Below are 115,343 nucleotides of genomic sequence, written 5' to 3'. Positions count from 1 at the left end.
AGATCACTGTTTCAAGCGGAGAGCATATCATCACGGCAGCGACTGTCACGGATAAAGGCGCAACGAAACCATCCAAGCCGGTAAAGGTGATCATTGATCAAACAGCACCAACTTTGACCATTGATACACCGAAAAAAGGCGAAAAATCAAATAGAGAATCGCTCACTGTGGAAGGAAAAGTAACGGACGATCATCTTGATCAAGTCACAGTGAATAGAAAGAAAGCGACAGTAAAAGATGGGAAGTATTCCGCTAGAGTGCTGCTTGAGAACGGGAAGAATACGATAAAAGTGATAGCAAAGGATGCAGCAGGAAACAAAACGACTAGAAAAGTCGACATTGATGTTCAATACGAGGCACCTGACATTTCTGAGCTGACTCCAGCAGAGGATGTCCATTTATCATCGGGAGAATCTGTTAAAATTTCATTTAAAAGCAGGGAGAAGCTAGAGGCAACCTTTGTCATTCACATGCCGCTGACAAATGCTAGATCAAAGCTTCAAAATATAGCAGAGCTGCCGATTCGTGAAGTAGCCAAGGGAACATATGAAGGCTACTGGACGGCTACATCTACCGCAAAAGCAAAAGGCGCGGTCATTGAAGTCATTGTGCGAGATGATTATGGAAATGTCACAAGACAAAAGGCTTCTGGCACATTAAACATCAACGAGAAGTAATCATTAGCAAAAGACACGACTCTTTGGAGCGTGTCTCAGCGTGTAGACAAACCCTCGCATTCGTTGTCAGTCCTGCGCGCCGGTGCTCACGAATGTCAAATTCGCTCCGCTCCGGTACTCGGTCTTCCTAGACTTCAAAGGTTTTCTATCACGCTGAAAAGAAGACAAAGGGCTAAAATAAAGATCATTTTAGCCCTTTGTCAACAATCTGAGACACGACTCTTTGGAGCGTGTCTTTTTTGTATCGAACAATCGTTTGAAAACTTGTCCAAAACATCGCTCTCTTGTCCCGCACTCTCATTCCTCGACAAAAACAATAACAATCCACCAAAAGTTCTCTATCATCCCCAACAAGAATTGACAGACTTCCATCTCATGACTGTTTTATACTGGTACAAACAAGTGCAAGTACTGCTTTTGATTCTTTGTTTCAGATGAAAGGAGCAGAAGGTGGTCATTTATTTAGATGTGATTTGGCTGTTAAACTTTTGTTTTGATCTATTGCTTCTCTTACTCACTGCATTTATTCTCAAACGACAAGTAAAAAAAAGGCGATATATGTTAGGAGCTCTGATTGGATCGAGCATTGTTCTCTTGCTCTTTACACCATTTGCAATGTTTGTGTCACACCCTTTAGGCAAACTACTTTTTTCTGTCTTGATCGTGCTTGCAACCTTTGGTTTTCAAAGATTTCGTTCCTTTTTTCAAAACCTGTTTGCTTTTTACTTTGTCACATTTTTGATGGGAGGAGGCATGATCGGGGTTCATTCGTTTTTGCAAACAAATACAGTCATTCAAGATGGACTCCTTATTTCACAAAATGATGGCTTTGGCGATCCCATTAGCTGGCTTTTCGTTTTAACCGGCTTTCCTGCCATTTGGCTGTTTTCAAAGAAAAGATTAGGAGAGGTTGGTGCGAAAAAAAGACAGTTTGATGAACAAGTGCTTGTGGAGATACACATTCACGGGGAGACCATCCGCTTAAATGGACTCGTTGATTCTGGCAACCAGCTGTATGATCCTATGACGAAAACACCTGTTATGATCGTCCAGCTTGATCAGTTAACGTCTATTTGCGGAGAGCCATTTATAGAACTAATCAAACAGTCTCATCCTGTTGAAGTGATGCAAAAGCTTGATGATCGGTTTCCACTGCTTGATCGTTTAAGACTTGTTCCATATCGTGCCGTCGGTCATGATCATGGGTTTCTACTATGCTTGAAACCAGATACGGTCGTCATTTATTCAAAAACGCATATGATCCAGCCAGCCAAGTGTTTTGTTGGAATGAGCCTAAGCGGTTTATCAGCAGATCAGGAATTTCAATCCATCATTCATCCAGATATGTTAGACGGGAAAATTATACAAGGGGTGTCGTAGTTTTTTGGTCATGTCTTTTATCTTACGAGGTCAACTTGACATTTAGAAGGGAGAAGAAGATGAAAAAATTAAAATTTAAACTCACTTACTACTGGTATAAACTCCTCATGAAGCTAGGTCTAAAGAGTGATGAAATTTATTATATTGGTGGAAGTGAAGCGCTGCCGCCTCCATTATCCAAGGATGAAGAACAGGAACTGCTTGTCAAATTACCGAAGGGTGATCAAACCGCAAGAGCCATTCTTATCGAAAGAAACTTACGATTAGTGGTTTATATCGCAAGGAAATTTGAGAACACAGGCATTAATATTGAGGATTTAATTAGTATCGGAACCATTGGTCTGATCAAGGCAGTCAATACATTTAATCCAGAAAAAAAGATCAAGCTTGCGACATATGCTTCAAGATGTATTGAAAATGAGATTTTGATGTACCTGCGCCGAAATAATAAAATCCGTTCAGAAGTATCGTTTGACGAGCCGCTCAACATTGATTGGGACGGAAATGAACTGCTTTTATCAGATGTACTTGGAACAGATGATGACATTATCACCCGAGATATTGAAGCAAATGTAGATAAAAAATTACTGAAAAAAGCGCTAGAACAATTAAACGATCGTGAAAAACAGATTATGGAACTCAGATTCGGCTTAGTCGGCGGTGAGGAAAAAACCCAGAAAGATGTCGCTGATATGCTGGGGATTTCCCAGTCATATATTTCAAGGTTGGAAAAAAGAATTATTAAACGATTACAAAAAGAATTTAACAAAATGGTCTAAAAAATTTTTTTGAAAGCTCTGTCCTTACGCTGCCAAAGGAATTAACCTATTTTTACATGTTTCTTGTCATAGCTCGTGCATATTTTTCCATCCCAAGGAGATACTGAACTTTGTACAACAGCTCCTGTAGGGAGGGAAAAAAGTGTCCAGAAATAAAGTGGAAATCTGCGGAGTCGACACCTCCAAACTGCCAGTTCTGAAAAACGAAGAGATGAGGAAATTGTTCAGACAGCTGCAAGATGAGGGTGACGATACAGCAAGAGAAAAGCTAGTCAATGGCAATTTGCGGTTGGTTTTAAGTGTGATTCAGCGTTTTAACAACAGAGGAGAGTATGTGGATGATCTCTTCCAAGTAGGCTGTATCGGATTAATGAAATCGATTGATAATTTTGATTTAAGCCACAATGTCAGATTTTCAACTTATGCGGTCCCTATGATCATAGGAGAAATCCGTCGATACTTGCGTGATAACAATCCGATCCGGGTGTCTCGTTCACTAAGAGATATTGCTTACAAGGCACTTCAGGTCCGTGAGAGGCTAATTAGTGAGACAAGCAAGGAGCCAACGGCAGAAGACATTGCCAAAGTGCTAGAAGTGCCTCATGAGGAAATTGTCTTTGCCCTAGATGCGATTCAAGATCCTGTATCTTTGTTTGAACCGATCTATAATGACGGAGGAGATCCGATTTATGTGATGGATCAAATTAGTGATGAACGGAACAAAGACACACAATGGGTGGAAGAATTGGCCTTAAAAGAGGGAATGCGCAGATTGAATGATCGAGAAAAAATGATTCTTCGCAAACGCTTCTTCCAAGGCAAAACGCAAATGGAAGTTGCTGAAGAAATTGGGATTTCTCAAGCACAAGTATCAAGGCTTGAAAAAGCAGCCATCAAACAAATGAATAAGAACATTTTTTAAAGCCGCCACTTGATGTGCGGCTTTATTCATTCTTCTTAGAGAACACGCCTTTAGTATTGACTCGGTTATTCTTTTCATTTAATCTGTTTTTAACAAATGTTATTTCAGATATCATTTGTTAGGGAACACAGAAGCGGAAAGAAGGGTTATTATGACATTCCATGATGAAAGAAGGCTGCTCATTAAGGTTGCGCATATGTATTATGAAGAAGGCGCCACCCAATCTAAAATTGCAGAAGCTGTTGGGGTCAGCCGTTCGCTCATATCAAAATATTTGGCAAAAGCACGTGAAGCAGGAATCGTGGAAATCATTATTCATGATGAAGTCAATCAACAATACGGGTCGTTAGAAAGAAAAATAGAGCGGAAATACGGGCTGCGAGAAGTCGTATGTGTTGAATCTCTCAGTCAAGAAACAACAAAAAGCCGAATCGGCGCTGCGGCTGCGGGTTTTTTATTAAAAGTGATGAAGGATGGCCAAGTCATCGGCTTTTCCTCAGGGACAACTTTGCATGAAATGGCGAAAGCGCTTACGTCTGTCCAGCATTATCCATCCGTGACATTTGTTCCGCTTGTCGGAGGTGTTGGGAATGAAGATGTTGATATCCATGCCAACTACATTATTGCGAGATGTACAGAGGCACTCAAATCTAAATGTGAGCTTTTACATGTCCCTGTCATGCTTGATACAAAAGAAGCGAAGGAAGTGCTGATTAGACAGCCGTCGATCAAAAAAGTCATTGAATTAGGAGAATCATCAAATATTGCTGTTGTAGGGATTGGCGGGGTTCCGCAGCATTCAACGATGGTGAAATCTTATATGACAAGCGGCGAGGAGGATATACTCCAAGCGAAGGATGTAGCAGGTGACATTTGTTATAACTTTATTGATCGTAAAGGAGAAGTGTATCCTCATCCATGGAACGATCGGGTGATGGGAATAAGCCCGCAAAAGTTGAAAGAAATCCCGCTGGTCATAGGTGTCGCTGGAGGAGAAGAAAAGATTGAAGCGATAAGGGCAGCATTAGAAGGTGGATTAATTCATGTATTAATTACGGATGAACGAACAGGAGATGCCTTATTAAAGTAACTACCTAATATGATTAGGTAGTTTTTTTTGAGTCTTTAGACTCAAAAAGATTGAAAATTTTATCGATTTTAGCTTGACACAAAGTTGACACATCATATAAACTAAGTTCATAACAAATGATAAACAAAATAACAAATGTTACAATAATAAGATTTTTGTTAATTTTTATAACATTTGTTAAAAGTTTCAGATTATTTTTCTAGCAATCTATTGTGAAGCAAGAAAACCTGAAAGGATGATTTAGATGTCAATTTATCAACAGTTATTAGCACGAGAACGCAGCGGAGATCCGATCAAAGTAGGAATTATTGGAGCTGGCCAAATGGGTTTTGGACTCATTTCACAAATTTCTAACATTCCAGGGATGATTGTAGCAGGTGTTTGTGATATTCATCTTGATGCAGCAGAGAAGGCAGCGAATTTTTACAAGCAGCATGCGAAGTCTCATCAAATGGTTGTCACAAATGATTATAGAGAAGTGATTCAATCAGATTTCGTGGAAGTTGTTGTGGATGCAACAGGTGTTCCAGAGGTCGGAGCAAACATTTCTTTGGAAGCGCTTAATTCAAAAAAACATCTTGTTCTTTTAAATGTAGAAGTCGATATTACAATCGGTTTGGTCATGCATAAATTATTCACGAACGCAGGGCTTGTTTACTCTGGATCAGCTGGAGACGAACCAGCAGCAACACTAGAATTATATGAATTTGCGAAAACAATGGGGCTTGAGGTGCTCGTTGCTGGGAAAGGCAAAAACAACCCGTTCTTCCCAGAAGCAAATCCAGATACGTGTAAAGCAGAAGCAGATAGTAAACATATGAGTGCTCATATGCTGGCGGCGTTCCAGGACGGAACAAAAACAATGGCAGAAATGAACTTATTGAGTAATGCGACAGGTCTTTTGCCAGATAAAGTGGGCATGCACGGAGTCGAAGCGAATTTAGACAATGTAGCAGATAAATTGAATCAAAAACAGCAAGGCGGCGTGCTGGATAACTTCGGAGTTGTTGAATATGTAAATGGACTTGCACCAGGCGTATTTGTCATCGTCAAGAGTGAGCTTGAGCCAGTAGATGAAGAGCTTCGCTACTTAAAAGTTGGAAAAGGTCCACACTATACGCTTTATCGTCCTTTCCACTTAGCGAGTCTTGAAACACCAGTCACCATCGCAAAAGCAGTCTTACAGCATGATTCATCCATCCACCCAATTGGTGTACCAGTGTCAGAAACAGTGGCTGTTGCGAAGAGAGATATTAAAGCAGGAGAAACACTTGACGGAATTGGTGGATACTCCGTAAGAGGTGTACTTGAAACGCATCAAGACATGAAATCGAACGGTCACATTCCAATTGGCTTAATCAGCGGAAAAGTAGTAGCGAAAAAAGACATCAAATTAGGACAATTCCTATCTCATGATGATGTAGAACTTGATTCAAACACAACGGTCTGGAAGCTGCGTTCACTACAAGATCACTTATTTCAATCATAAGGGCGTGAGGCTATGGAAAAATTAGCAATCGTACTTTGTATCATTCTCATTGTGCAATATGGTTTATCGTTTATTCAAATCAAGTACTACCGCAAAAGCATGGATTCACTGATTGATGACTATAAAGGGAAACAAGGCTATCACTTGTTTTCAGGAATGGAGCGGCGCAAAGTTGGTCCTGGGGCCATTGCGCTCATCATTGTCGATGAATCATATATCATTCAAAAATGTCATGTGCTTGGCGGAGTCTCGATCTTATCTAAATTTAAGGAAGTTCCTTCATATGAAGGCAAGCATGTAGGGGCTGTGCTAGACGAGCACCATATGATGAAACAAGCATTGAAAAGACGTAAAAAAGGACCAGCTGTCATGCAAGCACTCTCTATGGCAGCTGAGCAGGCGCTTGTCTCAATTTCGAAGAAAAATATAACAAATGTGAACTAAAGAAAGGGGAGATGAAACATGGAATGGATTCAATGGTTTGGAGAGCACTTTATCGGAATGTTTGAAGCCGGCGGAAAGCAATTCATGGGTCTTGTTACAGGTATCGTTCCAACGCTTGTTGTGCTACTTACTTTCACTTATGCTGTCATGAAGTTTATTGGAGAAGAGAGAGTGAATAGAGCGATCCAATTTGCAGCGAAATATACCATTTTGCGCTACACGTTAATGCCGATTTTATCCGTTCTTATTTTGACAAATCCAATGGCTTATACGTTTGGCCGCTTCTTACCTGAAAAACAAAAACCAGCATTCTATGATTCAGCTGTTTCATTTGTTCATCCGGTGACATCACTATTCCCGTATGCCAATGCAGGAGAACTATTTGTCTACTTAGGAATTGCGAACGGGATTAAAGAAGCTGGATATTCAATGTCAGAGCTTGCTGTTCGTTACTTCTTAGTCGGGATTGTCGTCATTTTACTTCGCGGAATCATTACTGAATGGATCACAAAATACTTAGCAGGAAAAATGAAAGCGAATTCACAATAAGGGAGGGTTAGACATGACAAACCACAAAGTATTTGTAGCAAAAGGTGCTGGCGGATGGGGAAAAGGCTTAGAGCTTGAACCAACTGGTAAAAGAAGAAAGGTTGTTTCCATTACAGGGGGAGGCATTCACCCAGTTGCACGTAAAATTGCAGAAATGACAGGGACAGAAGCATGTGATGGCTTTAAAAATTCCATACCAGAAGATGAAATGATGTGTGTTGTCATTGACTGCGGAGGAACCGCGCGAATCGGACTTTACCCAATGAAGCGCATTCCAACTGTAGACGTTTTGGCATCCTCTCCTTCTGGACCGCTTGCAAAACATATTACAGAGGATATCTTCGTATCAGGGGTAACAGAAAAAGATATTTCCTTTGCGGAAGCATCTGATGGTGAGGGGAAAGCAGAAGGTCAAGAAAGCAGTGAGTCGATTGACAAAGAGAATTTCAAAGAAACGTATTCAAAGCTAAAAGAAGAAAATATCGAGCGTCAGGAAAAAGGCAATTTCCTCATGAGATTCTCAAGAGGAATCGGGAAAGTAACCGGCACGTTCTACCAGGCTGGCCGTGATTCTGTTGATATGCTTTTGAAAAACATTATTCCATTCATGGCATTTGTCAGTATGTTAATTGGAATTATCAATTATACAAAAATCGGTGATCTGATTGCCCATTTTCTATCACCACTCGCAGGATCTCTATGGGGGCTCTTACTGCTCGTTGTGGTCTGTACACTGCCATTCCTATCACCTGTCTTAGGACCTGGTGCAGTTATTGCACAAGTCATCGGTGTTCTGATTGGTAGTCAAATTGCACTAGGTAACATTCCGCCTCAATTTGCACTTCCTGCACTATTTGCCATCAACGGTCAAGTAGGGTGTGACTTCATCCCAGTTGGGCTATCGCTTGGTGAAGCGAAGCCGGAAACGGTACAATATGGGGTACCAGCTGTTTTGTATAGCCGTCTCATTACAGGGGTTTTATCTGTTGTGATCGCATACGTTGCCAGCTTCGGTATGTATTAAACGTATTAAAGGAGGAATCGAGATACATGGTAACACAATCTGTCGTAAAAGAAATTGGGATCTTAGTCCCGCAGTTTAAAGAAGATAAGCTGATTGTTTTATTTGGACCCGCAGCGCCGCAGGAATTAAGAGATATGTCTGTCATTCACGAGTTCGAACATTTAGAAGAAGAGCCGCTGAAACTAGGCGGAACGATTCAAGTGGGCGATCAAACTTATACGATCACAGCACTCGGCAATAAAGCAAATGACAATTTTAAAGAGCTCGGCCATATTTCGATCTACTTCCAAGAGCCGTTTGATGATGTATTACCGGGAGCTGTCTTTGCATCCCCGCACACGTTTCCTGATATAAAAGAAGGCGTACGAATTGAAATCTCGTAACCATGCAGAAAAGCTGTTCCTAAAAAAGGAGCGGCTTTTTTTATGTGAGGTTTACCGAAAGGAGCATTTACGATATGCTGTAAACATTCATTATTTTTATATTCAGAATTTTTACTCAGGAGGAATTGATGGTGTCGCTTGACTTGAAGGATGTTTCTTTAAAACGAAATGGAAAATGGTTGCTGCGTTCTGTTGACTGGCAGGTGAAAAAGCAGGAACACTGGGTGCTTTATGGATTAAATGGTGCGGGGAAAACCGCTTTATTAAATATGCTGTGCTCGTATTATTTTCCAACGTCAGGTGAGATGACGGTATTAGGGCATGTCTTTGGCAAGGAGGCTCTTGGTGAAAAGCTACGGAAGAAAATTGGACTCATCTCTGCAGGTCTTGAAAAGAAGCTGCACAGAGAGGACAATGCATTTGAAATTGTCCTTAGCGGAGCATTTGCTTCTATCGGGCTTTATGAAACACCGACAGATGATATGAGAGAGAAAGCGATTGACCTATTAAAAGCGTTCGGATCATTCAAATATGCCAATCGCACATATGAAACCCTCTCACAAGGAGAGAAACAAAAAGTACTGATTGCAAGGGCTTTAATGAATGATCCGAAGCTGCTGATTTTAGATGAACCTGTGACGGGCCTTGATTTTTTAGCAAGAGAACAAGTGCTGGAGACGGTCTCATTCATTGCATCGAAGCCTGATGCGCCCACTTTGCTTTATACGACCCATCATGCAGAAGAGATCCTGCCGGTTTTTCACCACACCCTATTATTAAAAGAAGGGGCAGTTTTTCATAAAGGGGAGACAAAGCAAATGATGACAATCGACTTGCTATCTTCCTTCTTTGAATGTCCGGTGGATGTCATGTGGAGAAATGGCCGTCCGCACTTAAGTAAATTGTAGATAAAAGAAACTATTGGTCTGCGTCCCTGCTTTTCCATCATACATATTATAGTAGAAAACGAAAGGCGGGGAAGGAAAGATGATCAGTATTTCTGAATTCCAAATCAAGGATGTCGTCGATGTATCCAGCGGGAAAAAACTAGGCACCATTGGGGACATTGATATTAATGTCACGAGCGGTAAAATACAAGCGATTATCATTGGCGGCACAGGTAAAATGATGGGGTTTTTCGGAAAAGAAGAGGAAATGATCGTCCCATGGCGAAATATAGTTAAAATTGGCGAAGATGTAATACTTGTCCGATTGTCTTCTTAATTCGTATAACTCCTCAATGAATATCTCAATTTTTCCTTAAAACGAGCTCTCCATTCTCAGCAAACAATGTCTTTTTCGGGTAATAAGATTACGTTTTCATATCAATTTGAAAAAAAACCTGTAGAAAGGGCACATTTGAGTGTAATATTTAATGAATCCCACTAACTGTCTATGCATGTCTTGTGGTAAAATAGGAGCGATATAAAGAGAGATGAATGAAAGGTGGGAGGCAGCTTTGACTTACAAATATGACCCCTTTCAGCAGAAATCACCTTATGCATTGACTATTCATGATTGGACGAACATGACATGTTCTGGTAAAGAGGTCTTGGCCGGGTTTACAACAAAAAATGGCGGCTTCAGTCTTTCTCCATATCAATCAATGAACACTGGACTCCATGTAGGAGATGATGCTTCTAGTGTCCAAATGAATCGTCAAGTCATAGCAGATGCTACTGCTGTGCCGCTCTCTAATTGGGTGTTTGCTGACCAAACACACGAGGACCGCATCATTAAAGTCACGAAGGAGCAAAGAGGAAGAGGAAGTCTACATTATCATGAGGCACTGCCTGGAACAGATGGCTTATATACGTCTGAACCGAACATGATGCTCGCTCTTTGTTTCGCTGACTGTGTTCCGCTTTATTTTCTAGCTCCGCAAAATGAACTGATTGGAACGGCTCATGCCGGCTGGAAAGGAACCGTCAAACAAATTGGCGCAAAGATGGTAGATGTATGGGTTAGCCAAGAAGGTGCCGAGGCTGATCAAATACAAGTCTTCATTGGACCATCAATTGGCAGCTGCTGCTACATAGTAGATGATGTTGTCATGGATCAAGTGAAAAAGCTTCCTTTTTCAACAGAGGATGTGTATTCCGAGATTTCACAAGGACAATATAAAATTGACTTGAAAATATTAAACAAAAACGTATTGCTTCATGCAGGAATAAAAGAAGAAAATATACATGTCAGTTCGATGTGCACAAGCTGCAGCGATCAGCTTTTCTTCTCACACCGGCGTGATCAAGGGAAAACAGGACGTATGATGTCTTTTGTCGGGTTTAAGGAGGCATAAGTGCAATTGAATGTACGAGAGAATCTCAGACAAATAAATGAACAAATAAACGAAGCATGTAAAAGAGCAGGTAGAAACCCAGCCGATGTATCGGTCGTCGCTGTGACAAAATATGTCTCGATTGAACGAGCACTAGAAGCCAAGGAAGCAGGAATTTTGCACTTCGGTGAAAATCGTGACCAAGGGTTACTTGAAAAACAGGCGGCCATAACCGATGAACACATTAGCTGGCACTTCATCGGCAGTTTACAGACGCGAAAAGTGAAATCTGTCATTCAGACAATTGACTACTTACATTCGCTCGACAGAATGTCCCTTGCGAATGAAATTGAAAAAAGAGCGGATCACACCGTTCGCTGTTTTGTACAGGTGAACACATCTCTTGAGGAGTCAAAACACGGCTTACAAAGCGAAGACGTGATTCCATTTGTGAAACAGCTTGCTGATTTCAAACACATTGAAATTGCTGGACTGATGACGATGGCTCCATTTACAGATCATCAGACTGTGGTTCGAAACTGTTTTAAAACATTAAAAAGCCTTCAAGAAGAGGTAAAACTTCTTAACCAAGTAAATGCACCTTGTCAGCATTTATCAATGGGCATGTCAAACGATTTTGAAATCGCAATTGAAGAAGGTGCGACATTTGTTCGGACTGGCTCTTCACTTGTTGGAAATGAAACAGGAGGTGCGTGACATGAGCATAAAAAATAAGTTTAAAAGCTTTTTCACACTCGACGATGAAGAGTATGAGTACGAATATATTGATGAAGAAAGAGAACCAGTTCAAGAAGAAAAAGGAACAAAAGACAAAGCAGCATTTCAAGAGCGCCCGCAGACAGGAAAACAAAATGTCGTCAGCTTGCAAAGCGTGCAGAAATCCTCTAAAGTGGTGTTAAGTGAGCCGCGTGTTTATGCAGAGGCGCAAGAGATTGCAGACCACATTAAAAACAGACGTGCAGTCGTCGTGAATTTGCAGCGCATTCAGCACGATCAAGCAAAGCGAATCATCGACTTCTTAAGCGGAACGGTTTATGCAATCGGTGGAGACATTCAGCGTATAGGCTCAAATATATTCCTGTGCACACCTGATAATGTGGATGTATCTGGCACAATATCAGAGCTTTTGGCAGAGGAAGAATCTCAGAGGTGGTAAATCAAAGTGATTCTATATTACATTTTTAATATTTTACAGACTGCATTAACGATTTACTCATTCGCGATTATTATTTACATCTTTATGTCATGGGTGCCTTCTGCAAGAGAAACAACAGTTGGCCGTTTTTTGACATCGATTTGTGAACCATATTTAGAACCATTTCGTAAAATGATTCCGCCAATTGGCATGATTGACATCTCGCCAATTGTGGCATTGCTTGTGATTCGTTTTGCTTCATTGTATGGACTAACTGGTCTTTATCAAATGATTGCCGGAATCATGTAAACAGGTTGCCGGGCTTGGCATCTGCCAGGCTCTTTTACATAAAGGGGAACAAAATGAGCGATATTTATCAACATTTTAGAAAAGACGAACAGCCATTTGTCGACCAAGTGTTAGGCTGGAAAAAAATCGCACTCGACCAGTATCGAATGAAATTAACAGACTTTCTTGATCCGCGTGAGCAGTTTATTACCAAGTCCGTCATCCAGCATTCTGATGAACTTGGGATTATGTTTTTTGGCGGATATGAAGGAGCGGAGCGCAAAAGAGCCCTGATCTATCCTGATTATTTAGCACCGTCTATTCAGGATTTTGAGCTGTCTTATTTTCAGGTGAATTATCCGAAAAAGTTTATTTCGATAGAACACCCGAAGCTTCTTGGCTCACTCATTGGGACAGGCTTGAAGCGTCAAAAATTCGGTGATCTGTTATTTAATGAGGAAGATGTGCAGTTTATTTGTACAAGTGATGTCGCCGATTTTGTTCGGGCGCAGCTGACACATGTCGGCAGAGCATCCGTTTCATTAGAGGAAATCAGTGAGGCAGATATAAAGCCAGTCATCAGCAAGACAGACATCAAAGAAGATACCATTTCCTCTTTACGGCTTGATGCGGTTTGCGCCGCTGTCAGCCGTCAGTCTCGGCAAAAAGCACAGCTTTTAGTCAAAAATGGACGTGTCAAAGTAAACTGGAAAATCACTGAAGACCCTTCCTTCACAATCGGCGAAGGCGATCAGCTCTCTGTTCGGGGATTTGGCCGCTTTAGCTTGAAAACGATTGATGGGAAGACAAAAAAAGATAAATTTAAAGTAACATTTGAGCTTCTGACATAACGAACTTGAATCTGGAGGTGGCGAGGTTGCCATTAACACCTAATGATATTCATAATAAAACGTTCACAAAAAGTTTTCGCGGCTATGACGAAGATGAAGTAAACGAGTTTTTAAGCCAGGTACGTAAAGACTACGAGATCGTGCTTCGTAAAAAGAACGAGCTTGAAGACAAAGTAAACGAGCTGGACGAAAGACTAGGTCATTTTGCCGTAATTGAAGAAACATTAAACAAATCGATTCTTGTGGCGCAGGAAGCAGCAGAAGACGTAAAACGTCATTCTGATAAAGAAGCGAAATTGATTATTCGTGAAGCGGAAAAAAATGCAGACCGCATTATCAACGAAGCGCTATCAAAATCAAGAAAGATTGCGATGGAAATCGAAGAGCTGAAGAAACAGTCGAAGGTCTTTAGAACTCGTTTCCAAATGCTCATCGAAGCTCAGCTTGATCTTCTGAAAAATGACGATTGGGATCATTTACTTGAATATGAAGTGGACGCTGTCTTTGACGAAAAAGAATAAGCGCATCATCTTGACATGACGTGCACATGTTGCATATAATACCATCATAAATTAACAAGAGATAAACGTTTGAAAGGGACACTCGCAGCTGTTACATGCGTAATAAAGCGAATCAGGGATGGTGGAAGCCTGACATTACGAAACGCTGCAATGAGATCACCCCTTTAGTTCCTTTTCTGAAATGAACCAGTAAGAAAAGGCGTCTGATCACGTTACGATTTTAGAGTGGATAAGCGGCTGTTTCATAGTGCTTGTCTAAAAGGGTGGTACCGCGAGACAAGCCTTCTCGTCCCTTATGGGATGAGAGGGCTTTTTTTATTGTTTTTTAATACGAATTTGCATGTGGAGGAATGGGTATGAACTACAAAGACACCTTATTAATGCCGAAAACAGAATTCCCGATGAGAGGGAACTTACCAAACAAAGAGCCTGAAATCCAAGAGGAGTGGGCAGAAAAAGACATCTATCAAATGGTTTTAGAGCGGACAAAAGGACGCCCGACCTTTATTTTGCATGATGGACCTCCATATGCGAATGGTGACATTCATATGGGGCACGCACTCAATAAAATCTTAAAAGATTTTATTGTCCGTTTTAAATCGATGAATGGGTTCCATGCACCGTACGTACCGGGCTGGGATACACACGGCTTACCAATTGAAACAGCCCTCACGAAAAATAAAAAAGTGAAACGAAAAGAAATGTCTACAGCAGAATTCCGCAAACTATGCGAGGAGTATGCTTGGAAGCAAATCGAGGGTCAGCGCAATCAGTTTAAACGATTAGGCGTCAGAGCAGACTGGGACAATCCATATGTGACATTAAAGCCTGAATACGAAGCGCAGCAAATTCTTGTCTTTGGTGAAATGGCGAAAAGAGGCTATATTTACAAAGGGCTGAAGCCTGTTAACTGGTCACCTTCAAGTGAATCGGCACTTGCTGAAGCGGAAATTGAATATAAAGACAAACGTTCACCATCCATTTACGTATCATTTAAAGTGAAAGATGGAAAAGGCGTACTTGAAAACGGCGAACAATTCATCATCTGGACAACAACACCTTGGACACTTCCTGCAAACCTTGGCATTTGTGTTCATCCAAACCTAGAGTACAGTGTGCTCAAAGTTGGAGATGAGCGTTATGTTGTCGCATCTGAGCTGGTTGAACAAGTGGCAAAAACTCTTGGCTTTGAAGAGTATGATGTCGTGAAAACACTAAAAGGAAAAGAATTAGATACCATCGTTGCAGAGCATCCAATTTACGGTAGAGATTCTCTTGTCATGCTTGGCGATCACGTGACAACGGATGCAGGAACAGGCTGTGTTCACACAGCACCAGGACACGGGGAAGATGACTTTAATGTCAGTATGAAATACGGTCTTGATGTGCTATGTCCTGTAGATGAAAAAGGTGTGATGACAGAAGAAGCGCCTGGTTTTGAAGGACTATTCTACGAGGATGCCAATAAAGCCATCACAGAACAGCTTGAAGCAAAAGGTGCGCTGAAAAAGCTCGACTTTATCACGCACTCCTACCCGCATGACTGGAGAACGAAAAAGCCAACGATTTATCGTGCGACAGCTCAGTGGTTTGCTTCGATTAAAGATTTCAGAGAAGCGCTATTAGATAATATTAAAGAAACGAAATGGGTTCCAGCATGGGGCGAAACACGCCTATTCAATATGGTGCGTGACAGAGGTGACTGGTGCATTTCAAGACAGCGTGTATGGGGTGTTCCAATTCCGGTCTTTTATGCGGAAAATGGTGAGCCGATCATCACGGACGAAACGATTCAGCACGTATCTCAATTATTTAGAGAACATGGCTCGAATATTTGGTTTGAAAAAGAAGCGAAGCAATTATTGCCAGAAGGCTTTACACATCCAGGCAGTCCAAATGGTGAATTTACAAAAGAGCAGGACATCATGGATGTATGGTTTGATTCTGGTTCTTCTCACCAAGCCGTTTTAGAAGAAAGAGATGACCTTGTCCGTCCGGCAGACCTTTATCTTGAAGGCTCTGACCAGTATCGTGGATGGTTCAACTCATCTTTATCTACATCTGTAGCTATCACAGGCAAAGCACCTTACAAAGGAGTGGTTAGCCATGGAATGACTTTGGATAAAGAAGGACGTAAAATGAGTAAATCCTTAGGAAATACCATTGAACCTGCCAAAGTAGCTAAACAACTAGGTGCTGAAATTCTTAGACTTTGGGTATCTTCTGTCAACTATCAAGCCGATCACCCGGTGTCTGATGATATCTTGAAACAAGTAGCAGAAGTTTATCGTAAAATCCGTAACACGTTCCGATTCCTGCATGGAAACCTCTTTGACTTTGAGCCAGCAATTCATGCAGTGCCAGTAGAAGAGCTTCGCGAAGTGGACCAATATATCTTAATCAAATTAAACAAATTAATTGATAAAGTGAAAAAAGCATATGATGATTACGAATTTGCTGTCGTATATCATGCGATTCACAATTTCTGTACGATTGAACTAAGCTCTTTCTATCTCGATTTTGCAAAGGATGTCGTATACATTGAGCATGCAGATCATCCAGACCGCCGCAGCATGCAAACCGTCTTCTACGAAACATTAATGGCGTTAGTAAAGCTGACTGCACCAATTCTTCCGCATACAGCAGATGAACTATGGAGCCACTTAAGCTTTGTTGAAGAGCCAAGTGTTCAGTTAACGGATATGCCAGAAGGTGTGACTGTTCCTCATGCGGAAGCGACAGAAGCGAAGTTCGACCGCTTTATGGAAGTGCGTGACGATGTTCTAAAAGCGCTAGAGATTGCACGTAACGAAAAAGTCATCGGACGTTCACTTGAAGCAAGTGTGACTCTTTATGCGACAGATGAAGTGAAAGACCTTCTTGCATCCATTAAAGAAGATGTGAAGCAGCTCTTTATCATCTCTGAACTAACGGTAGAAGATAAGCAGAAAGAAGATGCATCAGCGCCTGAATACACATCAGGACGTATTGTGGTTCAAAAAGCAGAAGGAGAACTGTGCGAACGTTCCCGCATTATTTCTAAAGATGTTGGTGCAAATCCGAAATACCCAACATTGTCACTTAAAAATGCTGAAATCGTGGAGAAATATTACCAAAATTAACAGTACGATATCACCAACTAGCGCCCCGCCATATGCGGGGCGTTTTCTATTCTGAGAAAATGACAGCGTTTAGAACGAAAGGAAAAATCTTATGGCTTTAAAGTGATCAGGCGGGGTAACAATATGATTATCACGACAGGGCAGGAGTTGAAATAGCGACATGAATGGCGATCTAGAGACGATTTACATGGAACTCCTTCAAATGAAAGAAGAACTGCAATCTAAACTGTTTGAATATGCATCATTTCGTTCACCTGATGACCATGTCACATTGGATGAAGCCAAAACGACAACGCTTCTTTATCACATCAAAGAAGAGCTGCAAGATGTGTCGCTCGCTATTGCAAAAATTGAGCAAGGAACCTATGGCGTATGTGAGGCAACAGGTCTTGCAATCCCACTTGAACAAATGAGTATTCTTCCTACAGCCCGCACGACTGACGACTTTTTATATCATAAGCAATACGAGAAAAAAGCATTCACTCCTTATCCTCACGATTCAAATGATTCTCATTTTGAAGCCTTCCACATGTAGGGAGGTTTTTGTCTGTCAACTAAAGTTTCTTTACTCCTTCCTGTTTTCTTGATAAAATGCTTAAAGATCAAAGTATGAAGATGGAGGAACGTGTGTGTTCTATTACATAATCGCATTCGTTATGATTTGTTTAGATCAATTAACAAAATGGCTTATTGTCAAACATATGATGCTCGGAGATTCTATTCCAGTGATTGATGGATTCTTTTATATCACGTCTCACCGAAATTCAGGAGCCGCATGGGGTATTCTCCAAGGACAAATGTGGTTTTTCTATGTGATCACACTCGTTGTTATTGCGGGAATTATTTATTACTTGCAAAAGCATGGACAAAAGGACAAGCTGCTTGGAGTAGCGCTGGCCTTAATGCTTGGCGGAGCGATTGGAAACTTTATCGACCGCATTTTCCGTAAGGAAGTGGTTGATTTTGCTCATTTCGTATTTGGGGATTATCATTATCCAATCTTTAATATTGCAGATTCTTCTCTATGTGTAGGGGTTATTCTGCTCTTCATTCAAATGCTTTTAGATGGAAAGAAAAATAAGGAGTCAACTACATGAATCAAGTAAATATTGCCGTTGCAGAAGAACAAACAAGTGAACGGCTTGATAAATTTTTAAGCACGACAGAACCAGAATGGTCAAGAACCCAAGTCCAGCAGTGGGTAAAGGATGGACTCATCGAAGTAAACGGGAAACAAGTGAAAGCGAATTACAAAGTCCAAGCTGGAGATCAAATCAAAGTGGAGATTCCAGATCCAGAAGCACTTGATGTAGAAGCAGAATCAATGGATCTTGATATTTATTATGAGGATGAAGATGTGCTAGTAGTGAATAAACCACGTGGAATGGTCGTTCATCCAGCACCAGGCCATGTGTCAGGAACGCTTGTGAATGGCCTTATGGCACATTGCAATGACTTATCAGGGATTAATGGCGTGATGAGACCTGGAATTGTCCACCGGATTGATAAAGATACGTCTGGGCTGTTAATGGTCGCTAAAAATGATATGGCGCACGAATCACTCGTCAATCAGCTAGTTGCCAAGACCGTCACAAGAAAATATACCGCCGTTGTCCATGGCATCATCCAGCATGATACAGGTACAATTGATGCCCCAATTGGCAGAGACAAAAAAGACCGCCAAAGCATGACGGTCACAAAAGAAAACGCAAAGCAGGCAGTCACTCACTTTGACGTGCTTGAACGCTTTCAAGATTTCACCCTTGTCGAATGCCGTCTTGAAACAGGAAGAACACACCAAATTCGTGTTCATATGAAATATATTGGCTATCCTCTTGCGGGGGACCCGAAATATGGCCCGAGAAAAACAGTCGATTTCAATGGACAGCTGCTGCATGCAGGTGTTTTAGGATTTGACCATCCTAGAACAGGAGAATACATCGAGTTCACAGCACCAATTCCAGCTGATATGCAAGCTTTTATCGATTCATTAAGAAATAACGATTGACAGGCCGTTCTTTTTCTGAAATAATAAACAAAGAAATTGAGATTCTTTAAAACAGTCCAGAGAGGCTGAGAAGGATAACGGATCCATTTGTGCACGTGAATGCACAAATGAACGCCCCTCTCTGCCCTTTGCAGAAGGGGCTTTTTATTTGTCAAAAAGAGGTGTAGAAGATGGAACAAAAAGCAGTCATTCTTGATGAACAAGCGATAAGACGAGCGCTTACCCGAATTGCACATGAAATGATTGAGCGCAACAAAGGGATGAAGGATGTCATCCTTGCCGGGATCAAGACTAGAGGTATTCATCTTGCAAAGCGCCTTGCAGAGCGTATCGAGCAAATTGAAGGAAACCCAGTCACTGTGGGTGAACTTGATATTACGCTATACCGTGATGACCTGACAAAAAAGACAGACAACCAAGACCCGCTTGTAAAGGGTGCAGACATTCCAGCTGACATCAATGACAAAACACTCATCGTCGTTGACGATGTCCTGTTTACAGGCAGAACCGTAAGAGCGGCCATGGATGCTCTTGTGGATGTAGGCAGACCGTCTTCTATCCAGCTTGCTGTTCTAGTCGACCGGGGACACCGGGAGCTGCCTATTCGAGCGGATTATATCGGAAAAAACATCCCGACATCAAAAGCAGAAACAGTCATGGTTCAGCTCAATGAAGTAGATCAAAACGACCTTGTCGCTATATATGAAAAATAACCTTTTTAAATGCATTCCAGAGAGTTTGCAAAGAGGGCAATAACAGAGCTACCGAGCACACGGCTACATGACGTGTACGGTTTTTCTAGGCCTCTTTGCGCATACTCGCAAAGAGGCTTTTTTAATGAAAAAGGACACATCTAGGAGGAAAATCATGAGTCAGCAAAAAGCCAATCTAGGCATTCGAGATATCCCAAAACCGTTCACATGGCTATCACTTAGCCTTCAGCATTTGTTTGCCATGTTTGGTGCGACCATTCTTGTACCAAAAATCATTGACATGAGTCCAGCAGTCGCGCTCATCTCAAGCGGTGTTGGAACCATTGTTTACTTAATCATCACAAGAGGACAAATTCCGGCGTATCTTGGATCGTCCTTTGCCTTTATCGCCCCCATATTGAATGTCAAAGCAACAGGCGGACCTGGAGCCGCAATGGTTGGTGCCTTCATGGCGGGTGTGGCTTATGCGCTCATTGCACTATTCATTAAATGGCTAGGCACAGGCTGGCTGATGAAGCTTCTGCCGCCTGTCGTCGTAGGACCAGTCATTATGGTGATCGGACTTGGACTCGCTGGAACAGCTGTCAACATGGCGATGTATGCTGATCCGAATGCGACCGAGCTTGTATACAGCCTAAAGCACTTAATGGTAGCAGGCTTTACACTAGCTGTAACAATTATCAGCATGATCTTTTTAAGAGGATTCCTTAGCCTGATTCCAGTATTAATCGGTATTATCAGCGGCTATCTCTTTGCCTTAACACAGGGCATCGTGAACTTCCAGCCGGTCATTGACGCAAAATGGTTTGCTGTACCAGACTTCGTCGTACCATTTGTCGACTATACACCTGCTGTGACGTTAAGCATTCTCACAGTGATGGTGCCGGTTGCCTTTGTAACCATGTCAGAGCACATTGGCCACCAAGTGGTGTTAAGCAAGGTCGTAGGGCAAGATTTTATTAAAAAGCCAGGTCTTCACCGCTCTATTTTAGGAGACAGTGCGGCGACCATCTTCGCTTCACTTATTGGCGGTCCTCCAACAACGACTTATGGGGAGAACATTGGCGTACTTGCCATCACAAGAGTGTTTAGTATCTTCGTCATCGGCGGAGCAGCAGTCTTTGCGATCTGCTTCGGCTTTGTTGGGAAAATGTCAGCATTAATCAGTACAGTGCCGTCCGCGGTCATGGGAGGCGTTTCGTTCCTGCTCTTTGGGATCATTGCCTCAAGCGGCCTGAGAATCCTGATTGATCATAAAGTGAATTTTGAAGAAAAGCGTAATCTCATTATCGCATCTGTCATCTTAGTCATCGGAATTGGCGGGGCATTCATTGAGGTGAAACAAATCAACCTCACACTATCTGGAATGGCACTCGCTGCGATTACGGGCGTCCTGTTAAATCTAATCCTGCCGCACCAGAAAGCGGAGGATAACGAGTCAAATGAATCGAATACAGAAAACCTTTTAAAAGAAGTCCAGTGAGGCTGACAAGGGTTCTAAAATGAGCAGAATGTGCGAAAGTGCCGCTGCTTCTTTTGGAGAACCCTAAGCTGCCGAGGCTTAGGGTTTTTTTGAACCTGAAAGTGATGAAAAACTAGAGGGGGAAGAAAAATGAATGATCTATCGACAATGAGCAGCTTATCTAAGGAAGAGATTTTACAGCTGATTGAAGAAGCATCCGCACTGAAAAATGGGAAGCAGGAACATGGCTTAGCTGGAGAATTTGTAGCGAACCTCTTCTTTGAACCAAGTACAAGAACACGCTTTAGCTTCGAAGTAGCCGAAAAGAAACTTGGAATGAATGTGCTTAGTCTAGATGCGGCAAGTACCTCAGTTCAAAAGGGAGAGACACTTTACGATACGGTGAAAACGCTAGAATCCATTGGAGTCAAGGCGTGTGTCATTCGGGACAGCACCGACGAATATTACAACGAGCTAATCGGGAAGGTAGGGATTCCCATCATCAATGCTGGAGATGGCTGCGGGCAGCACCCGACACAATCACTGCTTGACCTGATGACCATCTTCGAAGAGTTTGGCGGGTTTGAAGGCTTAACGATTTCGATTCATGGAGATATCAAACATAGCAGGGTGGCGAGGTCGAATGCTGAGGTTCTTTCAAGACTTGGAGCGACAGTGCTCTTTTCAGGACCAGCCTCCTTCCAAGATGAACAAAACCCTTACGGAACGTATGTCCAAGTAGATGAAGCCATCAAACGCTCTGATGTGGTGATGCTGCTAAGAATTCAGCATGAACGGCACGCAGAAAAGATGGGCAGTGACGATTACTTATCTACGTACGGATTAACAGTAGACAGGGCGAGCAAAATGAAAGAACGAGCCATTATTATGCATCCAGCACCAGTAAACAGAGGTGTTGAAATAGATGATTCATTAGTAGAATCAAAGCAGTCAAGGATTTTTAAGCAAATGGAAAATGGCGTGTATATCCGAATGGCTGTTTTAAAAAGAGCTTTTCAAAATAGCAGACTACATCAAAAAGGGAGAGATTCTGTCTATGTCATATCTCATTAAAAACGGTTTTATCTTAACAAACACAGGGGAAAGAGTGCAGCAGGATATTAGGGTAGAAGGAAAAGTGATTCGGGCAATTGGTCATTTAGAAAGAGAAGACGGAGAAGAGGTCATTGATGCAGCTGGGCTGTTTGTGTCACCAGGCTTGATTGATCTGCATGTGCATTTAAGAGAGCCAGGCGGCGAGAAAAAGGAAACAATTGAAACAGGCTCTAAGGCAGCAGCAAGAGGAGGGTATACGACGATTGCAGCCATGCCGAATACACGGCCAGTTCCAGATACAAAGGAGCAAATGGAATGGCTCATGAATCGAATCGAAAAGACCTCATCTGTGAGAGTGCTGCCATACGCCTCCATCACCACTAGACAAATTGGAGATGAGATGACGGACTTTGCAGCGTTAAAAGAAGCTGGTGCCTTTGCATTTACGGATGACGGTGTTGGCATCCAAACAGCAGGCATGATGTACGAAGCGATGAAAAAGGCAGCAAGCCTTGATCAAGCGATTGTGGCGCACTGTGAAGATAACTCGCTCATTTACGGAGGGTGCGTTCATGAAGGAGAATTTTCACAAGCCAATGGGTTAAACGGAATACCGTCAATTTGTGAATCGGTGCATATTGCAAGAGATGTCCTCTTAGCAGAAGCAGCGAAATGTCATTATCATGTATGTCATATCAGTACGAAAGAATCTGTTCGAGTCGTGCGCGATGCAAAAAAAGCAGGCATTCGTGTAACGGCTGAGGTTTCACCGCATCACCTGCTTTTATGTGATACGGACATCCCGGGTCTTGATACAAACTATAAAATGAACCCGCCGCTCAGAGGAAAAGAGGATCGCGAGGCGCTGATCGAGGGACTTTTAGATGGCACAATTGATTTCATCGCAACAGATCATGCTCCGCATACAGAAGAAGAAAAAAACGAAACGATGCAGCGTGCACCTTTCGGGATTGTAGGACTTGAAACAGCGTTCCCACTTCTGTACACACGCTTTGTGAAAACAGGCGAATGGACATTAAAAGAACTCGTTGATTATATGACAATCAAACCAGCAGAAGCCTTCTCCCTTCCATACGGCAAGCTAGAAGAGGGTCAAGCAGCTGATATCACGCTCATTGATTTAAACAAAGAAATGGCAATCGATAAAAAAAGCTTCTTATCTAAAGGACAAAATACACCGTTTGACAAATTGACTGTATCAGGATGGCCTGTCATGACACTTGCATCTGGGAAAGTCGTTTATGAAGAGGGGAGACTAGTAAAATGAAGAGACGCTTAGTGCTAGAAAACGGAACAGTATTCGAAGGAACAGGCTTTGGCAGCTTAGAATCGTCAGTCGGAGAAGTTGTCTTTAATACGGGGATGACAGGCTATCAAGAAATTTTGTCTGATCCATCATACTGCGGACAAATTGTCACGCTCACTTACCCGCTCATCGGCAACTATGGCATTAACCGTGATGATTTTGAATCGATCACACCGTTTGTGAAAGGGCTGATTGTGAAAGAACTTTGTGAAAAGCCCTCAAATTGGCGCTCTTCATACTCACTTGATGAATACTTGAAAATGAAAAACATTCCAGGGCTTAGCGGAATCGATACACGGAAGCTGACAAGAATGATTCGAAGTGCAGGAACATTAAGAGGGGCTTTTGCAGGACCGTATGAACAAGTGGAAGACGTTGTGCGCCGCCTTCAAACATTGCAGCTGCCAACAGATCAAGTGAGTCAAGTTTCTGTGAAAAATGCGTACCCAAGTCCAGGGAGAGGAAAAAGAATAGTGCTTGTGGATTTCGGGATGAAGCACGGCATATTGCGCGAGCTCAATAAACGTGACTGTGACGTCATTGTGGTGCCATACAATATCACTGCGAATGAAGTGCTGCAGTTAAAGCCTGACGGGATCATGCTTTCAAACGGCCCTGGGGACCCTGTTGATGTACCAGAAGCAGTTGAAATGATTCAGCAATTGATTGGGAAGTTACCACTCTTTGGCATTTGCCTAGGACACCAGTTATTCGCTCTTGCGTGTGGCGCAAGTACAGAAAAAATGAAATTCGGTCATAGAGGATCAAATCACCCGGTCAAAGAACTAGCAACTGGCAAGGTGACCTTGACGTCTCAAAACCATGGCTACACGGTAAGTACTATTAATGAAGACTTGCTTGAAGTAACGCATATTGCTCTAAATGATAATACGATTGAAGGGTTAAAACATAAAGAAGCGCCAGCATTTACTGTACAGTATCACCCAGAAGCATCACCGGGTCCAGAAGATGCCAACTACTTATTTGACGAGTTCATGGACATGATTCAGACGAATGAGAAAGAAGGGGAAGAAGTATGCCAAAACGCGTAGACATCAAAAAGATTTTAGTCATCGGTTCAGGTCCAATCATCATCGGTCAGGCAGCAGAGTTTGACTATGCAGGCACACAGGCTTGCTTAGCACTAAAAGAAGAGGGCTATGAAGTCGTTCTTGTGAACTCCAATCCTGCGACGATCATGACAGATACAGAAATGGCCGACAAGGTATACATTGAACCACTGACACCAGAATTCTTAACACGAATTATTCGAAAGGAACGCCCTGATGCGATCTTACCAACACTTGGCGGACAAACTGGACTGAACCTCGCTGTTGAATTATCAGATCTTGGCGTATTGGCTGAATGCGGCGTTGAAGTACTCGGAACAAAATTATCAGCTATTCAAAAAGCTGAGGACAGAGATTTATTCCGTAATCTGATGAATGAACTAAATGAACCTGTCCCAGAAAGTGAAATCATTCATAACCTTGAAGAAGCGATGGCGTTTACGAATCAAATCGGTTTCCCTGTTATTGTCAGACCAGCCTATACATTAGGCGGAACGGGCGGCGGAATTTGTACAAACGAGCAAGAATTGAAGGAAATCGTCGAAAATGGATTGAAGCTAAGCCCAGTCACACAATGCTTGCTTGAAAAGAGTATTGCGGGCTTTAAAGAAATTGAATATGAAGTTATGCGTGATAGCGGTGACCATGCGATCGTTGTTTGTAACATGGAAAACTTTGATCCTGTCGGCATCCACACAGGTGACAGCATTGTCGTTGCACCAAGCCAAACGTTAAGTGACCGCGAATATCAGCTGCTTCGTAATGTGTCACTGAAGCTCATCCGTGCACTTGGCATTGAAGGCGGCTGTAACGTACAGCTGGCACTTGATCCGAACAGCTTTCAATACTATATCATCGAAGTAAACCCGCGCGTGAGCCGTTCCTCTGCGCTTGCGTCTAAAGCGACAGGTTATCCAATTGCAAAACTTGCAGCGAAAATTGCTGTCGGCTTAACGCTTGATGAAATGATGAACCCAGTCACAGGTAAAACATATGCAGCCTTCGAGCCAGCACTTGACTATATCGTATCAAAAATCCCGCGCTGGCCGTTTGACAAATTTGAATCTGCCAACAGACGTCTTGGTACGCAAATGAAAGCAACCGGTGAAGTCATGGCGATCGGCCGTACATTAGAAGAGTCTCTTTTAAAGGCTGTACGTTCACTTGAAGCGGATGTGCATCACATTGAATTAAAAGATGAAGCAGACATCACAAACGAAGTGCTCGAAAAGCGGATTATCAAAGCAGGAGACGAGCGGCTATTTTATATCGCTGAGGCGCTTAGAAGAGGCTACACAGTCGAACAGATTCATGAATTCTCAAAAATAGATTATTTCTTCCTCCATAAGCTAGAAGGCATCATCGCATTTGAAAAGACGTTAAAAGAAAAGAAAGGCAATACAGACGTATTAAAAGAAGCGAAAGATAAAGGCTTCTCAGACATCTATATTAGCCGAGAGTGGAACATGAAGGAAGCGGATGTCTACAAGCTAAGACAAGAAGCAGGCATCGTTCCTGTTTACAAAATGGTGGATACATGTGCGGCAGAATTTGAATCAGAGACGCCATATTTCTACAGTACGTATGAAGATGAAAATGAATCAGAACGAACAGACAAGAAAAGCGTCATAGTGTTAGGCTCAGGTCCAATCCGAATTGGACAAGGGGTCGAGTTTGATTATGCAACCGTTCATTCTGTGTGGGCGATCAAACAAGCAGGGTATGAAGCCATCATTATAAACAACAACCCTGAAACGGTCTCAACAGACTTCAGTATTTCAGATAAGCTTTACTTTGAACCACTTACTGTAGAAGATGTGATGCACATCATCGACCTTGAAAAACCAGAAGGTGTCGTTGTTCAGTTCGGCGGACAAACAGCGATCAACTTAGCAGATGAATTATCGAATAGAGGGGTTAAGATTCTAGGAACTTCGCTTGAAGACCTTGACCGCGCGGAAAACCGTGACAAGTTTGAACAAACATTAGAAACACTCGGCGTTCCGCAGCCAAAAGGAAAAACAGCTACGTCTGTGCCGGAGGCGGTAGCGATTGCGAATCAGATTGGCTACCCAGTCCTTGTCCGTCCTTCCTATGTATTAGGCGGTCGTGCGATGGAAATCGTTTATCAAGAAGAAGAGCTTCTTCACTACATGGAGAATGCGGTGAAAGTCAATCCGCAGCACCCAGTGTTAATTGACAAATATTTGACGGGAAAAGAAATTGAAGTAGATGCCGTATCTGATGGGGAAACTGTCGTGATCCCAGGGATTATGGAACATATTGAAAGAGCCGGGGTCCACTCAGGTGACTCGATTGCGGTTTACCCGCCGCAAACATTGTCTGATGAGATCAAAGCGAAGATCGCAGAATACACGATTAAACTCGCAAAAGGACTTAACATTATTGGACTGCTTAACATTCAATTTGTTCTATCAAAGGGAGAAGTGTTCGTCCTTGAAGTGAATCCGCGTTCAAGCCGGACTGTCCCATTCTTAAGTAAAATTACGGGCATTCCAATGGCAAACCTAGCGACAAAAGTCATTTTAGGTGACAAGCTCAAAAACTATGGCTACCAAGAAGGGCTTCACACCGAACAAGAAGGGGTGTACGTCAAAGTCCCAGTCTTCTCTTTTGCAAAACTAAGAAGAGTGGATATTACACTCGGGCCTGAAATGAAATCAACAGGTGAAGTTATGGGGAAAGATGTCACAATTGAAAAAGCCCTCTACAAAGGGTTGATTGCATCAGGGATACAAATTCCAAATGACGGAACGGTTCTCCTCACAGTCGCTGACAAGGATAAAGAAGAAGGGCTAGAGATTGCAAGAAGATTCCATTCCATCGGCTATCATATTTTAGCGACAGAAGGAACGGCGAATTACTTAAAACAAGCCTCCATTCCATCAAGTGTTGTCGGCAAAATAGGAGAAGAAGGCAAAAACCTTCTCGATGTCATTCGAAACGGGGAAGCTCAATTTGTCATCAACACCTTGACAAAAGGAAAGCAGCCGGCAAGAGACGGCTTTAGAATTAGACGTGAATCTGTTGAAAATGGAGTGGCTTGCTTAACGTCACTAGATACAGCAGAAGCCATTTTAAGAGTGCTTGAGAGCATGACATTTAGAGCAGACGAAATGCCAGAAGTGAAAACGAATGCTGAGGTGACAGTAACGATATGAAAAAAGCATACTTGACGGTCGTCTCAAACCGAGAGATCGCTGATCATATTTACGAAATGACATTAAAAGGTGACCTTGTGGACTCATTTCAAACGGCTGGACAGTTCCTTCATATAAAGGTCAGTGAATCCATGACACCGCTGCTGAGAAGACCGATCAGTATTGCCAACATTCATGCCGAGCAAAAAGAAGCAACCATCATTTACCGCGCAGAAGGAGAGGGCACAAAGCTCCTCTCCCAAAAGCGGGCGGGAGAATCAGTCGATGTATTAGGGCCGCTTGGGAACGGTTATGACCCTTCAGTTGTCCAGCCTGGGCAGACGGCATTACTAGTCGGTGGAGGAATTGGAGTACCGCCTCTATATGAGCTTTCCAAGCGTTTAACGAAAAAAGGCGTTATCGTGAAGCATGTCCTCGGCTTTCAATCGAAAAAGGATGTATTTTACGAGGAGAAATTTCAAGCACTTGGCGATACTTATATCGCGACCGTTGATGGAACATACGGCTCAAAAGGTTTTGTGACAGGTGTGATCGAAGAAAATGATTTGAGCTTTGATGTGCTGCTTTCCTGCGGACCGACACCTATGCTAAAAGCACTGAAAGACACGTATCCTGATAAGCCTGTCTACATTTCAATGGAAGAACGAATGGGCTGCGGAATCGGTGCGTGCTTTGCTTGTGTCTGTCATACCGATCAGCACGAAAAACCTTACGTCAAAGTCTGTCTTGATGGACCTGTATTTAAAGCAGAGGAGGTGGCATTGTCATGCTAAACGTGGAGTTACCCGGCTTATCTTTAAAGAACCCGATTATACCTGCATCAGGCTGCTTTGGATTCGGAAGAGAATTTGCTTCATTATATGATTTATCCATGCTGGGCGGCATCATGATCAAAGCCACTACCCTTGAAGCGAGATTTGGCAACCCGACACCGAGGGTGGCCGAGACTGGAGCCGGTATGCTGAATGCGATCGGCCTTCAAAATCCAGGTCTAAAAGGCGTGCTCGAAAATGAATTGCCTTGGCTTGAGCAGTTTGATACCCCCATTATTGCAAACGTTGCTGGCTCACAGGTCGATGATTATGTCGAAGTAGCAAAACAAATCAGCCAAGCAAAGAATGTCCATGCCCTTGAACTAAATATTTCTTGTCCGAATGTCAAAACAGGCGGGATCGCATTTGGTACAGACCCAAACATGGCGGCGTCGTTGACAAAAGCGGTCAAGGAAGTCTCCTCCGTTCCTGTCTATGTGAAACTGTCTCCTAATGTGGCGAATATTGTTGAGATTGCTAAAGCGATTGAATCTGCTGGAGCGGATGGGCTTACCATGATTAATACCTTAATTGGCATGCGTTTAAATTTAAAAACTGGGAAGCCCATCCTTGCCAATAAAACAGGCGGATTATCAGGTCCAGCTATAAAACCTGTCGCTGTTCGAATGGTGCATGAGGTCAGTCAGGCGGTTTCTATTCCGATTATTGGGATGGGCGGGGTGCAAAGTGCTGAAGATGTACTTGAATTTTTACTAGCAGGTGCAAGTGCAGTAGCTGTTGGCACAGCCAATTTTGTGAACCCTTTTATTTGCCCAGAAATCATTGACGAGCTGCCAAATGTGTTAGCGGCTTATGGTTATTCATCTGTAGAGGAATGTATCGGAAGGAGCTGGAAACATGAAGCACTTGCCCATCATCGCGCTTGATTTCCCATCAGGGCAGGAGGCACTTGCCTTTTTAGAACCCTTTGAAGGAGCACCATTATTTGTGAAGGTTGGTATGGAGCTGTTTTACCAAGAAGGTCCAGCCATCCTTGACGCGCTGAAAGAAAAAGATTGCCGCATATTTCTTGATCTGAAATTACATGACATTCCAACAACGGTGCAAAAAGCGATGAACCGGCTTGCTGCACTTGGCGTTGATTTAGTCAATGTACATGCAGCTGGCGGGAAACGAATGATGCAGGCTGCGGTAGAGGGACTTGAAAGCGGGACGCCTGCTGGACAAAGCCGCCCGGGCATTATTGCTGTGACTCAGCTGACAAGTACGTCAGAAGACATGATGAACAAAGAATTACTCATTGATCGTCCATTGCAAGAGACTGTGCTGCATTACGGACAATTGGCATATGAAAGTGGACTCGACGGTGTTGTTTGCTCTGTTCATGAATCTAAAGCCCTTCATGAGCACATCTCACCTTCCTTTCTCACTGTGACACCAGGGATTCGCTTGCCGAATGATCAAACCGATGACCAAAAGCGTGTCGCGACACCTGCCTTTGCAAAAGAGCAAGGTGCTTCACAAATTGTTGTCGGAAGATCCATCACGAAAGCTGAAAGTCCAATAGAAGCCTATCATCAAATTTTGAAAGAGTGGGAGTGACTGCCGGATGAAAACGAAAATCGCTAAACATCTACTACAAATCAAAGCTGTCTCATTAAAACCAGACACACCGTTTACGTGGGCAAGCGGCATCAAATCACCGATTTACTGTGATAACCGCCTGACTTTGTCGTACCCGGAAGTGAGACACGACATCGCTGAAGGTCTAAAAGATTTGATTCTCACTCATTTTGAGGGAGCGGAGGTTGTCGCTGGCACTGCAACAGCGGGCATTCCGCATGCCGCATTAGCTGCAGACCGCCTGAACGTGCCGATGTGTTATGTCAGAAGTAAGCCAAAAGCACACGGAAAAGGGAATCAAATTGAAGGAGCCGTATCGCCTGGTCAAAAAGTTGTTGTCGTAGAAGACCTCATTTCAACTGGTGGGAGCGTGCTTGAAGTGGTCTCGGCTCTTCAAGACGAAGGCTGTGACGTACTCGGAGTTGCTGCAATTTTCACATACGGCCTGCCAAAAGCAGCTGCTGCTTTTCAAGAGAAAAACATTCCATATGTCACACTAACAGACTATGACACGCTGACAGACGTGGCTCTTGAGCTAAAAGCGATCGAACCTTCTGCTATGAATAAACTAAAACGCTGGAGACAAGATCCTACCTCTGAATCTTGGATGGAAGAAACGGTTTAAAAGCTGTGCCACTCGCACAGCTTTTTCATTTGGTTAAAAATAGTAAAATAGACTCAAATTTAAATAAAAACTAATCCTATCAATAAAGTCGGGTTGACTTTTGTTTGAATTGTGTTAATATTTAATACAAATTAAAACTCTTATCCAGAGAGGTGGAGGGACTGGCCCGATGAAACCCGGCAACCTGCGATTCGTAAGGTGCCACTTCCTGCAAAATGATTCTATTTTGAAAGATAAGGAAATCGTGAGCTTCCTCATCTTTCTTTCGGACTGAAAGAAAGTTTTTTTATTTTAACGGTGAGGAGGAAGAGGAGATGGAAGTGAAACAAAACCAGGATGAGGGCTTAGTGAAGCACATGCAAGAACTGATTGGGGATATAAAATTCGGTTCGATTACGTTGATTGTTTAGGACGGTCAAGTGATTCAAGTAGAAAAAAACGAAAAAATTAGGTTGAAGTAGTGCGCAGATTAGCAATATGAGCGGTACTCCGGAAGGGGAGAAACAATGTTAACTTACGAAAATTGGCAAGAGCCGTCCATTACATTTCAAGAGGACGATTTGTATAAAGGGGCCCTATCCGTGCTGAAATGGGCGTACGGTCATTATGGTGATCAGCTCGTTTATGCATGCAGTTTTGGCATTGAGGGCATTGTCCTGATTGATCTTATTGCGAAAGTAAAAAAGGATGCGAGAATTGTCTTTTTAGATACAGGTCTGCATTTTAAGGAAACGTACGATACAATTGATGCGGTAAAGGAAAGATACCCCGGTTTAGACATCGTACTGAAAACACCTGAGCTGACAGTTGAACAGCAAAACGAGCAGCATGGTGAAAAATTATGGGAAACAAATCCTCAAAGCTGCTGCCATATGCGCAAGGTCATTCCTTTGCAAGAGACACTATCTGGCTATCCGGCATGGCTTTCTGGCTTAAGAAGAGAGCAGTCACCAAAACGAGCAGGTACGAACTTTTTAAATCAGGATGAAAAGTTCAAATCAGTGAAAGTATGTCCGCTCATTCACTGGACGTGGAAGGACATATGGAGATATGCATCTAGAGAGGATCTTACTTATAATCCGCTGCATGACCAGGGATACCCAAGTATCGGCTGTGCACCGTGTACACAGCCAGCATTTACTGCGGATGATTTGCGTTCTGGCAGATGGTCAGGTACAGCAAAGACAGAGTGCGGATTACATGAGTAAGGGAGCATAATGTATGGAAATCGCCGCAATTTTATTTAGTTTATTCTTTGCTTTAAACATAGGCGCAAGCGGAGCAGCCGCTTCTATGGGCATTGCGTATGGATCAGGTGCAATTAAAAAGCCCATCTATGCACTCAGCGTTTGTGCAGTCGGAGTTTTAGCAGGTTCAGTGATTGGCGGCGGTGAGGTCGTCAAAACGATTAGCTCTGGTATTATGCCAGAATCTGTGATTACAATTGAAATTGTTTGTATCATCATTGGTTCTGCCGCATTATCACTCTTCATAGCGAATCTGATGGCCATCCCTTTATCAACAAGTGAGGTCACAGTAGGGGCTGTGGTCGGTGTTGCAGTCGCGTATAAAGTGTTATATGTGAAATCTATTTTAGTCATTGTGGCCTTTTGGATCATCATTCCACTTGTCGCCTTTGTTTTCACCTTTACTGTAGTCAAAATCATCAGAATGTTCCCTAAACGCACATTATCTAAAAAAAGCACTGCGATTTTATCAGTCTTGCTCATGATCAGTGGATTTCTAGAGGCGTTTTCAGCCGGTATGAACAATGTTGCCAATGCAGTCGGCCCGCTTGTGGCCTCAAGCGTCTTGTCCGTTGGGCAAGGAACACTTTACGGCGGAATCTTCGTCGCACTTGGTTCCCTGTTGCTTGGCAGAAGAGTGCTAGAAACAAACGGAAAGAAAATCACCCGCTATCAAACGGGTGAAGGGATTTTGTTATCGAGTACCGGCGCTGGACTTGTCATCGTCAGCTCTATTTTTGGGCTGCCAGTTCCACTTACTCAAATCACCTCCTCGTCTATTATCGGACTTGGGATGGCAAAGGGTGGACCTAACATTTTTCATAAACATATCGTGAAAAAGATGCTGAAGGTCTGGGTTGTGTCACCCTTTTTATCACTCAGCCTATCGTATCTGCTGGTGAGCCTTTTCCTAAAAGGAGATTATTACTCTATTTTTATCATGATGAGTGTACTGCTTGCCTCACTCGGTGCGCTGAGTCTGATGAAGGCAGTCAAAAATGAAAGCAGCTCGATTCATGAGCAGGGCGGCGGGATTTAACTATAAATCCGACTATTAACATCTAATAAATATGAACATTGAGAGGAAGATGGACAAATGAGTTTAACACCACATGGTGGCGTATTAATGAATCGAGTAAATGAAGAATATGATCTCAGCACGGCTGCGAAGGAAATTGAACTAGATGCGATTTCCTTTGCAGACCTTGAACTCATTGCAATTGGCGGGTATAGTCCAATTGAAGGATTTTTAACAAAAGCTGATTATGAAGCAGTTGTCAGCAGTATGCGGCTAGCAAGTGGTGTCGTTTGGTCTCTTCCGATTACGCTGCCAGTCACAAAGGAAAAGGCAGCCGAGATCAATCAAGGTGATATTGTGCGTCTATCGTACAATGGAACAGTATACGGGATCATTGAAGTAGAGGATCAATACACACCAGATAAGGAAAAAGAAGCTGTAAATGTGTATAAAACAGATGACCGCAATCATCCAGGCGTGAAAAAATTATTTGAACGCGGTGACACGTATATTGGCGGTAAAATTACACTGACGAAACGAAGCGAAAAACCATTTCCTCAATTTACGTATGAGCCAGAAGAAACAAGAAAACATTTTAAAGAAAATGGATGGAAAACAATTGTTGGGTTCCAAACGAGAAACCCCGTCCACCGTGCCCATGAATATATTCAAAAGACAGCACTAGAAACAGTCGATGGTTTGTTTTTAAATCCGCTTGTTGGTGAAACAAAATCTGATGATATCCCAGCAGATGTGAGAATGAAAAGCTATCAAGTGTTATTGAACGGTTATTATCCAAAAGATCGCGTCTTTTTAGGTGTTTTTCCTGCTGCAATGCGTTATGCTGGACCAAAGGAAGCGATATTTCATGCGCTTGTTCGTAAAAATTATGGCTGCACACATTTTATTGTCGGAAGAGATCATGCAGGTGTTGGTGATTATTACGGCACATACGAGGCGCAGGAGCTATTTGATCAATTTACAAGCGAAGAGATTGGCATTACTCAGTTAAAATTTGAACACAGCTTCTACTGCAATACATGTGAAGCGATGGCAACACCAAAAACATGTCCGCACGATAAAAGTGAGCATGTCATTCTTTCAGGTACAAAGGTTCGAACGATGCTGAGAAACGGTGAATTACCACCAAGCACGTTCAGCCGAAAAGAAGTTATTGAAACATTAATCGAAGGATTAAAAACGACGGTATCTTAAAGGAGCGTATGACATGAGCAACGAACATATCGTATGGCATGATTCATCTATTACAAAAAAAGAATATCAACAGAAAAACAATCATACAAGCGGCATCATCTGGCTCACTGGTCTAAGTGGTTCAGGCAAATCGACGCTCGCAAATGCAGCGGCTAGAGAGCTGTTTGAACAAGGCTACCAAGTCACAGTCCTTGATGGCGATAACGTACGACATGGACTCAATAAAGATTTAGGGTTTTCAGATGATGACAGAAAAGAAAACATCCGGCGCATCGGAGAAGTGGCGAAATTATTTGTTGAGCAAGGGACCATTGTCATCACAGCTTTTATTTCTCCATTTCAAGAAGATCGCCAAATTGTTAGACAGTTAGTCGATGATGGGGAATTTCACGAAGTGTTTGTGAAATGTGATCTGAACGTGTGTGAAGAGCGTGATCCAAAGGGGTTATATAAAAAAGCCAGAAACGGCGAAATTCCATTTTTCACTGGAATTGATTCACGATATGAAGAGCCAGCTGCACCTGAGCTCGTATTAGATACAGGTGAATGGTCTCGCGAGGAGTCCAAACAGCGCCTCGTTGATTATGTAAAGGGAAGAGCGAAATAATCGGCTGATGGCAGGGGGAGAAAGCACGATGGGGAAAGTATACATTGTTGGTGCCGGACCGGGTGATCCAGACTTAATTACATTGAAGGCCCATAAGGCAATACAGCAGGCAGATGTCATTTTATATGATCGTCTCGTCAATCAAGAGATTCTCGCCCACGCCAAACCGGAGGCGGAATTGATCTATTGCGGCAAGCTGCCAAATCATCATACGATGAGACAGGAAGCCATCAATGAAGCGCTTGTGATTCATGCAAAGAAAGGGAACGTTGTCGTTCGTCTGAAAGGCGGCGATCCCTTTGTATTTGGCCGCGGCGGTGAAGAAATTGAATGCTTAGCTGAGCACGGGATTCCGTATGAGGTCGTCCCTGGGATTACCTCTGGTATTGCAGCGGCTGCTTATGCGGGCATTCCAGTGACGCACCGTGAATTCAGCTCAAATGTCGCTTTTGTCACAGGACATTATCAAAAGGATGAACATTTTGAAGAAAAGTGGGAGGCGCTGGCAACGGGAATTGATACCCTTGTCATATACATGGGCGTCAAAAACGTAGAAAGAGTGCAGCGGCTTCTTTTGAAAAATGGACGGAACCCTGAAACACCAGCTGCGTTTATTCACTGGGGAACCACTACGAGGCAAAAGACGACTTGCTGCACTGTAGCGACGCTGTCTGACACAGTTGAAAAAGAAGGAATCGAGCATCCGAGTTTAATTGTTGTAGGAGACGTCGTTCATTTTCATCAAAAGCTGAGCTGGTTTGAACCTGCACTGATCGAGAAATAAAGAACGAAGGGGAAAAGACACGTAGATACATCGTGTCTTTTCGTCTGATCAAAACAGGATGAGAGGGAGAAGCCAAATGAAGCAGGCTGTACTTTATGTTGGACATGGAAGCAGAGTGAAAGAAGCACAAGATAAAGCCATTTCTTTTATGAAAAGCTGTATGCCGTTAGTGGAAGCAGATATACAAGAAATTTGTTTTTTAGAGTTGACCAATCCTTCTATAGAAGAAGGGTTTGAGACTTGTGTGAAAAAAGGAGCAACACACATTGCGATCGTCCCGCTCCTCCTTTTAACCGCCATGCATGCCAAATCAGATATCCCAGTCGAGATTGAAAAAGGACAAAAACGTTTCCCGCAAGTGAAGGTGACATACGGAAGACCTATCGGGGTGAATCAAGAAGTGACGAAAGCTGTTGTTGCAAGGATTGAAGAAGCTGGATATCAAGGAGAGAAAGCACGGATTCTTTTGATTGGCCGCGGGAGCTCTGATCCGGATGTGAAGCGAGATGTGTATGGCATTGCAGGCGATGTCCGAAGCCTGCTCCCTCATGCAGAAGTTCTTCCATGTTTTATTACGGCATGTGAGCCAAATTACCGAGATGTTTTTGCGCAGTTAACAGCAGATGACGATACGCCTGTGTATATCGTTCCTTACCTGTTGTTTACGGGCATTTTAATGAAAGAGATTGAAAGCGAGGCCGTTCAGGCGAGAGAGCGACTTCAGGATGTACGAGTATGCCGGTATATTGGCTTCCATCCGCATGTGAAAGCCGCTTATATTGAACGCGTGCAAGAAACCATTTTAAACAAAGAGAATGCGTTCCATTTCCAAGGAGAAAGCCATGCTTCCAGTCCATCTTGATTTAACCAATAAACAAGTGCTCATCGCCGGCGGCGGACTGGTAGCGGCAAGAAGGGCGAATGCGCTATGCACGGAGCCTTGCCGCATAACTGTCGTGAGTCCTGACATTTGTTATGAAATGGTCCATCTCATTGATACATATGGGCTGAATTGGAAGGAAAAGAAGGTGAGCGCTGAAGATTTGGAGGATGCATTTTTCATTGTTGCTGCAACAAACGACCCTTTGGTGAACGAATGGATTGCGCAAACAGCGCTGCCGCATCAGCTTGTCAACTGTGTGAGCCAATCAGAGTTAGGCAATGTGATCGTGCCAAAGATTGTCAAAGCAGGGAAAGTGACGATTTCAGTCTCGACGAGCGGTGCAAGCCCAGCCCGGACAAAACAGCTGGCTGAGGCAATCGAGACCTTGCTTGAAAAAGAAGATGTAGATGCGCTTGAAGCCCTCTATATAGAAAGAAAAAAACGACAAAGAAAAAGCCGATAAAATCGACATGAGATTTTATCGGCTTTTTTTATTTTCGAAGCTTTAGGACAACATCTTCATCAGGCGTGACAAATAATGTTTGCTGCTGATCATACGTAACAAAGCCCGGCTTTGCTCCGTTTGGTTTTTTCACATGACGGATTTTCGTATAATCGACAGGCACGGAGCTGGATTCTTTTGCTTTAGAGAAGTAGGCAGCAATTTGAGCCGCTTCATGCAACGTTTGTTCATCAGGTGTTTGATGACGTATGACGACATGTGATCCTGGAATATCTTTTGTGTGCAGCCAAATGTCATCACGAGCAGCAGCCTTTGTGGTCAAATACTCGTTTTGTTTGTTGTTTTTTCCCACTAAAATGGGAATGCCTTGAGAAGATTCGTACGTTTCCAGCTGGATGGCCGCCGGTTTTTTCTTTTTGGCGTGCCGCTTTTGTTTGGCGCGCAAATATTTCCCTTCAACAAGCTCTTCTCTCATTTCCTCTAAATCTTTTGGCGAGGCAGAGGACAGCTGCTGAATCAGCTCTTCAAAATAAACAATCTCTTCATGTGTCCGCTTGATTTGTTCATATACAGCCTCTACTGCATTTTTTGCCTTTTGATATTTTGTAAAGTACGCCTGTGCATTTTCAGAAGGGGTTTTGTTTGTTTTTAGCGGGATCGTCATTTCTCCGCCTTCTTCATCGTAATAATTGATGACAGTCGCTTCTTCATCCCCTTTTTTTATGGCATATAGATTGGCTGTTAACAATTCACCATAGAGCTGGTATTTATGCGCATTTTGAGATTCTTCAAGGGTTCTTTTTAGTTTTTTTAGCTTGTTTTCATTTTTCTTCTTTTCATTCACGACAAACCGTTCAAGGTCAGCCGCCTGCTGTTTGACTCTGTCCCTTTCCGCTTTTCCGAAATAAAAGCGGTCAAGCAGCTGGCTGAGAGATTCGAACGTCTTCATTTCGCCATTTACATGCTGGAGTTTTAATAAATAGAAATACTCTTTGCCGTCTTTTCTGGTGAGCTGCGGGGTAAAAGAATGCGTCCGAATGAGCTGGAACATGTCAAGCAGTGTATTTGGAATCGTTTCCTGATTGGCAAGACCGGCTCTGTGAACAGCTTCCTTTGCAAACAGCGGGGAAACCCCAGAGAATGTATCGACAATTTGACTCGCGATTTTCCCTTCTTGAAAACGCAAATGCTTTAAAATATCATCCTTCGTCACTTCAAAAGGATTCAATTTTTGCTGTGCAGGCGGCAGTAGGTATTCATGACCAGGAAGCACAGTTCGGTAGCTGTTCACAGATGGAGAAAGATGTTTCAGACCATCAATGATCTGCTGCGTTTCATCTTCAACAAGAATTAAATTACTGTGCCGTCCCATGATTTCGATATAGAGCTTCCGCGTCTGTTCATCGCCAATTTCATTTCGGCTTCGCACATGAAGCACGATGACCCGGTCAAATCCAACCTGTTCGAAGCGTTCAATAAATCCGCTCTCAAGATGCTTTCTGAGGAGCATACAAAACATTGGGGGTTCGCTTGGATTGTCATAATGATGCTCAGTGAGCTGCACTCTCGCATAGCTCGGATGAGCCGATAAAAGGAGCTTATGATTTTTCCCGTTTGACCGGATATGAAAAATCAGCTCGTGCTTATATGGCTGATGTATTTTAGAAATTCTCCCGCCAGTTAATGTCTCTTGCAATTCATTTGTCATACCGTATGTAAAAATGCCGTCAAATGACATGTTGGATACACCCTCTTTTTTCACACAAATCTACTGAAAGAACCTTACATTTTCTCGTTCTTTAGGCAGTCTTATTATTATAGCATGATTTAGGACGAGTCTGAATAAACTGGCTTATAGAACACTGCATATGAGAGAGAACAAAAGAGGAGTGGACGAGGTCAAATGAATTGGCATGAACTGAACCAAACCGATTTATTAAAAACAATGAATACATCGATAGGTGACGGACTGTCAGAAAAAGATGTGCAAAAGCGGCTTGAAAAACACGGACCAAATGAATTGCAGGAAGGGAAAAAGGCATCGGCTCTGATCATCTTTTTAGCGCAATTTAAAGACTTTATGGTCTTAATTTTGCTTGCGGCAACGATTATTTCTGCTTTTTTAGGTGAATACATTGATGCTGGGGCGATTGTAGCGATTGTTCTGATTAATGGTGTACTCGGCTTTTATCAAGAACGCCGGGCGGAAAAATCCCTTCAAGCGCTAAAGGAATTATCGACTCCGCATGTATATGCAAGGAGAAACAATGAGTGGGTCAAGATCCCGTCTAAGCACCTCGTACCAGGGGATATTGTGAAGTTTTCAAGCGGAGACCGGATTGGGGCAGATATTAGATTACTAGAAACAAAGAGTTTAGAGATCGAAGAGTCAGCCCTTACTGGTGAGTCCATCCCAGCGGTGAAACATGCAAGCCCACTTTCACGAGACCATGTAGCGCTCGGAGATTTGACGAACATGGCATTTATGGGAACGCTTGTCACGAGAGGAAGCGGCGTGGGTGTTGTCATTGGGACAGGGATGAATACAGCCATGGGACAAATTGCCGGTATGCTGGATGCTGCAGGTAATATGGAAACACCGCTGCAAAGACGTCTCGAACAGCTTGGGAAAATCTTGATTGTTGCTGCTTTATTCTTAACCGTGCTCGTAGTCGTTCTGGGCGTTGTGCAAGGACATGATTTGTATCATATGTTCTTAGCGGGTGTATCTCTCGCTGTTGCTGCCATTCCAGAAGGACTGCCGGCGATTGTAACCGTCGCTCTTTCCCTAGGTGTGCAGCGGATGATCAAACAAAAATCAATTGTCAGAAAGCTCCCAGCTGTGGAAACGCTCGGCTGCGCGTCGATCATTTGCTCAGATAAAACAGGGACAATGACGCAAAATAAAATGACGGTAACACATGTGTGGGCAGAGGGGAAAACGTGGAATATTTCTGGCACGGGCTATGAGCCGTCTGGTGATTTCACCTTAAACGGAGAACTTGTCCATGTTGACAAACATCCAAGCCTCCAAAAGGTTTTATTATATGGTGCACTTTGTAATACATCGACCATCGTTGAAAAAGATGGAGAAATGAACCTTGATGGAGATCCGACAGAGGGCGCACTTTTAACCGCAGCACGTAAAGCGGGTTTTACAGAGCAATTCATAGAAGCTGGGTTTCATGTCGTAGAGGAGTTTCCTTTTGACTCAGAAAGAAAGATGATGTCAGTCGTCGTCGAAACGAATCAAAAAGAGCGGTATGTCATTGCAAAAGGTGCGCCAGATGTACTGATGAACCGTTCAAGTCATATCATGCACGGCGGACGCACAGCCTCATTTTCAACCACTCACAGGCAAGAAACAGAAGCTGCGATTCAAGGCTTAGCAAGACAAGCGCTTAGAACCATTGCAATTGCGTATAAAAAAGTCGGTTTGACAGAAAAAATCACATCTGTTCAGCAGGCAGAAACCGATCTCACATTGATCGGGTTAGAGGGTATGATCGATCCACCTCGTCCTGAAGTCAGGCGAGCGATCAAAGAGTGCAGGGATGCTGGCATTAAAACTGTGATGATTACAGGTGATCACGTAGAAACAGCCAAAGCCATCGCAAAAGACTTGAGCCTTTTACCGAAGCAAGGAAAGGTTCTTGACGGGAAAGCGCTGGACCAGCTGAGTGACAAAGAGCTTGAGCAAATGGCTGAAAATGTATACGTTTTTGCCCGGGTATCCCCGGAACATAAGCTGAGAATTGTGAAGGCCTATCAAAAAAATGGCCATATTGTGGCGATGACAGGTGATGGGGTCAATGATGCGCCCGCGATTAAACAAGCAGATATCGGAATATCCATGGGCATCACAGGAACAGACGTAGCAAAAGAAGCGTCCTCCCTTATTTTACTTGATGACAACTTTGCGACCATTAAATCCGCTATTAATGAGGGCCGGAATATTTACGAAAATATTCGTAAGTTTGTACGCTATTTGCTTGCATCAAATGTTGGAGAAATTTTGGTTATGCTGTTTGCGATGCTCCTTGCGCTTCCGCTTCCACTCGTTCCTATTCAAATTTTATGGGTAAACCTTGTGACAGATGGACTCCCAGCTATGGCACTTGGAATGGATAAGCCAGAAGGCGATGTCATGAAGAGGAAGCCGCGGAACATGAAAGAGGGCATATTTGCTAGAGGGCTTGGCTGGAAGGTCATATCAAGGGGATTCCTCATTGGGCTTGCCACTCTGTTAGCATTTATGTTTGTGTATCACCGCGATCCAAACGAACTGCAATATGCACAGACTGTCGCATTTAGTACGCTCGTTTTGGCGCAGCTCATTCATGTATTTGACTGCCGCAGTGAACGGTCCATTTTTGAACGTAATCCATTTGGAAATCTCTATTTAATCGGTGCTGTTCTGTCATCACTTCTTCTGATGCTTGTGGTCATTTATTATCCTCCGCTTCAGCCAATTTTCAAAACGGTGTCAATTGCTCCAATTGATTGGCTGCTGATCATCGGTATGTCTGCACTGCCAACTTTTTTATTGGCAGGATCACTTTTGACAAGAAAAAAATAATTCGTTATGGTATAATTTTGAGGTAATAGTGTCTGCTATTACCTTTTTCATTTTATTAATATGAAAGAATTGGGTGTTTTGACATGATACGCAGTATGACGGGATTCGGCCAAGCGAGTAAAACGGATGGAGAACTGACAGTGTCAGTCGAGCTAAAATCGGTCAATCACCGTTTTAAAGAGGTTCATGCCCGTTTGCCGAGGCCGCTTTTATATTTCGAAGATACATTAAAAAAAATCATTCTTCGTCACGTGCAGCGTGGTAGAATTGAGCTGTTTGTCACGATTGAAGGCGGTAAACTAGCAAGCCGGTCTTTACAGATCGACTGGCCGCTGCTTGATGAATATATGAAAGCCGCAAAAGACCTCAAGGACCGCTATCACATTTCAGGTATTCAGCATGCACATGACTTACTTCAGCTGGAACATGCTGTTCAAGTAGAAGAGTCGGTCAGCCGAAATGAGCAGCTGGAGCATTTGCTGATAGACGCTTGTGAAGCGGCTGTCAAGGAGCTTTGCTTCATGAGAGAGCAAGAGGGTGCATCACTTCAAAAAGACTGTGAACTGAGGCTCTCTGAACTAGAGGCCTATACAGAAGAAATAAAAGTCTTTGCACCAGAGGTTGTAAGTCAGTACAAAGAACGATTGAATCAAAGATTGCAAGAATGGATCGGAGAGGCGCTTGAAGAAAGCAGACTGGCCACAGAGGCTGCCATCTTTGCTGATCGCTGTGACATTACAGAAGAGATCACGAGATTAAAAAGCCATTTTCAGCAATTTCAGCAAATTTTGATGCAAGGCGGCGCTGCCGGCCGGAAACTTGACTTTCTTGTACAGGAGCTCAACCGTGAAGTGAACACGATTGGATCTAAAGCAAACCATCACCATTTAACAAAGCTGGTGGTCGAAATGAAAAGTGCTATTGAAAAAATAAAAGAACAAGTGCAAAATATAGAATAGTCATTGTGTATGCTGTTTACAGTGCGTCTCTTTCGGCGAGACTAGAGACGTTTATATTACAGGGGGACGAAAGAAGATGACCATAAAATTGATCAATATCGGATTTGGAAACATCATTTCAGCGAATCGGATGATTTCGATCGTCAGTCCGGAATCAGCACCGATTAAACGAATGATACAAGACGCAAGAGATCGAGGCATGCTCATAGATGCTACATACGGAAGAAGAACCCGTGCTGTTGTCATTATGGACAGTGACCATGTCATCTTATCTGCCGTTCAGCCTGAGACTGTCGCGCAAAGACTTTCTGTAAAAGAAGAAATCATAGATGAAGGGCAGGGGTAATACGCCATTATGAAAGAAAGAGGACTCTTAATCGTTCTCTCTGGACCTTCGGGAGTTGGAAAAGGAACGGTCAGACAAGCCATTTTCTCCCAGGAAGATACGAAATTTGAATACTCTATTTCAGTAACAACACGCAAACCGCGTGAAGGTGAAAGAAATGGTGTCGATTATTTCTTTAAAACCAGGGAAGAATTTGAACATATGATTGAAAACAAAAAGTTGTTAGAATGGGCAGAATATGTCGGGAATTACTACGGCACACCTGTTGACTATGTAGAACAGACACTGAGCGAAGGAAAAGATGTTTTCCTTGAAATCGAAGTGCAAGGCGCACTTCAAGTAAGAGAAGCTTTCCCGGAAGGTCTTTTTATTTTCCTTGCACCGCCTAGTCTTTCAGAACTTCAAAACCGTATCATTACTCGCGGTACAGAATCTGAGGACCTCATTCGAAATCGAATGGCCGCTGCAAAAGAAGAGATTGAAATGATGGATGCTTACGACTATGTCGTTGAAAACGATGATGTCGCGCTTGCTTGTGAAAGAATCAAAGCGATCGTCCTTGCAGAGCATCTGCGAAGAGACAGAGTCGCACCAAGATATAAAAAAATGCTGGGGGTAGAATAAACAATGTTAGATCCTTCAATTGACTCATTGATGAACAAACTTGATTCGAAATATACACTTGTGACAGTGTCTGCACGCCGTGCACGTGAAATGCAGATCCATCAAGATCAGCAGATCGAAAACACAAAGTCTTACAAATTTGTAGGGAAAGCACTTGAAGAAATCGACGCTGGTCTTTTGACATTTGAAAAAGAGGATCAAGAATAACACATCGCTTCTGTAATGCAGATACGATACGTTCAAAAAAGTCAAAACTATGATTGGTTTTGACTTTTTTGAATTGTAGACGAATTTGTGAAAAAGGCCATTAAGGGGGACAAACAAATGTTACAGTCAAAAAATATTTTGCTCGGCGTCAGCGGAGGAATCGCCGTATATAAAGCAGCTGCACTCACTAGTAAACTCGTACAGGCAGGCGCAAATGTAAGAGTGATTATGACGGAATCTGCCCGTGAGTTTGTGTCTCCGCTCACCTTCCAAGCCCTATCTCGACAAGAGGTTTATGTGGATACATTTAAAGAGAACAATCCAAGAGTCATTGCGCATATTGATGTAGCTGACTGGGCCGATCTCATTCTCGTTGCTCCTGCAACAGCACATACGATTGGTAAAATGGCCGCAGGACTTGCAGATGATATGCTCACAACCACCTTGCTCGCTTCAACAGCTCCTGTATGGATCGCACCGGCTATGAATGTGCATATGTATGATCACCCAGCTGTGAAGCGGAACATTCGCACATTATATGAAGACGGATACCGGTTTATTGAGCCAAGTGAAGGTTATTTAGCCTGCGGGTACATTGGAAAAGGGCGTTTAGAGGAACCTGAAAAAATTATTGAACACATTCGTGCGTTTTTCGAGGAGCCAAAAAGCTTGCCGCTTTCAGGGAAAAAAGTCGTGGTGACAGCAGGTCCTACACGAGAAGTGATCGATCCTGTTCGTTTCTTTACAAATCGTTCTACTGGGAAAATGGGCTATGCCATTGCAGAAGCTGCCCAGCAAATGGGGGCTGATGTCACGCTTATTTCTGGTCCTGTTTCTTTGACTGCGCCTGACCATGTAGACGTGGTACACGTTGAATCGGCAGAGGAGATGTATCAGGCTGCTTTAGATGTGTACGGGGAAGCAGACCTTGTCATTAAATCAGCAGCTGTTGCCGATTACACCCCTGTCACGACATATCCTCATAAAATGAAAAAACATGACGGTGCACTGGAAATTGAATTCACGCGTACAAAAGATATTTTAAAAGAGCTGGGGAAAAGAAAAGAGCATCAAGTGCTTGTCGGTTTTGCAGCTGAAACGCAGGATGTAGAATATTATGCGAAAAAGAAAATCGAATCCAAGCATCTAGATATGATTGTTGCCAACAATGTAACAAAAGAGGGTGCGGGCTTTGGCACAGACACAAATGTGGCAGCGATCATCAAAGCGGACGGAACAAAAAAAGAGCTGCCGATGATGAGCAAAAAAGACCTCGCTTTTGAAATCTTAAAGGAGGCAAAACAGCTATTGCCAAAAGAGCGTGATCGAGCATGATTGCTGAAGTCATAGTGGATGTCACAACGAAAGCCATTGATCGCCCATTTGACTATCGTGTGCCCGATCGGTTCAAAGATCTCGTCAAACCTGGGATGAGGGTCGTTGTTCCCTTTGGCCCGAGGAAGATTCAAGGGTTTGTGACAAGAGTCAAAGATGTAACAGACGTAAAGACAGGAAACATCAAGGACATTGTGGATTTATTTGATTTATCACCTGTTCTGACAGATGAGCTATTGGAGCTTTCCCACTGGCTGACGGAAAAAACATTGTCCTATCATATTACGGCTCTGCAATCCATGCTGCCTGCAGCCATGAAGGCAAAATATGAAAAAGAAATTCAGGTGTTATCAGATGAAGAACTTCCGCAGTCATTGAAAGAGCTTTTCGGTCAGCAAGAAAGCATACTTTACGCTGACATTCCGCCTGATCAACTGAAGCACATTCAAAAGCATGTCCAAAAAGGTCATCTAGAGGTGAGATATCATGTCTCTCAAAAATCTGGAAAGAAAAAGGTGCGCATGCTTCAGGTCGTCGTTTCGAAAGAAAGACTTGAAGAAAAGCAGCAGCAGCTAAAGAAAAATGCGGTGAAACAAACGGAATTGCTCTCCTTTTTGCTTCAAGCGAGTGAGACCACTTTTTTAGCGAAAGACTTACAGCAGCAAACAGGCGCTAGTTCTCAAACGCTTAAAACCTTTATACGAGAAGGGCTGTTAACAGAGAGCTATGAAGAGATCTATCGAGATCCTTATGCAGACCGGGAGTTTAAACAATCTGATTCCCTCGATCTCACGACAGAACAAGCAGCAGCAGCGAAACACATTCATCAAGCAGTGAGTGATCATCAGCATGAAACCTTTCTGCTGCACGGGGTGACAGGAAGCGGGAAAACGGAGATTTATTTGCAGACCATTGATCATGTACTTCAAAAGGGAAAAGAAGCGATCGTCCTCGTTCCTGAAATCTCATTAACTCCTCAAATGGTTCAGCGGTTTAAAGAACGGTTTGGCTCAAATGTGGCTGTTCTTCATAGCGGATTATCGACAGGGGAAAAGTATGATGAGTGGCGGAAAATTCACCGCAAGGAAGTCAAGCTTGTCGTGGGAGCAAGGTCTGCTGTTTTCGCTCCATTTGAAAATCTAGGAATGATTATCATAGATGAAGAGCATGAATCTTCCTACAAACAAGAAGAGATGCCGCGTTATCATGCCAAGGACGTCGCAATTGAACGAGCAAGACGGCACCAATGTCCAGTCGTATTAGGCAGTGCAACACCTTCACTTGAGACCTATGCGCGTGCGAAAAAAGGTGTGTATACATTGCTGACGCTAAAGCAACGCGTGAACCAGCAGCAGATGCCGCACGTCTCGGTAATTGATATGAGAGAAGAATTAAGGAACGGCAACCGGTCTATGTTCTCAGAAGAATTAATGCTCAGGTTAAAAGAAGTGCTTGAAAGGAAAGAACAAGCCGTCTTATTTCTGAATAAAAGAGGCTATTCATCCTTTGTGATGTGCCGTGATTGCGGATATGTGGAGCAATGTCCTCATTGCGAGATTTCCCTTACCTATCACCGTTATCAAAAACGGCTGAAGTGTCACTATTGCGGTCACGAAGCCCCGGTACCTGCTGAATGTCCAGAATGCCACAGCGAGCATATTCGTTATTTTGGTACAGGTACGCAGCGAGTAGAAGAAGAGCTCACCAAGGTTTTGCCTGAGGCGAGGGTAATCCGAATGGATGTAGATACAACCTCTCGAAAAGGCGCTCATGAAAAGCTTCTTACCTCATTTGGCAACAAAGAAGCGGATATTCTACTCGGTACGCAAATGATTGCAAAAGGGTTAGACTTTCCAGATGTTACACTTGTCGGTGTACTGAGTGCGGATACGTCCCTTCATATCCCTGATTTTCGTTCAAGTGAAAAAACATTTCAACTTCTCACGCAAGTCAGCGGCCGGGCAGGGCGCCATGAAAAAGCGGGCTCAGTCATTATTCAATCGTATACGCCTTCTCACTATAGTATTGAATTAACCAAGCAGCATGACTTTGAAGCCTTTTATGAGCAGGAGATGCTGCATCGTCGTCATCAGTCCTATCCGCCATTTTACTTTTTGGCAATGGTGACTGTTTCACACGAAGAAGTGACGAAGGCAGCGCATGTCGCTGATCAAATTGTCCAGTTTCTGAAAATGAACTGTGCACCGAATACAAGGATCCTTGGTCCAGCTGCATCTCCGATCGCTAAGATCAAAGATAGATATCGATATCAATGCGTGATAAAATACAAAAGGGAAAATGAACTGGCAAGTTTACTACGGAAAATACAAGATCATTATCAAAAAGAAATGGAACAAAAACAGTTGATGATTTCAATAGATATGAATCCATATATGATGATGTAAAACGGAGGGCTTTAAGTGGCAATAAAACCAATAGTCATACATCCGGCAGAAGTGCTTGAACAAAAGACAGAGCCTGTCGATACGTTCGATAAAAAGCTTAAAAAACTGCTCGATGACATGTATGATACAATGCTTGAGCTAGATGGAGTCGGACTAGCAGCACCGCAAATCGGTATTTCAAAAAGAATCGCCGTTGTAGATATAGGAGAAGAATCTGGCAGAATTGATTTAGTGAATCCCGAGGTTCTTGAAGTAAAAGGAAGCCAAACAGACATTGAAGGCTGCTTGAGCTTCCCATCTTTATACGGCACTGTAGAAAGACCAAATCATGTGAAGGTGAAAGCCTTTGATAAGAAAGGCAAACCATTTACAATAGAAGCAGAAGGATTTTTAGCAAGAGCCTTATTGCACGAAATTGATCATTTAGACGGCATATTATTCACGTCGAAAATCATTCAAACCTATACAGAAAAAGAACTTGTGGAAATGGAAGGGTGAAGAAAATGGCACGTATTGTATTTATGGGAACCCCTGATTTCTCAGTACCTGTGCTGCAAACACTGATAACAGAAGGATACGAAGTCGTCGGGGTCGTCACGCAGCCAGATCGCCCGAAAGGCAGAAAACGAGTGCTCACGCCACCTCCTGTGAAAGTGGAAGCCCTAAAGCATGGCATCCCTGTTTTGCAGCCTGAAAAGGTGCGCCTTGATGAAGAAATCGATAAAGTGCTTGCATTAAAGCCAGATTTAATTATAACAGCAGCCTTCGGACAAATTTTACCAAAAAGGCTGCTAGATGAACCTGAATTTGGCTGTATCAATGTTCATGCCTCTTTGCTGCCAGAGCTAAGAGGCGGCGCGCCGATCCATTATGCGATCCTGCAAGGCAAAAAGAAAACAGGCGTGACCATCATGTACATGGTTGAAAGACTCGATGCAGGTGACATGATTAGTAAAGTAGAAGTAGAAATTGATGAATTAGACAACGTTGGGACATTGCATGATAAATTAAGTATAGCAGGCGCCGCATTGCTAAAAGATACGGTTCCAAATGTTCTGAACCGGTCCATCTCTCCGATTCCGCAAAATGAAGAGGCGGCAACCTACGCACCTAATATTAAGCGGGAGCAAGAAAGGTTAGACTGGACAAAAACCGGAGAAGAGCTTTACAACCAAGTTCGCGGCTTAAATCCATGGCCAGTTGCCTATACTGAATGGAACGGCGCTCATTTAAAAGTTTGGGAAGCGAAAAAAGTTCCGCTTCAAGCGCAAGAAGAACCTGGGAAAGTGATTGAACTTCAAAAAGAAGGACCGGTCATTGGAACCGGGAATCAGCAAGGCCTTATATTAACAAGTGTGCAGCCGGCTGGAAAGAAAAAAATGACCGGCGAAGACTTCTTAAGAGGCGCAAATATCGAAATTGGACAGAAATTAGGGTTAATGAATGAAGAAAAGTAATGTGAGAGAAGTAGCGCTGGACGCTTTAATCAAACTCGAACAAAATCAAGCTTACAGTAATTTGCTTTTGCAGTCAGTCATGAAAGATAAAGATTTGGCAGATCAGGACAAACCACTGTTAACAGAGCTTGTATACGGTACACTGCAAAATAAGCTGGCACTAGATTGTATGCTGGCGCCATTTGTGAAAAAACCGCAAAAGGTGGCCCCGTGGGTCATGCAGCTTTTGCGTATGTCTCTTTATCAAATGGTCTACCTTGAAAAAATTCCAGATCGTGCAGCCATCCATGAAGCAGTCGAGCTAACGAAAACGCGCGGGCATAAAGGCATTTCTTCACTTGTGAATGGCGTACTTCGTTCAGTACAAAGAGAAGGCGTTCCGACATTTGATGCAATAAAAGATCCGGTCAAGCGGCTCTCGATTGAGACAAGCCACCCACTATGGCTTGTGCAGCAATGGGTTGAGGCGTATGGATTTGAAGCAGCAGAAAGCATGTGCCGCATTCATTTAGTACCGCCAAAGCAAACTCTTCGTGTCAATCGAATGAAAACCGATCGCATGGCATTACAGAATGAACTGATGGATGCAGGAATTGAAACAGAGCTCGGCGACTTATCTGAGGATGCACTGAAGCTCATGAAAGGGTCCATCGTATCAACGCCTTCTTTTCAAGAGGGCTTTGTGACCATTCAAGATGAAAGCTCAATGCTTGTCGCAAGAGCACTAAATCCTCAGCCGGGAGAAACGGTGCTTGATGCCTGCGCGGCTCCTGGCGGCAAATCAACACATATCGCAGAGCGAATGAACGATGAGGGGAAAATTGTTTCACTTGATTTACATGAACACAAAGTGAAACTCATCAAACAAGCAGCAAAGCGTCTGCATCTTACTCACATTGAGGCAAAAGCGCTTGATGCAAGGAAAACAGCGGACTATTATAGCGAAGCTTCGTTTGACCGTATTCTGATTGATGCACCGTGTTCTGGTTTTGGCGTCATCAGACGAAAACCAGATATGAAATATACAAAGTCTCAAGAAGACTCAGCAAGGCTTGCGATAATTCAGCAGGCAATCTTAAACGAAACAGCCTCGCTTCTAAAGCCGGGCGGAACCCTTGTATATAGTACATGTACAATGGACCCAACAGAAAATCAACAAGTGATTCATGCGTTTTTACAAGAACACCAAGACTTCGAACCCGATCTATCTCTTAATGAACGGCTGCCTGAGCAGGTTGCTCCGTTTGTTCAAAACGGAAGTGTGCAAATTCTTCCTCATTATTTCGGAACAGATGGTTTCTTTATTTGCAGCATGAGAAAGAAGGGATAAAAAATGACAGAACAAAAAGTAAGAAAAGAACTGAAAACAGACATGCCGTCGATCTACTCATTTGAGCTTCACGAAATCAAAGAATGGTTAAAAGAACAAGGTGAAAAGCCTTTCCGTGCAGCCCAAATTTTTGAATGGCTTTATGAAAAACGTGTGACATCCTTTGACGAAATGTCTAACCTTTCAAAGGAATTAAGAGAAAAATTAAAGGATCAATTTGCGATCACCACATTAAAAACAGTGATCAAACAAACATCTCAAGATGGAACGATCAAATTTTTATTTGAATTACATGATGGCTATACAATTGAAACAGTGCTCATGCGTCACGAATACGGCAACTCTGTGTGTGTGACCACTCAGGTCGGCTGTAGAATTGGCTGTACATTCTGTGCATCGACACTTGGCGGCTTGAAGCGAAACCTTGAAGCGGGTGAAATCGTTGCCCAAGTATTGAAAGTGCAGCAGGCGCTTGATGAAACGGATGAGAGAGTTAGCTCTGTTGTCATCATGGGTATCGGTGAACCGTTTGATAACTTTGAGGAAATGCTTGCATTCCTAAAAATCATCAACCATGACAATGGCTTAAATATTGGCGCGCGTCATATTACTGTCTCAACAAGCGGGATCATTCCAAAGATCTATCAATTCGCTGATGAGCAAATGCAAATCAACTTTGCTGTGTCATTGCATGCACCAAATACAGAGATTAGAAGCCGCTTGATGCCGATCAATAAGGCGTATAAGCTGCCAAAATTAATGGAAGCCATTGAATACTACATTCAAAAAACGGGTAGACGTGTCAGCTTTGAATACGGCCTGTTTGGCGGAGTCAATGATCAAGTTCATCACGCGGAAGAACTTGCTGATTTATTAAAAGGAATCAAATGTCACGTGAACCTGATTCCGGTGAACTATGTACCGGAGAGAGATTATGTGAGAACACCAAGAGAACAAATCTTCCTATTTGAAAAAACGCTGAAAGAAAAAGGCGTAAACGTAACGATTAGACGAGAGCAAGGCCATGACATTGATGCTGCTTGCGGTCAGCTAAGAGCGAAGGAGCGTCAGGAAGAGACGAGGTGACGAATGTTGATAAGGGCAGCCTTTTTAACCGATACAGGAAAAGTCCGTCAGCATAATGAAGATGATGCAGGTATTTTTGAAGCAAAAGAAGACACACTTCTAGCTGTTGTAGCAGATGGAATGGGAGGTCATCTTGCTGGTGATGTGGCCAGCAAGATGGCAGTATCTTCTTTAAAAGAATACTGGCAAGCAACATCTTCAATTCCAAATAAACCAGCCGACCTAGAAAGCTGGTTAATCTCAAAAATTAGTGAAATTAATGACCAAGTATATGAACATGCGAGAAACAATGAGGAGTGCCAAGGAATGGGGACGACCATTGTTTGTGCGCTCGTTCATTTGCAAACGGTCACAATTGCCCATATAGGAGACAGCCGCTGCTACTTACTCAGAGAAGGAGCACTGACCCAACTAACGGATGACCACTCGCTTGTCAATGAGCTTGTGAAAACAGGTGAGATTTCAAAAGCGGATGCAGAATATCATCCAAGAAAAAATGTGCTCACGAAAGCATTAGGAACTGATAAACACGTTCAAATCGATGCTCGCACCTTTGAAGTTGACCCAGGAGATCAAATCCTGCTTTGCTCAGATGGATTATCGAATAAAGTAGAAGAAGAGAATTTGATTCATATCTTAGCGCAAACGACCGCACCGGATGAAAAAGTAACAGAGTTAATTCGAACAGCGAATGACAACGGCGGTGAAGATAACATTACAGCAGTACTGTTAGAAATCCCCTCCCAAACAGAGGAGGGTGACAGCAAGTGTTGATCGGAAAAAGGATCAGCGGCCGTTATCAGATTCTTCGCGTCATAGGCGGAGGCGGAATGGCAAACGTTTATTTGGCGGAGGATATGATTTTAGATCGCGAAGTAGCGATTAAAATTTTACGATTTGACTTTGCAAGCGATGATGATTTTATTAGACGGTTCCGGCGAGAAGCGCAATCAGCAGCAAGCTTAGATCATCCGAACATTGTCAGCATCTACGATGTAGGAGAAGAAGATGACATTTATTATATTGTCATGGAATATGTCGAGGGAATGACGCTGAAGGAATACATACACGCCAATGGCCCGCTTCATCCGAAAGAAGCCGTTCGCATTATGGAGCAAGTCGTTGCGGCGATGGAAGAAGCCCATGCGAAACAGCTCGTCCACCGGGACATTAAGCCTCACAATATATTAATAGACAACATGGGGAATATCAAAGTCACTGATTTTGGAATTGCCATGGCACTCAGCTCAGCGACCATTACCCATACAAATTCTGTCCTAGGATCCGTGCACTATTTGTCTCCAGAACAAGCACGCGGAGGTCTTGCAACAAAAAAGTCAGACATCTATTCACTTGGTATTGTGCTCTATGAACTCATCTCAGGACGCATGCCGTTTGAAGGGGAATCAGCGGTTAGTGTCGCGCTGAAGCATTTACAATCAGAACCCCCATCTGTGAGAAGATGGAATCCTTCTGTTCCACAAAGCGTGGAAAACATCATTTTAAAGGCGATGGCCAAAGATCCATTTTATCGATTTGAAGATGCATCTGAAATGCAAAAAGACTTAAAAACAGCCTTCGACCCTGCAAGACTAAAAGAAAAACGCTTTGTTATTGAAGAAGATCATGAAGCAACGAAAGCCATCCCAATCATCCAAGATCATCAAGTCGGCCAAGACGTTGAAAAAACAGCCGTCCATCCTGCTCAAAAACCAAAGAAAAAAGAGAAACAAAAACCGAAAAAGAAACGAAAAAAATGGCCTTGGATTGTGGCATCAATCTTATTTATTCTGACAGCCGCGACAATTTTAGCCATCACTGTGTTTCCAGGGTTACTCTTTCCAAAAGATGTTGAGATCGCAGATGTATCGGGCATGACGGTTGAAAAAGCAGAAGACACCTTGAAGAAAGCTGGATTTACTGTCGCTGGTGAACCTATTGAGATCGCTGATGAGAAAATTGAAAAAGGGCTTGTCGTCAAAACAGATCCGAAAATCGGCACAAAGGTAAAAGAAGGAACAGAGATTCAGCTTTACGAAAGTACAGGCAAAGAAAAGACCGAATTACCTGATGTAACAGGCGAAAAGGTCGAGAAAGCAAAAGAATTATTAGAGAAAAAAGGGTTTAAACAGGTCGTTGTGGAGGAAGTGAATGATAATGACACCGAATCAGGGCTTGTCATGGAACAGCAACCTTCAGCGAATACAGAGCTTGTCGCAGCAGATGAAGAAGTGACTTTGACAGTCAGCATAGGCCCTGCCGATATTACATTAAGGGATTTAACGACGTATAGTAAACAGGCGGCATCGAATTATCTAGAGGATAATGGACTAAAGCTTGATGAAAAAGAAGCGTATTCTGATGATGTGCCAAAAGGTGAGGTCATGAAGCAGGAACCAGGAGCGGGAACTGCTGTCAAACCAGGTGATACGGTCAAAATCACATTCTCTCTTGGACCGAAGGAAAAACCGGCCAAAACGGTAACTGAAAAGATTGCGATCCCATATGAACCAGAAACAGAAGGGCAAGAAATGAATGTCCAAATTTCCATTGATGATGCAGAACACAGCATTTCTGATTTATATGAAACCTTTAAAATCAATGCCCCAACCGAACGAACCATTAAATTTAAGATTGAACCAGGTCAAAAAGGGTATTATCAGGTGACGGTTGATGATAAAGTGGTGAGCTCCAAAACGATCGAATACCCTGATGATGAATAAAGGAGGGACTTTATGCCTGAGGGCAAAATTATTAAAGCATTAAGCGGGTTTTATTATGTACTGGATGAGTCTGAAGAAAGTGGAAAAGTGATTCAGTGCAGAGCGAGAGGCATTTTTCGAAAAAATAAAATAACACCTCTTGTCGGAGATTATGTCGTCTATCAAGCAGACAACGATAAGGAAGGCTACTTATTGGAAGTAAAAGAGCGGACAAACGAGCTTGTTCGGCCGCCTATCAGTAACGTCGATCAAGCGGTGCTTGTTTTCTCAGCGATAGAGCCAACCTTTAGCACATCGCTTTTAGACAGATTTCTAGTACTTGTTGAAGCCAACCATATTGAGCCGATTATCTGCATTACAAAAATTGACTTGCTGAAAACAGAGCAAGAACGCAAAACCATTCAAGCATATGCAGAGGACTATCGGCAAATTGGATATGACGTTCATTTAACATCTACGATCGAGAGGGACGGAATTGAAAAGCTGACCCCGCACTTTCATCACAAAATAACCGTATTTGCAGGTCAGTCTGGTGTAGGCAAGTCCTCACTTTTAAATGCGATGAGCCCGGATTTGGCGCTAAAAACAAATGATATTTCATCCCATCTTGGCAGGGGAAAACATACGACAAGACATGTGGAACTCATTCGAACAGCTGAAGGACTCATTGCAGATACACCTGGCTTTAGCTCACTCGAATTTACAGGCATAGAAGCGGAAGATTTAGGTCTGTACTTTTTAGAAATCAGAGAGCGGAGTGCAGATTGTAAGTTTAGAGGCTGCCAGCATGTGAAAGAGCCAGGCTGTGCGGTAAAAGATGCGGTAGAACATGAGCAAATCAGAGAGTATCGCTATCAGCATTATTTAGAGTTTTTAACTGAAATCAAAGACAGAAAGCCGAGGTACTAAATCATGGTTTATATTGCCCCTTCCATTTTATCAGCAGATTTCGCCAATTTGGAGAAAGATATCCGTGATGTGGAACAAGGCGGAGCGGATTATATTCATATTGATGTCATGGATGGTCAATTCGTACCGAATATCACATTTGGGCCGAATATAGTGGAAGCGATCAGGCCGCATACAAAGCTTCCGCTGGATGTTCATTTAATGATTGAACAGCCAGACCGTTATATCCCTGCATTCGCAAAAGCGGGCGCTGACATCATTTCTGTCCATGTGGAGGCTTGTCCGCACTTGCACCGCACGATACAGCACATTAGAGAACAAGGTGTAAAAGCAGGGGTCGTCCTAAACCCGCACACACCTGTTTCTCACATTGAGCATGTATTAGAGGATGTGGACCTTGTGTTATTCATGACGGTGAATCCTGGTTTTGGTGGACAAGCGTTTATTCCATCTGTCCTCACTAAGGTAAAAGAAGTGAAGGCACTTAGTGAACAAAAGGGCTTAACCGATTTACTTATTGAAATAGACGGCGGTGTCAATGTAGAAACAGCAAAGAGCTGCAAGGAAGCAGGCGCTAATTTACTTGTAGCCGGCTCAGCGGTATACGGTAAAGACAACCGCGCAGCAGCCATTCAAGCGATTCGAAAAGCGTAAAGAAAGGAACCAAAGGCATTGTGATCTTTGGTTCTTTTTACATGGAGAGGAGCGTATATCATGTACATACATATCGTAGCCGGCGGTCCTTTTGAATACATCCCGCCCCTTGAACGTGAAGCGTCTAAAGATGACATCCTCTGGGTCGGCGTAGACAGGGGAACCCTCTTCTTACTAGAGCATGGTATTTTACCTGCCAAAGCATTTGGTGATTTTGATAGTGTGACAGAAGAAGAGCTTCGCGAGCTAAAAAAGAAATTACCTGCCCTGAATGTATTTCAGGCAGAAAAAGATGAAACCGATTTAGAGCTTGCGCTTAACTAGGCCTTGCATCAGCACCCAGCCCATATTCAAATATACGGCATAACAGGCGGAAGAGCCGATCATTTTCTAGGAAATATCCATCTCCTTTACAAAGGCATTCAGCACAAGCAGACCATCACACTTGTAGACAAACAAAATATCATTCAAATGTTTGGACCTGGCACATACGAAATAAAACAAGACTTGGACAAAAAATACGTGTCGTTTCTCCCCTTTGGTACACCTGTTGAAAAGTTGACATTAAAAGGTTTCAAATATCCTCTGAAAAATTGTCATATTGAGCCTGGTTCCACACTATGTATTAGTAACGAACTCATCCACTCAAATGGTACTTTTTCTTTTCATGAAGGCATATTAATAATGGTAAGAAGCAAAGATTGACCAACCTATCAATGTGGATGGCTGATTAAGCTCAATTGTGCTGCAAGCGGTACTTTTAGGAGGGGGACAAAATGAAATTTTATACAATCAAACTGCCTAGATTTCTTGGGGGCATTGTCCGTGCGATGCTTGGTTCATTTAAGAAAGATTAATGAGTAATCTCCTTTATTTCCACATAAAAACGCCTGCTACAGTTAATTGTAGCAGGCGTTTACTCTTGCTTATACACGCTCAACTTTACCAGATTTCAAAGCTCGAGCTGATACATATACTCTTTTAGGCTTACCGTCCACTAGAATACGAACTTTTTGAAGGTTCGCGCCCCATGTACGTTTTGTAGAGTTCATTGCGTGAGAACGGTTGTTCCCAGCTTTTGTTTTTCTGCCTGTAATAACGCATTTACGTGCCATTTGTTTCCCTCCTAACTACGAAAACATATCATATTCTTCATATACGTTCTTAGAGAAGCCTCAAGATACTTTAATAATTTACCACAGCTTCAAGGGGTTTGCAAGGATTGTTTGCTCCTCTTTCAAGAAAAACACCTTGACATCTTGATAAAAAATCAAGGCTATAGTATAAGTAGGATTGGGTCGGATTGAATGATTTCTTTTAAAAAGAAGGGTCTTATAGTAAAATAGTGATAACTCAGGGCAATTTCTCAAAAAGGGGGAACCAATGTGTCCATCGAACTTAGAACGAAATACGGACAAATTGATATATCAAATGAAGTCATTGCAATGGTGGCAGGAGGCGCTGCAATTGATTGCTATGGTATTGTTGGCATGGCGTCCAAAAATCAAATGAAGGACGGCTTGACGGATATTCTCCGCAAAGAGAACTTCAGCCGGGGTGTTCTTGTGCGTCAAAAAGAAGACAGCATTCATATTGATATGTACATCATCGTTAGCTACGGTACAAAAATATCAGAAGTCGCACATAATGTTCAAACGAAAGTCAAATATACGATTTCTCACACGATTGGACTTTCTGTTGATTCGGTCAACATTTATGTACAAGGAGTAAAAGTTACGAACCCGTAGTAAGGAGGAAATATATTGTCTATTAGAAATCTTGATGGCCGCTCATTTGCAAAAATGATTCTTGCAGGTGCTCACCATCTTTCTCAAAACGCACAAATTGTTGATGCGTTAAATGTTTTTCCAGTGCCAGACGGAGACACGGGGACAAATATGAATTTGTCGATGACTTCAGGGGCAAAAGCAGTTGAAGAAACAACTACCGATCATATTGGTAAGGTCGGGGTGGCCCTTTCAAAAGGACTATTGATGGGAGCAAGAGGAAACTCGGGTGTGATCCTGTCACAGCTCTTCAGAGGTTTCAGTAAAAATATAGAACAAAAAGAGTCGATTGATGCCAAAGAATTTGCCCTTGCCTTACAGGCGGGTGTTGATACAGCATATAAAGCCGTGATGAAACCGATTGAAGGGACCATCTTAACAGTTGCAAAAGATGCTGCAAAGAAAGCGGTTGCTGTTTCAGCGACAGAAGATCAAATTGACCGCGTGTTAGAATTAACAATTGAGGAGGCAAGAGCGTCACTTGAGCGAACGCCAGATCTGCTTCCTGTTTTAAAAGAAGTAGGCGTTGTAGATAGTGGAGGTAAAGGACTTCTTTGCGTATATGAAGGTTTCCTTGCTTCTTTAAGAGGAGAAGAGCTTCCTTCTAAAATGGCCTCTTTGCCAACGCTCAAAGAACTAGTGAGTGCAGAACATCATAAAAGTGCGCAAAGCCATATGAACACAGAAGATATTGAATTTGGCTACTGTACAGAATTTATGGTGAAATTTGAAGAAGACAAACAGTCCTTTGAAGAGAATACATTCAGAGAAGACTTAAGCGAATTCGGAGATTCACTTCTTGTGGTATCTGATGATACGCTAGCGAAAGTTCATATTCATGCAGAGCAGCCAGGAGATGTCTTGTCATATGCACAGCGCTACGGCAGCCTGATCAATATGAAAATTGAAAACATGAGAGAGCAGCATAGCTCGATCGTGAATGAAGAAAGAGATCACTCGCCTGCTGCACCAAAAACACCCGCTGCTGAAAAACAGCGCTTCGGAGTAGTGAGTGTCGCAATGGGAGAAGGAATTGCTGACTTGTTTAAAAGTATCGGGGCTTCCGTCGTCATCGAAGGTGGACAAACGATGAATCCGAGCACAGAAGACATTGTCAAAGCAATTGATAGCATACATGCCGAAACCGTCTTTATCTTACCTAATAATTCTAATATTGTCATGGCAGCTAAACAGGCGGCAACTGTCTCAAGTCGTGAGGTCGTTGTCATTCCGACGAAGACCGTACCTCAAGGGATGTCAGCACTTCTTTCTCTAAATGAAACAGCTTCAAATGAAGACAATGAAGCAGCGATGTTAGAAGCGATTGATCATGTGAAAAGCGGCCAAATTACCTTTGCAGTGAGAGATACTCAAATTGATGGAATCGACATTGCCAAAGGCGATTATATGGGTCTATTCAACGGAAAAATCACCTTAACAGCGAAAAATCAATTAGATGCAGCCAAAGAGCTTTTGACCAAAATGGTGACAGAAGATGATGAGATTGTCACAATCATTAAAGGGGAAGACGCATCAACTGATGAGATGGAAGCGTTAGAAGCCTTTATTGAAGAAACATTTGAAGATGTAGAAGTTGAAGTCCACGATGGAAAACAGCCGCTTTATTCATATATTTTGGCTGTTGAATAACGAAAGAAGGGCAAATCAAGCCCTTCTTCTTCTTTTGCAATTTTTTACTAAGGATTCCTCGGTGAAATGAGTTGCGGGAAACGAATGAATCCATTAGTCTAAAGGAAGAAACAAACCAATACGTGAGTGGTTATGAGAGGGGAAGACCTATGAAATTTAGAAGTGTGTTTGATATTATTGGACCCGTCATGATTGGTCCATCAAGTTCGCACACAGCGGGTGCGGCTCGTATAGGAAGAGTGGCTCGCAGCTTATTCGGAAGAGAACCGAAACAAATTGTCGTTTCATTTTATGGTTCTTTTAAAGATACGTATAAAGGGCACGGTACAGATGTCGCGATTATCGGCGGTGTTCTTGACTTTGATACATTTGACGAACGAATCAAAACAGCGATTGATATTGCAAAAAGCAAGGGGATCGACATTGAATTTAAAGAAGAAGATGCAGTACCAGCGCATCCGAATACAGCAAAAGTAGAGATTTCAGATGCGAACGGAAAGCTTGAATTAATCGGGATTTCCATCGGCGGAGGTAAAATTGAAATCACAGAATTAAATGGCTTTGAGCTCAGGCTTTCAGGAAATCACCCTGCCATTCTTGTCGTTCATAACGATCGCTACGGTACAATTGCGGCAGTTGCCAATGTATTAGCGAAGTTCGCTATCAACATCGGTCATATGGAAGTGGCGCGTAAAGATGTCGGGCAAGAGGCACTGATGACAATTGAAGTGGATCAAAATATTGACCCAGCTGTCCTATCAGAGCTTGAAACGCTGCCTAACATTATTCAAGTTACACAAATTGCAGAGTAACAACAAGGAGGTAATGTATGATGTTTAAAAACGTCAAAGAACTCGTGCAGCTAACAGAAGAACGAAATACCTCCATTTCAGAAATCATGATCGCGCAAGAAATGGAAGTGACAGGGAAGTCACGTGAAGAGATATTTTCGCAGATGTATCGCAACCTAGAAGTGATGGAGCAGGCGGTTGAAAACGGACTTAAAGGTGTGAAATCATTATCAGGCTTAACAGGCGGAGATGCAGTCAAACTTCAAGCATATATCGCATCAGGCAAAACATTGTCTGGTCATACGATCTTAGATGCTGTCAGTAAAGCAGTTGCAACGAATGAAGTCAATGCAGCAATGGGGACCATCTGTGCGACGCCTACGGCAGGTTCAGCAGGTGTTGTACCTGGTACGTTATTTGCAGTAAAAGAAACATTACAGCCAACAAAGGAACAAATGGTCAGATTCCTATTCACTTCTGGCGCATTTGGTTTTGTTGTGGCCAATAATGCCAGTATCTCTGGTGCAGCAGGAGGCTGTCAGGCAGAGGTAGGCTCAGCATCAGGCATGGCGGCGGCAGCCATTGTAGAAATGGCGGGCGGCACGCCCCAGCAATCTGCTGAAGCGATGGCCATTACACTGAAAAATATGCTTGGACTTGTTTGCGATCCAGTAGCAGGACTTGTCGAGGTACCATGTGTGAAACGAAACGCAATGGGTGCATCTAATGCAATGATTGCAGCAGATATGGCACTTGCCGGCATTACGAGCCGTATTCCGTGTGATGAAGTCATTGATGCCATGTATAAAATTGGTCAAACGATGCCAACAGCTCTTCGTGAGACCGCACAAGGCGGACTCGCTGCAACACCGACAGCAAGAGAGCTTGAAAAGAAGATTTTCGGAGGTGTGACCTCATCTCGTGATACAGAAACTGCAAGATAATATCTCAGTCCTAAAAGGGATTGGAGCCGAAACAGAAAAAACCTTAAATGAACTTGGAATCCATACAGTAGCCGATTTACTCGGCTACTTTCCTTATCGATATGATGACTATGAGCTTCGCAACTTAGAAGAAGTGAAGCATGACGAACGTATCACAGTTGAAGGCAAAGTGCACAGTGAGCCCGTTCTCACCTATTATGGAAAGAAACGAAGCAGGCTGACATTCAGGCTGCTTGTCGGGCGTTTTCTCATTACGGCGATTTGCTTCAATCGCCCATATTTAAAACGAAGCCTTGTTTTAGGTGATACGGTATCAGTCACAGGAAAATGGGATAAAAACCGTCAATCCATTATGGTGCAGGAATTTAAAAAAGGGACACACGAGCAAGATGGCAGTATAGAACCTGTTTATTCGGTCAAAGAAAATGTAACGGTGAAGATGATGAGGCGCTTTGTGAAACAAGCTCTGTCGCTTTATGTAGACAAAGCCGAAGATCCACTGCCAAAGCAGCTTGCCTTGGCCTATAAACTCATGTCCTATCAAGACGCATTAAAAACCATTCATCTCCCTGAAACAAGAGACTCGCTCAAGCAAGCAAGACGCCGCTTTGTGTACGAGGAATTTTTAATTTTTCAGCTGAAGATGCAGGCGATCAGAAAGAAAGAACGAGAAAAAACATCAGGTATCCAGCATCCGTTTTCAAAAGAGGCTGTCTTTGAGTTTGTTCACGGCCTGCCATTTCCGCTGACGAAGGCACAATCAAGAGTGCTTGATGAAATTATGTCCGATATGGCGTCCCCTTATCGAATGAACCGGCTGCTTCAAGGAGATGTTGGATCAGGGAAAACAGCTGTTGCAGCCATTGCACTTTATGCTGCTCATTTATCCGGCTATCAAGGTGCGCTGATGGTGCCAACTGAAATTTTGGCAGAACAGCATGCAGATTCACTGTACCAGCTCTTTGAAAAATGGGGGCTGAATATCGCCCTGCTGACGAGCTCTGTGAAAGGAAAGCGCCGCAGAGAATTGCTGGAACGTTTGAAAGAGGGCGAGATTGATATATTAGTCGGCACGCATGCTCTCATCCAAGACGAAGTCGAATTTCAGCAGCTCGGTCTTGTCATTACAGATGAACAGCACCGGTTTGGCGTAGAACAACGGAAAAAACTGAGAAGTAAAGGGCAGGACCCAGATGTCTTGTTTATGACCGCAACACCTATTCCGCGAACACTTGCGATCACTGTATTTGGAGAAATGGACGTATCCGTCATCGATGAATTACCAGCTGGCCGAAAGCAAATCGAAACGTATTGGGTCAAGCATGACATGCTCGAGAGGATTCTTGCTTTTGTGGATAAAGAGCTGAAAAAAGGAAGACAGGCGTATATTATTTGTCCGCTCATTGAAGAATCAGACAAACTGGATGTTCAAAATGCGATTGATGTCCACAGCATGCTGACGGAGGCGTATCGCGGCAAGTGGTCGATCGGCTTAATGCACGGGAAGCTTGCAAGTGATGAAAAAGATCAGGTGATGAGAGCCTTTACTACAAATGAAGTCCAGATTCTCGTTTCGACCACAGTCATTGAAGTAGGGGTTAACGTGCCGAATGCTACCATCATGGTCATTTATGATGCAGACCGCTTCGGACTGTCTCAGCTTCACCAGCTAAGAGGACGTGTCGGCCGCGGAGAGCATCAATCATTTTGTATTTTAATGGCTGATCCGAAATCAGAGACGGGTAAAGAGCGAATGCGAATTATGTCCGAAACGACCGATGGATTTGAGCTGTCTGAAAAGGATTTAGAACTAAGAGGGCCTGGCGATTTCTTTGGCAAGAAACAAAGCGGGATGCCTGAATTTAAGGTGGCAGACATGGTCCATGACTACAGAGCACTTGAAACTGCTAGAAAAGATGCAGCAGACCTTGTGCAATCGGACGCCTTTTGGACAGATCCTGAATACAAAGAACTTCGGCAAACGCTTGTGGACAGCGGTGTGCTGGGCGGAGATAAATTAAGCTGATCGAGCTGGAGGAATTTTCTTGTCTTTTTGAAACAAGGATTGATTTATCATCTATGAGATTATATACTACTATTAGTACCTAGTCATAAATGTACGGATGGTGTCTGCATATGAAACTAAATAAAAAAGAACGTCAAAGGCTTCTCCAGCAAACGATCAGCTCGACTCCGTTCATTACTGATGAAGAATTGGCAAGTAAATTCGGTGTAAGCATTCAAACGGTTCGTCTTGATCGTTTGGAGCTGTCAATCCCTGAATTACGCGAAAGAATTAAGCATGTGGCCGAGAAGACATTAGAGGATGAAGTGAAGTCACTTCCGCTGGATGAAGTGATTGGAGAAATGATTGATGTAGAGCTTGATGACCAAGCCATTTCGATTTTAGAAGTAAGAAAAGAGCACGTATTTAGCCGAAACCAAATTGCCAGGGGACATCATCTCTTCGCCCAGGCAAATTCGCTGGCAGTGGCCGTCATTGACGATGAACTGGCGCTGACAGCAAAAGCGAATATTAGATTTACAAGGCAGGTTAAACAAGGCGAACGAGTCGTCTCTAAAGCCAAAGTAGCCTCGCATGATAAAGAAAAAGGCAGAACCGTAGTTGAAGTAAACAGCTATGTGGGTGAGGAAGTTGTCTTCTCAGGTGACTTCGTCATGTATCGCTCAAAACAAAAGTAAAAGGTGGCACATAACATGAGAATTGCAGTCGATGCAATGGGGGGAGATCATGCCCCTAAAGCCATTATTGACGGTGTGCAAAAAAGCTTAGCAGCATTTTCAGATGTCGACATTACACTTGTCGGCGATGAAAGCAAAATCAAACCATACATAACAAATAACGAGCGCATTACGATTTTAGATGCAAAAGAAGTCATTGAACCGACAGATGAACCAGTGCGTGCAGTCAGACGTAAAAAGGATTCATCCATGGTGAAAATGGCCCAGGAAGTATCTGAAGGAAGAGCAGATGCCTGCATCTCAGCAGGAAATACGGGAGCACTCATGACAGCAGGACTGTTTATCGTAGGCAGAATCGATGGTATTGACAGACCAGCACTTGCCCCAACTTTGCCAACACTTGATGGCAGCGGGTTTTTATTACTAGATGTCGGTGCAAATGTCGATGCCAAGCCAGAACATCTGGTGCAATATGCCATGATGGGGTCTATTTACGCAGAGCGCGTCTTCCCGAAGAGCAATCCGCGCGTTGGACTTTTAAATGTAGGAACAGAAGATAAAAAAGGCAATGATTTAACGAAAAAAACCTTCGAATTACTAAAAGCATCAGACTTAAATTTCGTAGGAAATGTGGAGTCTCGTGATTTATTAGAAGGTGTAGCCGATGTCGTTGTCACAGATGGTTTTACAGGAAATATTGCGCTTAAAACGATTGAAGGCACAGCCCTTTCCGTATTTAAAATGCTGAAAGAAACATTAACATCCAGCTTTACTGCAAAAATAGCAGCTGGCATGATGAAGCCTAAATTGATGCAGATGAAATCTAAAATGGATTACTCCGAATATGGCGGTGCCGCTTTATTTGGTTTAAAGGCTCCTGTTATTAAAGCGCACGGCTCCTCTGATGAAAACGCCATTTTTCATGCAATTCGTCAGGCACGTGATATCGTTGAAAAAGACGTTTCAGCCATCATTCATCAAGAAGTCCAAAAAGAAAACACGAATGAGTCTTAATGGAGGTAGAGCAGCATGAGCAAAATTGCATTTTTATTCCCTGGCCAAGGCTCTCAAAAAATTGGCATGGGAAAAGATTTATTTGACCAAGAATCAGCATCTAAAGCTGTGTTTGAAGAAGCAGACAAGACCCTTGGTTTTGACTTATCTTCTATGATTTTTGAAGGGGAAGCAGAAGAACTGACGCTGACATATAATGCGCAGCCAGCTCTTTTAACAACAAGTATCGCCATCTTAAAGAAACTTGAAGAGAGTGGAATCAAAGCAGATTATGCAGCAGGACACAGTCTTGGTGAATACACAGCCCTCGTTGCAGCAGGCGCTCTTTCGTTTAAAGATGCTGTATACGCCGTCAGAAAACGCGGCGAATTAATGAATGAAGCTGTTCCAGCAGGTGAAGGCGCAATGGCAGCGATCCTCGGAATAGATCAAGCTTCGCTTTTGGAAGTAACAAAAGAAGTAACAGAGAGCGGTCATCTTGTAGAACTCGCTAACTTAAACTGCCCTGGACAAATCGTCATCTCTGGTACAGCAAAAGGTGTAGAACTTGCATCAGAAAAAGCGAAAGAAAAAGGCGCAAAACGTGCAATTGCACTTGAAGTGAGCGGGCCTTTCCATTCAGCTTTAATGAAACCAGCAGCTGAAAAATTCACAGATGTTCTGTCAAAACTAGACATTGCGGATGCCAAAACACCGGTCATTTCAAATGTAACAGCAGACATCGTGACATCTCGTGATGAGATTGAGACAAAGCTCATTGAACAATTGTATTCGCCTGTTCGTTTTGAAGAAAGTGTGGAACGCCTTATTGATTTAGGTGTGACAACGTTTATTGAAATTGGTCCTGGCAAAGTGCTTTCAGGTCTTGTGAAAAAGGTCAATCGCCGACTGACGACTATTTCCGTTTCAGATCAAGAAACAATTGAAGCAGCAATTCAAACATTGAAGGGGGATTCTTGATGCTTACAAATAAAACAGCCGTTGTAACAGGTGCATCACGCGGTATTGGCCGTTCCATCGCGATCGATTTAGCGAAGAATGGTGCAAATGTTGTCGTGAATTATTCAGGAAACGAAGCAAAAGCAAATGAAGTAGTGGATGAAATCAAAGCACTTGGCAAGCAGGCTTTTGCTGTCAAAGCTGATGTCTCAAATGCTGAAGAAGTACAAGCATTAATGAAACAAGCGATTGATACATTCGGCTCAATCGACATTCTTGTGAATAACGCTGGCATTACAAAGGACAACCTGCTCATGAGAATGAAAGAAAATGAATGGGATGATGTCATTAACATAAACTTAAAAGGTGTCTTTAACTGTACAAAAGCCGTGACGCGTCAAATGATGAAACAGCGAAGCGGAAGAATCATCAATGTGGCATCAGTCGTTGGCGTATGCGGAAACCCTGGACAAGCAAACTACGTTGCAGCAAAAGCTGGCGTCATCGGGTTAACGAAAACAACAGCAAAAGAGCTGGCAAGCCGCCATATTACAGTCAATGCAGTAGCACCAGGCTTTATTTCTACAGATATGACAGATAAGCTTGATGACAATGTGCAGACAGAAATGCTCAAACAAATCCCGCTTGCACGCTTTGGTGCGCCTGAAGATATTAGCAACGTTGTTGTCTTTTTAGCTTCTGAAGGAGCAGGCTATATTACAGGCCAAACCATCCAAGTGGATGGCGGAATGGTCATGTCCTAAGAAATATCAAATTTCGTTACGTTTTCTCTAGTTTTTTAAAAACGAATCAACTATAATACTTTGAGGGGAGGTGAAAGGCAATGGCAGACGTATTAGAGCGTGTATCAAAAATTATTGTAGACCGCCTTGGCGTTGATGAGGCTGACGTGAAAATGGAAGCTTCATTTAAAGAAGATTTAGGCGCTGATTCCCTTGATGTAGTTGAGCTAGTTATGGAACTTGAAGATGAGTTCGATATGGAAATTTCTGACGAAGATGCTGAAAAAATTGCAACAGTCGGTGACGCTGTGAACTACATAAATAGCCAGCAATAAGTGTAACAAAGTCCCGTCTACTTCCATGACGGGACTTTGAAAATTTATGTTAGTTTCAACACATTCAGCTGATCAATTGTCAGCCTTTTTCAGATGCTGGGAGCAATGTTTCCTTGCATGTAGAAAGAGAGACTCCATATAATCAGTATCCTTAAAGGCGATTAAGCCTACCTGGAGGTTGCTATGCCAAAACACTATAAAGACAAACAGAAACAGAGCAAAAAACTAGAGCAATTTAGAGAATTCCAGCAGCGTATTTCCGTACAGTTTAAAAATGAAAAGCTTCTATATCAAGCCTTTACACATTCCTCTTATGTGAATGAGCACCGGAAAAAACCTTACGAGGATAATGAAAGACTTGAATTTTTAGGAGATGCTGTTTTAGAATTGACCATCTCTCAATTCTTATTTGCGAAATATCCAGCGATGAGCGAGGGAGATTTAACAAAACTGAGAGCGGCGATCGTGTGTGAACCGTCACTTGTGTCACTGGCACATGAGCTGTCCTTCGGAGACCTTGTTCTTTTAGGAAAAGGCGAAGAAATGACTGGCGGCAGAAAGCGCCCCGCACTCTTAGCAGATGTATTCGAGGCCTTTATCGGGGCACTTTATTTAGATCAAGGGCTGGAACCTGTTGAACGATTCCTAGAAGGGTATGTGTATCCGAAAATTAACGACGGAGCTTTCTCGCATGTCATGGACTTTAAAAGCCAGCTTCAAGAATTTGTTCAGCGTGATGGAAAAGGTGTGCTGGAATACCGAATCCTGCATGAAAAGGGACCTGCACATAACCGGGAATTTGAAGCAAATGTATCACTTCGAGGAGAAGTGCTCGGGATTGGAAATGGCCGCTCTAAAAAAGAAGCAGAACAGCACGCTGCACAGGAAGCACTTGCTAAATTGCAGAAACATCATATGAACCAATAAAATCCCCCTCGTCATTCAGGGGGATTTCACTCTGTTTTCCATCATCTTTTTTCACTTCATATGGTAAGATGATAGTACTTTAAATACATAAGGAGGATCACTCTCATGTTCCTCAAACGTTTAGACGTGATAGGATTCAAATCTTTTGCACAGCGAGTGACCGTGGACTTTGTCAAAGGTGTCACAGCTGTTGTTGGACCTAACGGAAGCGGCAAAAGTAATATTACTGATGCCATCCGCTGGGTACTTGGAGAACAATCGGCGAAAAGTCTCCGCGGAGGAAAAATGGAAGACATCATTTTTGCAGGAAGTGACTCAAGAAAAAGAGTCAACCTAGCAGAGGTGACTTTAACGTTAGATAACGAAGATCACTTTTTACCGATCGATTTTCACGAAGTCAGTGTAACAAGAAGGGTGTATCGTTCAGGAGAAAGTGAATTTCTCATAAACAATCAATCTGTCCGCTTAAAGGATATTATTGATCTTTTCATGGATTCAGGCCTTGGTAAGGAAGCTTTTTCTATCATCAGTCAAGGAAAGGTAGAGGAAATTCTATCGAGTAAGGCAGAAGAGAGAAGAAGTATCTTTGAAGAAGCGGCTGGTGTCTTGAAATATAAAACAAGAAAGAAAAAAGCTGAGAATAAACTGTTTGAAACGCAGGACAACTTAAACCGAGTAGAAGATATTCTGCATGAACTAGAAGAACAAGTAGAACCATTAAGAATGCAAGCATCCATTGCAAAGGACTATTTGCAAAAAAAAGAAGAGCTTGAAAATGTAGAAATCGCCCTAACCGTTCATGATATCGAAGCACTTCACGAAAAATGGACAACACTTGGAGAAGCTGTCGAGCGGTTCAAACAAGATGAAATGAAGCAGTCCACAGACATTCAAGCAAAAGAAGCCAAAATTGAAGAGTCGAGAGACCGAATTCAGGCGCTGGACGAATCCATTAATGACCTGCAAGAAGTCCTTCTGTTCACAAGTGAGGAATTAGAAAAGCTTGAAGGGAAAAAAGAAGTTCTAAAAGAACGAAAAAAAAATGCAGCCGTCAACCAAGGACAGCTGGAGGAAACGCTTGTTCGCTTAACTGAAAAGCAGGCGCTGTTAACCGAAAAGATTGAGCAGCAGAAAATCACACGGGACAGCCTGCAAAAAGAAGTGCAGCAGCTAAAAGATGAAGTGAAAACAAAACAGCATCAACTGTCACTTCACAGTGAAGATGTGGAAGGTCAAATTGAACAGCTGAAAAGCGATTATTTTGATCTGCTAAATGAACAGGCTTCAATTCGCAATGAACGTAAATTACTAGAAGAGCAGCAGCGCCAAGCGGCCATGCAGCTAGAGCGTCTAACGCAAAATAATCAGAAACATATCGAAGAACGTGTGTCTGTCAAAGAGCAGAAAACGGAAGCTGAGCAGCAGCTTTCAGAACTAGAAGAAGACATTTTGACTCAGGTGAAACGCTTTAGAGAGGCAGAACAAAAGCTTGAGCAAATGAAACGTCAATACGAAAAAAAAGAAACGACTCTTTATCAAGCCTATCAATATGTTCAGCAGGCAAATTCAAAAAAAGAGATGCTTGAATCCATGCAGGAAGACTTCTCAGGCTTTTTCCAAGGAGTGAAAGAGGTCTTAAAGGCAAAGGACCGGTTAGGCGGTATTCACGGTGCCATTGCAGAGCTGATTCAAACAGATCAGCAGCATGAGACAGCGATTGAAATTGCGCTAGGTGCAGCAACGCAGCACGTGGTTACGGAAAATGAAGCAGCGGCGAGACAGGCCATCGGTTACTTAAAGCAGCATTCCTTTGGACGTGCGACCTTCCTGCCAATGAACGTGATCAAAGAAAGAACCATTCAGTTCAGAGACGTCCAAACCGCTGAGCAGCATGCAGCGTTTATCGGCGTAGCGAGTAACCTCGTTTCTTTTGACGAAAAGTACCAAAAGGTCATTCAGAACTTGCTTGGAACCGTCCTAATTGTCAGAGATTTAAAAGGCGCCAATGAACTGGCGAAAATGCTCGGACATCGTTATCGCATCGTGACCCTTGATGGGGATGTTGTCAACCCAGGTGGTTCAATGACCGGGGGCGGCGTGAAGAAAAAGAGCAATTCCCTTCTTTCAAGAAATCGAGAGATCGAAACATTGACGAAGCAGCTCGTAGAAATGGAAGAAAAAACAACGATTCTTGAAAAAGAAACAAAAGAAACGAAGCAATCGATTGCAGCAAGTGAAACCCAATTAAATGAACTGCGTCAGCGCGGTGAGACGCTTCGAGAAAAGCAGCAAGAGCTCAAAGGGAAACTATACGAACTGCAAGTAGCAGAAAAAAATATTAACTCTCATCTAGAGATCTATGATCAAGAAAAAGCAGAATTGCAGCAGCGCTCTTCTGAACTTGCGAGCAAGGACAAAGAGCAGGTCACCCTTGAAGCCTCTATAGGTGAGAAACTGACGTCTCTTGATGAAGAGATCAACACATTAACAAAGCGTAAGCAGACCCAAAGCTCAACGAAAGAAACCATTTCTGCGGAATTAACAGAGCTGAAAATCTCGCTTGCGAAAAAAGAGCAGTCCTTAGCCAATGAACAAGAGAAGCTTTCGATCTTGATGGCTGAATTGGAAGAGGCGGAACAGACGCTGATTGAAACAAAAGAAGATCTGTCACTCTTAACAAATGAAATGTCATCAAGCTCAAGCGGAGCAGAACAGCTGGAAGAAGCTGCGAAAGAGAAGCTTGAAAATAAAAATAAAACGACAGCACTCATTTCCGAGCGTCGTAAACAGCGCCTGGCTCTTTCAGAAACATTAGAATTTGCTGAACGTGAACTCAAAGAGCAAAAACGTCTTTACAAGCAGCTCACCACAAGCTTAAAAGATGAAGAGATCAAGCTTGGCCGCATGGAGGTTGAGCTCGATAATCTTATCGCCTATTTGAACGAAGAATATGCACTTTCGTTTGAAGGAGCAAAAGAAATGTACCATCTGACGTTAACGCCAGATGAAGCAAGAAAACGAGTGAAACTGATCAAACTAGCCATTGAAGAGCTTGGAACAGTGAACTTAGGCAGTATTGATGAGTATGAACGCGTGAATGAACGTTATCTCTTCTTAACAGAACAGCGAAATGATCTGACAGAAGCGAAAAATACGTTATTCCAAGTCATCGAAGAAATGGATCAAGAAATGACGAAGCGTTTCTCTGAGACATTTTCTCAAATCCGCGGGCATTTTGAATCTGTTTTCCAAGCATTATTTGGCGGGGGAAGAGCAGACCTGAAGCTGACCGATCCAAACGATTTACTCAACTCTGGCGTCGATATTGTCGCGCAGCCGCCGGGGAAAAAGCTGCAAAATTTAAGCCTGCTTTCAGGCGGAGAGAGAGCATTAACAGCGATCGCTTTACTATTTTCCATCTTAAAAGTCAGACCTGTTCCATTCTGCGTGTTAGATGAAGTAGAAGCAGCGCTTGATGAAGCCAATGTCTTCCGTTTTGCGCAATATTTAAAGAAATACAGCGAAGAAACACAGTTCATTGTCATTACGCACCGCAAGGGAACAATGGAAGAAGCAGATGTCCTGTACGGTGTCACAATGCAGGAGTCAGGCGTCTCAAAACTAGTATCCGTTAAACTAGAAGAAACGAAAGAGCTTGTCCAGTAATAAAAGGAGGTCTATGAACCAATGAGCTTTTTTAAGAAATTAAAAGAAAAATTTACGCAGCAAACCGATTCAGTATCAGAAAAGTTTAAAGATGGACTTGAAAAAACGAGAAACTCATTCCAAGGAAAAGTAAATGAACTGATTTCTCGCTATCGTAAGGTCGACGAAGACTTTTTTGAAGAATTAGAAGAAGTTCTTATCGGCGCTGATGTCGGTTTCACGACCGTGATGGAACTGATTGATGAGCTGAAAAAAGAAGTAAAATTAAGAAACATTCAAGACCCAAGTGAAGTACAGGTGGTCATCTCTGAAAAGCTTGTTGACATCTACAATAGCGGAGAGGAACAAATCTCTGCGCTGAACATCGAAGACGGGCGTTTAAATATCATTTTATTTGTGGGCGTCAACGGCGTTGGGAAAACAACGACCATTGGTAAGCTTGCAAACAAGCTGAAAAATGAAGGAAAATCCGTCATATTAGCAGCAGGAGATACGTTCCGTGCCGGTGCCATTGAGCAGCTTGAAGTATGGGGAGAGCGTTCAGGTGTCCCTGTCGTCAAACAGACGGCGGGCTCTGATCCAGCAGCGGTAATCTTTGATGCCGTTCAGTCAGCAAAAGCGAAAAATGCGGATGTCCTTATCTGCGATACAGCTGGAAGACTTCAAAACAAAGTCAACTTGATGAAAGAGCTGGAGAAGGTCAAAAGAGTCATTGAGCGCGAGGTCCCAGATGCACCGCACGAAGTACTGCTTGCCCTTGATGCAACAACAGGTCAAAACGCCATGGCACAAGCGAAGGAATTTTCTAAAGCGACAAATGTGACAGGAATTGCCTTAACAAAGCTTGACGGTACTGCAAAAGGCGGAATTGTGCTTGCGATTCGAAATGAACTGAACATCCCAGTGAAGCTTGTCGGTTTAGGTGAAAAGGTGGACGATCTACAAGAGTTCGATGCAGAATCATATGTGTATGGTTTATTTTCAGACGTGATTGATCAAGAAGACTAACAAAAATGCCGGCTAAGTTGCTGGCATTTTTGTTTATACGCCGCCTCATGAAGTGACAAGATAAAAACTTGACATACAGGAGAGAACCGTGTAAACTTAGTTGATGTAAAGGGAATGAACTTAACAAAGGGGAGAGAGCCCATGACGCTTGAAAAAACAACGAGAATGAACTACTTGTTTGACTTCTATCAATCGTTGTTGACCGCAAAGCAAAAGAGCTACATGTCGCTTTACTACCTAGACGATTTTTCCCTCGGTGAAATTGCGGATGAATATGAAGTATCAAGACAGGCTGTTTATGATAATATTAAACGGACTGAAGCGATGCTCGAACAATATGAAGAAAAGCTGCTCTTGTTTAAGAAATTTAAAGAGCGTAAAGAACTTCTCAATAAACTGAGAGAGCTTGTAGCAGATTCCCCGCAAAAGGAAGAAGCAGAAGCTTTAATTGAATCGCTTGAGAAATTAGATTAGGAGGCGGCACAGTATGGCATTTGAAGGATTAGCCGACCGACTGCAGCAGACGATTTCAAAAATCCGCGGCAAAGGAAAAGTGTCAGAGCAAGATGTAAAAGAAATGATGCGCGAGGTACGCCTTGCCCTTCTTGAAGCTGACGTCAATTTTAAAGTAGTCAAAGACTTTGTGAAAAAAGTAAGCGAGCGGGCAGTTGGACAAGAGGTCATGCAAAGTCTTACCCCTGGACAACAGGTCATTAAAGTTGTAAAAGAAGAACTCACTGAATTAATGGGCGGGGAAGAGAGTAAAATCGCTGTGGCGAAAAAATCTCCGACGGTCATTATGATGGTCGGTCTTCAAGGGGCAGGTAAAACGACCACAACTGGGAAACTTGCCAATTTACTTCGCAAAAAACATAATCGCAAGCCGATGATGGTGGCTGCAGATATTTACAGACCGGCAGCGATCCAGCAGCTTCAAACCCTTGGGAAACAGCTTGATATGCCAGTGTTTTCATTAGGTGATCAAGTAAGTCCTGTCGAAATTGCCAAACAGGCAATTGAAAAAGCGAAAGAAGAACACCACGATTATGTCATTTTAGATACAGCAGGACGTCTTCATATCGATGAGGAATTGATGGATGAACTTCAGAAAGTAAAAGAAGTAGCAAATCCAGAAGAAATTTTCCTTGTTGTTGACTCTATGACAGGTCAAGATGCTGTCAATGTAGCAAAAAGCTTTAATGAACAGCTTGGCTTAACAGGTGTCGTTCTAACGAAACTAGACGGTGATACAAGAGGCGGAGCAGCACTTTCGATTCGTGCTGTCACAAATACGCCGATTAAATTCGCTGCACTAGGAGAAAAGCTTGATGCGATTGAACCATTCCACCCGGAGCGGATGGCATCAAGAATTCTTGGCATGGGAGATGTGCTCACACTTATTGAAAAAGCACAGGCAAACGTTGACCAAGATAAGGCGAAAGAGCTTGAACAAAAAATGCGGACCATGAGCTTTACGCTTAATGATTTCCTCGAGCAGCTTGGCCAAGTTCGTAATATGGGTCCACTTGATGAACTGATCCAAATGATGCCGGGAGCCGGTAAAATGAAAGGGCTCAAAAACGTCCAAGTAGACGAAAAGCAGCTCAATCACATCGAAGCGATTATTAAATCAATGACGACCGAGGAAAAAGAACAGCCAGAGGTCATTAATGCAAGCCGAAGAAAACGGATTGCAAAAGGAAGCGGAACATCTGTACAGGAAGTCAATCGCCTTTTAAAGCAATTTGACGAAATGAAAAAGATGATGAAGCAAATGACCAACATGTCCAAAGGAAAGAAAAAAGGCTTTAAATTACCATTTATGTAATTGGTTATACATGATAAAACCGTTGTTAAGAAAAAACACTTTACAAACCCTTTTATCATTGTTAATATACTATCTTGTTGAAATATTTTCGGAGGTGCTAGTAAAATGGCAGTAAAAATTCGTTTAAAACGTATGGGATCAAAAAGATCTCCTTTCTATCGTATTGTTGTAGCAGATTCTCGTTCACCACGTGACGGTCGTTTCATTGAAACAGTTGGAACTTACAACCCAGTGTTATCACCAGCTGAGGTGAAAATCAACGAAGAATTAGCGCTTAAATGGCTTCAAAATGGTGCGAAACCATCTGATACAGTTCGCAACCTTTTCTCAAGCCAAGGAATTCTTGAAAAATTTCATAATGCGAAAAACAGCAAATAATGAATGAGCTGTCCTTGGAAGAATTGATTGTGTCCATCGTCGAGCCACTTGTTGATTTCCCAGAAGATATTCATGTATCTTCATTAGAAAAAGATGAGCAGGTGATTTACACACTGTCTGTCAATGCCGAAGATACCGGAAAAGTGATCGGAAAGCAGGGGCGTACAGCAAAAGCGATACGAACAGTCATTTTTGCAGCAGGTGCAGAGTCTTCTAAGAAAGTTCAACTTGAGATTGCTGACTAAAAAGGGAGAGGGCTTAGGACCTCCCCTTTTTTTACACGTTTAAATCTATTTTTCGTTATACTGTAGAGGACAAATGCCTTCGGATAGGGGGACAAAAAGGAAGATGCAGATCATTCAACATGTCACCGTGATGCAAGTATTAACTGAAAGCAGTAAGGACAAACTGTTAACGACTTTTTTGGAGAAAAAAGAAAGACTAGAACGTGAATGCAATCAGCTATATTTTCAACTAAAGAAGCATGAAAAAGAACCACATCAGCAAGAAGCCATCCCTCAATTTCAAAAAGCCATTGATAAAAGGCAAGAGAAAATCAGACAAATTGATTTTCAAGTAGAGCAGCTGCATATCTTGCCGCTTGGAAGTGAAATGAAAGAAACAGAAGTGGATGCGCTGGTTGAAGTGAAAATAGGTGATAAATGGGATGACAAAATGCAAGATAATGTCATTGTCGTCAAAGACGGCACCATTGTTGAAATACGTCAGGGGTGATTGAGAACATGGAGCTAGATTGGTTGAATGTCGGAAAGATCGTCAATACACACGGAGTGCGCGGTGAAGTGCGCGTTGTGTCAAAGACCGATTTCCCGGAAGAGCGCTACAAAAAAGGAAGCGTCCTCTATATTTTTAAGCAAGGTCAAAAGGACCCGCTGAAAGTCACTATAGCATCACACCGGCAGCACAAACAGTTTGATTTGCTCACATTTGAAGAAATAGGCTCTTTAAATGAAGCAGAGCAATTGAAAGAATCAATTTTAAAAGTAGAAAAAGAACATCTCGTTTCATTAGATGAAGGAGAGTTTTATTTCCATCAAATCATTGGCTGTGAAGTATACGATGAAAAGGACAAACTCATCGGCCACATCAAAGAGATTTTAACGCCGGGGGCAAATGATGTCTGGGTCGTTGAAAGAAAAGGAAAAAAGGATGCCCTTATACCTTATATTCCACCTGTCGTCAAAAAGATCGATATCTCATCCAAAACAGTACACATTGAAGTGATGGAAGGACTCATTGACGAATGAAAATTGACTTTTTAACGCTTTTTCCTGAAATGTTCGAAGGAGTGCTACACTCATCGATCTTAAAAAAAGCACAGGAAAAAGAAGCTGTCTCATTTCATGTCGTCAATTTTAGAGAGTATTCGGATCATAAGCATAAAACAGTGGATGACTATCCGTATGGCGGCGGTGCTGGTATGGTACTGAAAGCACAGCCTGTATTTGATGCGGTAGAAGATTTGACGAATAAAGCAAGCAAGAAGCCCCGAATCATTCTTGTCTGTCCTCAAGGGGAAAGATACACACAAAAGAAGGCAGAAGAGCTTGCAAAAGAAGAGCATCTTATGTTCATTTGCGGCCACTATGAAGGCTACGATGAGCGCATCAGGGAGCATCTTGTCACAGATGAAATTTCAATTGGAGATTTCGTTCTCACAGGCGGAGAGCTGCCGGCGATGATGATTGCAGACAGTGTGGTCAGGCTTTTGCCTCATGTGCTTGGAAAAGAAGCGTCTCACATCGAAGATTCATTTAGTACAGGTCTGCTTGAGCACCCGCACTATACAAGACCAGCCGATTATAAAGGACTAAAAGTGCCGGATGTGCTCCTCTCTGGAAATCATGCCAAAATTGAAGAGTGGCGGCGCAAAGAATCCTTGAAGCGAACCTATACAAGACGGCCAGATTTGATTGATTCATGCAAAACTTTAACGGATGAAGAAAAAAGATGGCTTTGGCAGCTTCATAATGACTAGATTGTATTGCACAGGGCATAGAGGTATGGTATGATACTACTTGTGACTTGGACGGCTTGCCGATTCAAGTTTGAAAACGATGTTCCGCTGCAATGAAGAAAGAGGACATGAGCATCTGTTGGAAGGAGTTGAAAACGATGCAACATTTGATTGAAGAAATCACAAAAGAACAATTACGCACTGATCTTCCAGCGTTCCGTCCTGGTGACACTTTACGTGTACACGTTAAAGTTGTCGAGGGTACTCGTGAGCGTATCCAGATCTTTGAAGGTGTTGTAATTAAGCGTCGTGGTGGTGGAATCAGCGAAACTTTCACAGTTCGTAAGATTTCTTACGGTGTAGGCGTTGAGCGTACATTCCCTGTACACACACCAAAAATCGCTAACATCGAAGTTGTACGTCACGGTAAGGTACGTCGTGCGAAACTTTACTACCTACGTGAACTTCGCGGTAAAGCGGCTCGTATCAAAGAAATCAGACGATAATGATATCAAAGGAAAGAGCTTGTTACCCGTAACAGGCTCTTTTTTTGTACAATGTATATAGACAACTAATAGAAGAGAGAAGGTGCACCTATGACGATTCAATGGTTTCCAGGCCATATGGCAAAAGCAAGACGTGAAGTCACAGAAAAATTAAAGCTCATCGACATTGTATTTGAATTAACGGATGCAAGAATCCCGATGTCCTCTAGAAACCCAATGATCGAAGAAATCCTTCAAAATAAACCCAAAATCATGCTCTTAAACAAAGCAGATAAAGCAGATCCTCGTATGACAAAGGAGTGGCAGGCGTATTTTGAGCAGCAAGGCGTTCGGTCACTTGCCATTAACTCTGTCGATGGACAAGGGTTAAATCAGATCATCACGACTTCAAAAGAAATCTTAAAAGAAAAATTCGACCGCATGAAAGCAAAAGGCGTCAAGCCGCGTGCGATTCGAGCGCTGATTATCGGGATTCCCAATGTCGGGAAATCGACCTTGATCAATCGTTTAGCAAAAAAGAACATCGCCAAAACAGGAGACAGGCCTGGTATTACCACATCACAGCAATGGGTGAAGGTAGGGAAAGAACTTGAACTGCTCGATACCCCTGGAATCCTCTGGCCAAAATTTGAAGATGAGCAAGTAGGACTCAGGCTGGCGGTTACTGGAGCGATCAAAGATTCAATCATCAACTTACAGGATGTCGCCGTGTATGCACTGCGTTTTCTAGAAGAGAACTATCCAGAGCGATTAAAAAAACGCTATGACCTCGCCGATATACCTGAAGATACGGTTGAGCTGTTTGATGCAATTGGCACAAAGCGCGGCTGTCTGATGAGCGGAGGATTCATTAATTACGACAAAACCACCGAAATCATTATTCGGGATATTCGAACTGAAAAATTTGGTCCCCTCACTTTTGAGAAGCCTGAAAGCTAAAAGACACGCAGCTCATGCGGGTCTTTATTTTTTGTGAAAAACTGCCGATATAAAGAAGGAGGCTGCGAAAGAGCCTATGTACACTGTGAAACAAATAAAAGAACTGATAGAAAAGCATTCGCACGACGAGTCATACATTCGTGAGCTTGTAAAAGATGATACAAGAAAAAGTGTCCAAAAGCTTATAGAAAAGTGGCACAAAGAGAGAGAAAAGCAGCAAGAACTTCGTGCAGCATGGAATCAAATGATGCAATTTGAAAACCAAGCAAAGGCGCAAGGATACACGTGTATTGCAGGTATAGATGAAGCAGGAAGAGGCCCGCTGGCAGGCCCAGTTGTCGCAGCAGCTGTCATATTAAAAGAAGAAACAGTCCTGCTCGGTTTAAACGACTCAAAGCAACTATCTGAGAAAAAAAGATTGGCTTATTATGATTTGATTCAAGAAAAAGCACTCGATATCGGAATCGGCATTGTTGATGCGGCTACGATTGATGAAATCAATATTTACGAAGCATCAAGACTGGCGATGGTGAGAGCTGTGGAGCAGTTAACTCATACACCTGATTATCTACTCATAGATGCAATGACACTCCCGCTTCCTACTCACCAGGAGAATATCATCAAAGGAGATGCAAAAAGTGCATCCATTGCAGCTGGTGCATGTATTGCGAAAGTGACAAGGGATCAGATGATGGAGGAGTATGGACGTCAATACCCTGAGTACCGGTTTGAAAAACATAAAGGGTACGGAACGAAAGAGCACCTGGCTGCCATTCAAAAACACGGTGCCGCCCCTATCCATCGATTATCGTTTGCACCAGTGAAATCCGTTATTTCATAAATTTTTGACACAAGGAGGCTGCCTGTGATGACAAGAGTGGAAGACATACATACAGCACTGAATAGCCGGTTAAATACGGCAGAATCTGTTCCATTAAACACCGAAGGAAAGGAAAATGTGCACCGGCTGATTCTCGGAAAAGTACTTAAAATGCTTGGAGATGATACAGCGCTTGTTCAAATAGGCTCGAACAAAATAAAAGCGCAGCTAGCAGCTCAGCTAAAAGCGGATGCATTCTATTGGTTCCAATTTGAACAAGAGGGTGGAGGCAGCCTCAATAAACTAAGGCCCGTTCAACAATTTGATCAAGATCCCAAGACGTTAAAGGATGCAGCAGCCAAACTATTAGAAGGCCTGTCACTTAAAAATGGGATTGAAAACATATTAACGGCTACAGCCTTTTTAAAAGAAAAATCGGTCATCAATGAAGCCGAGTTAAAAACGGCAGTGAAATGGATCGAACAGTTTCAAGGAGCCGATGTCAAAAAAGGGCTGCAGGCACTCCTGTTTGCTTTGAAGAAAGATTTACCGATTCAGCAAGGGGTTCTCCAATCGATATTAGCAGTGAAATCATCTTCTGCTCTTCATCAGGATATAAAAGCGCTGCTAGATCGTTTAACACAGCTGCCGAAGCAATCAGATGCCACACAGGCCCTTACACAAGCCGTTCGGTCAGTCATAGATGCTGAGACTACTGTTCATGCAGAAAAGCTCTTATCGGTCCTTCTAACAGCGAAAGAAGGCCAAGTGAAGCAGGGAGGCAGTATGACAGTGCCATCTCATTTCAATCCGTCTCAGCAAACAGAGAATAGCCAAGCTTCAATCGTCCAAGGGCGTCAGACAGTTTCAATCAATCAGCCTAACGCGCAGCAGTTGATAAGTCCAAAGCAGCTGCCTATCCCGATTCAGCAAATAGAGCGCATACTGACAAGCATGACAAAGCAAGGTGCAGACGGACAGCAGCAGCCCGACTTAAAACCGTTCACATCACTGCTTCAAGGGCTCCAGCAGGCAGGATCTCAGCCTGACGCAAAGGCATCCGTGCTTCTAAAAGAATTTCCGTTCCTTTCAAAAACAGAGGCGAATGCATTGGCTCAGGTCATTCAGCAGACTGAACCAACATTAAGCAATAAAACCGATGTGCTCGATTTACTTACGACGATGAAAAAGGCGATAGGTGTACGTGATGAAATCGGTATGCTGAAACTACTGGAAAAAGGCAGCCAGGATGTAAAAAGTCAGGAGCTTCATCAACTAAAGCTCGTCTTAAATGATGTGAGGCAGGCGGATTTACCGGAGCACGTTAAAAAAGAAGCGGATCAATTGTTTCATAGATTGAATGGCCAGTTATTCGTGCAGCAGGAAAACCAAACCGTCAGTCAGATGATGGTCTCCTATCCTCTTTTCTCAAAGCATAGTGTTCAAGATTTAACGTTTATTTTAAAAGGACATAAGAAAAAAGATGGTTCTATTGATATTTCTCAGTGCCGCCTCATGTTTTACTTAAACATGGAAAATCTTGAAGAAACATTAATAGACTGTACGATTCAGCAAAAGGTCATGGCGATTACAATTGAGACAGCCCATGAACTGCAAGGAACAATTAATCCGATGATTCCAGCTGTTCGAGAGAATTTAAATGCCTTAGGATATAGTTTAACGGGTATTACAGCAAAGAAGAGGCAAGAACAAATAGATCCGTCTCATTTTCTAGATGAACACTTTCATAAAATCAGCGAGAAAGGGCTGGACTTACGAGTATGAAGGATTCAAAACCGCTTAGAAGAGCGGTCGCTCTACATTACGATGAAGAAAAACAAAAGGCGCCAAAAGTCATCGCAACAGGAAGCGGCTATGTGGCAGATCATATTATTGAAGAAGCAAAGAAATCAGGAGTTCCCATCCAAGAAGACCCTAATTTAGTAGAACTCATGCGCCATTTAACGCTTGATGAAGAAATACCTGAAGCATTATACGATACTGTAGCAGAAATATTTTCGTTTATCTATAGGTTAGATCAAAAAATGAAAAAATAAGGTAAAATAAGTGATTTGGATGAAAAATTTATATTTTTAATAAAATAAAAGTTTGAATGTTTAGAAGGATTTTACGATTTTACATAGAACCCTAGACATTCTCTTTTTTATTCTTTAAAATGAAAGCGCAGTCTATTTTATAATTTTTGTTTCTACATATGTTGGGAGGATGGGAAATGAATATCCATGAGTACCAAGGAAAAGAAATCCTAAGAAAATATGGGGTTTCAGTTCCAAATGGTAAAGTAGCATTTACACCTGATGAAGCAGTGAAAGCATCAGAAGAGCTAGGAAGCTCTGTATATGTCGTAAAAGCACAGATTCATGCAGGCGGCCGTGGTAAAGCAGGCGGGGTAAAAATTGCAAAAACAAAAGATGAAGTGAAAGGGTTTGCAGAGGAATTGCTCGGCAAAACACTTGTCACACATCAAACTGGGCCTGAAGGGCGTGAAATAAAACGCTTACTTATTGAAGAAGGCTGCGATATTCAAAAGGAGTACTATGTTGGACTTGTTTTGGACAGAGCGACATCAAGAATTGTATTGATGGCTTCTGAAGAAGGCGGTACTGAAATTGAAGAAGTAGCAGAAAAAACGCCAGAGAAAATCGTCAAAGTGGTCATCGACCCAGCGATTGGCTTGCAAGGCTATCAGGCAAGAGAAGTAGCGTTTAAAATTAATATTCCAACAAAATTAGTTGGCCAAGCTGTTAAATTTATGACTAGCCTTTACAACGCGTTTATTGAAAAAGATTGTTCAATTGCTGAGATTAATCCACTTGTTGTAACAGGCGATGGAAAAGTCATGGCACTTGATGCGAAATTAAACTTTGATAGCAATGCCTTATATAGACAAAAAGATATATTAGAATACCGTGACCTTGATGAAGAGGACCCAAAGGAAATTGAAGCTTCTAAATATGATCTAAGCTATATTTCCCTAGACGGAAATATTGGCTGTATGGTCAATGGAGCAGGTCTTGCGATGTCTACAATGGATATCATCAAGCATTACGGGGGGGACCCTGCAAACTTCCTAGATGTTGGCGGCGGTGCAACGGCTGAAAAAGTAACGGAAGCATTTAAAATCATCTTATCTGATCAAAATGTAAAAGGGATTTTCGTGAACATTTTTGGCGGCATCATGAAATGTGATGTCATTGCAGAAGGTGTCGTTGAAGCGACGAAACAAGTCGGCTTAACATTACCACTCGTTGTGCGTCTTGAAGGAACAAACGTTGAATTAGGGAAGAAAATTCTGAGTGATTCAGGCTTAAATATCACTTCTGCTGAGTCTATGGCTGACGGGGCAGAAAAGATTGTATCTTTAGTCAAGTAGAGCAGAAAGGCAGGGAACCTAAATGAGTGTATTTATTGATAAAAATACGAGAGTAATTGTTCAGGGAATTACCGGTTCAACCGCATTGTTCCATACTAAACAAATGATTGAGTACGGAACAAATATTGTTGGCGGTGTCACACCTGGAAAAGGTGGAACTGAAGTAGAAGGAGTTCCTGTATTTAATACTGTATCTGAAGCCGTACAAACAACTGGAGCAAACGCTTCTGTTATCTATGTACCAGCACCATTTGCAGCAGATGCCATTTTAGAGGCAGTTGATGCAGACGTGGATCTAGTCATTTGTATTACTGAACATATTCCAGTACTTGATATGGTCAAAGTGAAACGGTATATGGAAGGTAAGAAGACAAGACTTGTTGGACCAAACTGCCCTGGTGTGATTACACCTGAAGAATGTAAGATTGGCATCATGCCTGGCTACATTCATAAAAAAGGTCATGTTGGAGTTGTTTCTCGTTCTGGAACGCTTACATATGAAGCGGTACATCAGCTTTCAGAGGCTGGCGTAGGTCAATCGACAGCTGTAGGAATCGGCGGAGACCCCGTAAATGGAACGAACTTTATTGATGTATTAAAAGCCTTTAATGAAGATCCTGATACACACGCTGTCATTATGATCGGTGAAATCGGCGGTACGGCCGAAGAAGAAGCAGCTGAATGGGTAAAAGCAAATATGACAAAGCCAGTTGTTGGCTTTATTGGCGGTAAAACGGCGCCTCCAGGAAAACGCATGGGACATGCTGGTGCCATTATTTCTGGTGGTAAAGGAACAGCTGATGAAAAAGTAAAAACAATGCGTGAATGTGGAATTGAAGTGGCAGAGACACCATCTGTCATGGGAGAAACCTTGATTAAAGTGCTAAAAGAGAAGAATCTCTTCGAAGCTTGTAAAACGCATTAATGACACAAGAAGACTTGTTCTTTGACAAGTCTTCTTCTTTCTATCTTAAACTGGAGGAATGGTATGTACAACGTGTCCGAAAGAATGATTTTTCACCGCTTAAAAGGCCTCATCTCACCCTCTTTGTTAACAAAATGGTGGAAAGTTGATCCTGAGTTATATATAAATGAAGAAACACATCATTACAAACAGGATCGATCATTACAAACGATCGACTTTACCCGCTTAAAACAAGCTGAAGAAAATGAATTCCCCATTTTTCAACACATCGTTCAAGCCTATTTAAAGCAAAACATTCACATGATTCCCATCACATCACCCTTATATCCCAGAACACTAAAACATATTTATGATCCTCCCCCTGTGTTATTCCTAAAAGGAAACGTATCATATTTAAATGAAGAAAAAGGTTTAGGTGTAGTAGGCACGCGTGTTCCATCGTCTTATGGAGAAGCATGTGTGAAGAAAATTGTTGGTGAACTTGTTAAGGAAGATTGGATGATTGTCAGTGGCTTAGCAAAAGGAATCGATGGACTTGCACACAAGGAGTGCATCAGAAAAAAAGGGAAAACCATTGGTGTTGTAGCTGGCGGTTTCCAGCATTTATATCCAAAGGAACATGTGCAAATGGCTCAATACATGGGAGAGCATCATTTGCTTTTGTCAGAGCATCCGCCTTATATCAAACCAGAAAAATGGCACTTTCCAATGAGAAATCGTTTAATTAGTGCACTAACAAAAGGAACCATCGTGATCCAGTGTAAAGAAAAGAGCGGTTCGCTCATTACAGCGTATCAGGCGCTTGAGCAAGGAAAAGAAGTGTTTGCGGTGGCAGGATCAATCTTTGATCCTAATTCCACAGGTCCAGCTAGACTCATTCAGCAGGGAGCAAAGCTTGTTCATTCTACGAAGGATATTTTAGAGGAATTCTCCTTCCGTGGCGTTCAATATACTGAACTCTCATAAAAATATCGTTTGACAAACGACACAGGAATATTTAATAATAGTGAGGATTTAAGTTTACACTTCGTTTTTCGTGTTTATAATGATGTTCATCATAAAGAATTTTTAACGATTGCCTGTTAGATAGGTGCAATTAACATAAATATGAATTGTGAAATGTATAAAGAGAGAACACCTCTTAAGGGGGATTTTGAGTATGGCTGATTATTTAGTCATCGTTGAGTCGCCAGCAAAGGCGAAAACGATTGAGCGTTATTTAGGAAAAAAGTATAAAGTAAAGGCTTCAATGGGGCATATAAGGGATTTACCGAAAAGTCAGTTAGGTGTTGACACTGAGCATGACTTCGAACCGAGATATATTACGATTCGCGGAAAAGGCCCCGTTTTAAAGGAATTAAAAACAGCGGCGAAAAAAGCAAAGAAAGTCTATCTCGCAGCTGACCCCGATAGAGAGGGAGAAGCGATTGCTTGGCATTTAGCACACAGTCTTGACCTTGACCTCTCTTCAGATTGCCGCGTTGTCTTTAACGAGATTACAAAAGATGCGATTAAAGATTCCTTTAAGCATCCACGTATGATTAATATGGACTTGGTTGATGCGCAGCAGGCAAGACGGATTTTAGATCGTTTAGTTGGGTATAAAATCAGTCCGATTTTATGGAAGAAAGTTAAAAAAGGATTAAGTGCTGGGCGTGTTCAATCTGTAGCACTCCGCCTGATTATTGATCGCGAGAATGAAATTAATGAATTCAAACCAGAAGAATACTGGACAATTGATGGTACATTCCTAAAAGGAAAAGAAACCTTCGAAGCTAGTTTCTTTGGCGTGAGTGGCAAAAAGCACCCATTGAAAACAAAAGAAGATGTAAAAGAAATCCTTTCGAAACTAAAAGGTAGCAAATTCTCTGTAGAAAAAGTGACGAAAAAAGAGCGGAAACGCAATCCAGCTGTCCCGTTTACGACATCTACCCTACAGCAGGAGGCTGCAAGAAAACTAAACTTCCGTGCGAAAAAGACGATGATGATTGCGCAGCAATTATATGAAGGAATAGATCTTGGTAAAGAAGGTACAGTAGGACTCATTACATATATGAGAACGGACTCAACACGTATTTCCAATACGGCGATTGAAGAAGTATCTGCTTTCATTGATCAAACGTACGGTAAGAATTTCTTAAACACAACAAAACGAACCGCCAAAAAGAACGAAAATGCACAAGATGCGCACGAAGCCATCAGGCCTACTTCTACGCTAAGAAAACCGGCAGATGTCAAACATGTGCTAAGCAGAGACCAGCTTCGTCTTTATAAATTGATTTGGGAACGATTTGTGGCAAGCCAAATGGCGCCAGCTGTTCTCGATACAATGAGTGTGGATCTTGAAAATAACGGTCTTACGTTCCGTGCTAATGGAAGTAAGGTGAAATTCCCTGGATTTATGAAGGTATATGTGGAAGGGAAGGACGACCAGCTAGAAGAAAAGGACAAAATGCTTCCTGATCTAAAAGAGGGAGATACGGTTCTTTCAAAAGATATCGAACCTGAACAGCACTTCACGCAACCGCCTCCGCGCTACACAGAGGCAAGACTTGTCAAAACGCTTGAAGAGCTTGGTATAGGCCGTCCATCTACGTATGCACCAACATTAGACACGATTCAAAAGCGCGGCTATGTCGCACTTGATAACAAACGGTTTATTCCAACTGAGCTTGGAGAAATTGTACTCAACTTAATTATCGAATTCTTCCCTGAAATCATTAACGTGGAATTCACGGCGAAAATGGAAAAAGAACTTGATAGCGTTGAAGAAGGTACGATTGAATGGGTTCGCATTATCAACAGCTTCTATCAAGACTTTGCCAAACGGGTAGAAAAAGCAGAAGCAGAGATGCAAGAAGTGGAAATTGAGCCTGAATACGCTGGAGTTGATTGTGAAGAGTGTGGACATCCGATGGTGTACAAAATGGGTAGATACGGTAAGTTCATGGCGTGCTCTAACTTTCCTGACTGCCGTAACACGAAACCAATTGTCAAAGATATCGGTGTCAAATGCCCGACATGTCATGAAGGAAACATTGTTGAACGAAAATCTAAGAAACGCCGCATTTTTTATGGCTGTGATCGTTTTCCAGAGTGTGAATTCGTCTCTTGGGACAAACCAATTGAAAGAAAGTGTCCAAAATGCGAAAATATGCTTGTAGAGAAAAAGCTGAAAAAAGGCGTTCAAGTTCAATGTGTGAACTGTGATTATAAAGAGGAACAGCAAAAATAGCGGTGAGCAACCTTGTTCACCTGCTTTTTTATGTCATCAAACAGAACTTACGAAATAGGAGAGTTGTACAATGAGTCAATTTGTAAATGTGATCGGAGCAGGTTTAGCAGGAAGTGAAGCTGCATGGCAAATAGCCAAGCGCGGAATTAAAGTCAATTTGTATGAGATGAGACCTGTCAAACAAACGCCAGCTCACCACACAGATAAATTTGCGGAGCTCGTATGCAGCAACTCATTACGTGCGAACGCTTTGACGAATGCGGTAGGTGTATTAAAGGAAGAAATGCGTCATTTAGATTCGGCGATTATCGCAGCAGCAGATGAAAGCTCAGTTCCTGCTGGCGGAGCACTTGCAGTAGACCGTCATGAATTTGCAGCAAACGTCACAGATCGTGTGAAGAATCATCCGAATGTCACTGTCTTTCAAGAAGAAGTACAAAGCATTCCAGAAGGCCCGACAATTATCGCAACTGGCCCACTTACATCTGAAGCACTTTCAAAAGAATTAAAATCACTAACAGGTGAAGAGTATTTATATTTCTACGATGCAGCGGCACCAATTCTAGAGAAAGATAGCATTGATATGGATAAGGTGTACTTGAAATCACGCTATGATAAAGGGGAAGCCGCTTATTTAAACTGTCCAATGACCGAAGAGGAATTCGATCGTTTTTATGAGGCGTTAATTTCTGCTGAAACGGTGCCTTTAAAAGAGTTTGAAAAAGAAATCTTCTTTGAAGGCTGCATGCCAATTGAAGTCATGGCGAAAAGAGGAAAGAAAACGATGCTGTTTGGTCCGATGAAACCAGTAGGACTTGAAGATCCGAAAACAGGAAAAAGACCTTACGCTGTTGTTCAATTAAGACAGGATGATGCAGCAGGTACTTTATATAACATCGTTGGTTTCCAAACTCATTTGAAGTGGGGCGATCAAAAGGAAGTATTCCGTTTGATCCCAGGTCTTGAAGAAGCAGAGATTGTTCGTTATGGCGTGATGCACCGTAATACATTTATTAACTCTCCAAGCCTTTTAAGACCGACTTATCAGTTTAAAAATAGAGATGATCTATTCTTTGCCGGACAAATGACAGGCGTTGAAGGCTATGTCGAGTCCGCGGCTTCGGGACTAGTGGCTGGAATTAATGCGGCTCGTTTTGTCAAAGGAGAAGAGCTTGTCACACTTCCTGAAGAAACGGCGATTGGCAGTATGGCTTACTATATCACGTCGACAAACAAGAAAAGCTTCCAGCCGATGAATGCAAACTTTGGCTTGCTGAAAGATCTTGGCGTTCGGATTAAAAACAAACAAGAGCGGTATGCAGAGTACGCTAAGCGCGCAATCGAAACTATTCAAACTATTTCGAAATCTCTGTAGTAAAACATTGCACGGAAAGCAAGATATGTGATACCATTTAAAAGCCTTAAAGAGGTGTAAAAATGACGAATAAACAGCGTCTTGTCCACTTATTCATTGAATATTTGCAAATTGAAAAAAACTATTCAGCTTTAACGATCTCAGGATATTCAGAAGCCATTGAAGAGTTTGTCAGATTTATGAACATTCAAGGAATAGACGGTTTTGAAGAGGTATCCTATCAAGATACGAGAATTTATTTAACAGAAGCTTATGAAAAAGGCCTGACAAGAAGAACGATTAGTAAGAAAGTCTCTGCGCTTCGCAGCTTTTATAAATTTTTATTAAGAGAACAGCTTGTGAAAGAAAACCCTTTTTTACTCGTTAGCTTACCAAAACAGGATAAGCGAATTCCTTCATTTTTGTATGAAGAAGAACTAAAAGAGCTTTTTACAGTTTCTGATGTAAGCACACCGCTTGGACAAAGAAATCAAGCCATTTTAGAAATTCTTTATGCAACAGGTATGAGGGTCAGTGAGTTATGTTCATTAAAAGAATCTGATCTTGATTTATCGATGGATACAGTGCTTGTTCATGGGAAAGGCAGCAAACAGCGGTATGTTCCTTTCGGTTCGTACGCACATGAAGCGCTGGTCACTTATTTAGAGGATGGAAGGCAGAAGCTGACAGCTAAGGCGAAAGAGCGTGCTGATGCGTATGTGTTTTTGAATCAGCGCGGAGCCCCTCTTACAGATCGAGGCGTTCGATTCATTCTCACTGAATTAATGAAAAAGGCGTCAGGCACATTACATATCCATCCTCACATGCTAAGGCACACCTTTGCCACGCATCTCTTAAACGAGGGGGCGGATTTGAGAAGTGTTCAAGAACTTCTCGGTCACTCAAACTTATCATCAACACAGGTGTACACGCATGTATCAAAAGATTCTTTAAGAAAAACGTACATGTCTCATCACCCAAGGGCTTTTAAACGATCCTAAAAGGAGGTTTTTTCATGTCATCATTTCATGCAACAACCATCTTTGCCGTTCAACATAAAGGAAAAAGTGCGATGGCTGGAGACGGTCAGGTCACATTCGGGCAGGCTGTCGTGATGAAACACACAGCAAAAAAAGTGCGCCGTCTTTTTGGAGGCAAAGTGCTCGCAGGTTTTGCAGGTTCAGTAGCAGATGCATTTACACTCTTTGAAAAGTTTGAAACAAAGCTTGAAGAATATGGTGGTAACTTAAAGCGAGCAGCTGTAGAACTAGCGAAAGAATGGCGAAGTGACAAGATGCTCAGACAGCTAGAGGCTATGCTCATCGTCATGAACAAAGAAAGCATCCTGCTCGTATCTGGAACAGGAGAGGTCATCGAGCCAGATGATGGTATTTTGGCGATCGGCTCAGGCGGCAACTATGCGCTTAGCGCCGGGAGAGCACTCAAAACACATGCAGGTGATCATCTCTCAGCTAGAGAAATTGCAAAGGCTGCTCTTGAAACGGCAGGAGAAATCTGTGTCTACACGAACGACCAAATCACTTTAGAAGAGCTTGAATAGAAAGGACATGAGACGTATGGAGAAAAAGCCGTTTACCCCAAGAGAGATAGTTGAAAAGCTTGATCAGTACATCATTGGTCAGCTTGATGCGAAAAAAGCAGTGGCGGTGGCTTTAAGAAACCGTTACAGAAGAAGTCTTTTACATGATAAGCTAAAGGATGAAGTCGTTCCTAAAAACATTTTAATGATCGGCCCAACAGGTGTGGGGAAAACAGAGATTGCCCGCAGAATTGCACGAATTTCTGGTGCACCTTTTATTAAAGTGGAAGCGACGAAGTTTACTGAAGTTGGATATGTCGGCCGTGACGTAGAGTCGATGGTCAGAGATTTAGTTGAGACTGCGATTAGACTTGTCAAAGAAGAAAAGATGAAAGATGTTCAAGAAGAAGCAGAAAAACAAGCAAACAAACGTCTTGTTCATTTGCTTGTTCCTGGTAAGAAAAAAAGCCAGTCTGTGAAAAATCCTTTTGAGATGCTGTTTGGCGGTTCTGATGCAGACGACCGTGATCGAGATGACTCAAATGAAGAAGTAGAGCTTGAATCGACAAGAAAACGTATTGCTCACCAGCTGGCTATGGGTGAACTTGAAGATCATTATGTCACAATCGAAGTGGATGAGCAGCAGCCGTCCATGTTTGATATGCTTCAAGGCTCGGGTATGGAGCAAATGGGCATGAACATGCAGGATGCGCTCAGCAATCTCATGCCTAAAAAGAAAAAACGCAAAAAACTGACCGTCAGAGAAGCTAGAAAGGCGTTAACTGCTGAGGAAGCTTCAAAACTGATTGATATGGATGAAGTCAGTCAGGAAGCCGTCTATAAAGCAGAGCAGCAAGGGATTATTTTTATCGATGAAATCGACAAAATTGCCAAAAGCGGCGGTGCATCATCTGCAGATGTTTCTCGTGAAGGGGTTCAACGTGATATTTTACCGATTGTAGAAGGTTCAACTGTGATGACGAAATATGGGGCAGTGAAAACGGATCATGTGCTTTTTGTAGCAGCAGGTGCATTTCATATGGCGAAACCCTCAGATTTGATTCCAGAGCTTCAGGGGCGCTTCCCAATCCGTGTAGAATTAGATAAATTAAGTATAGAAGACTTTGTGAAAATCTTAACGGAACCAGATAACGCGTTATTAAAGCAATATAAAGCTTTACTTGAAACAGAAGGTATATCTCTTGAATTTTCTGACGATGCTATTCATAAGATTGCCGAAATGGCTTATCACGTCAATCAGGAGACGGATAACATCGGTGCAAGAAGGCTTCATACCATACTTGAGAAGCTGCTTGAAGAGCTCTCATTTGAGGCACCGGATATTACACTCGAGACGGTGACCATTACCCCTCAGTATGTAGAAGAGAAGCTAGGAAAGATTGCAAATAACAAAGACTTAAGTCAATTTATACTTTAACAAATGAATAAAGTAATCTAGGAGGATCATTATTATGGCGTTACTACAAAAAACAAGGATTATTAACTCAATGCTGCAAGATTCAGCGGGGAAACCAGTTAATTTTAAAGAGATGGCGGAAACACTGAGAGATGTCATTGATTCAAACATTTTTGTGTTGAGTAGAAGAGGGAAACTTCTTGGTTACTCAATCAATCAACAGATTGAAAATACACGTATGAAAAAAATGCTTGAAGATCGTCAGTTCCCAGAAGAATATACGAAGAGTCTATTCAACGTACCTGAAACTTCTTCAAACCTTGATATTAACAGTGAATATACAGCTTTCCCAGTTGAGAACCGTGATTTATTCCAATCAGGTTTGACAACCATTGTTCCGATTATCGGCGGTGGGGATCGTTTAGGAACGTTAATCCTGTCTCGTTTGCAAGATAGATTCACTGATGATGATTTAATACTTGCTGAGTACGGAGCAACAGTTGTTGGAATGGAGATCCTTCGTGAAAAAGGAGAAGAAATCGAAGAAGAAGCAAGAAGTAAAGCAGTTGTTCAAATGGCGATTAGTTCTCTTTCATATAGTGAGCTCGAGGCGATTGAGCACATCTTTGAAGAACTTGATGGAAACGAAGGACTCCTTGTGGCAAGTAAAATTGCTGACCGTGTAGGGATCACTCGTTCAGTGATCGTGAACGCCTTACGTAAATTAGAAAGTGCAGGCGTGATCGAATCTCGTTCTCTTGGAATGAAGGGAACGTACATCAAAGTGTTAAACAACAAATTTTTAATTGAGCTTGAAAATTTAAAATCTCATTAATCCAAAAACCCTTTTCGGCCGAAATAAATGCTGAAAAGGGTTTTTTTGTATGATAAAGGGGGATTTGTCCGAAAAATGACACTCTTTTTTCCAAGAAACCCCTTACAATTCTGTAGTGCTTTGAATCTAGGTCTTTGTGCCTATCTGTAAAATAGATATATATTACGAGTTTTTTTTACATATACATCATAGACTTTAATCCTATTATTTCTTACAATGAACATATGGTTTTACAAATCTCGACATGATTAAATGGAATGAAATACATATGATTGGAGGTATATGGTTTTGGATATATTTTCTGGAACGATAAGCAACCTTGAGAATGCCTTGGGTAGAGCGAATGTTAAGCAAAAAGTCATAAGCAATAATATCGCGAATATAGACACACCGAACTACAAGTCGAAAAACGTCGCATTCCATGATATGCTAAATGACGCGTCAATCAAATTAGATGCCAAAAAAACATACGAAGGTCACATTGATTTTTCTAAAACAGGGTCTAATTATTCAGTTGTTTCGAGAAACCGTACTTCTTATCAAGAAAACGGAAATAATGTCGATATTGATCAAGAGATGAGTGAACTCGCTAAAAACCAAATTCAGTATAATGCGTTGGTTGAAAGAATGAGCGGAAAGTTCAATTCTCTTAAAACAGTTTTGACAGGAGGTAAGTGATGTCGATTTTTTCAGGAGTTAACGCTTCGGCCTCAGCATTAACAGCACAGAGGCTCAGAATGGACGTTGTATCCTCGAACCTTGCAAATATGGATACAACAAGAGCTAAACAGGTTGATGGTAACTGGGAGCCTTATAGACGTAAGCTCGTCACATTACAGCCGTCAGGTGAATCATTTTCATCTATATTGAACTCAAGTATGAATTCGAGCGGCAAATTAGGAAACGGCGTCAAAGTAACGAAGATTACAGAAGACGAAACTCCATTCAACCTTCAATATGACCCTACAAATCCCGATGCCAATGAAAATGGATATGTTCAAACACCAAATGTTGATCCATTAAAGGAAATGGTTGACCTCATCAGCAGCTCAAGGTCATATGAAGCAAATGTGACTGCGCTAAATGCGAATAAAAGCATGCTGATGAAAGCTTTAGAAATAGGAAAGTAAGGTGAAAAGAATTGGTTAATGCAATATCTCCTTTCCAGCTTCAAACCGCTCAGCAAGCAAGTGAATTGACGAATGCATCGTCTGTGCAGGCGGCTGCACCTAAAAGCCAAACGAATTTCTCTGATGTGCTGAAAAATTCCATTGAGGCATTAAATCAATCACAGCTGAAATCAGACCAGTATACAAATGCTCTTGCACAAGGTAAAGATGTCAATCTCGATGAAGTCATGATTGCTTCGCAAAAAGCGAGTGTGACACTCACAGCTGCGACGGAGTTTCGAAATAAAGCAGTCGAAGCGTACCAAGAGATTATGAGAATGCAGATGTAGGAGGTGCTGACGGACAAAAAAAGACTGAATGGAATGACCGGGGGTTAAGATGAATCGTACTTTAATGCAATTAAGAACAAAAACAGTTGAGTTTTGGCGAAATCGATCAAAATTACAAAAAATACTCATGATTGGCGGCGTTGCTGCCCTAGCAATCATTATTACGGTTGTTAGCATCTTTGCTTCTTCTGAAAAAATGGTTCCGCTGTTTAGAGATTTGTCTGAGGCAGAAGCAGGGCAAATTAAACAGGAACTGGATGGCAAAAACGTCAAATCGGAACTCGCAAATAATGGAACGACGATTTTAGTTCCAGAAAAGCAAGCAGATTCTTTAAAAGTCACTCTCGCATCAGAAGGACTTCCTAAGACAGGGAATATTGATTATTCCTTCTTTGCGAACAACTCCGGCTTCGGTTTAACAGATAATGAATTTGATGTTCTGAAAGTAGACGCAACTCAGACAGAACTATCCAATCTGATCAACACGATTGATGGGATTAAAGATTCAAAAGTTATGATTAACCTGCCTAAAGATTCCGTTTTTGTTGGAGAAGAGCAAAGTAATGCATCAGCATCAATTGTGTTGCAAGTTGAGCCTGGCTACACGCTTACTCAGCAGCAAGTAAAAGGCCTTTATCATCTTATTTCAAAAAGTGTGCCGAATTTAAAAACAGAAAACATTGTCATTATGGACCAAGATTCGAACTACTACGACTTAAATAGCAGCTCCGATTCCTATGCAAGTGGAATGGATGCGCAGCAGCAGAAAAAAGAAGAAATTGAAAAGAACCTTCAAAGAAAAATTCAACAGCTGCTCGGAACGATGATGGGTCAAGAGAAAGTGGCCGTATCGGTCACAACAGACATTGATTTCACTGAAGAAAAAAGAAAAGAAGACCTAGTAGAGCCAGTTGATAAAGAAAACATGCAAGGCATCGCTGTCAGCGCTGAAAAGATTGCTGAAACCTATTCAGGTAATGGCGCAGCAGCTGGAGGCACCGCTGGAACAGGCGACGATGATGTCACAAATTATCAAGGCGCCGATGGAGCAAATGGAAGCGGAAATTACGAAAAGAACGAAGATCGTATCAATTATGAGGTAAACCGCATTCATAAAGATATCAAAGAAAGTCCTTATAAAATCAGAGACGTTGGCATTCAAGCATTGGTTGAACCACCAACTGCAAACGATGCGAACTCTTTAACTGCTGAAAGGCAAGATGATATCAAAAAGATTCTTTCAACGATCATTAGCACATCAATTGATAAAGAATACACAAATGGTCAAGCGCTCACTCAGGCTGACTTAGACAACAAAATCGTTTTATCTGTATCAAAATTAGACGGTAAACAGCAAACAGCAGCAGAAAACCCTTCAAACAATATTCCGATCTGGGTTTATATTGTAGGCGGTGTGCTACTCCTTGCAATTATCGCTCTCATTATTCTTCTTGTGCGTAAGCGCAGAAAAGAAGAGGAAGAAGAGTTTGAGCTTGATGAACGTTCACCAATCCATGTTCCTGATATCGATACTGAACCAGAAACAGAAGAAATGGTGAGGAAAAATCAGCTTGAAAAAATGGCAAAAGAAAAACCAGAAGACTTTGCTAAATTGCTACGCAGCTGGCTGTCCGAGGATTAGGAGGAATACACATGTCGAGAAAAGATCCGAATCGACTAACAGGCAGACAAAAAGCAGCAATCCTAATGATTTCCTTAGGGCTAGACGTGTCAGCATCTGTATACAAACATCTGTCTGAAGACGAAATAGAAAAATTAACATTAGAAATTTCCAATGTACGAAGTGTAGATACTGCTAAAAAAGATGAAGTCATCGAAGAGTTTCACAGCATTGCCATCGCGCAGGACTACATATCACAAGGCGGCCTTATGTATGCAAGACAAGTGCTTGAAAAAGCGCTTGGTGAGGACAAAGCGGATAGCATCTTAAACCGATTGACATCCTCTCTTCAAGTGAAACCATTTGATTTTGCTAGAAAGGCTGACCCGGAGCAAATCCTAAACTTTATTCAACATGAGCATCCACAAACCATTGCGCTCATACTTTCCTACTTAGATCCAGTACAGGCTGGGCAAATTTTATCTGAGTTAGGCGAGGATGTACAAACAGAGGTTGCGAGACGAATTGCCTTAATGGACCGCACATCTCCAGAGATCATCAATGAGGTGGAACGCATTCTTGAACAAAAGCTTTCTTCAACCTTTACGCAAGACTATACCCAAACGGGCGGGGTCGAAGCGGTTGTGGAAGTGTTAAATGGTGTAGACCGTGCAACGGAGAAGACCATTTTAGATACACTTGAAATTCAAGATCCTGAGCTTGCTGATGAAATTAAGAAACGTATGTTTGTCTTTGAAGATATTGTCACTCTTGATAGCAGAGCCATCCAGCGAGTCATTAGAGATGTTGAAAATGATGACTTATTGCTCGCCCTCAAAGTGGCAAGCGAAGAGGTCAAAGAAATTGTCTTCCGCAACATGTCCCAACGGATGGTCGAAACGTTCAAAGAAGAAATGGAGTTTATGGGGCCTGTCCGGCTTAGAGATGTCGAGGAAGCACAAACCCGTATTGTCAGCATCGTAAGACGACTCGAGGAAGCTGGAGAAATCGTCATAGCTCGAGGCGGAGGAGACGATATCATTGTCTAGGATTATCAAACATGAAACATCTGTTATTCCTGAGCAAGGCCGGCAAACGATTCCTTTGCAGCAAGTGGAGTTCAAAAAAGAACATCACGAAGAGGAGCTTTTCAACGAAACGGAAGCATCACAGCTTATCCTAAGTGATGCAGAAGATCAAGCAAGCCGTATTCTAGAACAAGCAAACAGTGAGCTAGAAAAAACAATGGCTGAAATCAATCAGCGCCGAGCTGATTTTGAAGCAGAAAGAATGCAGCTCATTGAAGAAGCGAAACAAACTGGTTATCAAGAAGGCTTCCAAAAGGGCGAGGCAGATGCGAACTTGCAGTACCAAGCTATGCTTGATCAAGCAAATGACATTGTCAATCTTGCGAAACAGGACTATGAAGAAAAAATTGAAAGCTCTGCTGAAGAAATTGTGGAACTGGCTTTCGAACTCGCCAAACGAGTTTGGTATGCAGCTGAGGACACGAAAGATCAATTTTCAGCTATTGTGAAGCAGGTCATTTCAGAAGTGAAAGAATATGATGATATTTCCATCTATGTCGACCCTGAACATTACGAGCATGTGATGGAATATAAAGACGAATTGATCAGAATTCTTCAAAAGGATACACATCTTGCCATATACTCGGATGAAAAAGCACCAAAAGGGACTTGTTACGTAGAAACAAGCTTTGGAAAAGTGGAAGCGAGTGTTGATACACAAATGAATCAGTTAAAAGAAAAACTCTTAGAAGTCATTGATTCAGGTGATCACAAATGAACATAGATGTGTTAAAAGAAACGATTGAAACCGCCGATCCTTATAAACGATTTGGTAAAGTCAATCGAGTTGTTGGGCTGATGATCGAGTCCAAGGGGCCAGAGAGCTCTGTTGGAGATGTTTGTCTCATTCATAAAAAAGGAAGTAAGCGCCATCCGATCAAAGCAGAGGTCGTTGGTTTTAGAGATGAAAACATTCTGCTCATGCCTTATGTTGAAGCATCCAATATCTCACCAGGAAGTCTAGTTGAAGCGACAGGTGAGTCGTTAAAGGTCAAAGTAGGTACTGGCTTAATTGGTGAAGTCGTTGACGCATTCGGTGATCCACTGGACGGCAGTATGCTTCCAAAGGGACTTGCACCTGTTTCGACAGAACAGTCTCCTCCAAACCCGATGGACAGGCCGCCGATTAGAGAAAAGATGGGCGTTGGTGTCAGAGTGATCGATAGTCTGCTCACAGTTGGCACTGGTCAAAGGATCGGGATTTTTGCTGGAAGTGGTGTTGGAAAAAGTACCTTAATGGGAATGATTGCAAAGCAGACAGAAGCGGATCTAAATGTCATTGCCCTTGTTGGAGAGCGTGGCCGTGAAGTTCGTGAGTTTATCGAAAAGGATTTAGGTGCTGAAGGACTGAAGCGTTCGATTGTTGTCGTCGCAACTTCTGATCAGCCCGCACTGACGAGAATGAAAGCAGCCTATACAGCGACAGCCATTGCGGAATATTTCAGAGACAGAGGCAAAAATGTCATGTTTATGATGGATTCTGTCACGAGGATCGCCATGGCACAAAGGGAAATAGGTCTTGCAACAGGCGAACCGCCAACTACAAAAGGATATACACCTTCAGTGTTCGCTATACTGCCAAAATTGCTTGAACGAACTGGAACGAATCAGCTTGGTTCCATCACAGCGTTTTACACAGTGCTTGTTGATGGTGACGACATGAATGAGCCGATCGCTGATACAGTCAGGGGGATTTTAGATGGCCACATTGTACTTGATCGGGCTTTAGCAAACAAAGGACAATTTCCCGCTGTCAATATTCTGAAAAGTATCAGCCGTGTCATGAGTAATATAGCAAGTCATGATCACAAGGAAGCGGCCAATCGGTTCCGTCAGCTTTTATCCACTTATCAAAACGCTGAAGACCTCATTAACATTGGAGCATATAAAAAAGGCTCCTCTAAGGATATTGATGAGGCCATGCAGGCTTATCCTCATCTCATTTCATTTTTGAAACAGGATGTAGAAGAGGCTGTATCTATTGAAGACAGTGTAAATTTATTGCTCGGTTTGATGAATAGAGAGGATTGACAAAAAAGTGAGATATCAATACAAATTTCAAAAGCTCTTGGAACTGAAAGAAAGTGAAAAAGACAAATCACTCTCAGCGTATCAACAATCCGTTTCCGCATTTGAGCAAGTCGCTGAAAAACTCTATGAAAATATGAGTAAAAAAGAGCTAATGGAAAAAAGCAAAGAAGAAAAGCTGAGAAGTGGAATGAGTGTCCAAGAAATGCGTCATTACCAGCAATTTGTGACCAACTTAGATAACACCATCCAGCATTATCAGCAACTTGTGATCATGAAACGTCATCAAATGAATGAAAAACAATCTGATTTAACTGAAAAAAACATTGAGTTTAAAAAGTTTGAAAAAATGAAAGAAAAGCAATTTGAAAAGTTTTCCCTTGAACATAAGGCAATTGAAATGAAAGAAATGGATGATATCTCTATCAGCCAATTCATGTTTCAAGGACATTAGGAGTCGAGATGAATGCCTAAGAAGGAAAAAGCGAAGGAATCAAGCGGCGGAAAATTTCAATGGATCTTGTTTATTGTCATCATCCCATTGATTGTGCTTGTGATTGTAACTGGCACAATCCTTTATATTGCGGGTTTTGATCTAAAGAAACCGCTCCAAAACATTCCAGTGATCAGCAGTTTGGTTGGTTCAGATGACAGCTCAAAAACGTCATCTTCACATAATGATCAACGTGATGAAGAGTTGGAAAAATTGAAAAATACCATTAAAGAGCAAAAAAATGAACTTGAAATTGCACAAAAAGACTTGAAAACAAGTGATGAAGAGATTAAAAGACTGAACCAAAAAATCAATTCACTTGAAAAAACAACTGAAAATGACGCAGAAAATACGTCAGCAAATGACAGTTCATCAAACAATACGTCAGGCAATAACGCAGCAGGGACAACCTCTGATGGGGCAGCAGCCTCTAACCAGAAAACTAAAGGGAAGATTACCAGCATTTATGAAAGCATGGACGCAGGGAAATCCGCCAAAATTTTATCAGAATTAAGTGATAAAGAGGCTTTGAAAATCCTTGAAGAGCTGAGCAAAAATAAACTAACAGACATATTAGCAAAACTAACACCTCAGAAGGCAGCTACGTTTACGAAAGAGCTTGCTAAAAAAGAAGAAAGTGAAAATGGGGGTGGACAATAAGTGAAGCTATTGGATATTGGAGCCTTACAGCAATCGTCTCAAGGTCTCTCGGGACCAAAGGGGGGCGGCGTGGCATCTGCACGCGGGTTGTTTAAACAATTACTTAGCGGGGCAGGCGTACAAAGCGGTCTAGTTAATGCTGAGACAGCGGATGCCTCTCTTTCCATCAATGATGCGATGCAAATCATTGAAAAATGGATGCAATCACCTGAAAAAGGGATCGACGGAGACCTTCTTGGCGCGCTTCAAACACTTCAAGGTCAAACGCTTGATTCGTCTGATCTCAAGTCACTAGAAGAGTTATTTCAAAAAATGGAATCATCCATTTACGGTGATCAAGCTGATAAGCAAACTTCTGAACATAGTGAGCAGCTCATACAATTCCCCTTTTTCTTATATCAACTGCTCAATCAACAGCCGCTCAGCTTTGATGCAAAGCTAGTGAAGGATATTGAAGCAAAGGGTCAAGACTTCATCCACTTTCTTTCGAAAAATGGGGTAGATGAGAAACTGATTCAGCAAGTAAAAGAGCAGTTTTTCTCGCAGGGTTCAGCACCAAAGCTGAATTCAATGTCTCAAAGTGAGCTGAAACACTTTAATCAGTTAATCGACCATATGATGGCGAATGCGAAAGGGTCAGATAAAGAGTGGAAAATTTCTCTAGGAGAGTTGAAAGAATTGGTCTCTCCAAGACAGGAATCTGCTCTTGCTTCCCCGGCAAAAGGTGCTGCCTCCCTTGAATGGCTCATCAAAAAGGAAGTTATCAAAGGACAAAGCACTTCTGCACCTGCTTCTGAAAAAACGATCACTCATACGCTTTTTCAAGGTCATAAGCAGTTTTTTCAATTGCAATCAGCAGCTCCTGTTCAGCAGACACATACAACTGATGAAAAGCCCGGAACGGTTGATCAGCAAATTCTAAATACGTGGAAGCAAATGAAATTCACGCCATTTGGCAACTCAAGCGGACGCTTTACCGTTCGATTAAATCCAGAGAATCTCGGATTTATCACAATTCAGCTGACGAAGCAAAATGGTATGTATGCGAGTAAAATTACAGCTTCGACACAGGCAGCGAAAGAGCTGTTAGAGCACCATCTGCCGCAGCTCAAACAGGCGCTTCCGAATATGTCGGTTCAAGTGGACCGTTTCCATATACCGCTTCAATCAAATGAACAGCCATTATTTGGACAGTTTAGTGAAGAAAACAAACAGCACCAGTCAAAAGGGCAGAATTCTCAGCAGTCTGATGAACAGGAAGCGGAATTCCAGGATGTACTGGACGCTCTTGTTGGGTCAGATGAAGAAGAGGAGGAGATCTAATGGCAACAGTTGATTCTACTAATAGAGCAACCGCAACAACAGACAATTCTTCAAGTGCAGCAAAAAAAACAGACACGCTGGGACGAGATCAATTCTTGAAAATATTACTCACGCAGCTTCAAAACCAAGATCCGACAAACCCAATTGATGACCGTGAGTTTGTCACGCAGCTTGCAACATTTTCTTCTTTAGAACAGCAAATGAATATGAACGAATCAATCACCCAGCTGAATCAGGTCATGTCTACATTTGTTGCACACCAAGATCCATTTACGACATATGTAGGCTGGATTGGTAAAGAAGTAGCGGGCAAACAAGATGATAAAGACATATCTGGCACTGTGAAGTCTGTGAAAAACATAAACAATGAATATTTCCTATATCTAGAGGATGGAACGAAAATCAGCCCTTGGGACGTTACAACTGTTGGAGAAAAATCGTAAGCAAATCGAGGAGGAAAATAAATGTTACGCTCACTTTACTCAGGAATTAGCGGAATGAAAAACTTCCAAACGAAATTAGATGTTGTAGCCAATAACGTAGCCAACGTCAATACACACGGATACAAAAAAAGCCGTATCACTTTTAAAGATATGGTCAGTCAAACCCTTGCAAGTTCTGGTGGACCGACGAACAACTCTGGTTCAATCAACTCGAAACAAGTTGGTTTAGGATCATCTTTATCTTCTATTGATAAAATCATGTCATCGGGGGCTTCTCAAAATACAGATGATCCATGGGACTTCTATATCAATGGAGATGGATTTTTCCAGATACAAAAGCAAGGAGAGACCCTATATATGAGAGCAGGGAACTTCAAACCTGATTCTGAAGGGGATCTAGTAACTCCTGATGGAAACTACCTGCTTGGAATGGATGGACAAAAAATAACGATTCCAGATGGCATTTCAAGTGTGAGTGTTGGTCCAGACGGAACGATTTCGGTTGTTGAAAATAATGTATCGAGAACCGTTGGACAGGTTTCACTCGTGTCATTCCGAAACGCAGGAGGGCTTGACAAAGTCGGAGACAATCTTTACCGCCAAACGCTAAGCTCAGGTGCACCAAGTAATGCCATCGTACCTGGTGAAGAAGGAACAGGTGTCATCCAAACAGGTAGACTTGAAATGTCAAACGTTGATTTAACAGACGAGTTTACAGAAATGATTATCGCGCAGCGCGGATTCCAATCGAATGCAAAGACGATCACAACATCAGATGAAATTCTGCAAGAGCTTGTGAATCTGAAACGATAGGAGGTAGGGGGAGCGGTTTATCGCTTCTCTGCTTAATATGATTGAAGTGACGAGATTAAATGGCAAAGGATTTATGCTGAACGCTCTCCATATCGAGCAAATCGAAAGCTTTCCAGACACGACCATTACACTCGCCAATGGAAAGAAATTCGTTGTGAAAGAAGATGAAGAGCAGCTTCAAGAGAAAATCATTTCTTTCTACAGAAAAATCCAAGTCATTTCATTGAATCAAGGAATAGAGGAGTTTGAATGAAGAAGAAATTAGTCGTAGTAATGCTAATCATGATTATTGCCATCGTCGGAATTGGAGCTGGCATTGTTTTTCTGCTGAATGGCTCAGACGAAGCAAAAGCAGAAAAAGAGCCGACAGCAGATGAAGTCGCAAAAGCTTCTATTGAAATTCCTGAGATTATTACCAATTTAAAGTCTGAAGGAAATGCCGTCAAACTTGTACTAAATATTGAAACGGACTCTGAAAAAGCAAAAGAAGAGCTTGAAAAAAGAAGTTTTCAAGTGAAGGATGCCGTGATCGACATTTTATCAGACACGAATGCAGATGAACTTGATGGCAAAAAAGGCAGAGATCATTTTAAAACACTAGTCAAAAACAAAGTGAATCACTATTTGCAAGATGGCAAGGTGAAAGAAGTTTATATAACCTCCTTTAATCTGCAATAGAGGCGATTAATTGACACGATGGAGGTGAAGAAATGTCAGGAGAAGTGCTTTCCCAGAATGAGATCGATGCATTATTATCTGCCATATCTACAGGCGAAATGGATGCAGAAGAGCTGAAAAAAGAAGAAACGACGAAAAAAGTGAAGGTGTATGACTTTAAACGTGCTCTTCGCTTTTCAAAAGACCAGATTCGAAGTTTAACAAGGATTCACGATAACTTCGCTAGACTGCTCACCACGCACTTTTCAGCGCAGCTAAGATCATATATTCAAATTTCTGTCAGCTCGGTTGACCAAGTACCATACGAAGAATTTATTCGTTCGATTCCTAATATGACCTTATTAAACTTATTTTATGTCAGCCCGCTTGAAGGAAGAATTATGCTTGAAGTGAACCCAACAATCGGCTATGCCATGATGGACAGGCTGATGGGCGGGATTGGCATTAGTCATAATAAGACAGAATCACTTACAGAAATCGAAACAAAGATTATCTCAAACATGTTTGAGGGAGCTTTGGAAAATTACAGAGAAGCGTGGCAGTCCATAACCGACATCGAGCCAGAGATGGCAGATTTCGAGGTAAATCCCCAGTTTGTTCAAATGGTGTCACCAAACGAAACAGTTGTCGTCATTTCTCTTAATACACAAGTTGGTGAGGTGAGCGGGGTTATTAACCTATGTATTCCTCACGTTGTATTAGAGCCTATTATTCCGAAGTTGTCTGTACACTACTGGATGCAGTCTGAACGAAATGAACCGAAACAAGAAGAAACAAAGGCCATTGAAAAACGGATTATGACGGCAAAAATACCGGTAGTCGCAGAGCTTGGGCAATCGGAAATGACGGTGGAAGAGTTTTTGAATTTGGAAATTGGTGATTGTATTGCCTTGGACAAACCAGTAAATGCGCCTCTTACTGTTATGGTCGGAAATAAACCGAAATTCTTGGGACAGGCCGGCCGCGTGAATCGGAAACAGGCGATTCAAATTCTAGATCACGACATAAGAGGTGAAGAAGATGGAGAATAACGGAAGTAAATTATCACAAGATGAAATCGATGCGCTCCTTAAAGGAGGCAGCAATGACGATATAGAGCCCGATACACTCCTTTCTGCAATGGAACAAGATGCCATTGGGGAAATCGGAAATATTTCATTTGGTAGCTCTGCAACAGCACTTTCAACCCTATTAAATCAAAAAGTGGAGATTACAACTCCAACTGTCACAGTGATTCAAAAAAGCAAGCTGAATGAGGAGTTTCCTCATCCATATGTCGCTATTGAAGTAAATTATACGGAAGGCTTTAGTGCAAGTAACCTGCTTGTGATCCAGCAAACAGATGCGGCAGTCATTGCGGACTTAATGATGGGCGGAGATGGAACAAATGCTGACCCGTCTTTAAGTGAAATTCACTTAAGTGCAGTGCAAGAAGCGATGAACCAAATGATGGGTTCAGCAGCGACATCTATGTCGACAGTCTTTAATAAAAAGATTGACATTTCTCCGCCGCGCGTCGAATTACTCGATGTAAAAGAAGGAGAAGGGACAGACCGCATTCCAGCTGAAGAAATGCTTGTCAAAGTGTCCTTTAGATTAACGATAGGTGAACTCATAGACTCAAATATTATGCAGCTTTACCCTATTACGTTTGCGAAGGATTTAATCGCAGAATTAACAGTCCCGACGCAAGAAGAAGAGCCTGTTCAAGAAACTCCAGTAAGCGCACCTGAACCACATCAGGCAGCTCCGCAAGCACAGTCTGCTCCTGTGCAGCAAGCGGCACCGCCGAAAAGACAGGCGAAGCAAAAGCCAGCAGAACCTGTAAATGTGGCGCCAGTTGAATTTGAAGCGTTCAGTGAGCCTCAGCATTCAACGAGCCAGCTAGGAAATCTCGATATGCTGATGGATATTCCGCTTTCTATTACGGTGGAACTTGGTAGAACGCAGCGCAGTGTGAAAGAAGTACTTGAACTTTCAGCTGGAAGTGTCATTGAACTGGACAAACTTGCGGGTGAGCCAGTCGACATTCTGGTCAACAAACGAATCGTCGCCAAAGGGGAAGTCGTTGTGATCGATGAGAACTTTGGTGTTCGTGTGACTGATATATTAAGTCAATCAGAAAGACTTTCTAATTTAAAATAAACAAACATATAGGGAGAGAATAAGTAAATGGCTACTAAGGTATTAATCGTAGATGATGCAGCATTCATGAGAATGATGATTAAGGATATTCTTGTAAAAAACGGATTTGATGTAGTAGGAGAAGCAGAAAACGGCGCACAAGCTGTTGAAAAATATAAAGAAACATCTCCTGATCTTGTGACAATGGATATCACAATGCCAGAAATGGATGGGATCACTGCGTTAAAAGAAATTAAACAAATCGATGCTTCTGCAAAAATCATTATGTGTTCTGCGATGGGACAACAATCAATGGTTATTGACGCCATTCAAGCAGGTGCAAAAGACTTTATCGTAAAGCCATTCCAGGCAGACCGTGTACTTGAAGCAATTAATAAAACGTTAGGCTAAAAAAGGGTGTAAGACTTGTTGAAAAAACGTTTGATATGTATAGCAATGATCAGTTTTATGCTTTTCTTGACGATGCAGCCTGCTTCACTGTTCGCTGAAACGAAAGATCCTGAAAATGGTACAGTGAATGACTGGATCAAAGGTGAGAAAGAAAGCAAAAAGGATACAGAAAAGAAAGCCACTGACAATCAAACGAATCCGGCAGAAGAAGTTCCCTCTTCTTCTGTCTCCATTATGGATTTTGTCAAAATGATTGGTGCCTTACTTTTTGTCATCCTGCTCATTTATGGATTGGTGAGATTTGTTGGTAAGCAAAACCGCTTACTCAAACCATTCCGCTATGTTGAAAATATTGGCGGAACTACGGTTGGCCAAAACCGTTCGGTCCAGCTTATCAAAGTGGGCAAGCGTGTACTAGTTGTCGGCGTAGCAGACTCAATCCAGCTGCTAAAAGAAATTGACGATGAACAAGAATGTGAAGCGATTGTGAAACAATATGAAGAAGCGATGGAAAGCAAGACAGATTTACCAAAAATCGTTCAAAAATTCACATCGCAGGTGAAGAAACATGACCAGACAACCACTTCTTCTTTTTCAGCCAATTTAAAGGCGCAGTTAGCCGAATTGAAAAAGACCCAATCAGAAGTCAGAAAGAAAGGCCCGAAACAAAATGAATGAGTTTATCGATTTATTTAATTCCAGCGGCGCAGGGAATATCAGCACGTCTGTCCGTCTTCTTTTACTTTTGACCGTATTTTCGGTTGCACCAGGCATTCTCATTTTAATGACGTGTTTTACACGGATTGTGATTGTCCTTTCATTCGTCAGAACATCACTTGCAACCAACTCAATGCCGCCAAACCAAGTGCTTGTTGGACTTGCTTTGTTTCTCACATTTTTTATTATGGCACCCACGTTCTCAGAAATAAATAAAGAGGCGCTTACGCCGCTTTTAAATGATGACATTACGTTAAACCAGGCGTATGAAAAAGCCGAAGTGCCAATCAAAGAGTTTATGAGTAAGCATACGAGACAGAAAGATTTGGCTTTATTTCTTAGTTACGCAAAAATGGATACACCTGAATCGATTAAAGATATCCCATTAACGGCGATGGTACCAGCTTTTGCAATTTCAGAATTAAAGACGGCATTTCAAATTGGTTTCATGATCTTTATTCCATTTTTAATTATTGACATGGTTGTCGCAAGTGTCCTGATGTCAATGGGGATGATGATGCTTCCGCCGGTTATGATATCGCTCCCTTTCAAAATATTGTTATTTGTTTTAGTCGATGGATGGTATTTGATAGTAAAATCCTTGCTGCAAAGCTTTTAGAGTAGGTGTTTAAAACATGAGTTCAGAATTTGTCATTACGATGGCTGAAAGATCAGTGTATGTTGTATTGCTTGTCAGCGGGCCGCTTCTAGCGCTCGCACTAATTGTGGGACTGATTGTCAGTGTGTTTCAGGCGACAACCCAAATTCAAGAACAGACGCTTGCGTTCATTCCTAAGATTGTTGCTGTGCTCATTGGGCTTGTTGTGTTTGGTCCGTGGATGCTTTCAACAATTGTGTCCTTCACGACAGAGCTATTCTCGAATTTAGATCGATTTGCAGGTTAAACAGCGATGTCAATCATAGAATTATTCCCTGCTTTTCTTCTCGTTTTTATTCGGATCACCGCTTTTTTTGTGACAGTACCACTTTTAGCGCATAGAACGATACCAGCTGTACACAGAGTTGGATTCTCACTGTTTTTGGCTGTCATCAGTTTTAGCACGATTAAAGAACCGCCAGCACTCGACATAGACGGTCTTTATATGATGCTTGCGGTGAAAGAAGCCATGGTCGGACTTCTTCTTGGGCTGATTGCATATATCATGTTGTCCGCTGTTCAAATTGCCGGCTCATTCATTGATTTTCAAATGGGTTTTGCGATCGCCAATGTTATTGATCCGCAAACAGGAGCGCAAACACCGCTGATGGGGCAGTTTTTTTATACGGTCACACTGCTATTGATGCTTGCAACGAATGCACATCACCTACTGCTTGATGGGATATTTTACAGCTTTCAATATATTGCAGTTGATCAGTACGCGCTGAATTTCGGCAGTGAATCCTTTGCTTCCTTTATCGCAAAGAGCTTCAACCAAATGTTCATCATTGCCTTTCAAATCTCGGCACCTGTTGTGGCAAGTTTGTTTTTAGTCGATTTGGCATTAGGGATTGTAGCACGTACGGTTCCGCAAATGAACGTATTCGTTGTCGGACTTCCTATTAAAATGGGTGTGAGTTTTATTATGATCATCATCTGTATGGGTGTCATCTTCGGAGTTGTCCAAAATACATTTGAAACGATTGTGCTCACCATGAGGAATTTCTTAGCATTGGTCGGTGGTTCGTCATGATGACAAGGCTTAGACTAGACTTGCAATTTTTCGCAGGTGAAAAAACAGAAAAAGCAACGCCAAAAAAGAGACAGGATTCACGAAAAAAAGGGCAGGTTGCCAAAAGTACCGACGTCAATACAGCCATCTCATTTCTATTAATCTTTTTATCATTCTTTTTTATTGGGCCTTTTATGAAAGAGCGTATTATTGCGCTCATTGAACGTTTTTATTCAACAACAATGCTAATGAAAGTTAGCACATCTAATATTCATCAACTATTCTTGGAGTTGCTTCAAGAAACAGCACTCCTCCTCATGCCGATTCTTGGTGTTGGTATGCTGGCAGGTATCATCAGTAACTATTTACAAGTCGGGCTTCTCTTTTCGACAGAAGTGATCAAACCGAAATTAGAAAAGCTCGATCCAATCAAAGGGTTTAAACGAATATACAGTATTCGAGCCCTCGTAGAGCTATTAAAATCCATTCTGAAAATTGGTTTTGTTGGTTTTGCGACATTTATTGCACTATGGACGCACTTTGACGAAATCCTGCGGCTCCCTCTACTAACAGCGGAGGAAACCCTGCATTTCGTCGCAAATATGACCTTGATTATGGGTCTATATGCAGCATGTGCTCTTCTGATCTTAGCATGGCTTGATTACATGTATCAGAAATTTGATTATGAAAAAAACTTACGGATGTCCAAGCAAGACATCAAAGATGAGTATAAAAAATCAGAGGGTGACCCGCTCATAAAATCAAAGATTAAACAGCGCCAGCGGGAAATGGCCATGAGACGGATGATGCAGGAAGTCCCAAAAGCGGACGTCATCATTACAAACCCAACTCACTACGCAATTGCCTTGAAATATGACGAAGAAAAGATGGATGCGCCCTTTGTTGTGGCAAAGGGAACAGATATTTTGGCTATGAAAATTAGAACGATTGCGAAAGAGCACGATATCATGACCATAGAAAACCGGCCGCTAGCTCGTGCGCTATATGATCAGGTCGATATCAATCAAGCGGTGCCAGAAGAATACTTTAAGGCCATCGCAGAAATTTTAGCTTACGTATATAAAACGAAACAAAAGATTTTATGAATTTTTGGTTTTAAAAGGAGAGAACAGGCATGTCAGCAAGAGATTTATCTGTTTTATTCAGTGTTATTTTAATTGTGGCGATGCTGGTCATACCGTTTCCGCCCATTCTATTAAGTATTTTAATCATTATTAATATTTCTCTTGCGCTTATCGTGCTTCTCACCACAATGAACATGCAAGAACCACTGCAATTTTCGATTTTTCCATCATTGCTTTTGCTCTTAACGCTGTTTCGCTTAGGGCTTAACATCTCTACAACACGTTCTATTTTATCAACTGGAGATGCTGGAAAGGTTGTAGAAACGTTTGGTTCATTTGTTGTTGGAGGAAATGTACTCGTTGGTCTGGTTGTCTTCCTTATCCTGATCATCATTCAGTTTGTTGTGATCACCAAAGGGGCTGAGCGTGTATCAGAGGTTGCTGCAAGATTTACACTTGATGCGATGCCAGGTAAACAGATGAGTATTGACGCAGATTTAAATGCAGGAATGCTGACAGAAAGTGAAGCAAGAAATCGCCGTGAAAAGGTATCGAGAGAGGCAGACTTTTATGGTGCGATGGATGGTGCAAGTAAGTTCGTCAAAGGGGATGCCATCGCAGGTATTATCATCGTCATTATCAATATTATTTTTGGAATCATTATTGGGATGCTTCAACAAGGAATGTCGATTCAAGAATCAGCTTCCCACTTTACGCTATTAACGGTAGGGGACGGGATTGTTTCACAAATTCCTGCACTCCTCATTTCAACAGCGACAGGGATTGTCGTCACGAGGGCTGCTTCTAACGGAAACCTTGGGTCTGACATTACTAGTCAGCTCTTTGCATTCCCGGCTATGCTTTACGTCACAGCAGGCACGATCTTCCTTCTTGGTTTGTTTACTCCGATTGGCGTACTTTTGACAGGACCGATCGCAGGTTTTCTTGCACTCGGGGCATACATGATGTCGAAAAACAAACAGGATCAAGAAGAAATTGAAGAGGTGCTGGAGGAACAAGCTGAGGTAGAAGAGATGAAAAGTCCAGAAAGCGTCATTCATCTCTTGCAAATGGATGCCATTGAATTTGAATTTGGCTATGGTCTGATTCCGCTCGCTGATGCCAATCAGGGCGGTGACCTGTTAGATCGAATTGTGATGATCCGAAGGCAGCTTGCTCTCGAACTAGGCCTTGTCATTCCAGTTGTCCGAATTCGAGACAACATTGCACTTAACCCAAATGAATACCGGTTGAAAATTAAAGGGAACGAAGTGGCAAAAGGTGAGCTGCTGCTTGATCACTACTTAGCGATGTCCCCAACGCCTGATGATGATCCGATTGAAGGAATTGAAACGATCGAACCATCCTTTGGCTTGCCGGCTAAATGGATATCAGAAGCAGAAAAAGATCAGGCTGAAATGCTTGGCTATACGGTTGTGGATCCGGCATCTGTTGTGTCTACTCACATCACAGAGAAGATTAGACAAAACACACACGAACTGCTCGGACGCCAAGAAACGAAGCAATTAATCGATCATCTTAAAGAAAGTTATCCTGTCTTAGTGGATGAGGTGACACCAAATCCGCTAGCAGTCGGTGATATCCAAAAGGTACTGGCAAAGCTGCTGAAAGAAAAGGTCTCTATTCGAAACCTTGTGACCATTTTTGAGACGCTTGCAGACTATGGAAAATTAACGACGGATACAGATTTGTTAACGGAATATGTTAGACAGGCGCTGGCAAGACAGATTACTGCACAGTATGCAAGAGAAAATGAATCATTGAAAGTTGTGACATGCTCAGGCCGAGTTGAAAAGGTAATTGCTGACAGCGTACAGCAGACAGAGCATGGCAACTACTTATCGTTAGATCCAGAATCCTCTGAAAGTGTGATTCAATCCGTGGCGAGAGAAATTGAACAGCTTTCGCTTCGCCAGGAAACGCCGGTTCTATTATGCTCACCTCCTATAAGAATGTACGTCAAGCAGCTGTTAGAAAGATATTTTCCAGAATTACCGGTACTATCATATAACGAACTAGAAGCAAATGTGGAAGTACAGAGCATCGGAGTGGTGGATATCTAATGAAAACGAAAAAAATCACAGCGAATTCTATGCAGGAGGCAACGATTCAAATTAGGCAGCAGCTTGGGAAAGATGCCGTCATTTTAAATTCTAAAACCGTTGTCAAACGAAAGCTGTTCGGTTTAAAAAAACAGCAAATGGTCGAAGTGATTGCGGTGCTGGATCAAGATTTTGAAGAAAGAGCTGGTAATGGACTAAACCCACCGGCTCCTATCCCGGTGTTACCGAAAAAGGAGCCGGTTCAAAAGCAGGCGCAAGAACCAGCCTTTGCTCCTGAGGCAGTCAAAGCCATTTCCCCTCATTCTCACCCTTTAGAATATACAAGGAACGAGCGGCATGCTGGCATTTTGCCTGATTCTCTTATGGCGGTCGATCAAAAGCTAAAGGATCAAGGTCTTGATGATGAGATTCGAGATGAGTGCTTAAAGGGTCTTTTAACGAAGGGTGCTGTCAAGGAAGATCAAATTAAAAAAGAACTTGAAAAACTGCTCACAGAGATGCTGCCAGCTCACACCTCTGATGAGCCGATGATTCGTTCGAAATATATTGTGCTGTTTGGTTCAACGGGCGCTGGCAAAACGACAACGATTGCAAAGCTGGCTGCCAAAACGGCTATTCAGCATCAAAAGAAAATCGCTTTTATTACAACGGATACGTACCGAATTGCAGCGATCGAACAACTGAAAACATATGCTGAATTGCTGAATGCGCCGCTTGAGGTTTGTTATTCAAGAGAGGATTTTGTGAAAGCGCAGCAGACCTTTAAAGATTATGATCATATTTTCATAGACACAGCAGGCCGTAACTTTAAAGAAGAAGCGTATATGAAAGAGCTGACAGACATTATTCCATTTGATGAAAGCATTCAAAGTTTCCTTGTCATGAGTGCAACGTCGAAGTATCAGGACATGAACGCCATGGTCAAACGTTTTGAACACGTTCCAGTCCATCAATTCATTTTTACGAAAGTAGATGAAACAGACACGATGGGAACGATCTTTCAAATCATTGCAGAATCTCAAATTGGGCTCGGCTTTTTAACAAATGGCCAAAATGTACCTGAGGATATTCTTGAGGGCTCTCCTCTTGAATTAACAAGGATGGTCTTACAATGATGAAGCCTGACCAAGCAGAAGGTCTAAGAAAACTTGTTCAGCAGAGTCAAACGATAACGCCGGCCCCTCTTAGCGTAAGCGGACTGGCAAAAACCATTGCAGTCATGAGCGGTAAAGGCGGGGTAGGTAAATCGAATTTGACGCTGAATATGGCACTGTCTGTCGCTAGTGCAGGCAAGCGAGTGTTAGTCATCGACCTTGATTTTGGCATGGGGAATATTGATATTTTATTAGGGAAAACATCGACTAGCTCTATATTAGATGTTCTCGTTAGGAAGAAATCCTTCCAAGCGGCTATGACAAAAGGAACTGACAATCTTTATTACATTTCTGGCGGAAGCGGACTTGAACAGCTGTTTTCTTTAGATAAAGAGCAATGGTCATTCTTTCTGGAGGAGATGGAGAGAATGATGCGTGATTTCGATTGTATATTCTTTGATATGGGTGCAGGCTTGTCAAAAGATCAACTGCCTTTTGTCTTATCGGCAGGAGAAGTGGTGGTCGTGACAACGCCAGAACCAACATCCATCATGGATGCCTACAGCGCGATTAAACACTTAGCCATTCATCAGTTTGGGCAGTCAGTGCAAATCATTGTTAACCGGTGTAAAACCCCGTCAGAAGGGTCTGAAACCTACCGGAAATTAGCAGGAGTGGTCACATCATTTCTACACAGAAAGCTTGTGTTTGCTGGGGCTGTACCTGATGATCCTGCGGTTCCTAAAGCAGTAGCGGAACAAATTCCATTTTATATCAAGCAGCCTCATTCAAGGCTGAGTAAAACAATTAAAATGCTTGCAGAAACACTTTATCATCAGCAGTTAAGAGAGGCACGGAGAGAGCAGCATACGTTTATAGATAAGTTGTCCTCTTTTTTTAAAAGGAGGAAGGTGGACTCATGATTAGAGTACTTGTAGTAGATGACTCGGCCTTTATGCGAAAGCTCATTAGTGATTTCCTAAGTGCCGAACAAGAAATTGAAGTCGTGGGAACGGCGCGAAATGGGGAAGATGCCTTAAAACGGATCAAGGAATTGAATCCAGATGTTGTCACACTAGATGTGGAAATGCCTGTTTTAAATGGAACAGAAGCATTAAAACAAATTCTGGCTGAACACGACCTTGCCGTGATTATGGTGTCAAGCCAGACAAAGCAAGGGAAGGATTTAACCATCCATTGCTTAGAGCTCGGTGCGTTTGACTTCGTGACAAAGCCTTCGGGAAGTATTTCGCTCGATTTACACAAAGTAAGAGGTCAAATTGTAGAGCGCGTACTTGCGGCAGGTCTGTCTAGGAAACGCACTGAGAAACAGGTTTCTCCTAAGCCAGTCATCAAGCCGCCAAGTCCAGTGGCTGTTCCCCGTCTGAAAGAAGTAAAAAGCGGCTCACTCCAAAAGATTATTTCAATCGGAACATCTACGGGAGGGCCAAGGGCGCTTCAACGAGTCGTCACGAAGCTGCCAAAGGACATAGAGGCGCCAATTTTGATTGTGCAGCATATGCCGGCAGGATTTACGGCATCACTTGCTACGAGGTTAGACCATTTATCACAAATTGCGATTAAAGAAGCACAAGATGGAGATATCGCTAAAAATGGAGTGGCTTACATAGCTCCTGGTGGAATGAATATGTCACTTCATGAACAAGGGGCGTCTTTAGTGATCAGGCTGTCCCCAGAAGATACTGACAGCCGGCACAAACCTTCTGTTAACTATTTATTTGAATCTATCAGCAACATAAAAGGTTACGAGAAAATTGCTGTCATTATGACAGGGATGGGTAGCGACGGCACAGAAGGTGTCAAAAAAATGGTCGCAAGCGGTCATACAAAAGTCATTGCAGAAAAAGAAGAATCATGTGTTGTTTTCGGAATGCCTAAATCAGTCATTAAAGCAGGCCTTGCACATGAAACAAGGCATGTGGATGACATCGCACATGCAATTATAAGCTCCATGAAAAAAGAGAGGGCGTGAACACGTTGGATGTAAACCAATACTTAGATATCTTTTTAGATGAAAGCAGAGAACACTTACAAGCTTGTAATGAAAAACTTCTCGAATTAGAAAAGAACCCAACCGACTTGCAGCTAGTGAATGATATTTTCAGAGCGGCTCATACATTGAAAGGCATGAGTGCAACGATGGGCTATGCTGATATGGCTCAACTGACGCATCACTTAGAAAACATGTTTGATGCCATCCGGAATGAACAAATGATTGTCACTCCTGAGTCAATGGATACGATGTTTGAAGCACTCGACCACCTTGAAGCAATGGTTCAATCGATTGCAGAAGGCGGAGACGGGAAACGTGATGTCACAGAGATTAGTAAAAAGCTAGACGTGACAGGAAGCCATGCGGAGGCAGCTTCTAGCGTTGAGACAGCTGATGCATCAGCTCCTGCCGCTAACGACTTAGACTATAATGAATTTGAACGAACAGTTCTTGATGAAGCGAGAGAACAAGGCTTTAAATGCTATGAGCTGACCGTGACATTAAGCGACGCATGCTTATTAAAAGCAGTTCGTGTCTATATGATTTTTGAAAGACTCAATGAAGCAGGCGAGGTCGTCAAAACGGTTCCGAATGCAGAACTTTTAGAATCAGAAGATTTCGAATCTGAATTCAGTATTTCTTATCTATCTAAACAGCCGATGGACGAAGTGAAGAAAATCGTGACGGCGATCTCAGAGGTTGAACATGTTGAGATCTCTGAAGTCTCCGCATTTGAAGAAACTGCCTCGGCTGAAAAACGAGAAGCAAAACCTGAACAGAAAAAAGAAGAAGTATCCGTGCCTGCTGCTAAAGCGCCAGCAAACGAAGGGCCAAAAGCAAATGGCAATAACGGTGCAGCTGCCGGCGGTACGAAAACAATTCGTGTCAACATCGATCGTCTAGATTCTCTTATGAATCTGTTTGAAGAACTTGTTATTGATAGAGGACGTTTAGAACAGATTGCAAAAGAGCTTGAAAACAACGAACTCACTGATACGGTCGAAAGAATGACACGTATATCAGGCGACCTGCAATCGATCATCCTGAACATGAGAATGGTACCTGTAGAAACTGTGTTTAACAGGTTCCCGCGTATGATTCGTCAATTGACGAAAGAGCTTAATAAGAAAATTGAACTCATCATTGAAGGCGCTGAGACAGAGCTTGATCGAACAGTGATCGATGAGATTGGAGATCCGCTCTTACACTTACTCAGAAACAGTCTAGATCACGGGATTGAATCGCCAGAAGAACGTGTGAAAAAAGGCAAGCCAGAAAAAGGAACCGTTCTATTAAAGGCTTATCATAGTGGAAACCACGTCTTCATTGAAGTAGAAGATGACGGTGGCGGGATTAACCGTAAAAAGGTGCTTGAAAAAGCACTAGAGCGCGGGGTTATTACAGAAAGAGAAGCGGAAACCATTGAAGATCATCAAATTGATTCATTGATCTTTGCAGCAGGATTCTCTACAGCTGATGAGATATCTGACATCTCAGGCCGCGGTGTAGGTCTTGACGTCGTGAAAAACAAGCTGGAATCATTAGGCGGTTCTGTAAGCATCAACTCAACAGAAGGCCAGGGCTCATTGTTCTCTATCCAGCTCCCGCTCACATTGTCAATTATTTCCGTTCTTCTTGTGAAACTGGAAGAGGAGACATTTGCGATTCCGATTTCTTCTATTATTGAAACGGCTGTGATTAAGAAAAGCGACATCCTTCAAACGCATGATCGTGAAGTGATTGATTTCCGCGGATTTATCGTACCGGTCGTGTACCTGAAGAAACAATTCCACGTACCAAATGCGAATGAATTAGAGGAAGAACTGCACATCATCGTTGTTCGTAAAGGAGACAAGCTGACAGCATTTGTGGTCGATTCATTCATTGGTCAGCAAGAGGTTGTATTGAAATCACTAGGAGATTACCTGCCAAACGTGTTTGCGATCTCAGGCGCAACAATCCTAGGTGACGGTCAGGTTGCACTCATCGTTGACTGTAATGCACTGATCAAGTAAAAAACAATAGAGGAGCGGTCTGAAATGAGTACAGATATCAAAACTGGCGAAAAGATGATTGTGTTTATCGTAAACAAAAAAGAATACGCCATTTCAGTATCAGAAGTAAAGTCCATTGAAAAATGGCAGCAGCCGACAAGAATTCCTGGCGTTGCCCCTTATATATGCGGCGTCATTAATCTGCGCGGTGTGGTGACACCTGTCATCGACCTTAGGGTTAGACTTGGATCAACTGACAACGAGA

119 protein-coding genes, 2 pseudogenes, 1 riboswitch and 1 other annotated feature (2 of these 123 cut by a window edge) are annotated in these 115,343 nt (G+C 42.4%); of the genes and pseudogenes, 119 read left to right on the top strand and 2 right to left on the bottom strand.

What is annotated here, in order from left to right; translation table 11 throughout:
- From R0K30_RS04595 to R0K30_RS04400, 40 genes and pseudogenes are all read left to right on the top strand, one after another.
- Nucleotides 1–677: the 3' portion of a S8 family serine peptidase gene (locus R0K30_RS04595; RefSeq protein ID WP_410609384.1), read on the top strand. Its footprint begins 3,640 nt before the window's first position; 677 of the gene's 4,317 nt are visible here — the last part of the coding sequence; its start codon lies off the left edge, out of view; it ends in the stop codon at nt 675–677.
- Nucleotides 678–1,127: 450 nt separating this feature from the next.
- Complete coding sequence (gene spoIIGA / locus R0K30_RS04590; RefSeq protein WP_410609382.1) at nt 1,128–2,057, top strand: sigma-E processing peptidase SpoIIGA; 930 nt, start codon at nt 1,128–1,130, stop codon at nt 2,055–2,057.
- A gap of 59 nt (nt 2,058–2,116) precedes the next feature.
- Entirely contained in the window at nt 2,117–2,836 is a 720-nt protein-coding gene (gene sigE, locus R0K30_RS04585; RefSeq protein ID WP_007499746.1) for an RNA polymerase sporulation sigma factor SigE, read from the top strand.
- A 142-nt stretch (nt 2,837–2,978) separates the two neighbouring features.
- The gene (gene sigG, locus R0K30_RS04580; RefSeq protein WP_034317964.1) at nt 2,979–3,758 is read left to right on the top strand and encodes an RNA polymerase sporulation sigma factor SigG; all 780 of its coding nucleotides are present in this window, start codon (nt 2,979–2,981) and stop codon (nt 3,756–3,758) included.
- Between the two features lie 151 nt (nt 3,759–3,909).
- Nucleotides 3,910–4,848, top strand: coding sequence for a sugar-binding transcriptional regulator (locus tag R0K30_RS04575; protein ID WP_410609380.1), 939 nt, complete (start codon nt 3,910–3,912; stop codon nt 4,846–4,848).
- Between the two features lie 244 nt (nt 4,849–5,092).
- Entirely contained in the window at nt 5,093–6,337 is a 1,245-nt protein-coding gene (locus R0K30_RS04570) for an NAD(P)H-dependent oxidoreductase (protein WP_099725935.1), read from the top strand.
- Between the two features lie 12 nt (nt 6,338–6,349).
- On the top strand, nt 6,350–6,781 hold the full coding sequence (locus R0K30_RS04565) for a transcriptional regulator GutM (RefSeq protein ID WP_230031450.1): 432 nt from the start codon (nt 6,350–6,352) through the stop codon (nt 6,779–6,781).
- Between the two features lie 18 nt (nt 6,782–6,799).
- Nucleotides 6,800–7,330: a PTS glucitol/sorbitol transporter subunit IIC gene (srlA, locus tag R0K30_RS04560; protein WP_003210918.1), complete on the top strand. Its 531-nt coding sequence runs from the start codon at nt 6,800–6,802 to the stop codon at nt 7,328–7,330.
- A 13-nt stretch (nt 7,331–7,343) separates the two neighbouring features.
- On the top strand, nt 7,344–8,354 hold the full coding sequence (srlE, locus tag R0K30_RS04555; protein ID WP_410609377.1) for a PTS glucitol/sorbitol transporter subunit IIB: 1,011 nt from the start codon (nt 7,344–7,346) through the stop codon (nt 8,352–8,354).
- A gap of 26 nt (nt 8,355–8,380) precedes the next feature.
- Nucleotides 8,381–8,737: a PTS glucitol/sorbitol transporter subunit IIA gene (locus tag R0K30_RS04550; RefSeq protein WP_007499733.1), complete on the top strand. Its 357-nt coding sequence runs from the start codon at nt 8,381–8,383 to the stop codon at nt 8,735–8,737.
- 128 nt (nt 8,738–8,865) lie between these two features.
- A complete protein-coding gene (locus R0K30_RS04545; RefSeq protein ID WP_410609375.1) occupies nt 8,866–9,645 on the top strand; it encodes an ABC transporter ATP-binding protein in 780 nt (259 codons plus the stop codon).
- 79 nt (nt 9,646–9,724) lie between these two features.
- Nucleotides 9,725–9,961 carry a YlmC/YmxH family sporulation protein gene (locus tag R0K30_RS04540; RefSeq protein WP_008344958.1) on the top strand — a complete coding sequence of 79 codons (237 nt, stop codon included), beginning with the start codon at nt 9,725–9,727 and terminating at the stop codon, nt 9,959–9,961.
- 211 nt (nt 9,962–10,172) lie between these two features.
- Nucleotides 10,173–11,036 carry a peptidoglycan editing factor PgeF gene (gene pgeF, locus R0K30_RS04535; RefSeq protein WP_410609373.1) on the top strand — a complete coding sequence of 288 codons (864 nt, stop codon included), beginning with the start codon at nt 10,173–10,175 and terminating at the stop codon, nt 11,034–11,036.
- Nucleotides 11,037–11,042: 6 nt separating this feature from the next.
- Nucleotides 11,043–11,732 (top strand): YggS family pyridoxal phosphate-dependent enzyme, encoded by a 690-nt coding sequence (locus tag R0K30_RS04530; protein WP_410609659.1) that lies wholly within the window; start codon nt 11,043–11,045, stop codon nt 11,730–11,732.
- Nucleotide 11,733: 1 nt separating this feature from the next.
- Entirely contained in the window at nt 11,734–12,192 is a 459-nt protein-coding gene (gene sepF / locus R0K30_RS04525; protein WP_099725930.1) for a cell division protein SepF, read from the top strand.
- A gap of 6 nt (nt 12,193–12,198) precedes the next feature.
- Nucleotides 12,199–12,480 (top strand): YggT family protein, encoded by a 282-nt coding sequence (locus tag R0K30_RS04520; RefSeq protein ID WP_410609371.1) that lies wholly within the window; start codon nt 12,199–12,201, stop codon nt 12,478–12,480.
- A 53-nt stretch (nt 12,481–12,533) separates the two neighbouring features.
- Complete coding sequence (locus tag R0K30_RS04515; RefSeq protein ID WP_410609369.1) at nt 12,534–13,310, top strand: YlmH family RNA-binding protein; 777 nt, start codon at nt 12,534–12,536, stop codon at nt 13,308–13,310.
- A gap of 26 nt (nt 13,311–13,336) precedes the next feature.
- Entirely contained in the window at nt 13,337–13,831 is a 495-nt protein-coding gene (locus R0K30_RS04510) for a DivIVA domain-containing protein (RefSeq protein ID WP_034317940.1), read from the top strand.
- 59 nt (nt 13,832–13,890) lie between these two features.
- Nucleotides 13,891–14,128, top strand: a binding site (T-box leader).
- A gap of 59 nt (nt 14,129–14,187) precedes the next feature.
- Nucleotides 14,188–16,953, top strand: coding sequence for an isoleucine--tRNA ligase (gene ileS, locus R0K30_RS04505; RefSeq protein ID WP_230031456.1), 2,766 nt, complete (start codon nt 14,188–14,190; stop codon nt 16,951–16,953).
- A 160-nt stretch (nt 16,954–17,113) separates the two neighbouring features.
- Nucleotides 17,114–17,488: a TraR/DksA family transcriptional regulator gene (locus R0K30_RS04500; RefSeq protein WP_099725926.1), complete on the top strand. Its 375-nt coding sequence runs from the start codon at nt 17,114–17,116 to the stop codon at nt 17,486–17,488.
- 94 nt (nt 17,489–17,582) lie between these two features.
- Nucleotides 17,583–18,050, top strand: coding sequence for a signal peptidase II (lspA, locus tag R0K30_RS04495; protein ID WP_099725925.1), 468 nt, complete (start codon nt 17,583–17,585; stop codon nt 18,048–18,050).
- Nucleotides 18,047–18,961: an RluA family pseudouridine synthase gene (locus tag R0K30_RS04490; RefSeq protein WP_099725924.1), complete on the top strand. Its 915-nt coding sequence runs from the start codon at nt 18,047–18,049 to the stop codon at nt 18,959–18,961. Before lspA ends, R0K30_RS04490 begins: the two co-directional genes overlap by 4 nt.
- A 170-nt stretch (nt 18,962–19,131) precedes the next feature.
- Nucleotides 19,132–19,674, top strand: a complete 543-nt coding sequence (gene pyrR, locus R0K30_RS04485; RefSeq protein ID WP_024424234.1) for a bifunctional pyr operon transcriptional regulator/uracil phosphoribosyltransferase PyrR — start codon at nt 19,132–19,134, stop codon at nt 19,672–19,674.
- A 154-nt stretch (nt 19,675–19,828) separates the two neighbouring features.
- The gene (locus tag R0K30_RS04480; RefSeq protein WP_099725923.1) at nt 19,829–21,157 is read left to right on the top strand and encodes a solute carrier family 23 protein; all 1,329 of its coding nucleotides are present in this window, start codon (nt 19,829–19,831) and stop codon (nt 21,155–21,157) included.
- A 129-nt stretch (nt 21,158–21,286) separates the two neighbouring features.
- A complete protein-coding gene (locus R0K30_RS04475) occupies nt 21,287–22,210 on the top strand; it encodes an aspartate carbamoyltransferase catalytic subunit (RefSeq protein WP_099725922.1) in 924 nt (307 codons plus the stop codon).
- A complete protein-coding gene (locus tag R0K30_RS04470) occupies nt 22,194–23,480 on the top strand; it encodes a dihydroorotase (protein ID WP_099725921.1) in 1,287 nt (428 codons plus the stop codon). The genes R0K30_RS04475 and R0K30_RS04470 overlap by 17 nt, the downstream gene beginning before the upstream one ends.
- The gene (locus R0K30_RS04465; protein ID WP_099725920.1) at nt 23,477–24,571 is read left to right on the top strand and encodes a carbamoyl phosphate synthase small subunit; all 1,095 of its coding nucleotides are present in this window, start codon (nt 23,477–23,479) and stop codon (nt 24,569–24,571) included. Before R0K30_RS04470 ends, R0K30_RS04465 begins: the two co-directional genes overlap by 4 nt.
- Nucleotides 24,556–27,771, top strand: a complete 3,216-nt coding sequence (gene carB / locus R0K30_RS04460; protein ID WP_099725919.1) for a carbamoyl-phosphate synthase (glutamine-hydrolyzing) large subunit — start codon at nt 24,556–24,558, stop codon at nt 27,769–27,771. Before R0K30_RS04465 ends, carB begins: the two co-directional genes overlap by 16 nt.
- The gene (locus tag R0K30_RS04455; protein WP_099725918.1) at nt 27,768–28,544 is read left to right on the top strand and encodes a dihydroorotate dehydrogenase electron transfer subunit; all 777 of its coding nucleotides are present in this window, start codon (nt 27,768–27,770) and stop codon (nt 28,542–28,544) included. The genes carB and R0K30_RS04455 overlap by 4 nt, the downstream gene beginning before the upstream one ends.
- The gene (locus R0K30_RS04450; RefSeq protein WP_099725917.1) at nt 28,538–29,470 is read left to right on the top strand and encodes a dihydroorotate dehydrogenase; all 933 of its coding nucleotides are present in this window, start codon (nt 28,538–28,540) and stop codon (nt 29,468–29,470) included. Before R0K30_RS04455 ends, R0K30_RS04450 begins: the two co-directional genes overlap by 7 nt.
- A complete protein-coding gene (gene pyrF / locus R0K30_RS04445) occupies nt 29,442–30,146 on the top strand; it encodes an orotidine-5'-phosphate decarboxylase (protein WP_256499541.1) in 705 nt (234 codons plus the stop codon). The genes R0K30_RS04450 and pyrF overlap by 29 nt, the downstream gene beginning before the upstream one ends.
- Before the next feature lie 7 nt (nt 30,147–30,153).
- Nucleotides 30,154–30,792 carry an orotate phosphoribosyltransferase gene (gene pyrE / locus R0K30_RS04440; protein WP_230031463.1) on the top strand — a complete coding sequence of 213 codons (639 nt, stop codon included), beginning with the start codon at nt 30,154–30,156 and terminating at the stop codon, nt 30,790–30,792.
- Between the two features lie 137 nt (nt 30,793–30,929).
- Nucleotides 30,930–31,032, top strand: a riboswitch (SAM riboswitch).
- 170 nt (nt 31,033–31,202) lie between these two features.
- Nucleotides 31,203–31,253: pseudogene (locus R0K30_RS04435) on the top strand (DUF2292 domain-containing protein); the annotation flags it as partial.
- Between the two features lie 45 nt (nt 31,254–31,298).
- Nucleotides 31,299–32,000, top strand: a complete 702-nt coding sequence (locus R0K30_RS04430; RefSeq protein WP_099725914.1) for a phosphoadenylyl-sulfate reductase — start codon at nt 31,299–31,301, stop codon at nt 31,998–32,000.
- 13 nt (nt 32,001–32,013) lie between these two features.
- Nucleotides 32,014–33,078 carry a sulfate permease gene (gene cysP / locus R0K30_RS04425; RefSeq protein ID WP_410609360.1) on the top strand — a complete coding sequence of 355 codons (1,065 nt, stop codon included), beginning with the start codon at nt 32,014–32,016 and terminating at the stop codon, nt 33,076–33,078.
- A gap of 57 nt (nt 33,079–33,135) precedes the next feature.
- Nucleotides 33,136–34,272, top strand: a complete 1,137-nt coding sequence (gene sat / locus R0K30_RS04420) for a sulfate adenylyltransferase (RefSeq protein WP_410609358.1) — start codon at nt 33,136–33,138, stop codon at nt 34,270–34,272.
- A 13-nt stretch (nt 34,273–34,285) separates the two neighbouring features.
- Nucleotides 34,286–34,879, top strand: a complete 594-nt coding sequence (gene cysC, locus R0K30_RS04415) for an adenylyl-sulfate kinase (RefSeq protein ID WP_410609356.1) — start codon at nt 34,286–34,288, stop codon at nt 34,877–34,879.
- A gap of 28 nt (nt 34,880–34,907) precedes the next feature.
- Entirely contained in the window at nt 34,908–35,663 is a 756-nt protein-coding gene (cobA, locus tag R0K30_RS04410) for a uroporphyrinogen-III C-methyltransferase (RefSeq protein WP_099725910.1), read from the top strand.
- A gap of 76 nt (nt 35,664–35,739) precedes the next feature.
- Nucleotides 35,740–36,525, top strand: coding sequence for a sirohydrochlorin chelatase (locus tag R0K30_RS04405; RefSeq protein ID WP_099725909.1), 786 nt, complete (start codon nt 35,740–35,742; stop codon nt 36,523–36,525).
- Nucleotides 36,506–37,009, top strand: coding sequence for a precorrin-2 dehydrogenase/sirohydrochlorin ferrochelatase family protein (locus tag R0K30_RS04400; protein ID WP_410609353.1), 504 nt, complete (start codon nt 36,506–36,508; stop codon nt 37,007–37,009). Before R0K30_RS04405 ends, R0K30_RS04400 begins: the two co-directional genes overlap by 20 nt.
- 28 nt (nt 37,010–37,037) lie before the next feature.
- On the opposite strand, the gene R0K30_RS04395 is transcribed toward R0K30_RS04400, so the two are convergent.
- Entirely contained in the window at nt 37,038–38,747 is a 1,710-nt protein-coding gene (locus R0K30_RS04395; protein WP_410609351.1) for an Rqc2 family fibronectin-binding protein, read from the bottom strand.
- A 165-nt stretch (nt 38,748–38,912) separates the two neighbouring features.
- Here R0K30_RS04395 and R0K30_RS04390 point away from each other — a divergent pair, with 165 nt between their 5' ends.
- From R0K30_RS04390 to spoVM, 17 genes and pseudogenes are all read left to right on the top strand, one after another.
- Nucleotides 38,913–41,588 (top strand): calcium-translocating P-type ATPase, SERCA-type, encoded by a 2,676-nt coding sequence (locus R0K30_RS04390; protein WP_099725906.1) that lies wholly within the window; start codon nt 38,913–38,915, stop codon nt 41,586–41,588.
- A gap of 83 nt (nt 41,589–41,671) precedes the next feature.
- A complete protein-coding gene (locus tag R0K30_RS04385; protein ID WP_099725905.1) occupies nt 41,672–42,547 on the top strand; it encodes a YicC/YloC family endoribonuclease in 876 nt (291 codons plus the stop codon).
- Between the two features lie 76 nt (nt 42,548–42,623).
- The gene (gene remA / locus R0K30_RS04380; RefSeq protein WP_008344898.1) at nt 42,624–42,893 is read left to right on the top strand and encodes an extracellular matrix/biofilm regulator RemA; all 270 of its coding nucleotides are present in this window, start codon (nt 42,624–42,626) and stop codon (nt 42,891–42,893) included.
- 9 nt (nt 42,894–42,902) lie between these two features.
- Nucleotides 42,903–43,517, top strand: coding sequence for a guanylate kinase (gmk, locus tag R0K30_RS04375; RefSeq protein WP_099725904.1), 615 nt, complete (start codon nt 42,903–42,905; stop codon nt 43,515–43,517).
- Nucleotides 43,518–43,520: 3 nt separating this feature from the next.
- On the top strand, nt 43,521–43,724 hold the full coding sequence (gene rpoZ / locus R0K30_RS04370) for a DNA-directed RNA polymerase subunit omega (protein WP_003211647.1): 204 nt from the start codon (nt 43,521–43,523) through the stop codon (nt 43,722–43,724).
- A gap of 117 nt (nt 43,725–43,841) precedes the next feature.
- Nucleotides 43,842–45,059 carry a bifunctional phosphopantothenoylcysteine decarboxylase/phosphopantothenate--cysteine ligase CoaBC gene (coaBC, locus tag R0K30_RS04365; RefSeq protein ID WP_256499546.1) on the top strand — a complete coding sequence of 406 codons (1,218 nt, stop codon included), beginning with the start codon at nt 43,842–43,844 and terminating at the stop codon, nt 45,057–45,059.
- Nucleotides 45,056–47,464: a primosomal protein N' gene (gene priA, locus R0K30_RS04360; RefSeq protein ID WP_410609347.1), complete on the top strand. Its 2,409-nt coding sequence runs from the start codon at nt 45,056–45,058 to the stop codon at nt 47,462–47,464. Before coaBC ends, priA begins: the two co-directional genes overlap by 4 nt.
- Nucleotides 47,465–47,479: 15 nt before the next feature.
- On the top strand, nt 47,480–47,962 hold the full coding sequence (def, locus tag R0K30_RS04355; RefSeq protein ID WP_099725901.1) for a peptide deformylase: 483 nt from the start codon (nt 47,480–47,482) through the stop codon (nt 47,960–47,962).
- Between the two features lie 5 nt (nt 47,963–47,967).
- Nucleotides 47,968–48,921, top strand: a complete 954-nt coding sequence (gene fmt / locus R0K30_RS04350) for a methionyl-tRNA formyltransferase (RefSeq protein ID WP_230031470.1) — start codon at nt 47,968–47,970, stop codon at nt 48,919–48,921.
- A complete protein-coding gene (gene rsmB, locus R0K30_RS04345; RefSeq protein ID WP_410609344.1) occupies nt 48,908–50,251 on the top strand; it encodes a 16S rRNA (cytosine(967)-C(5))-methyltransferase RsmB in 1,344 nt (447 codons plus the stop codon). Before fmt ends, rsmB begins: the two co-directional genes overlap by 14 nt.
- A gap of 3 nt (nt 50,252–50,254) precedes the next feature.
- Nucleotides 50,255–51,337 carry a dual-specificity RNA methyltransferase RlmN gene (gene rlmN / locus R0K30_RS04340; protein ID WP_034317860.1) on the top strand — a complete coding sequence of 361 codons (1,083 nt, stop codon included), beginning with the start codon at nt 50,255–50,257 and terminating at the stop codon, nt 51,335–51,337.
- Between the two features lie 3 nt (nt 51,338–51,340).
- The gene (locus R0K30_RS04335) at nt 51,341–52,111 is read left to right on the top strand and encodes a Stp1/IreP family PP2C-type Ser/Thr phosphatase (RefSeq protein ID WP_099725898.1); all 771 of its coding nucleotides are present in this window, start codon (nt 51,341–51,343) and stop codon (nt 52,109–52,111) included.
- Complete coding sequence (gene pknB / locus R0K30_RS04330) at nt 52,105–54,060, top strand: Stk1 family PASTA domain-containing Ser/Thr kinase (RefSeq protein WP_249705499.1); 1,956 nt, start codon at nt 52,105–52,107, stop codon at nt 54,058–54,060. The genes R0K30_RS04335 and pknB overlap by 7 nt, the downstream gene beginning before the upstream one ends.
- 12 nt (nt 54,061–54,072) lie before the next feature.
- A complete protein-coding gene (gene rsgA / locus R0K30_RS04325; RefSeq protein ID WP_099725896.1) occupies nt 54,073–54,969 on the top strand; it encodes a ribosome small subunit-dependent GTPase A in 897 nt (298 codons plus the stop codon).
- Nucleotides 54,970–54,972: 3 nt separating this feature from the next.
- Nucleotides 54,973–55,623 carry a ribulose-phosphate 3-epimerase gene (gene rpe, locus R0K30_RS04320; RefSeq protein WP_367307655.1) on the top strand — a complete coding sequence of 217 codons (651 nt, stop codon included), beginning with the start codon at nt 54,973–54,975 and terminating at the stop codon, nt 55,621–55,623.
- A 60-nt stretch (nt 55,624–55,683) separates the two neighbouring features.
- Nucleotides 55,684–56,328: pseudogene (locus R0K30_RS04315) on the top strand (thiamine diphosphokinase).
- 71 nt (nt 56,329–56,399) lie between these two features.
- Nucleotides 56,400–56,480: a stage V sporulation protein SpoVM gene (gene spoVM / locus R0K30_RS04310; protein WP_008354550.1), complete on the top strand. Its 81-nt coding sequence runs from the start codon at nt 56,400–56,402 to the stop codon at nt 56,478–56,480.
- A gap of 69 nt (nt 56,481–56,549) precedes the next feature.
- Here spoVM and rpmB read toward each other — a convergent pair whose 3' ends face one another.
- Entirely contained in the window at nt 56,550–56,738 is a 189-nt protein-coding gene (gene rpmB, locus R0K30_RS04305) for a 50S ribosomal protein L28 (protein WP_003212514.1), read from the bottom strand.
- Between the two features lie 270 nt (nt 56,739–57,008).
- Here rpmB and R0K30_RS04300 point away from each other — a divergent pair, with 270 nt between their 5' ends.
- From R0K30_RS04300 to R0K30_RS03995, 62 genes are all read left to right on the top strand, one after another.
- Nucleotides 57,009–57,371 carry an Asp23/Gls24 family envelope stress response protein gene (locus R0K30_RS04300; RefSeq protein WP_099725893.1) on the top strand — a complete coding sequence of 121 codons (363 nt, stop codon included), beginning with the start codon at nt 57,009–57,011 and terminating at the stop codon, nt 57,369–57,371.
- Nucleotides 57,372–57,386: 15 nt separating this feature from the next.
- Complete coding sequence (locus tag R0K30_RS04295) at nt 57,387–59,060, top strand: DAK2 domain-containing protein (protein ID WP_099725892.1); 1,674 nt, start codon at nt 57,387–57,389, stop codon at nt 59,058–59,060.
- Between the two features lie 149 nt (nt 59,061–59,209).
- The gene (sdaAB, locus tag R0K30_RS04290) at nt 59,210–59,872 is read left to right on the top strand and encodes an L-serine ammonia-lyase, iron-sulfur-dependent subunit beta (protein ID WP_099725891.1); all 663 of its coding nucleotides are present in this window, start codon (nt 59,210–59,212) and stop codon (nt 59,870–59,872) included.
- A gap of 20 nt (nt 59,873–59,892) precedes the next feature.
- Entirely contained in the window at nt 59,893–60,795 is a 903-nt protein-coding gene (gene sdaAA, locus R0K30_RS04285) for an L-serine ammonia-lyase, iron-sulfur-dependent, subunit alpha (RefSeq protein ID WP_099726000.1), read from the top strand.
- Nucleotides 60,773–62,821, top strand: coding sequence for an ATP-dependent DNA helicase RecG (recG, locus tag R0K30_RS04280; protein ID WP_410609338.1), 2,049 nt, complete (start codon nt 60,773–60,775; stop codon nt 62,819–62,821). The genes sdaAA and recG overlap by 23 nt, the downstream gene beginning before the upstream one ends.
- 110 nt (nt 62,822–62,931) lie before the next feature.
- Nucleotides 62,932–63,498 (top strand): transcription factor FapR, encoded by a 567-nt coding sequence (gene fapR / locus R0K30_RS04275; RefSeq protein ID WP_099725889.1) that lies wholly within the window; start codon nt 62,932–62,934, stop codon nt 63,496–63,498.
- A 15-nt stretch (nt 63,499–63,513) separates the two neighbouring features.
- Nucleotides 63,514–64,512, top strand: coding sequence for a phosphate acyltransferase PlsX (plsX, locus tag R0K30_RS04270; protein WP_099725888.1), 999 nt, complete (start codon nt 63,514–63,516; stop codon nt 64,510–64,512).
- Nucleotides 64,513–64,527: 15 nt separating this feature from the next.
- On the top strand, nt 64,528–65,472 hold the full coding sequence (gene fabD, locus R0K30_RS04265) for an ACP S-malonyltransferase (protein WP_099725887.1): 945 nt from the start codon (nt 64,528–64,530) through the stop codon (nt 65,470–65,472).
- A complete protein-coding gene (gene fabG, locus R0K30_RS04260) occupies nt 65,472–66,215 on the top strand; it encodes a 3-oxoacyl-[acyl-carrier-protein] reductase (protein WP_099725886.1) in 744 nt (247 codons plus the stop codon). The genes fabD and fabG overlap by 1 nt, the downstream gene beginning before the upstream one ends.
- Nucleotides 66,216–66,295: 80 nt before the next feature.
- Entirely contained in the window at nt 66,296–66,529 is a 234-nt protein-coding gene (acpP, locus tag R0K30_RS04255) for an acyl carrier protein (RefSeq protein ID WP_003212028.1), read from the top strand.
- A gap of 183 nt (nt 66,530–66,712) precedes the next feature.
- Complete coding sequence (gene rnc, locus R0K30_RS04250) at nt 66,713–67,456, top strand: ribonuclease III (protein ID WP_034317819.1); 744 nt, start codon at nt 66,713–66,715, stop codon at nt 67,454–67,456.
- 105 nt (nt 67,457–67,561) lie between these two features.
- Nucleotides 67,562–71,122 carry a chromosome segregation protein SMC gene (gene smc / locus R0K30_RS04245; RefSeq protein WP_410609334.1) on the top strand — a complete coding sequence of 1,187 codons (3,561 nt, stop codon included), beginning with the start codon at nt 67,562–67,564 and terminating at the stop codon, nt 71,120–71,122.
- Nucleotides 71,123–71,143: 21 nt separating this feature from the next.
- Nucleotides 71,144–72,130, top strand: coding sequence for a signal recognition particle-docking protein FtsY (gene ftsY / locus R0K30_RS04240; protein ID WP_099725884.1), 987 nt, complete (start codon nt 71,144–71,146; stop codon nt 72,128–72,130).
- A gap of 141 nt (nt 72,131–72,271) precedes the next feature.
- A complete protein-coding gene (locus R0K30_RS04235) occupies nt 72,272–72,604 on the top strand; it encodes a putative DNA-binding protein (RefSeq protein ID WP_099725883.1) in 333 nt (110 codons plus the stop codon).
- Nucleotides 72,605–72,617: 13 nt separating this feature from the next.
- On the top strand, nt 72,618–73,958 hold the full coding sequence (gene ffh, locus R0K30_RS04230) for a signal recognition particle protein (protein WP_410609331.1): 1,341 nt from the start codon (nt 72,618–72,620) through the stop codon (nt 73,956–73,958).
- Between the two features lie 105 nt (nt 73,959–74,063).
- A complete protein-coding gene (gene rpsP, locus R0K30_RS04225; RefSeq protein ID WP_003212139.1) occupies nt 74,064–74,336 on the top strand; it encodes a 30S ribosomal protein S16 in 273 nt (90 codons plus the stop codon).
- Nucleotides 74,336–74,581, top strand: coding sequence for a KH domain-containing protein (locus R0K30_RS04220; protein ID WP_099725881.1), 246 nt, complete (start codon nt 74,336–74,338; stop codon nt 74,579–74,581). Before rpsP ends, R0K30_RS04220 begins: the two co-directional genes overlap by 1 nt.
- Nucleotides 74,582–74,684: 103 nt before the next feature.
- Nucleotides 74,685–75,071, top strand: a complete 387-nt coding sequence (locus R0K30_RS04215; protein WP_024424191.1) for a YlqD family protein — start codon at nt 74,685–74,687, stop codon at nt 75,069–75,071.
- 8 nt (nt 75,072–75,079) lie between these two features.
- Complete coding sequence (rimM, locus tag R0K30_RS04210; protein WP_367307649.1) at nt 75,080–75,604, top strand: ribosome maturation factor RimM; 525 nt, start codon at nt 75,080–75,082, stop codon at nt 75,602–75,604.
- Nucleotides 75,601–76,335 (top strand): tRNA (guanosine(37)-N1)-methyltransferase TrmD, encoded by a 735-nt coding sequence (gene trmD, locus R0K30_RS04205; RefSeq protein WP_099725879.1) that lies wholly within the window; start codon nt 75,601–75,603, stop codon nt 76,333–76,335. The genes rimM and trmD overlap by 4 nt, the downstream gene beginning before the upstream one ends.
- A gap of 137 nt (nt 76,336–76,472) precedes the next feature.
- Entirely contained in the window at nt 76,473–76,820 is a 348-nt protein-coding gene (gene rplS, locus R0K30_RS04200; protein WP_003212364.1) for a 50S ribosomal protein L19, read from the top strand.
- A 90-nt stretch (nt 76,821–76,910) separates the two neighbouring features.
- Nucleotides 76,911–77,759: a ribosome biogenesis GTPase YlqF gene (gene ylqF / locus R0K30_RS04195; RefSeq protein ID WP_099725878.1), complete on the top strand. Its 849-nt coding sequence runs from the start codon at nt 76,911–76,913 to the stop codon at nt 77,757–77,759.
- A gap of 76 nt (nt 77,760–77,835) precedes the next feature.
- The gene (locus R0K30_RS04190; RefSeq protein ID WP_410609327.1) at nt 77,836–78,600 is read left to right on the top strand and encodes a ribonuclease HII; all 765 of its coding nucleotides are present in this window, start codon (nt 77,836–77,838) and stop codon (nt 78,598–78,600) included.
- A 27-nt stretch (nt 78,601–78,627) separates the two neighbouring features.
- Nucleotides 78,628–80,364 (top strand): glycosyltransferase, encoded by a 1,737-nt coding sequence (locus tag R0K30_RS04185; RefSeq protein WP_410609325.1) that lies wholly within the window; start codon nt 78,628–78,630, stop codon nt 80,362–80,364.
- Nucleotides 80,361–80,636, top strand: coding sequence for a FlhB-like flagellar biosynthesis protein (locus R0K30_RS04180; RefSeq protein WP_099725876.1), 276 nt, complete (start codon nt 80,361–80,363; stop codon nt 80,634–80,636). Before R0K30_RS04185 ends, R0K30_RS04180 begins: the two co-directional genes overlap by 4 nt.
- Nucleotides 80,637–80,812: 176 nt before the next feature.
- On the top strand, nt 80,813–81,973 hold the full coding sequence (gene sucC, locus R0K30_RS04175; RefSeq protein WP_024426972.1) for an ADP-forming succinate--CoA ligase subunit beta: 1,161 nt from the start codon (nt 80,813–80,815) through the stop codon (nt 81,971–81,973).
- A gap of 22 nt (nt 81,974–81,995) precedes the next feature.
- A complete protein-coding gene (gene sucD, locus R0K30_RS04170) occupies nt 81,996–82,898 on the top strand; it encodes a succinate--CoA ligase subunit alpha (RefSeq protein WP_099725875.1) in 903 nt (300 codons plus the stop codon).
- Between the two features lie 63 nt (nt 82,899–82,961).
- The gene (gene dprA / locus R0K30_RS04165) at nt 82,962–83,864 is read left to right on the top strand and encodes a DNA-processing protein DprA (protein ID WP_099725874.1); all 903 of its coding nucleotides are present in this window, start codon (nt 82,962–82,964) and stop codon (nt 83,862–83,864) included.
- A 193-nt stretch (nt 83,865–84,057) separates the two neighbouring features.
- Complete coding sequence (topA, locus tag R0K30_RS04160) at nt 84,058–86,133, top strand: type I DNA topoisomerase (protein WP_410609322.1); 2,076 nt, start codon at nt 84,058–84,060, stop codon at nt 86,131–86,133.
- Between the two features lie 70 nt (nt 86,134–86,203).
- Nucleotides 86,204–87,508, top strand: coding sequence for an FADH(2)-oxidizing methylenetetrahydrofolate--tRNA-(uracil(54)-C(5))-methyltransferase TrmFO (gene trmFO, locus R0K30_RS04155; protein ID WP_034317774.1), 1,305 nt, complete (start codon nt 86,204–86,206; stop codon nt 87,506–87,508).
- 62 nt (nt 87,509–87,570) lie between these two features.
- Entirely contained in the window at nt 87,571–88,488 is a 918-nt protein-coding gene (gene xerC, locus R0K30_RS04150; RefSeq protein ID WP_099725871.1) for a tyrosine recombinase XerC, read from the top strand.
- Between the two features lie 14 nt (nt 88,489–88,502).
- Complete coding sequence (gene hslV, locus R0K30_RS04145; protein ID WP_024424181.1) at nt 88,503–89,048, top strand: ATP-dependent protease subunit HslV; 546 nt, start codon at nt 88,503–88,505, stop codon at nt 89,046–89,048.
- A 16-nt stretch (nt 89,049–89,064) separates the two neighbouring features.
- Nucleotides 89,065–90,465 carry an ATP-dependent protease ATPase subunit HslU gene (hslU, locus tag R0K30_RS04140; protein WP_230030146.1) on the top strand — a complete coding sequence of 467 codons (1,401 nt, stop codon included), beginning with the start codon at nt 89,065–89,067 and terminating at the stop codon, nt 90,463–90,465.
- Nucleotides 90,466–90,499: 34 nt separating this feature from the next.
- A complete protein-coding gene (gene codY, locus R0K30_RS04135) occupies nt 90,500–91,279 on the top strand; it encodes a GTP-sensing pleiotropic transcriptional regulator CodY (protein WP_099725869.1) in 780 nt (259 codons plus the stop codon).
- Nucleotides 91,280–91,567: 288 nt separating this feature from the next.
- Nucleotides 91,568–91,957 (top strand): flagellar basal body rod protein FlgB, encoded by a 390-nt coding sequence (gene flgB, locus R0K30_RS04130; RefSeq protein WP_410609318.1) that lies wholly within the window; start codon nt 91,568–91,570, stop codon nt 91,955–91,957.
- Nucleotides 91,957–92,409 (top strand): flagellar basal body rod protein FlgC, encoded by a 453-nt coding sequence (gene flgC, locus R0K30_RS04125; protein ID WP_024424179.1) that lies wholly within the window; start codon nt 91,957–91,959, stop codon nt 92,407–92,409. Before flgB ends, flgC begins: the two co-directional genes overlap by 1 nt.
- 11 nt (nt 92,410–92,420) lie before the next feature.
- The gene (gene fliE / locus R0K30_RS04120) at nt 92,421–92,738 is read left to right on the top strand and encodes a flagellar hook-basal body complex protein FliE (protein ID WP_007499609.1); all 318 of its coding nucleotides are present in this window, start codon (nt 92,421–92,423) and stop codon (nt 92,736–92,738) included.
- Between the two features lie 49 nt (nt 92,739–92,787).
- Nucleotides 92,788–94,380, top strand: a complete 1,593-nt coding sequence (fliF, locus tag R0K30_RS04115) for a flagellar basal-body MS-ring/collar protein FliF (RefSeq protein ID WP_410609315.1) — start codon at nt 92,788–92,790, stop codon at nt 94,378–94,380.
- A gap of 11 nt (nt 94,381–94,391) precedes the next feature.
- Nucleotides 94,392–95,408 (top strand): flagellar motor switch protein FliG, encoded by a 1,017-nt coding sequence (fliG, locus tag R0K30_RS04110; RefSeq protein ID WP_034317753.1) that lies wholly within the window; start codon nt 94,392–94,394, stop codon nt 95,406–95,408.
- Nucleotides 95,401–96,165: a flagellar assembly protein FliH gene (gene fliH, locus R0K30_RS04105; RefSeq protein ID WP_410609313.1), complete on the top strand. Its 765-nt coding sequence runs from the start codon at nt 95,401–95,403 to the stop codon at nt 96,163–96,165. The genes fliG and fliH overlap by 8 nt, the downstream gene beginning before the upstream one ends.
- A complete protein-coding gene (gene fliI / locus R0K30_RS04100; RefSeq protein ID WP_099725865.1) occupies nt 96,162–97,478 on the top strand; it encodes a flagellar protein export ATPase FliI in 1,317 nt (438 codons plus the stop codon). Before fliH ends, fliI begins: the two co-directional genes overlap by 4 nt.
- A 7-nt stretch (nt 97,479–97,485) precedes the next feature.
- Nucleotides 97,486–97,929 carry a flagellar export protein FliJ gene (gene fliJ, locus R0K30_RS04095; RefSeq protein ID WP_099725864.1) on the top strand — a complete coding sequence of 148 codons (444 nt, stop codon included), beginning with the start codon at nt 97,486–97,488 and terminating at the stop codon, nt 97,927–97,929.
- A gap of 12 nt (nt 97,930–97,941) precedes the next feature.
- Nucleotides 97,942–98,628: a MotE family protein gene (locus tag R0K30_RS04090; protein WP_099725863.1), complete on the top strand. Its 687-nt coding sequence runs from the start codon at nt 97,942–97,944 to the stop codon at nt 98,626–98,628.
- Nucleotides 98,629–99,951, top strand: coding sequence for a flagellar hook-length control protein FliK (locus tag R0K30_RS04085; RefSeq protein ID WP_410609310.1), 1,323 nt, complete (start codon nt 98,629–98,631; stop codon nt 99,949–99,951). It abuts the gene before it with no gap.
- On the top strand, nt 99,951–100,394 hold the full coding sequence (flgD, locus tag R0K30_RS04080; RefSeq protein ID WP_410609308.1) for a flagellar hook assembly protein FlgD: 444 nt from the start codon (nt 99,951–99,953) through the stop codon (nt 100,392–100,394). Before R0K30_RS04085 ends, flgD begins: the two co-directional genes overlap by 1 nt.
- 21 nt (nt 100,395–100,415) lie before the next feature.
- Nucleotides 100,416–101,207, top strand: a complete 792-nt coding sequence (gene flgG / locus R0K30_RS04075) for a flagellar basal body rod protein FlgG (protein WP_230030150.1) — start codon at nt 100,416–100,418, stop codon at nt 101,205–101,207.
- Between the two features lie 37 nt (nt 101,208–101,244).
- Nucleotides 101,245–101,460, top strand: coding sequence for a swarming motility protein SwrD (gene swrD / locus R0K30_RS04070; RefSeq protein WP_008344794.1), 216 nt, complete (start codon nt 101,245–101,247; stop codon nt 101,458–101,460).
- Nucleotides 101,457–101,885 (top strand): flagellar basal body-associated protein FliL, encoded by a 429-nt coding sequence (fliL, locus tag R0K30_RS04065; protein WP_099725858.1) that lies wholly within the window; start codon nt 101,457–101,459, stop codon nt 101,883–101,885. Before swrD ends, fliL begins: the two co-directional genes overlap by 4 nt.
- Before the next feature lie 32 nt (nt 101,886–101,917).
- On the top strand, nt 101,918–102,916 hold the full coding sequence (gene fliM, locus R0K30_RS04060) for a flagellar motor switch protein FliM (protein WP_034317724.1): 999 nt from the start codon (nt 101,918–101,920) through the stop codon (nt 102,914–102,916).
- On the top strand, nt 102,906–104,030 hold the full coding sequence (gene fliY / locus R0K30_RS04055; RefSeq protein WP_099725857.1) for a flagellar motor switch phosphatase FliY: 1,125 nt from the start codon (nt 102,906–102,908) through the stop codon (nt 104,028–104,030). Before fliM ends, fliY begins: the two co-directional genes overlap by 11 nt.
- Nucleotides 104,031–104,057: 27 nt before the next feature.
- Nucleotides 104,058–104,420 carry a chemotaxis protein CheY gene (gene cheY, locus R0K30_RS04050; RefSeq protein WP_007499584.1) on the top strand — a complete coding sequence of 121 codons (363 nt, stop codon included), beginning with the start codon at nt 104,058–104,060 and terminating at the stop codon, nt 104,418–104,420.
- Between the two features lie 18 nt (nt 104,421–104,438).
- On the top strand, nt 104,439–105,098 hold the full coding sequence (gene fliZ, locus R0K30_RS04045) for a flagella biosynthesis regulatory protein FliZ (protein WP_410609304.1): 660 nt from the start codon (nt 104,439–104,441) through the stop codon (nt 105,096–105,098).
- The gene (gene fliP / locus R0K30_RS04040; protein WP_007499580.1) at nt 105,091–105,756 is read left to right on the top strand and encodes a flagellar type III secretion system pore protein FliP; all 666 of its coding nucleotides are present in this window, start codon (nt 105,091–105,093) and stop codon (nt 105,754–105,756) included. Before fliZ ends, fliP begins: the two co-directional genes overlap by 8 nt.
- A gap of 16 nt (nt 105,757–105,772) precedes the next feature.
- Nucleotides 105,773–106,042: a flagellar biosynthesis protein FliQ gene (fliQ, locus tag R0K30_RS04035; protein ID WP_003211206.1), complete on the top strand. Its 270-nt coding sequence runs from the start codon at nt 105,773–105,775 to the stop codon at nt 106,040–106,042.
- A gap of 6 nt (nt 106,043–106,048) precedes the next feature.
- Nucleotides 106,049–106,828: a flagellar biosynthetic protein FliR gene (gene fliR, locus R0K30_RS04030; RefSeq protein ID WP_410609302.1), complete on the top strand. Its 780-nt coding sequence runs from the start codon at nt 106,049–106,051 to the stop codon at nt 106,826–106,828.
- Entirely contained in the window at nt 106,825–107,913 is a 1,089-nt protein-coding gene (flhB, locus tag R0K30_RS04025) for a flagellar biosynthesis protein FlhB (protein ID WP_099725854.1), read from the top strand. Before fliR ends, flhB begins: the two co-directional genes overlap by 4 nt.
- A gap of 29 nt (nt 107,914–107,942) precedes the next feature.
- Complete coding sequence (gene flhA / locus R0K30_RS04020) at nt 107,943–109,976, top strand: flagellar biosynthesis protein FlhA (RefSeq protein ID WP_099725853.1); 2,034 nt, start codon at nt 107,943–107,945, stop codon at nt 109,974–109,976.
- Nucleotides 109,976–111,091 carry a flagellar biosynthesis GTPase FlhF gene (flhF, locus tag R0K30_RS04015; RefSeq protein ID WP_410609299.1) on the top strand — a complete coding sequence of 372 codons (1,116 nt, stop codon included), beginning with the start codon at nt 109,976–109,978 and terminating at the stop codon, nt 111,089–111,091. Before flhA ends, flhF begins: the two co-directional genes overlap by 1 nt.
- Nucleotides 111,088–111,993 (top strand): MinD/ParA family protein, encoded by a 906-nt coding sequence (locus tag R0K30_RS04010; RefSeq protein WP_099725851.1) that lies wholly within the window; start codon nt 111,088–111,090, stop codon nt 111,991–111,993. The genes flhF and R0K30_RS04010 overlap by 4 nt, the downstream gene beginning before the upstream one ends.
- Nucleotides 111,990–113,063, top strand: a complete 1,074-nt coding sequence (locus R0K30_RS04005) for a protein-glutamate methylesterase/protein-glutamine glutaminase (RefSeq protein WP_230030154.1) — start codon at nt 111,990–111,992, stop codon at nt 113,061–113,063. The genes R0K30_RS04010 and R0K30_RS04005 overlap by 4 nt, the downstream gene beginning before the upstream one ends.
- A 5-nt stretch (nt 113,064–113,068) precedes the next feature.
- On the top strand, nt 113,069–115,099 hold the full coding sequence (locus R0K30_RS04000; RefSeq protein ID WP_099725849.1) for a chemotaxis protein CheA: 2,031 nt from the start codon (nt 113,069–113,071) through the stop codon (nt 115,097–115,099).
- A 24-nt stretch (nt 115,100–115,123) separates the two neighbouring features.
- A protein-coding gene (locus R0K30_RS03995; protein WP_099725848.1) for a chemotaxis protein CheW crosses the window boundary here: on the top strand, nt 115,124–115,343 show its beginning. The gene runs 242 nt beyond the window's last position; 220 of the gene's 462 nt are visible here — the first part of the coding sequence; the start codon lies at nt 115,124–115,126; its stop codon lies off the right edge, out of view.

Source organism: Bacillus sp. SIMBA_154 (assembly GCF_046536015.1).
In the GTDB taxonomy this organism is placed as follows: domain Bacteria; phylum Bacillota; class Bacilli; order Bacillales; family Bacillaceae; genus Bacillus; species Bacillus pumilus_P.
This window is presented reverse-complemented; position numbering and strand designations above follow the sequence as displayed.

Coding starts and splice junctions, on each gene's coding strand:
- cysP (WP_410609360.1), top strand. CDS start 32,014: ATGGAAATCGCCGCAATTTTATTTAGTTTATTCTTTGCTTTAAACATA.
- fliI (WP_099725865.1), top strand. CDS start 96,162: ATGAACATAGATGTGTTAAAAGAAACGATTGAAACCGCCGATCCTTAT.
- R0K30_RS04090 (WP_099725863.1), top strand. CDS start 97,942: ATGCCTAAGAAGGAAAAAGCGAAGGAATCAAGCGGCGGAAAATTTCAA.
- flgC (WP_024424179.1), top strand. CDS start 91,957: ATGTCGATTTTTTCAGGAGTTAACGCTTCGGCCTCAGCATTAACAGCA.
- flhF (WP_410609299.1), top strand. CDS start 109,976: ATGAAAACGAAAAAAATCACAGCGAATTCTATGCAGGAGGCAACGATT.
- flhA (WP_099725853.1), top strand. CDS start 107,943: ATGTCAGCAAGAGATTTATCTGTTTTATTCAGTGTTATTTTAATTGTG.
- R0K30_RS04335 (WP_099725898.1), top strand. CDS start 51,341: ATGTTGATAAGGGCAGCCTTTTTAACCGATACAGGAAAAGTCCGTCAG.
- R0K30_RS04400 (WP_410609353.1), top strand. CDS start 36,506: ATGCTTCCAGTCCATCTTGATTTAACCAATAAACAAGTGCTCATCGCC.
- R0K30_RS04010 (WP_099725851.1), top strand. CDS start 111,088: ATGATGAAGCCTGACCAAGCAGAAGGTCTAAGAAAACTTGTTCAGCAG.
- fliL (WP_099725858.1), top strand. CDS start 101,457: ATGAAGAAGAAATTAGTCGTAGTAATGCTAATCATGATTATTGCCATC.
- gmk (WP_099725904.1), top strand. CDS start 42,903: ATGAAAGAAAGAGGACTCTTAATCGTTCTCTCTGGACCTTCGGGAGTT.
- sdaAA (WP_099726000.1), top strand. CDS start 59,893: ATGTTTAAAAACGTCAAAGAACTCGTGCAGCTAACAGAAGAACGAAAT.
- fliP (WP_007499580.1), top strand. CDS start 105,091: ATGAATGAGTTTATCGATTTATTTAATTCCAGCGGCGCAGGGAATATC.
- R0K30_RS04475 (WP_099725922.1), top strand. CDS start 21,287: ATGAATGATCTATCGACAATGAGCAGCTTATCTAAGGAAGAGATTTTA.
- R0K30_RS04565 (WP_230031450.1), top strand. CDS start 6,350: ATGGAAAAATTAGCAATCGTACTTTGTATCATTCTCATTGTGCAATAT.
- R0K30_RS04515 (WP_410609369.1), top strand. CDS start 12,534: ATGAGCGATATTTATCAACATTTTAGAAAAGACGAACAGCCATTTGTC.
- pgeF (WP_410609373.1), top strand. CDS start 10,173: ATGAATGAAAGGTGGGAGGCAGCTTTGACTTACAAATATGACCCCTTT.
- fapR (WP_099725889.1), top strand. CDS start 62,932: ATGAAACTAAATAAAAAAGAACGTCAAAGGCTTCTCCAGCAAACGATC.
- R0K30_RS04430 (WP_099725914.1), top strand. CDS start 31,299: ATGTTAACTTACGAAAATTGGCAAGAGCCGTCCATTACATTTCAAGAG.
- R0K30_RS04220 (WP_099725881.1), top strand. CDS start 74,336: ATGAATGAGCTGTCCTTGGAAGAATTGATTGTGTCCATCGTCGAGCCA.
- cheY (WP_007499584.1), top strand. CDS start 104,058: ATGGCTACTAAGGTATTAATCGTAGATGATGCAGCATTCATGAGAATG.
- R0K30_RS04390 (WP_099725906.1), top strand. CDS start 38,913: ATGAATTGGCATGAACTGAACCAAACCGATTTATTAAAAACAATGAAT.
- flgD (WP_410609308.1), top strand. CDS start 99,951: ATGGCAACAGTTGATTCTACTAATAGAGCAACCGCAACAACAGACAAT.
- remA (WP_008344898.1), top strand. CDS start 42,624: ATGACCATAAAATTGATCAATATCGGATTTGGAAACATCATTTCAGCG.
- srlE (WP_410609377.1), top strand. CDS start 7,344: ATGACAAACCACAAAGTATTTGTAGCAAAAGGTGCTGGCGGATGGGGA.
- fliF (WP_410609315.1), top strand. CDS start 92,788: ATGAATCGTACTTTAATGCAATTAAGAACAAAAACAGTTGAGTTTTGG.
- sepF (WP_099725930.1), top strand. CDS start 11,734: ATGAGCATAAAAAATAAGTTTAAAAGCTTTTTCACACTCGACGATGAA.
- fliG (WP_034317753.1), top strand. CDS start 94,392: ATGTCGAGAAAAGATCCGAATCGACTAACAGGCAGACAAAAAGCAGCA.
- fmt (WP_230031470.1), top strand. CDS start 47,968: ATGGCACGTATTGTATTTATGGGAACCCCTGATTTCTCAGTACCTGTG.
- carB (WP_099725919.1), top strand. CDS start 24,556: ATGCCAAAACGCGTAGACATCAAAAAGATTTTAGTCATCGGTTCAGGT.
- flhB (WP_099725854.1), top strand. CDS start 106,825: ATGATGACAAGGCTTAGACTAGACTTGCAATTTTTCGCAGGTGAAAAA.
- trmD (WP_099725879.1), top strand. CDS start 75,601: ATGAAAATTGACTTTTTAACGCTTTTTCCTGAAATGTTCGAAGGAGTG.
- fliM (WP_034317724.1), top strand. CDS start 101,918: ATGTCAGGAGAAGTGCTTTCCCAGAATGAGATCGATGCATTATTATCT.
- ftsY (WP_099725884.1), top strand. CDS start 71,144: ATGAGCTTTTTTAAGAAATTAAAAGAAAAATTTACGCAGCAAACCGAT.
- topA (WP_410609322.1), top strand. CDS start 84,058: ATGGCTGATTATTTAGTCATCGTTGAGTCGCCAGCAAAGGCGAAAACG.
- sigE (WP_007499746.1), top strand. CDS start 2,117: ATGAAAAAATTAAAATTTAAACTCACTTACTACTGGTATAAACTCCTC.
- R0K30_RS04235 (WP_099725883.1), top strand. CDS start 72,272: ATGACGCTTGAAAAAACAACGAGAATGAACTACTTGTTTGACTTCTAT.
- codY (WP_099725869.1), top strand. CDS start 90,500: ATGGCGTTACTACAAAAAACAAGGATTATTAACTCAATGCTGCAAGAT.
- rpmB (WP_003212514.1), bottom strand. CDS start 56,738: ATGGCACGTAAATGCGTTATTACAGGCAGAAAAACAAAAGCTGGGAAC.
- hslU (WP_230030146.1), top strand. CDS start 89,065: ATGGAGAAAAAGCCGTTTACCCCAAGAGAGATAGTTGAAAAGCTTGAT.
- sucC (WP_024426972.1), top strand. CDS start 80,813: ATGAATATCCATGAGTACCAAGGAAAAGAAATCCTAAGAAAATATGGG.
- rsgA (WP_099725896.1), top strand. CDS start 54,073: ATGCCTGAGGGCAAAATTATTAAAGCATTAAGCGGGTTTTATTATGTA.
- R0K30_RS04385 (WP_099725905.1), top strand. CDS start 41,672: ATGATACGCAGTATGACGGGATTCGGCCAAGCGAGTAAAACGGATGGA.
- rsmB (WP_410609344.1), top strand. CDS start 48,908: ATGAAGAAAAGTAATGTGAGAGAAGTAGCGCTGGACGCTTTAATCAAA.
- rpe (WP_367307655.1), top strand. CDS start 54,973: ATGGTTTATATTGCCCCTTCCATTTTATCAGCAGATTTCGCCAATTTG.
- R0K30_RS04395 (WP_410609351.1), bottom strand. CDS start 38,747: ATGTCATTTGACGGCATTTTTACATACGGTATGACAAATGAATTGCAA.
- R0K30_RS04005 (WP_230030154.1), top strand. CDS start 111,990: ATGATTAGAGTACTTGTAGTAGATGACTCGGCCTTTATGCGAAAGCTC.
- R0K30_RS04405 (WP_099725909.1), top strand. CDS start 35,740: ATGAAGCAGGCTGTACTTTATGTTGGACATGGAAGCAGAGTGAAAGAA.
- rpoZ (WP_003211647.1), top strand. CDS start 43,521: ATGTTAGATCCTTCAATTGACTCATTGATGAACAAACTTGATTCGAAA.
- pyrF (WP_256499541.1), top strand. CDS start 29,442: ATGAAGCACTTGCCCATCATCGCGCTTGATTTCCCATCAGGGCAGGAG.
- rnc (WP_034317819.1), top strand. CDS start 66,713: ATGCCAAAACACTATAAAGACAAACAGAAACAGAGCAAAAAACTAGAG.
- sucD (WP_099725875.1), top strand. CDS start 81,996: ATGAGTGTATTTATTGATAAAAATACGAGAGTAATTGTTCAGGGAATT.
- R0K30_RS04215 (WP_024424191.1), top strand. CDS start 74,685: ATGCAGATCATTCAACATGTCACCGTGATGCAAGTATTAACTGAAAGC.
- R0K30_RS04180 (WP_099725876.1), top strand. CDS start 80,361: ATGAAGGATTCAAAACCGCTTAGAAGAGCGGTCGCTCTACATTACGAT.
- fliR (WP_410609302.1), top strand. CDS start 106,049: ATGTCAATCATAGAATTATTCCCTGCTTTTCTTCTCGTTTTTATTCGG.
- coaBC (WP_256499546.1), top strand. CDS start 43,842: ATGTTACAGTCAAAAAATATTTTGCTCGGCGTCAGCGGAGGAATCGCC.
- R0K30_RS04550 (WP_007499733.1), top strand. CDS start 8,381: ATGGTAACACAATCTGTCGTAAAAGAAATTGGGATCTTAGTCCCGCAG.
- ileS (WP_230031456.1), top strand. CDS start 14,188: ATGAACTACAAAGACACCTTATTAATGCCGAAAACAGAATTCCCGATG.
- acpP (WP_003212028.1), top strand. CDS start 66,296: ATGGCAGACGTATTAGAGCGTGTATCAAAAATTATTGTAGACCGCCTT.
- dprA (WP_099725874.1), top strand. CDS start 82,962: ATGTACAACGTGTCCGAAAGAATGATTTTTCACCGCTTAAAAGGCCTC.
- R0K30_RS04450 (WP_099725917.1), top strand. CDS start 28,538: ATGCTAAACGTGGAGTTACCCGGCTTATCTTTAAAGAACCCGATTATA.
- R0K30_RS04540 (WP_008344958.1), top strand. CDS start 9,725: ATGATCAGTATTTCTGAATTCCAAATCAAGGATGTCGTCGATGTATCC.
- priA (WP_410609347.1), top strand. CDS start 45,056: ATGATTGCTGAAGTCATAGTGGATGTCACAACGAAAGCCATTGATCGC.
- cobA (WP_099725910.1), top strand. CDS start 34,908: ATGGGGAAAGTATACATTGTTGGTGCCGGACCGGGTGATCCAGACTTA.
- hslV (WP_024424181.1), top strand. CDS start 88,503: ATGTCATCATTTCATGCAACAACCATCTTTGCCGTTCAACATAAAGGA.
- ffh (WP_410609331.1), top strand. CDS start 72,618: ATGGCATTTGAAGGATTAGCCGACCGACTGCAGCAGACGATTTCAAAA.
- R0K30_RS04500 (WP_099725926.1), top strand. CDS start 17,114: ATGAATGGCGATCTAGAGACGATTTACATGGAACTCCTTCAAATGAAA.
- sat (WP_410609358.1), top strand. CDS start 33,136: ATGAGTTTAACACCACATGGTGGCGTATTAATGAATCGAGTAAATGAA.
- R0K30_RS04465 (WP_099725920.1), top strand. CDS start 23,477: ATGAAGAGACGCTTAGTGCTAGAAAACGGAACAGTATTCGAAGGAACA.
- spoVM (WP_008354550.1), top strand. CDS start 56,400: ATGAAATTTTATACAATCAAACTGCCTAGATTTCTTGGGGGCATTGTC.
- R0K30_RS04480 (WP_099725923.1), top strand. CDS start 19,829: ATGAGTCAGCAAAAAGCCAATCTAGGCATTCGAGATATCCCAAAACCG.
- rlmN (WP_034317860.1), top strand. CDS start 50,255: ATGACAGAACAAAAAGTAAGAAAAGAACTGAAAACAGACATGCCGTCG.
- R0K30_RS04455 (WP_099725918.1), top strand. CDS start 27,768: ATGAAAAAAGCATACTTGACGGTCGTCTCAAACCGAGAGATCGCTGAT.
- rplS (WP_003212364.1), top strand. CDS start 76,473: ATGCAACATTTGATTGAAGAAATCACAAAAGAACAATTACGCACTGAT.
- R0K30_RS04575 (WP_410609380.1), top strand. CDS start 3,910: ATGACATTCCATGATGAAAGAAGGCTGCTCATTAAGGTTGCGCATATG.
- sdaAB (WP_099725891.1), top strand. CDS start 59,210: ATGAAATTTAGAAGTGTGTTTGATATTATTGGACCCGTCATGATTGGT.
- fabG (WP_099725886.1), top strand. CDS start 65,472: ATGCTTACAAATAAAACAGCCGTTGTAACAGGTGCATCACGCGGTATT.
- flgG (WP_230030150.1), top strand. CDS start 100,416: ATGTTACGCTCACTTTACTCAGGAATTAGCGGAATGAAAAACTTCCAA.
- xerC (WP_099725871.1), top strand. CDS start 87,571: ATGACGAATAAACAGCGTCTTGTCCACTTATTCATTGAATATTTGCAA.
- cysC (WP_410609356.1), top strand. CDS start 34,286: ATGAGCAACGAACATATCGTATGGCATGATTCATCTATTACAAAAAAA.
- pyrR (WP_024424234.1), top strand. CDS start 19,132: ATGGAACAAAAAGCAGTCATTCTTGATGAACAAGCGATAAGACGAGCG.
- R0K30_RS04470 (WP_099725921.1), top strand. CDS start 22,194: ATGTCATATCTCATTAAAAACGGTTTTATCTTAACAAACACAGGGGAA.
- R0K30_RS04570 (WP_099725935.1), top strand. CDS start 5,093: ATGTCAATTTATCAACAGTTATTAGCACGAGAACGCAGCGGAGATCCG.
- R0K30_RS04545 (WP_410609375.1), top strand. CDS start 8,866: ATGGTGTCGCTTGACTTGAAGGATGTTTCTTTAAAACGAAATGGAAAA.
- smc (WP_410609334.1), top strand. CDS start 67,562: ATGTTCCTCAAACGTTTAGACGTGATAGGATTCAAATCTTTTGCACAG.
- R0K30_RS04185 (WP_410609325.1), top strand. CDS start 78,628: ATGACAAGAGTGGAAGACATACATACAGCACTGAATAGCCGGTTAAAT.
- plsX (WP_099725888.1), top strand. CDS start 63,514: ATGAGAATTGCAGTCGATGCAATGGGGGGAGATCATGCCCCTAAAGCC.
- ylqF (WP_099725878.1), top strand. CDS start 76,911: ATGACGATTCAATGGTTTCCAGGCCATATGGCAAAAGCAAGACGTGAA.
- srlA (WP_003210918.1), top strand. CDS start 6,800: ATGGAATGGATTCAATGGTTTGGAGAGCACTTTATCGGAATGTTTGAA.
- swrD (WP_008344794.1), top strand. CDS start 101,245: ATGATTGAAGTGACGAGATTAAATGGCAAAGGATTTATGCTGAACGCT.
- rpsP (WP_003212139.1), top strand. CDS start 74,064: ATGGCAGTAAAAATTCGTTTAAAACGTATGGGATCAAAAAGATCTCCT.
- R0K30_RS04190 (WP_410609327.1), top strand. CDS start 77,836: ATGTACACTGTGAAACAAATAAAAGAACTGATAGAAAAGCATTCGCAC.
- fliY (WP_099725857.1), top strand. CDS start 102,906: ATGGAGAATAACGGAAGTAAATTATCACAAGATGAAATCGATGCGCTC.
- fabD (WP_099725887.1), top strand. CDS start 64,528: ATGAGCAAAATTGCATTTTTATTCCCTGGCCAAGGCTCTCAAAAAATT.
- fliQ (WP_003211206.1), top strand. CDS start 105,773: ATGAGTTCAGAATTTGTCATTACGATGGCTGAAAGATCAGTGTATGTT.
- R0K30_RS04490 (WP_099725924.1), top strand. CDS start 18,047: ATGAATCAAGTAAATATTGCCGTTGCAGAAGAACAAACAAGTGAACGG.
- rimM (WP_367307649.1), top strand. CDS start 75,080: ATGGAGCTAGATTGGTTGAATGTCGGAAAGATCGTCAATACACACGGA.
- trmFO (WP_034317774.1), top strand. CDS start 86,204: ATGAGTCAATTTGTAAATGTGATCGGAGCAGGTTTAGCAGGAAGTGAA.
- pyrE (WP_230031463.1), top strand. CDS start 30,154: ATGAAAACGAAAATCGCTAAACATCTACTACAAATCAAAGCTGTCTCA.